The sequence below is a fragment of the Rhodovarius crocodyli genome (assembly GCF_004005855.1).
GTDB classification, from domain to species: Bacteria; Pseudomonadota; Alphaproteobacteria; order Acetobacterales; family Acetobacteraceae; genus Rhodovarius; species Rhodovarius crocodyli.
Genome location: NZ_SACL01000008.1, coordinates 54,819 through 164,796, shown reverse-complemented (window position 1 = coordinate 164,796; position 109,978 = coordinate 54,819). Strand labels below are relative to the sequence as shown.

106 protein-coding genes and 1 tRNA gene (2 of these 107 only partly in view) are annotated in these 109,978 nt (G+C 69.1%); 44 read left to right on the top strand and 63 right to left on the bottom strand.

Annotated features, from left to right (window positions below):
* Together EOD42_RS20105 and ggt are read left to right on the top strand one after the other, a co-directional pair.
* Positions 1–120: the final stretch of a DUF1028 domain-containing protein gene (locus EOD42_RS20105; RefSeq protein WP_206020410.1), read on the top strand. 588 nt of this gene lie to the left of the window's left edge; the window shows 120 of its 708 coding nt (coding positions 589–708); its start codon lies off the left edge, out of view; it ends in the stop codon at positions 118–120.
* Positions 121–162: 42 nt separating this feature from the next.
* A complete protein-coding gene (gene ggt, locus EOD42_RS20100) occupies positions 163–1,815 on the top strand; it encodes a gamma-glutamyltransferase (RefSeq protein ID WP_240655225.1) in 1,653 nt (550 codons plus the stop codon).
* On the opposite strand, the gene EOD42_RS20095 is transcribed toward ggt, so the two are convergent.
* On the bottom strand, positions 1,812–4,103 hold the full coding sequence (locus EOD42_RS20095) for a penicillin acylase family protein (RefSeq protein ID WP_164868032.1): 2,292 nt from the start codon (positions 4,101–4,103) through the stop codon (positions 1,812–1,814). The two genes, ggt and EOD42_RS20095, sit on opposite strands and share 4 nt — an antisense overlap.
* A gap of 75 nt (positions 4,104–4,178) precedes the next feature.
* Here EOD42_RS20095 and EOD42_RS20090 point away from each other — a divergent pair, with 75 nt between their 5' ends.
* Complete coding sequence (locus tag EOD42_RS20090) at positions 4,179–5,735, top strand: ABC transporter substrate-binding protein (protein WP_127789366.1); 1,557 nt, start codon at positions 4,179–4,181, stop codon at positions 5,733–5,735.
* Between the two features lie 4 nt (positions 5,736–5,739).
* Here EOD42_RS20090 and EOD42_RS20085 read toward each other — a convergent pair whose 3' ends face one another.
* From EOD42_RS20085 to EOD42_RS20075, 3 genes are all read right to left on the bottom strand, one after another.
* On the bottom strand, positions 5,740–6,468 hold the full coding sequence (locus EOD42_RS20085) for a hypothetical protein (protein WP_127789365.1): 729 nt from the start codon (positions 6,466–6,468) through the stop codon (positions 5,740–5,742).
* A gap of 141 nt (positions 6,469–6,609) precedes the next feature.
* Positions 6,610–7,833 (bottom strand): ABC transporter substrate-binding protein, encoded by a 1,224-nt coding sequence (locus tag EOD42_RS20080; protein WP_127789364.1) that lies wholly within the window; start codon positions 7,831–7,833, stop codon positions 6,610–6,612.
* Between the two features lie 93 nt (positions 7,834–7,926).
* Positions 7,927–8,142 (bottom strand): DUF1127 domain-containing protein, encoded by a 216-nt coding sequence (locus EOD42_RS20075; RefSeq protein ID WP_206020409.1) that lies wholly within the window; start codon positions 8,140–8,142, stop codon positions 7,927–7,929.
* A gap of 186 nt (positions 8,143–8,328) precedes the next feature.
* On the opposite strand from EOD42_RS20075, the gene EOD42_RS20070 reads away from it, so the two are divergent.
* Positions 8,329–9,228, top strand: a complete 900-nt coding sequence (locus EOD42_RS20070) for a LysR substrate-binding domain-containing protein (RefSeq protein WP_127789363.1) — start codon at positions 8,329–8,331, stop codon at positions 9,226–9,228.
* On the opposite strand, the gene EOD42_RS20065 is transcribed toward EOD42_RS20070, so the two are convergent.
* From EOD42_RS20065 to EOD42_RS20045, 5 genes are all read right to left on the bottom strand, one after another.
* Positions 9,225–11,033, bottom strand: coding sequence for an ABC transporter ATP-binding protein/permease (locus tag EOD42_RS20065; protein ID WP_127789362.1), 1,809 nt, complete (start codon positions 11,031–11,033; stop codon positions 9,225–9,227). The genes EOD42_RS20070 and EOD42_RS20065 overlap by 4 nt on opposite strands.
* Positions 11,030–11,683, bottom strand: a complete 654-nt coding sequence (locus EOD42_RS20060) for a hypothetical protein (protein WP_127789361.1) — start codon at positions 11,681–11,683, stop codon at positions 11,030–11,032. Before EOD42_RS20060 ends, EOD42_RS20065 begins: the two co-directional genes overlap by 4 nt.
* A 2-nt stretch (positions 11,684–11,685) precedes the next feature.
* Positions 11,686–11,850: a DUF1328 domain-containing protein gene (locus EOD42_RS20055; RefSeq protein WP_127789360.1), complete on the bottom strand. Its 165-nt coding sequence runs from the start codon at positions 11,848–11,850 to the stop codon at positions 11,686–11,688.
* Positions 11,851–12,007: 157 nt separating this feature from the next.
* Positions 12,008–12,205 (bottom strand): CsbD family protein, encoded by a 198-nt coding sequence (locus tag EOD42_RS20050; protein WP_127789359.1) that lies wholly within the window; start codon positions 12,203–12,205, stop codon positions 12,008–12,010.
* Positions 12,206–12,272: 67 nt separating this feature from the next.
* Positions 12,273–12,998 (bottom strand): response regulator, encoded by a 726-nt coding sequence (locus EOD42_RS20045; protein WP_127789358.1) that lies wholly within the window; start codon positions 12,996–12,998, stop codon positions 12,273–12,275.
* Between the two features lie 46 nt (positions 12,999–13,044).
* On the opposite strand from EOD42_RS20045, the gene EOD42_RS20040 reads away from it, so the two are divergent.
* Together EOD42_RS20040 and EOD42_RS20035 are read left to right on the top strand one after the other, a co-directional pair.
* Entirely contained in the window at positions 13,045–13,539 is a 495-nt protein-coding gene (locus tag EOD42_RS20040) for a sigma-70 family RNA polymerase sigma factor (RefSeq protein ID WP_127789357.1), read from the top strand.
* Between the two features lie 158 nt (positions 13,540–13,697).
* A complete protein-coding gene (locus EOD42_RS20035) occupies positions 13,698–14,327 on the top strand; it encodes a sigma-70 family RNA polymerase sigma factor (protein WP_127789356.1) in 630 nt (209 codons plus the stop codon).
* Between the two features lie 304 nt (positions 14,328–14,631).
* On the opposite strand, the gene EOD42_RS20030 is transcribed toward EOD42_RS20035, so the two are convergent.
* From EOD42_RS20030 to EOD42_RS20015, 4 genes are all read right to left on the bottom strand, one after another.
* Positions 14,632–16,875, bottom strand: coding sequence for a tetratricopeptide repeat protein (locus tag EOD42_RS20030; protein WP_127789355.1), 2,244 nt, complete (start codon positions 16,873–16,875; stop codon positions 14,632–14,634).
* Positions 16,872–18,329 carry a methyltransferase domain-containing protein gene (locus tag EOD42_RS26550; RefSeq protein WP_164868031.1) on the bottom strand — a complete coding sequence of 486 codons (1,458 nt, stop codon included), beginning with the start codon at positions 18,327–18,329 and terminating at the stop codon, positions 16,872–16,874. The genes EOD42_RS20030 and EOD42_RS26550 overlap by 4 nt, the downstream gene beginning before the upstream one ends.
* The gene (locus EOD42_RS20020) at positions 18,326–18,718 is read right to left on the bottom strand and encodes a flagellar biosynthesis regulator FlaF (protein WP_127789353.1); all 393 of its coding nucleotides are present in this window, start codon (positions 18,716–18,718) and stop codon (positions 18,326–18,328) included. The genes EOD42_RS26550 and EOD42_RS20020 overlap by 4 nt, the downstream gene beginning before the upstream one ends.
* Positions 18,719–18,786: 68 nt before the next feature.
* On the bottom strand, positions 18,787–19,617 hold the full coding sequence (locus EOD42_RS20015) for a flagellin (protein ID WP_127789352.1): 831 nt from the start codon (positions 19,615–19,617) through the stop codon (positions 18,787–18,789).
* A 207-nt stretch (positions 19,618–19,824) separates the two neighbouring features.
* On the opposite strand from EOD42_RS20015, the gene EOD42_RS20010 reads away from it, so the two are divergent.
* From EOD42_RS20010 to EOD42_RS19995, 4 genes are all read left to right on the top strand, one after another.
* Positions 19,825–20,973: a Re/Si-specific NAD(P)(+) transhydrogenase subunit alpha gene (locus tag EOD42_RS20010; protein ID WP_127789351.1), complete on the top strand. Its 1,149-nt coding sequence runs from the start codon at positions 19,825–19,827 to the stop codon at positions 20,971–20,973.
* A 10-nt stretch (positions 20,974–20,983) separates the two neighbouring features.
* Positions 20,984–21,379, top strand: coding sequence for an NAD(P) transhydrogenase subunit alpha (locus EOD42_RS20005; protein ID WP_127789350.1), 396 nt, complete (start codon positions 20,984–20,986; stop codon positions 21,377–21,379).
* Positions 21,380–21,383: 4 nt separating this feature from the next.
* Positions 21,384–22,793, top strand: coding sequence for an NAD(P)(+) transhydrogenase (Re/Si-specific) subunit beta (locus tag EOD42_RS20000; protein WP_127789349.1), 1,410 nt, complete (start codon positions 21,384–21,386; stop codon positions 22,791–22,793).
* A gap of 117 nt (positions 22,794–22,910) precedes the next feature.
* On the top strand, positions 22,911–25,667 hold the full coding sequence (locus EOD42_RS19995; RefSeq protein WP_127789348.1) for a phosphoenolpyruvate carboxylase: 2,757 nt from the start codon (positions 22,911–22,913) through the stop codon (positions 25,665–25,667).
* On the opposite strand, the gene EOD42_RS19990 is transcribed toward EOD42_RS19995, so the two are convergent.
* The 8 genes from EOD42_RS19990 to EOD42_RS19955 form a co-directional block, all read right to left on the bottom strand.
* Positions 25,664–26,428, bottom strand: coding sequence for an alpha/beta fold hydrolase (locus EOD42_RS19990; RefSeq protein ID WP_127789347.1), 765 nt, complete (start codon positions 26,426–26,428; stop codon positions 25,664–25,666). The two genes, EOD42_RS19995 and EOD42_RS19990, sit on opposite strands and share 4 nt — an antisense overlap.
* A 3-nt stretch (positions 26,429–26,431) precedes the next feature.
* Positions 26,432–26,821, bottom strand: a complete 390-nt coding sequence (locus EOD42_RS19985) for a RidA family protein (RefSeq protein WP_127789346.1) — start codon at positions 26,819–26,821, stop codon at positions 26,432–26,434.
* 63 nt (positions 26,822–26,884) lie between these two features.
* Positions 26,885–28,495 (bottom strand): ABC transporter ATP-binding protein, encoded by a 1,611-nt coding sequence (locus EOD42_RS19980; protein WP_127789345.1) that lies wholly within the window; start codon positions 28,493–28,495, stop codon positions 26,885–26,887.
* The gene (locus EOD42_RS19975) at positions 28,492–29,337 is read right to left on the bottom strand and encodes an ABC transporter permease (RefSeq protein ID WP_127789344.1); all 846 of its coding nucleotides are present in this window, start codon (positions 29,335–29,337) and stop codon (positions 28,492–28,494) included. The genes EOD42_RS19980 and EOD42_RS19975 overlap by 4 nt, the downstream gene beginning before the upstream one ends.
* Complete coding sequence (locus EOD42_RS19970; protein ID WP_206020408.1) at positions 29,334–30,320, bottom strand: ABC transporter permease; 987 nt, start codon at positions 30,318–30,320, stop codon at positions 29,334–29,336. Before EOD42_RS19970 ends, EOD42_RS19975 begins: the two co-directional genes overlap by 4 nt.
* Before the next feature lie 3 nt (positions 30,321–30,323).
* Positions 30,324–31,913 carry an ABC transporter substrate-binding protein gene (locus EOD42_RS19965; RefSeq protein ID WP_240655224.1) on the bottom strand — a complete coding sequence of 530 codons (1,590 nt, stop codon included), beginning with the start codon at positions 31,911–31,913 and terminating at the stop codon, positions 30,324–30,326.
* 165 nt (positions 31,914–32,078) lie between these two features.
* Positions 32,079–32,717 carry a LysE family translocator gene (locus EOD42_RS19960; RefSeq protein ID WP_127789343.1) on the bottom strand — a complete coding sequence of 213 codons (639 nt, stop codon included), beginning with the start codon at positions 32,715–32,717 and terminating at the stop codon, positions 32,079–32,081.
* Between the two features lie 4 nt (positions 32,718–32,721).
* The gene (locus EOD42_RS19955; RefSeq protein ID WP_127789342.1) at positions 32,722–33,342 is read right to left on the bottom strand and encodes an FMN-binding negative transcriptional regulator; all 621 of its coding nucleotides are present in this window, start codon (positions 33,340–33,342) and stop codon (positions 32,722–32,724) included.
* Positions 33,343–33,431: 89 nt separating this feature from the next.
* Here EOD42_RS19955 and pdxR point away from each other — a divergent pair, with 89 nt between their 5' ends.
* Positions 33,432–34,853: a MocR-like pyridoxine biosynthesis transcription factor PdxR gene (gene pdxR, locus EOD42_RS19950; RefSeq protein ID WP_127789341.1), complete on the top strand. Its 1,422-nt coding sequence runs from the start codon at positions 33,432–33,434 to the stop codon at positions 34,851–34,853.
* Here pdxR and EOD42_RS19945 read toward each other — a convergent pair.
* The 6 genes from EOD42_RS19945 to EOD42_RS19920 form a co-directional block, all read right to left on the bottom strand.
* Positions 34,850–35,737, bottom strand: a complete 888-nt coding sequence (locus EOD42_RS19945) for a LysR family transcriptional regulator (RefSeq protein WP_127789340.1) — start codon at positions 35,735–35,737, stop codon at positions 34,850–34,852. The two genes, pdxR and EOD42_RS19945, sit on opposite strands and share 4 nt — an antisense overlap.
* Before the next feature lie 61 nt (positions 35,738–35,798).
* A complete protein-coding gene (locus EOD42_RS19940) occupies positions 35,799–36,827 on the bottom strand; it encodes an SAM-dependent methyltransferase (RefSeq protein WP_127789339.1) in 1,029 nt (342 codons plus the stop codon).
* Complete coding sequence (locus EOD42_RS19935; protein ID WP_127789338.1) at positions 36,824–37,606, bottom strand: DUF1295 domain-containing protein; 783 nt, start codon at positions 37,604–37,606, stop codon at positions 36,824–36,826. The genes EOD42_RS19940 and EOD42_RS19935 overlap by 4 nt, the downstream gene beginning before the upstream one ends.
* A complete protein-coding gene (locus EOD42_RS19930) occupies positions 37,603–38,448 on the bottom strand; it encodes an alpha/beta hydrolase (protein ID WP_206020407.1) in 846 nt (281 codons plus the stop codon). Before EOD42_RS19930 ends, EOD42_RS19935 begins: the two co-directional genes overlap by 4 nt.
* A 4-nt stretch (positions 38,449–38,452) precedes the next feature.
* A complete protein-coding gene (locus EOD42_RS19925) occupies positions 38,453–39,070 on the bottom strand; it encodes a ChrR family anti-sigma-E factor (RefSeq protein WP_127789336.1) in 618 nt (205 codons plus the stop codon).
* Complete coding sequence (locus tag EOD42_RS19920) at positions 39,067–39,636, bottom strand: sigma-70 family RNA polymerase sigma factor (protein WP_240655223.1); 570 nt, start codon at positions 39,634–39,636, stop codon at positions 39,067–39,069. The genes EOD42_RS19925 and EOD42_RS19920 overlap by 4 nt, the downstream gene beginning before the upstream one ends.
* Before the next feature lie 159 nt (positions 39,637–39,795).
* Between EOD42_RS19920 and EOD42_RS19915 the strand changes: the two genes are divergently transcribed.
* The 11 genes from EOD42_RS19915 (at position 39,796) to EOD42_RS19870 (ending at position 49,670) form a co-directional block, all read left to right on the top strand.
* Entirely contained in the window at positions 39,796–41,097 is a 1,302-nt protein-coding gene (locus EOD42_RS19915) for an NAD(P)/FAD-dependent oxidoreductase (RefSeq protein WP_240655222.1), read from the top strand.
* On the top strand, positions 41,094–41,870 hold the full coding sequence (locus tag EOD42_RS19910; protein ID WP_127789333.1) for a DUF1365 domain-containing protein: 777 nt from the start codon (positions 41,094–41,096) through the stop codon (positions 41,868–41,870). The genes EOD42_RS19915 and EOD42_RS19910 overlap by 4 nt, the downstream gene beginning before the upstream one ends.
* Complete coding sequence (locus tag EOD42_RS19905) at positions 41,867–42,535, top strand: DUF6134 family protein (protein WP_127789332.1); 669 nt, start codon at positions 41,867–41,869, stop codon at positions 42,533–42,535. The genes EOD42_RS19910 and EOD42_RS19905 overlap by 4 nt, the downstream gene beginning before the upstream one ends.
* Positions 42,535–42,924: a DUF2177 family protein gene (locus EOD42_RS19900; protein WP_206020406.1), complete on the top strand. Its 390-nt coding sequence runs from the start codon at positions 42,535–42,537 to the stop codon at positions 42,922–42,924. Before EOD42_RS19905 ends, EOD42_RS19900 begins: the two co-directional genes overlap by 1 nt.
* 572 nt (positions 42,925–43,496) lie before the next feature.
* Positions 43,497–44,609 (top strand): ABC transporter ATP-binding protein, encoded by a 1,113-nt coding sequence (locus EOD42_RS19895; protein WP_127789331.1) that lies wholly within the window; start codon positions 43,497–43,499, stop codon positions 44,607–44,609.
* Entirely contained in the window at positions 44,602–45,498 is an 897-nt protein-coding gene (locus EOD42_RS19890; protein ID WP_127789330.1) for a carbohydrate ABC transporter permease, read from the top strand. The genes EOD42_RS19895 and EOD42_RS19890 overlap by 8 nt, the downstream gene beginning before the upstream one ends.
* Positions 45,495–46,298 carry a carbohydrate ABC transporter permease gene (locus EOD42_RS19885; RefSeq protein WP_127789329.1) on the top strand — a complete coding sequence of 268 codons (804 nt, stop codon included), beginning with the start codon at positions 45,495–45,497 and terminating at the stop codon, positions 46,296–46,298. Before EOD42_RS19890 ends, EOD42_RS19885 begins: the two co-directional genes overlap by 4 nt.
* Before the next feature lie 46 nt (positions 46,299–46,344).
* Entirely contained in the window at positions 46,345–47,604 is a 1,260-nt protein-coding gene (locus tag EOD42_RS19880) for an ABC transporter substrate-binding protein (RefSeq protein ID WP_127789328.1), read from the top strand.
* The gene (locus tag EOD42_RS26040; protein WP_164868030.1) at positions 47,604–47,759 is read left to right on the top strand and encodes a hypothetical protein; all 156 of its coding nucleotides are present in this window, start codon (positions 47,604–47,606) and stop codon (positions 47,757–47,759) included. Before EOD42_RS19880 ends, EOD42_RS26040 begins: the two co-directional genes overlap by 1 nt.
* Positions 47,756–48,466: a phosphonate metabolism transcriptional regulator PhnF gene (gene phnF / locus EOD42_RS19875; RefSeq protein WP_127789327.1), complete on the top strand. Its 711-nt coding sequence runs from the start codon at positions 47,756–47,758 to the stop codon at positions 48,464–48,466. The genes EOD42_RS26040 and phnF overlap by 4 nt, the downstream gene beginning before the upstream one ends.
* 109 nt (positions 48,467–48,575) lie before the next feature.
* Positions 48,576–49,670 (top strand): TauD/TfdA family dioxygenase, encoded by a 1,095-nt coding sequence (locus EOD42_RS19870; protein WP_127789326.1) that lies wholly within the window; start codon positions 48,576–48,578, stop codon positions 49,668–49,670.
* Here EOD42_RS19870 and EOD42_RS19865 read toward each other — a convergent pair.
* Positions 49,667–50,557, bottom strand: a complete 891-nt coding sequence (locus EOD42_RS19865) for a LysR family transcriptional regulator (protein WP_127789325.1) — start codon at positions 50,555–50,557, stop codon at positions 49,667–49,669. The two genes, EOD42_RS19870 and EOD42_RS19865, sit on opposite strands and share 4 nt — an antisense overlap.
* A gap of 137 nt (positions 50,558–50,694) precedes the next feature.
* On the opposite strand from EOD42_RS19865, the gene EOD42_RS19860 reads away from it, so the two are divergent.
* Positions 50,695–51,231, top strand: coding sequence for a GNAT family N-acetyltransferase (locus EOD42_RS19860; protein WP_240655221.1), 537 nt, complete (start codon positions 50,695–50,697; stop codon positions 51,229–51,231).
* Positions 51,232–51,873: 642 nt separating this feature from the next.
* On the opposite strand, the gene EOD42_RS19855 is transcribed toward EOD42_RS19860, so the two are convergent.
* The 12 genes from EOD42_RS19855 to EOD42_RS19800 all read right to left on the bottom strand — a co-directional run bounded on the left by EOD42_RS19855 (position 51,874) and on the right by EOD42_RS19800 (position 62,688).
* Positions 51,874–51,950: transfer RNA gene (locus tag EOD42_RS19855), tRNA-Arg, on the bottom strand.
* A 166-nt stretch (positions 51,951–52,116) separates the two neighbouring features.
* Complete coding sequence (gene leuB / locus EOD42_RS19850) at positions 52,117–53,229, bottom strand: 3-isopropylmalate dehydrogenase (protein WP_127789324.1); 1,113 nt, start codon at positions 53,227–53,229, stop codon at positions 52,117–52,119.
* Between the two features lie 10 nt (positions 53,230–53,239).
* Positions 53,240–53,851, bottom strand: a complete 612-nt coding sequence (gene leuD / locus EOD42_RS19845) for a 3-isopropylmalate dehydratase small subunit (RefSeq protein WP_127789323.1) — start codon at positions 53,849–53,851, stop codon at positions 53,240–53,242.
* Positions 53,851–55,263, bottom strand: a complete 1,413-nt coding sequence (gene leuC, locus EOD42_RS19840) for a 3-isopropylmalate dehydratase large subunit (protein ID WP_127789322.1) — start codon at positions 55,261–55,263, stop codon at positions 53,851–53,853. The genes leuD and leuC overlap by 1 nt, the downstream gene beginning before the upstream one ends.
* Before the next feature lie 137 nt (positions 55,264–55,400).
* Positions 55,401–55,799: a 50S ribosomal protein L19 gene (rplS, locus tag EOD42_RS19835; protein WP_127789321.1), complete on the bottom strand. Its 399-nt coding sequence runs from the start codon at positions 55,797–55,799 to the stop codon at positions 55,401–55,403.
* Between the two features lie 72 nt (positions 55,800–55,871).
* Positions 55,872–56,576, bottom strand: a complete 705-nt coding sequence (gene trmD, locus EOD42_RS19830; RefSeq protein WP_127789320.1) for a tRNA (guanosine(37)-N1)-methyltransferase TrmD — start codon at positions 56,574–56,576, stop codon at positions 55,872–55,874.
* Entirely contained in the window at positions 56,573–57,076 is a 504-nt protein-coding gene (gene rimM, locus EOD42_RS19825) for a ribosome maturation factor RimM (protein WP_127789319.1), read from the bottom strand. Before rimM ends, trmD begins: the two co-directional genes overlap by 4 nt.
* 7 nt (positions 57,077–57,083) lie before the next feature.
* Entirely contained in the window at positions 57,084–57,416 is a 333-nt protein-coding gene (gene rpsP / locus EOD42_RS19820) for a 30S ribosomal protein S16 (protein WP_127789318.1), read from the bottom strand.
* Between the two features lie 16 nt (positions 57,417–57,432).
* Positions 57,433–58,809 (bottom strand): signal recognition particle protein, encoded by a 1,377-nt coding sequence (ffh, locus tag EOD42_RS19815; protein ID WP_127789317.1) that lies wholly within the window; start codon positions 58,807–58,809, stop codon positions 57,433–57,435.
* A gap of 287 nt (positions 58,810–59,096) precedes the next feature.
* Positions 59,097–60,581 (bottom strand): 4-hydroxyphenylacetate 3-hydroxylase family protein, encoded by a 1,485-nt coding sequence (locus EOD42_RS19810; protein WP_206020404.1) that lies wholly within the window; start codon positions 60,579–60,581, stop codon positions 59,097–59,099.
* Positions 60,582–60,640: 59 nt separating this feature from the next.
* Positions 60,641–61,972, bottom strand: coding sequence for an LLM class flavin-dependent oxidoreductase (locus EOD42_RS19805; RefSeq protein WP_127789316.1), 1,332 nt, complete (start codon positions 61,970–61,972; stop codon positions 60,641–60,643).
* A 71-nt stretch (positions 61,973–62,043) separates the two neighbouring features.
* Positions 62,044–62,688, bottom strand: coding sequence for a MarR family winged helix-turn-helix transcriptional regulator (locus EOD42_RS19800; protein WP_127789315.1), 645 nt, complete (start codon positions 62,686–62,688; stop codon positions 62,044–62,046).
* Between the two features lie 305 nt (positions 62,689–62,993).
* Here EOD42_RS19800 and EOD42_RS19795 point away from each other — a divergent pair, with 305 nt between their 5' ends.
* From EOD42_RS19795 to EOD42_RS19785, 3 genes are all read left to right on the top strand, one after another.
* Positions 62,994–63,977, top strand: a complete 984-nt coding sequence (locus EOD42_RS19795; protein WP_127789314.1) for a Bug family tripartite tricarboxylate transporter substrate binding protein — start codon at positions 62,994–62,996, stop codon at positions 63,975–63,977.
* A gap of 2 nt (positions 63,978–63,979) precedes the next feature.
* Entirely contained in the window at positions 63,980–64,657 is a 678-nt protein-coding gene (locus EOD42_RS19790; RefSeq protein ID WP_164868029.1) for an HpcH/HpaI aldolase/citrate lyase family protein, read from the top strand.
* A gap of 106 nt (positions 64,658–64,763) precedes the next feature.
* Positions 64,764–65,957 carry an MFS transporter gene (locus tag EOD42_RS19785; RefSeq protein ID WP_127789312.1) on the top strand — a complete coding sequence of 398 codons (1,194 nt, stop codon included), beginning with the start codon at positions 64,764–64,766 and terminating at the stop codon, positions 65,955–65,957.
* A 171-nt stretch (positions 65,958–66,128) separates the two neighbouring features.
* Here EOD42_RS19785 and EOD42_RS19780 read toward each other — a convergent pair whose 3' ends face one another.
* Positions 66,129–67,040: an EamA family transporter gene (locus EOD42_RS19780; protein ID WP_127789311.1), complete on the bottom strand. Its 912-nt coding sequence runs from the start codon at positions 67,038–67,040 to the stop codon at positions 66,129–66,131.
* Positions 67,041–67,129: 89 nt separating this feature from the next.
* Entirely contained in the window at positions 67,130–68,110 is a 981-nt protein-coding gene (locus EOD42_RS19775) for a Bug family tripartite tricarboxylate transporter substrate binding protein (RefSeq protein WP_127789310.1), read from the bottom strand.
* Between the two features lie 50 nt (positions 68,111–68,160).
* On the opposite strand from EOD42_RS19775, the gene EOD42_RS19770 reads away from it, so the two are divergent.
* From EOD42_RS19770 to EOD42_RS19745, 6 genes are all read left to right on the top strand, one after another.
* On the top strand, positions 68,161–68,898 hold the full coding sequence (locus EOD42_RS19770) for an aspartate/glutamate racemase family protein (RefSeq protein WP_127789309.1): 738 nt from the start codon (positions 68,161–68,163) through the stop codon (positions 68,896–68,898).
* On the top strand, positions 68,898–69,893 hold the full coding sequence (locus EOD42_RS19765; protein ID WP_127789308.1) for a glycoside hydrolase family 113: 996 nt from the start codon (positions 68,898–68,900) through the stop codon (positions 69,891–69,893). Before EOD42_RS19770 ends, EOD42_RS19765 begins: the two co-directional genes overlap by 1 nt.
* Before the next feature lie 13 nt (positions 69,894–69,906).
* Entirely contained in the window at positions 69,907–71,478 is a 1,572-nt protein-coding gene (locus tag EOD42_RS19760) for a serine hydrolase domain-containing protein (RefSeq protein WP_164868028.1), read from the top strand.
* A 174-nt stretch (positions 71,479–71,652) separates the two neighbouring features.
* Positions 71,653–72,657: a C-terminal binding protein gene (locus EOD42_RS19755; protein ID WP_127789306.1), complete on the top strand. Its 1,005-nt coding sequence runs from the start codon at positions 71,653–71,655 to the stop codon at positions 72,655–72,657.
* Positions 72,658–72,725: 68 nt separating this feature from the next.
* Complete coding sequence (locus EOD42_RS19750) at positions 72,726–74,180, top strand: NADP-dependent isocitrate dehydrogenase (RefSeq protein WP_127789305.1); 1,455 nt, start codon at positions 72,726–72,728, stop codon at positions 74,178–74,180.
* A gap of 191 nt (positions 74,181–74,371) precedes the next feature.
* Entirely contained in the window at positions 74,372–74,965 is a 594-nt protein-coding gene (locus EOD42_RS19745) for a hypothetical protein (protein WP_127789304.1), read from the top strand.
* A 58-nt stretch (positions 74,966–75,023) separates the two neighbouring features.
* Here the strand turns inward: EOD42_RS19745 and proC are convergent, their stop codons facing one another.
* From proC to EOD42_RS19725, 4 genes are read right to left on the bottom strand one after another with little or no spacing between them, the layout of a single operon-like run.
* A complete protein-coding gene (gene proC / locus EOD42_RS19740; RefSeq protein WP_127789303.1) occupies positions 75,024–75,830 on the bottom strand; it encodes a pyrroline-5-carboxylate reductase in 807 nt (268 codons plus the stop codon).
* 29 nt (positions 75,831–75,859) lie between these two features.
* Complete coding sequence (locus EOD42_RS19735) at positions 75,860–77,185, bottom strand: TldD/PmbA family protein (protein WP_127789302.1); 1,326 nt, start codon at positions 77,183–77,185, stop codon at positions 75,860–75,862.
* Positions 77,182–78,450 (bottom strand): M16 family metallopeptidase, encoded by a 1,269-nt coding sequence (locus EOD42_RS19730; protein ID WP_127789301.1) that lies wholly within the window; start codon positions 78,448–78,450, stop codon positions 77,182–77,184. The genes EOD42_RS19735 and EOD42_RS19730 overlap by 4 nt, the downstream gene beginning before the upstream one ends.
* Positions 78,447–79,166 (bottom strand): glycerophosphodiester phosphodiesterase, encoded by a 720-nt coding sequence (locus tag EOD42_RS19725; RefSeq protein WP_127789300.1) that lies wholly within the window; start codon positions 79,164–79,166, stop codon positions 78,447–78,449. The genes EOD42_RS19730 and EOD42_RS19725 overlap by 4 nt, the downstream gene beginning before the upstream one ends.
* Before the next feature lie 121 nt (positions 79,167–79,287).
* On the opposite strand from EOD42_RS19725, the gene metW reads away from it, so the two are divergent.
* Both metW and phbB read left to right on the top strand, forming a co-directional pair.
* Positions 79,288–79,887: a methionine biosynthesis protein MetW gene (gene metW / locus EOD42_RS19720; RefSeq protein WP_127789417.1), complete on the top strand. Its 600-nt coding sequence runs from the start codon at positions 79,288–79,290 to the stop codon at positions 79,885–79,887.
* Between the two features lie 93 nt (positions 79,888–79,980).
* A complete protein-coding gene (gene phbB, locus EOD42_RS19715; protein ID WP_127789299.1) occupies positions 79,981–80,703 on the top strand; it encodes an acetoacetyl-CoA reductase in 723 nt (240 codons plus the stop codon).
* A 40-nt stretch (positions 80,704–80,743) separates the two neighbouring features.
* On the opposite strand, the gene EOD42_RS19710 is transcribed toward phbB, so the two are convergent.
* The 5 genes from EOD42_RS19710 to htpX form a co-directional block, all read right to left on the bottom strand.
* The gene (locus tag EOD42_RS19710) at positions 80,744–82,318 is read right to left on the bottom strand and encodes an ABC transporter substrate-binding protein (protein WP_127789298.1); all 1,575 of its coding nucleotides are present in this window, start codon (positions 82,316–82,318) and stop codon (positions 80,744–80,746) included.
* On the bottom strand, positions 82,318–83,313 hold the full coding sequence (locus tag EOD42_RS19705) for an isopenicillin N synthase family dioxygenase (RefSeq protein WP_127789297.1): 996 nt from the start codon (positions 83,311–83,313) through the stop codon (positions 82,318–82,320). Before EOD42_RS19705 ends, EOD42_RS19710 begins: the two co-directional genes overlap by 1 nt.
* Positions 83,314–83,375: 62 nt before the next feature.
* Complete coding sequence (gene radA, locus EOD42_RS19700) at positions 83,376–84,767, bottom strand: DNA repair protein RadA (protein ID WP_127789296.1); 1,392 nt, start codon at positions 84,765–84,767, stop codon at positions 83,376–83,378.
* A 71-nt stretch (positions 84,768–84,838) separates the two neighbouring features.
* A complete protein-coding gene (locus EOD42_RS19695; RefSeq protein ID WP_127789295.1) occupies positions 84,839–86,341 on the bottom strand; it encodes a methyl-accepting chemotaxis protein in 1,503 nt (500 codons plus the stop codon).
* Between the two features lie 167 nt (positions 86,342–86,508).
* On the bottom strand, positions 86,509–87,468 hold the full coding sequence (htpX, locus tag EOD42_RS19690) for a zinc metalloprotease HtpX (protein ID WP_127789294.1): 960 nt from the start codon (positions 87,466–87,468) through the stop codon (positions 86,509–86,511).
* Between the two features lie 60 nt (positions 87,469–87,528).
* Here htpX and EOD42_RS19685 point away from each other — a divergent pair, with 60 nt between their 5' ends.
* The gene (locus tag EOD42_RS19685) at positions 87,529–87,741 is read left to right on the top strand and encodes a succinate dehydrogenase assembly factor 4 (protein ID WP_127789293.1); all 213 of its coding nucleotides are present in this window, start codon (positions 87,529–87,531) and stop codon (positions 87,739–87,741) included.
* On the opposite strand, the gene metX is transcribed toward EOD42_RS19685, so the two are convergent.
* Positions 87,738–88,874, bottom strand: a complete 1,137-nt coding sequence (metX, locus tag EOD42_RS19680; protein ID WP_127789292.1) for a homoserine O-acetyltransferase MetX — start codon at positions 88,872–88,874, stop codon at positions 87,738–87,740. The genes EOD42_RS19685 and metX overlap by 4 nt on opposite strands.
* Positions 88,875–88,948: 74 nt before the next feature.
* On the opposite strand from metX, the gene EOD42_RS19675 reads away from it, so the two are divergent.
* Genes EOD42_RS19675 through EOD42_RS19665 form a run of 3 tightly spaced genes read left to right on the top strand, consistent with a single transcriptional unit; the run spans position 88,949 to position 91,723 of the window.
* Entirely contained in the window at positions 88,949–89,758 is an 810-nt protein-coding gene (locus EOD42_RS19675; protein ID WP_127789291.1) for a chorismate mutase, read from the top strand.
* Positions 89,755–90,843, top strand: coding sequence for a histidinol-phosphate transaminase (gene hisC / locus EOD42_RS19670; RefSeq protein WP_127789290.1), 1,089 nt, complete (start codon positions 89,755–89,757; stop codon positions 90,841–90,843). Before EOD42_RS19675 ends, hisC begins: the two co-directional genes overlap by 4 nt.
* Positions 90,836–91,723 (top strand): prephenate/arogenate dehydrogenase family protein, encoded by an 888-nt coding sequence (locus EOD42_RS19665; protein WP_127789289.1) that lies wholly within the window; start codon positions 90,836–90,838, stop codon positions 91,721–91,723. The genes hisC and EOD42_RS19665 overlap by 8 nt, the downstream gene beginning before the upstream one ends.
* Before the next feature lie 58 nt (positions 91,724–91,781).
* Here the strand turns inward: EOD42_RS19665 and EOD42_RS19660 are convergent, their stop codons facing one another.
* From EOD42_RS19660 to fabI, 3 genes are all read right to left on the bottom strand, one after another.
* Positions 91,782–92,696 carry a DUF808 domain-containing protein gene (locus tag EOD42_RS19660; RefSeq protein WP_127789288.1) on the bottom strand — a complete coding sequence of 305 codons (915 nt, stop codon included), beginning with the start codon at positions 92,694–92,696 and terminating at the stop codon, positions 91,782–91,784.
* A 104-nt stretch (positions 92,697–92,800) separates the two neighbouring features.
* A complete protein-coding gene (locus EOD42_RS19655) occupies positions 92,801–93,397 on the bottom strand; it encodes an HAD family hydrolase (protein ID WP_127789287.1) in 597 nt (198 codons plus the stop codon).
* A 1-nt stretch (position 93,398) separates the two neighbouring features.
* The gene (gene fabI, locus EOD42_RS19650; protein WP_127789286.1) at positions 93,399–94,235 is read right to left on the bottom strand and encodes an enoyl-ACP reductase FabI; all 837 of its coding nucleotides are present in this window, start codon (positions 94,233–94,235) and stop codon (positions 93,399–93,401) included.
* Positions 94,236–94,357: 122 nt separating this feature from the next.
* Here fabI and pdxH point away from each other — a divergent pair, with 122 nt between their 5' ends.
* The 3 genes from pdxH to EOD42_RS19635 are packed head-to-tail and all read left to right on the top strand — an operon-like array spanning position 94,358 to position 97,302.
* Positions 94,358–94,936, top strand: coding sequence for a pyridoxamine 5'-phosphate oxidase (gene pdxH / locus EOD42_RS19645; RefSeq protein WP_127789285.1), 579 nt, complete (start codon positions 94,358–94,360; stop codon positions 94,934–94,936).
* Positions 94,936–96,387 (top strand): bifunctional aminoglycoside phosphotransferase/ATP-binding protein, encoded by a 1,452-nt coding sequence (locus EOD42_RS19640; RefSeq protein WP_127789284.1) that lies wholly within the window; start codon positions 94,936–94,938, stop codon positions 96,385–96,387. The genes pdxH and EOD42_RS19640 overlap by 1 nt, the downstream gene beginning before the upstream one ends.
* A 36-nt stretch (positions 96,388–96,423) precedes the next feature.
* The gene (locus tag EOD42_RS19635) at positions 96,424–97,302 is read left to right on the top strand and encodes a universal stress protein (RefSeq protein WP_127789283.1); all 879 of its coding nucleotides are present in this window, start codon (positions 96,424–96,426) and stop codon (positions 97,300–97,302) included.
* 50 nt (positions 97,303–97,352) lie between these two features.
* Here EOD42_RS19635 and EOD42_RS19630 read toward each other — a convergent pair whose 3' ends face one another.
* Together EOD42_RS19630 and EOD42_RS19625 are read right to left on the bottom strand one after the other, a co-directional pair.
* The gene (locus tag EOD42_RS19630) at positions 97,353–97,991 is read right to left on the bottom strand and encodes a glutathione S-transferase family protein (RefSeq protein WP_127789282.1); all 639 of its coding nucleotides are present in this window, start codon (positions 97,989–97,991) and stop codon (positions 97,353–97,355) included.
* A 1-nt stretch (position 97,992) separates the two neighbouring features.
* The gene (locus EOD42_RS19625) at positions 97,993–99,384 is read right to left on the bottom strand and encodes a helix-turn-helix domain-containing protein (protein ID WP_127789281.1); all 1,392 of its coding nucleotides are present in this window, start codon (positions 99,382–99,384) and stop codon (positions 97,993–97,995) included.
* 206 nt (positions 99,385–99,590) lie between these two features.
* Here EOD42_RS19625 and aceA point away from each other — a divergent pair, with 206 nt between their 5' ends.
* A complete protein-coding gene (gene aceA, locus EOD42_RS19620) occupies positions 99,591–100,868 on the top strand; it encodes an isocitrate lyase (RefSeq protein WP_240655232.1) in 1,278 nt (425 codons plus the stop codon).
* A gap of 189 nt (positions 100,869–101,057) precedes the next feature.
* Here aceA and ilvC read toward each other — a convergent pair whose 3' ends face one another.
* Genes ilvC through miaA form a run of 4 tightly spaced genes read right to left on the bottom strand, consistent with a single transcriptional unit; the run spans position 101,058 to position 105,442 of the window.
* Complete coding sequence (gene ilvC / locus EOD42_RS19615) at positions 101,058–102,074, bottom strand: ketol-acid reductoisomerase (RefSeq protein WP_127789279.1); 1,017 nt, start codon at positions 102,072–102,074, stop codon at positions 101,058–101,060.
* 34 nt (positions 102,075–102,108) lie between these two features.
* Positions 102,109–102,624, bottom strand: coding sequence for an acetolactate synthase small subunit (gene ilvN, locus EOD42_RS19610; RefSeq protein WP_127789278.1), 516 nt, complete (start codon positions 102,622–102,624; stop codon positions 102,109–102,111).
* Positions 102,625–102,629: 5 nt separating this feature from the next.
* Positions 102,630–104,432, bottom strand: coding sequence for an acetolactate synthase 3 large subunit (locus tag EOD42_RS19605; RefSeq protein WP_127789277.1), 1,803 nt, complete (start codon positions 104,430–104,432; stop codon positions 102,630–102,632).
* 35 nt (positions 104,433–104,467) lie between these two features.
* Positions 104,468–105,442, bottom strand: a complete 975-nt coding sequence (gene miaA, locus EOD42_RS19600; RefSeq protein WP_206020403.1) for a tRNA (adenosine(37)-N6)-dimethylallyltransferase MiaA — start codon at positions 105,440–105,442, stop codon at positions 104,468–104,470.
* Positions 105,443–105,454: 12 nt separating this feature from the next.
* Here miaA and serB point away from each other — a divergent pair, with 12 nt between their 5' ends.
* The gene (serB, locus tag EOD42_RS19595) at positions 105,455–106,348 is read left to right on the top strand and encodes a phosphoserine phosphatase SerB (RefSeq protein ID WP_127789275.1); all 894 of its coding nucleotides are present in this window, start codon (positions 105,455–105,457) and stop codon (positions 106,346–106,348) included.
* Here serB and EOD42_RS19590 read toward each other — a convergent pair whose 3' ends face one another.
* Positions 106,349–107,974: a long-chain-fatty-acid--CoA ligase gene (locus tag EOD42_RS19590; RefSeq protein WP_127789274.1), complete on the bottom strand. Its 1,626-nt coding sequence runs from the start codon at positions 107,972–107,974 to the stop codon at positions 106,349–106,351.
* A 144-nt stretch (positions 107,975–108,118) separates the two neighbouring features.
* Here EOD42_RS19590 and EOD42_RS19585 point away from each other — a divergent pair, with 144 nt between their 5' ends.
* Entirely contained in the window at positions 108,119–108,454 is a 336-nt protein-coding gene (locus EOD42_RS19585) for a phage holin family protein (RefSeq protein WP_127789273.1), read from the top strand.
* A 6-nt stretch (positions 108,455–108,460) separates the two neighbouring features.
* On the opposite strand, the gene EOD42_RS19580 is transcribed toward EOD42_RS19585, so the two are convergent.
* Positions 108,461–109,978: the 3' portion of a putative bifunctional diguanylate cyclase/phosphodiesterase gene (locus EOD42_RS19580; protein WP_127789272.1), read on the bottom strand. Its footprint extends 948 nt past the window's final position; the window shows 1,518 of its 2,466 coding nt (coding positions 949–2,466); the start codon falls outside the window, past its right edge; its stop codon occupies positions 108,461–108,463.

Below are 109,978 nucleotides of genomic sequence, written 5' to 3'. Positions count from 1 at the left end.
CGCGTCGACTGGCACGAGGAGCCGGTGGCCGAGCTGCGCCGGTTGTGGGAACGCTATCGCCCGCAGCAGGCGGCCTATATCGCCCGCGCGCTGGATGCCGACTCCGCGCCCGGGTTCTGAGGGGCTTCCCGCCCGCCCGTGATGGGGGCAGGCTTCGCCCCCATGAAGATCGTTACCGAAAAGCGCCCCGCCACCGGCCGTTCCATGGTCGTCACCAACCACCCGGCGGCCTCGGCGGCCGCGGCGTCGATGCTGGCGGAGGGCGGCACGGCGATCGATGCCGCCGTCGCCGGCCTGCTGGCGCTGACGGTGGCGGAGCCCATGATGGTGGGCATGTTCGGCGGCGGCATGTTCCACATGCGCGGCGCGGACGGCACCCACACGGTGCTGGACGGCCAGTCCATCGCGCCCGCCGCCGCCCACGCCACCATGTACACCCCGGCCAAGCCCGACGACCCGCTGGTGATCGAGGCGGTGGACAAGGCCAACACGCTGGGCGCGCTGTCGGTGGCCGTGCCGGGCAATCTGCTGGCCTGGGCCGCGGCGCTGGAGCGCGAGGGCCGGTTCTCGCTGGCTGATGTGATGCAGCCGGCCATCCGGCTGGCGAAGCGCGGCTTCCTGGCCACCCCCTATCTGAGTGAATGCGCCGCGACCGCCGGTGAGGACCTGCTGCTGGACCCGGGCATCGCGGCGCTGTTCATGCCGGGCGGCGAGCCGGTGAAGCCCGGCACCCGCGTCATCAACGGCGCCCTGGCCGAGACGATGGAGACCATCGCCAAGGAGGGCCCGGGCGCCCTGCATGGCGGTTCCATCGGTGCCTCGGCCTGCGCCGAGATCGCGGCGCGCGGCGGCATCGTGACCAACGCCGACCTGGCGGGGCACAGCATGATCCCCCGCGAGGCCGTGCGCGGCACCTATCGCGGCTTTGAGATCGTGCTGCCGCCTCCGCCCTCCGCGGCCGGGGTGCATGTGGTGCAGATGATGAACCTGCTGGAGGGCTTCGATGTCGGCGCCATGGGCTTCGGCAGCGTGGAGGATCTGCACCTGAAGGCCGAGGCGCTGCGCATGGCCTTTGCCGACCGCGCGGCGGCCACCGCCGACCCGGCCTTCGTGCCGGTGCCGGTCGCCAAGCTGATCAGCAAGGAGTACGCGGCCCAGCGCCGCGCCGAGTTCGACCCCGCGCGCAGCCGCGCCTGGCCCGCCGGCGTGACGCCCGGCGAGGCGCACACCACCCACCTGACGGTCGCCGATGCCGAAGGGCGGATCGTGGTGGCGACCCACACCATCAACTCGCTGTTCGGGGCGCGCTTCCTGCTGAAGGAGACGGGGCTGATCCCGAACAACTACATGGCGCTGTTCAACCCGCGTCCTGGTCTCGCCAACTCCATCGCGCCGGGCAAGCGGGTCACGACCTCCATGTCGCCCATGATCATCCTGAAGGACGGCAAGCCCTGGGCGGCGCTGGGCCTGCCGGGTGGTTTGCGCATCTTCGGCAGCGCCTTCCAGGCGGCCATCAGCCTGATCGACCATGGGATGAGCGTGCAGGAAGCGGTGGAGGCGCCGCGCATCTGGACCCAGGGCGGCCCGCTGGAGGTCGAGCGCGGCTTCCCCGAGGCGATCAGCGATGCGCTGGCGGCCAAGGGGCATGTGGTGCAGCGCGTGCCGCATGTGGGCGGCGGCATGTGCGCCATCCGGTTCATGGAGGACGGGATGATGGAAGGTGCGGCCTGCTGGCGTGCGGATGGCACGCCGATCGGGCTGGCGGGCGGGCTGGCGCGCGCCGGCGTCCGGTTCTTCCCGGACGCGCCGCGCTAAGGCCGGAGCGTCTGCCTGGCCCGGGCCGCGGCTTCCAGCCCGGCCCAGCCATAGCGCATCGGCGTCATCCGCGCCGCCGCCCATGTCTTGTGCTGGTCCGCGTAATGCGGACTGCCGGGATGGCCCGAGGCGCCGTGGAACACGGTCCAGAGGCTGTTTTCCCAGTTCCCTACATCGAAGGCATAGCGCGACAGCGCGCCATAGCCGGCGCGCGGGCCGATCTGCGCGATCAACCCATTGGCCATGACGCAATCGCCGTCCCCGCCCAGCGCCTCGGCCGGGATGTCCAGCACGGCCGCGGCGTCGGGGAACAGCGCTGACAGCGGGTGAGCCAGCTTGGGGCGGTGGGTCTCGCCCCAGGGCTCGGAGGGCGGGTTGGCCGCTACTTCCTCCAAAGCCGCGCGCAGCAGGTCATCCCAGCTTGCACCCTTCAGCAGGGCGGCGTCGTCGGCGCGCAGCAGGGCGGGCAGGTTCCACCACAGCTGCATCAGCGGCGCCACGCCGGGGGCGGGCGACAGGTACGGGTGGCTGCCCAGCGCGCCCAGACCGCTGACGGCGGCGAAGCGCTTCGTCAGCGCCAGGCGGAAGGCGATGTAGCGCCCGGCGGTGACGGAGCCCGCCTCCATGCGGGCATCCCAGCCGGCCAGTTCGGCGCGAAGCGCCTCGGCGGGGCCGCTGCAGGCCAGGGCGCGCAGGCGGGCCAGGAAATCGGCGGCGGGCTGGGACTGCACATCGCCATGAATGGCGGCGGCACCGGCCGGGCTGCGGGTGGCGGCATCGCCCAGCAGCAGGGCCGCCACACGGCGCGCGCGATAGGGCGGGTGGCAGTCGGTCAGCAGGTAGTCCGGGTGGTCCTCATCGGCGATGCGGTTGTTGGCGGTGACGATGATGTGGCCCTCGGGGTCATGGATCACCGGCATGTCCTCATGCGCGATCCAGCCCTGCCATTCGTGATCGCCGGTCCAGCCGGGCATGGGCAGCCAGCCGTTTTCCCGCGCGCGCTTCGGCAGGCGGGCGCGCAGCAGCCAGCCGATGTGCCCGGCGGTGTCGCCGGCCACCAGATTATGGTCGATCAGCCCCCAGCCGCGCGTCGCCTCATACAGGCTGCGCACGTCATCGGCGCGCAGCATGCGCGGCAGGCAGTCGAAGGAGAGGTCGGTCTCGGCGAACTGCACGCTTTTCAGCGTCAGGGCATGGCCGCCGGCGGGCTCGCCGGCGATGACAGGGCCGTGGCGCGTCACCACGATCTCCACCTCACGCGGGGCCTCTCCCCGGATGGCGATGGTCTCGCTGCGCCGCTCCACCGCTTCCCAACTGCCCTGGAACTCGGCGTGCTGCGCGCCTTCGTCGAAGCGTTCGACATAGACATCGTGGATGTCCGCGAAGCCGTGGGTGACGCAATAGGCCACGCGCCCGTTATGGGCGAAATGCGGAAAGCCAGGCACGCCCGGCACCGTCAGGCCGATGACGTCGAACTCTTCGCAGGCCAGATGGCCCTGGGCGTACATGTTCGGCATCTCGAACACGCGGTGCGGGTCGCCGGCCAGCACCGGGCGGCCGGTTTCACTGAGCGCGGGGCCGACGGCCCAGTTGTTGCTGCCGCCGCCGGTGGCGTCCGGGGCGGCGGCCTCCATCAGCGCCTGCACGGCCGGCGCCAGCTCGGCCAGGCTGGCGCGCCAGCGATCGGCCTCGGCGCCCTGGGGCATCAGCAGGAAGTCGCGGCCGCCATCGTCATAGCGCAGGCTGGTCACGGCCTCGCCCGCCACTGGCAGGGCGGCGGCGCGCCACAGCTTGAACCACACGCTGCCCATCAGCAGGCCCAGGCGCCGCATGACGGCGATGGTGTGCCAGCCCTCCCAGGGCTCGGGCGTGGCGCCCAGCAGCGTGTACTCGATGGGCAGCGGGGCGCCGCTGGCGATGAAGGCGTTCACCCCGGCGGCATAGGCCTCGATCATGGCCTTTGCCTCATCGGTGAGGGCGGCGGCGTCGCGGCGGCTCGCGGCCTCCACCCCCAGCCGCCGGGCCAGCGCGTCGGCGCCGAAGGCGGCAGCACCCAGCCATTCGGCGCTGCGGCCCAGCGCGCGCCGGCGGTTCAGCTCCATCTGGAACAGCCGGTCCTGCGCGTGGCAGAAGCCCTGGGCCAGGAAGGCGTCGCGCGTGGAGCCCGCCTTGATGTGCGCGATGCCCAGATCGTCGCGCAGAACCGTCGCCGGGCCGTCCAGGCCGGGGATGCGCAGCTCTCCATCCAGCGGCGGCACCGCCTCCCGTGCGATCTTCTGCCAATCCATCGGCTCACCTCTTTGCTGGACGTGTCTTGCCGCCATCAAATACCGTCGCGGCGGAAACGGATAGGGATGGGCAGGATGAACCGCATGGAGTTCGGCCGTCGAGGCGCGCTGGCGGGGTTGGCGCTGCCCTGGATGGCACCGCCGGCCCGCGCGGCAGGCAATGCCAACCTGGTGCTGGAAAGCGAGGTGGTGATCCTCGACCCCCATGCCACCACGGCGGCCATCACCCGCACCTTCGCCTATCACGTGTTCGATACGCTGTACGCCATGGACGGGCAGGGCATGATCCGCCCGCAGATGGTCGAAAGCCATGAGGCCAGCGCCGACGGGCTGACCTGGACCTTCCGCCTGCGTGAGGGGCTGAAATGGCATGACGGCGCGCCCGTGACGGCGGCCGACTGCGTGGCCAGCCTGGAACGCTGGGCGCCGCGCGATGCGCAGGGCCGCATGCTGTGGGCCGCGAAGTCCGAACTCGTGACGACCGACGCGCGCAGCTTCCGCCTGGTGTTGTCCCGTCCCTTTCCGCTGGTGCTGGATGTGCTGGGCAAGCCCAACGCGCCCCTGCCGGTGATGCTGCCGGAGCGGCTGGCCCGCGTGCCGGTGGAGACCCGCATCCGCGAATATGTCGGCAGCGGGCCGTTCCGTTTCCGCGCGGCGGATTGGCGCCCGGGCAACTACATGGTGCTGGAACGCAACCCCGATTACGTCCCGCGTGAGGAGCCGGTGGATTTCCTGGCCGGCGGCAAGCGCGTGCATCTGGACACCATCACCCTGCGCGTCATGCCCGATGCGGCGACGGGGGCCTCGGCCCTGATGCAGGGCGAGATCGACTACATGCAGTATCTGCCCTTCGACCTGCTGCCGCGGCTGGAGCGCGCGCGGGGCGTGCGGCTGCTGGGCCTCGGTGGCATCCACATGTTCCAGGGCAATTTCCGGCTGAACCATGCGGCAGCGCCCTTCGACGACCCGGCGATCCGGCAGGTGCTGTGGCGCTGCTCGGACCAGGCCTCGGTGCTGACGGCGATCGGCATTCCCGAGCGGTTCCGGGCACCGCCTTGCCCGTCCTTCTTCCTGTGCGACGCACCGCTGGACAGCCGCGCGGGCGCCGAGGCGGTGGGTGTCGATGTCGAGGAAGCGAAGCGCATGCTGGCGCGCACCAATTATCGCGGCCAGAACATCATCTTCATGACGGTGGCCGGCAGCATCAGCCAGACGGCGGCCCAGGTGATGATCCAGAACATGAAGCTGGCGGGGTTCAACGTCGAGGAACAGCAGATGGACTGGGGCACGGTGCTGGCCCGCCGCGCCCGGCGTGAGGGCTGGCACATGTTCACCGTCTACGCCAACGGCACGGACATGTTCTCACCGCTCACGCATTTCTATGTGTCCAACACCTGTTCCGACTATCCGGGCTGGGATTGCGACCGGGATATCGAGCGGCTGCTGCGCGAGTTCGCCCTGGCGCCCACGGCGGACGACCGCAAGCGCATCGCGGCCGAGATCCAGGGGGCGGCGGTGCGCCACACGCCCTCTGTCATGTGGGGGCAGTTCACCATTCCGGCGGGTTATCGCGACCGGCTCAGGGATCTGCCGCAGGCCGCCTATCCGATGTTCTGGGAGGCGAAGCTGTAGGCGGCTACTCGTCGGTGAAGTTCGCGGTGGTGCCGCTGATATGCGCGACCTGGGTGTTCATCAGGGTCCCGTCGCTCACATAGCAGCGGCCCCCGTCCTTGATGTGCAGGTGGTGCTGGCGGTTGCCCCACAGCATGCCTGTCTTGGGCTGAGAGGGCGCGCCCCTGCTGTAGTGGAAGGTCGTCATGGACGACCCCGACCGTTCATCCCGCTTGTGAAGGTTCTGCAGCACCAGCACGTCGCCCGGCGACAGGTGGCCCCGCTGCCGGCATTCCTGCAGCAGGTCGGTCCAGAGCATGGTCGTCCCGCCCATTTCCAGCGCCAGGCGCTTCACCATCAGCGGTGTCCAGATGATGTGATGCCGTTTCAGCCCGCCCTGGGCACTGCCTGCCTTCAGCACGCGGCTGGCGATGGTGGAGCAGTTCTTGCGCGTATAGCGGTAATGCGCGTTTTCCTTGCTGCGGACCTCGTTCCACTTGGACATCATGGCCATCACGTCCATGCCGGTGATGCGGATGATGTGGTCGGGGGCGTATTTCTCGAACATCAGGTCGGTCGAGATGCTGGCGCCGGCTCTGCCGAATTCGCGGAAGATCTTGTGATCGTCGCCCGGCAGCCAGCTGACATAGGATTTGTCGCTGGCCCAATTGTCGTCGATCGAAACCGAGGCATGGCCCGGAAAGGAATTGCCGATGGGGCGGAGGTGATTGTTCCAGACGAGAACAGTGGTCATGGGCATTCCTCTCGAATCCCGCCTGTCGCGGGTTCTCACGGGTTCGTGATCTAGCGCTGTTTCAGCGCCTTCGAAAGGAACCTAAAGTAACGCCCGGCCCCGCTCGACGGGGGCCGGGCCGATGGCGGCGATGGGGACGGCCTATCGGATCAGCGGGCAGCCGCCCTCGGCGATAGGGCGGAACGCCTCCTCGGTCGGCACTGTCGAGACCAGCTTGTAGAAGTCCCAAGGGCCCCGGCTTTCGGAGGGCGACTTCACCTCGAACAGATAGGCGGGGTGGATCTTGCGGTTGTCCTCGCGGATGCGGCCCGGGCCGAAGGCGTCGTCGTCGGTCGGCATGCGCTTCATCACCTCCAGCACCGCAATGCCGGACTGCTTGGCGCGTGCGATGCCCACCTCCTTCACCGCCTTCAGGTAATGCACGACGCAGGAATAGGTGCCGGCGTGTTCCTGGCTGGGCATGTTGTCGGGGGTGCGGCGGAAGATGCGCTGCGCGAGGCCCCGCGTGCGGTCGTTGAGGTCGTGGTAGAACACCTCGCTCATCAGCATGCCCTGGGCGGCTTCCAGGCCGATGCCGCGGATGTCCTGCGCGAACATGATCATGCCGGCCAGCTTCTGGCCCCGCCGCGTCAGGCCGAATTCATGCGCCTGCTTCACGCAGTTCACCGTGTCGGCGGCGGCCATGCCCAGGCCCACCACCTTCGCGCGACTGGCCTGGGCCTGCAGCAGGAAGGAGGAGAAGTCGGTCGTGCCGGGGAAGGGGAAGCGCGCGCTGCCCAGCACCCGCCCGCCCGCGCGCTGCACGAAGCCCGAGGCGTCTCGTTCCAGCTGGTGGCCGAAGGCGTAGTCCGCGGTCAGGAAGTACCAGCTGTCACCACCTGCCCGCACCGTGGCGCCGCCCACCACATTGGCGAACATCCAGGTGTCATAGGTCCAGTGGACGGTATGGGTGCTGCACTGCGCGCCGGTCAGCGCGGAGGAGGCGGCGCCGGAGGAGAGCTGGAGCTTGTCCTTCTCCTTCACCAGGTTCGCGACGGCCAGCGCGACGGCGGAGTTGTTGGTCTCGCAGATCATGTCCACGCCGTCCTGGTCGATCCAGCGGCGGGCGAGGGCCAGGGCGGCATCGGGGCGGTTCTGGTGGTCGCCCTGTAGTACCTCGACGCGGAAGCCGAGGCCCACCGCATCCTCCACCGCCTGCTGGGCGGCGGCCAGGCTGGTCGGGCCGGAGGTGGAGCGGTAGGGGCCGGAGAAATCGGCCAGCACGCCGATCTTGAGCGTCTGCTGCTGCCCGAAGGAGGGGCTGGCGGAGGTCGCGAAAACGCCGGCGGCGCCGCCGATGGCGGCGCGTCGGGTGAAATGGGACATGGACGTCTCCCTTGGCGGGTTATCTGACGGGGCGCAGCGTGGCAGCGGCGCCGCTTCCATGCAAGCGTTGGCTCTTCCGGCCGGTCGGGCGGCTCAGTCGCGCCAGAAGGGCTTCGCGGCCTCATGCAGCGCATCGTGGCGGGTGATGCCCATGTCGCGCAGGTCGCGGTCGGTCATCTCCTCCAGCAGGCGGCGTTCGCGCCAGCGTTCATGGGCATCCCGCAGCCAGCGGAGCAGCGGCATGAGGGAAGGGCTGCGCAGGGGCAGGGCGGGGAGCAGGCGCGAGGCCCGGGCGGCGAAAGGGGTCATGGCAAGGCTCTGTGTGGACCGGAGCCGGACCCTGACGTTTCGGGCGCCACCGCAACAGCGAGGGGTCGTCATGCGCCGTGAGGACGCTTCAAGATTACAGACCCGCGTGGCTATCGTGACAGTCATGCTGACATTTTCGTGGCGGAACATGCCCCGGATTTGCTGCGATCATGGCCGGAGAGAGCCATGTCACGCAGCCTGCCACCTCATCACCTTCCTCCTCTGGCCCCGCTTCGGCTTTTCGAGGCCGCGGGGAGACTGGGCGGCTTCACCGCCGCCGCCGCCGAGCTGAGCGTCACGCCCAGCGCCGTCAGCCATGCCGTGCGCACGCTGGAGGATGTGCTGGGCCTGCCTCTGTTCCGCCGCGATGCGCGAGGGCTGACGCTGACACCCGCCGGCGAGGATCTGCTGGGCGAGGCCACCGCCGCCTTCGAGGGCATCACCCGCGCGATGAGCCGGCTGAAGGGCACCAAGGCCGCGGGTATCTCCGTCTCGGTCGCGCCCAGCTTCGCCACGCGCTGGCTGATGCCGCGCCTGCCGGCCTTGCGGCGGGCGCATCCGGCGCTGGCCCTGCGCATCAGCACCGAGCGCGAGCGCGTGCTGCCGGGAGACGGCCGTTTCGACGCGGCGATCCGGCTGGCCGAGGCCCCGGCCGGGCCCGGCGAATGGCGCCACCTGGCCGATGAGAAGCTGGTGCCGGTGGCGGCCCCCTGCCATGCGCGCACCCCTCTGCCGGCCCTGCTGGCCAAGGTGCCCGCCATTCATGTGACGTCGCTGCGCCAGGACTGGGCGGCATGGGGAAGCTGGGCCGGCATTCCGGTGCCGGACGCCACGCGCGGCCTTGCCTTCGACATGACGCATCTGGCCCTGGATGCGGCGGCCGCGGGGATGGGGGTGGTGCTGGCGCGGCTGCCGGTCGCGGCCGATGACCTGGCGCGCGGCACGCTGGTGCCGATGGGGGCGGAAATGCCAACCGGCACCGCCTATTGGCTGGTGACCCGCCCGGGGCTCAGCCGCCAGACCGAAGGGCGGCTGTTCACCGAATGGCTGGCGGGTAACCTGCGGGAAGCGGCGGCTGCTGCTTAATCTGCACCGAGCAGCCGGGGGCGCGGCACGGGCGGCAGGCGATAGCTGGCGCCGACCATGCGCCGCCGCTTGGGCAGGACCAGCCTGGCGCCGTTCTCGGCGCGCGTCAGGGTCAGCGTGCGGTTGTGGAAGCGTTCCAGCCCGGGGCGATGCCCGATGGAGATGACGGCCGAATCAGGCAGTTCCTCCACCAGCAATTCCATCATGATGTCCTGGTTCTTCTCATCGAGGGCGGAGGTCGCCTCGTCCAGGAACACCCATTTCGGCTTGTGCAGCAGCAGGCGGGCGAAGGCCAGGCGCTGCTGCTCACCCAGGCTCAGCGTGCGGTCCCAGCGCGCTTCCTCGTCCAGCTGGTCACCTAGCCGTTCCAGCCCCACCTTGGTCAGCGCCTCGCGCATCGCCTCGTCGTCGAAGTTCTCGGCGGCTGCCGGATAGCCGAGCGCGAAGCGCAGGCTGCCCAGCGGCAGATAGGGGCGCTGCGGCAGGAAGCGGGCCTGGCCCTCGGGCGGCACCTCGATCTCGCCCGCACCCCAGGGCCACAAGCCCCCGATGGCGCGGAACAGGGTGGATTTGCCGGTGCCGGATTCACCCTTGATCAGCACGCGGTCGCCGGCCTGGATCTCGGCCGTCGCATCGCCGATGACGGTGGTGCCGGAGGAGAAGGCGACCTCCAGGTTGCGGAAGGCGAGCACGGAGCCATCGCCCTCGACAATCGTGATGGTGGGCTGCTCGGGGTCGGCCGCCAGGCCCGAGAGCTGCTCGACGGCGCCCTCGAACACCGCCAGGCGCTCCACCGCGCCGCGCCATTCGGCGATGCGGGCCACATTGTCCACGAACCAGTTCAGCGCGGCCTGGACCTGGCCGAAGGCGGCGCCGATCTGCATCAGCCCGCCGAGGGTGATCACGCCGGCGAAATAGCCGGGCGAGGCGACGATGGTGGGAAAGATCATGGCCAGGGTGCCATAGGCGCTGGTCAGCCACATCAGGTTGCGCTGGCTTTTCATCAGCGCCTGGACGGATTGCCGCACCTTGGTGAAGCCGCTTTTCAGGACGCCGCGCTCGTCATCCTCGCCGCCGACGAAGGCGATGCCCTCGCCGGATTCACGGGCGCGGACCAGGGCGAAGCGGAAATCGGCCTCACGCGTCGTGCGTTCCACGTTCAGCTTCACCATCGGCCGGCCGACCAGCCAGGTGGCCAGCGTGCCCAGGCAGGCATAGAGCAGCGCCGCCCAGACCATGTAGCCGGGGATGGTGAACTCGCGCCCCATCAGCGTGGCGTGCAGCGGGCCGGACAGGCTCCAGAGGATGCCCACGAAGGCGCCGAACATGAGAAGGGAGTTCAGCAGGCCGGTGACGAATTCCACCGCCAGCTCGGTCGCGATCCGCACGTCCTCGGCGATGCGCTGGTCCGGGTTGTCGGCCTCGCTGTCCATCAGCTCCAGCTTGTATTGCCGGCCGTCGCTGAGCCAGCCGTCCAGCAGGTGGCCGGTCAGCCATTCCCGCCAGCGAAGCTGGATCAACTGCTTGATGTAGAGCTGATAGACCGCCGCCGTCATGGACAGGGCGGCCAGCACCAGGAACACCAGGATCTGGTTGCGGAAGGAGGCGCTGTCGCGGTTCTCCAGCGCGTTGAAGAAGTCGCGGTTCCACAGGTTGAAGCGGATCTGCACAGCGACCTGCGCGCAGGTCAGCACCAGCAGCAGCACGATCATCCAGCGCGCCGTGCCCCGGTCCGGGGCGCGCAGCCAACGGATGAACAGACGCAGGAACTGCCGCGCAGGGCGGTCCTGCAGTTTCTCGGTCATGGGCGGCGTTCCGGCTGGGGAAGGGCTTCGAGCTTGTCGGGGGCGGTGCCGAGGCGCTCGGCATCGAGCGCCTTCAGGCCATGGGCTTCGGAGCCGGGACCGCTGGCGGCGACCGCCGCACCGTTGCCCAGCTTGTCGCCGAGCGCGGCATGGACATCGGCCGCCAGGCGCACCACGGCGCCATTGTCGAGGATGACGCCGATCGCCTCACCCTGCGGCGTCAGCAGCGGCTGGGCGACGCGGCCCGTTACGGTCTGCGGGGTGCCGCCCCGGCGGGTGGGTGCGAACCAGCTGGGCTGGCGCACGAAATTCGCGGGCTCGCTGTCGCTGCTGCCCCAGGCGAGCATGGTCACGACAGGGGCGTTGCGGGCGCGCACGCCCCAGGTGATCAGGTTGTCACCGGGACGGATGGCGGCCACCAGCTCATTGGACTCGGTGGCGGGAAAGATGATCTGCGTGCCCTCTTTCAACAGGGCGCGATCGATCTCACCGGCGGGGTTGATCAGCCAGCGTTCCAGCCGGCCGGAATAGGAAGGCAGCTGCGCGGGGTCGAACCACACGCGGCGGGCGTCGCTCGCATGAAGCGGCCGCGCCAGCATCAGTGCCGGCGCGGCCATCATCCCGCCGAGCAGGAGCGAACGACGGCGCATCGTCACAGGCTGACGCCGCGTCCGGTCAGCAGGGCAACAGCGAACAGCACCAGGAAGACGAAGAACAGCACGCGGGCGATGCCGCCGGCGGTGGAGGCGATGCCGCCGAAGCCGAGAACACCGGCGACGAGTGCGACCACCAGGAATACGAGTGCCCAATATAACATGATGACGCATCCTTCTGTTGAGTTGATCTCTGGCAGAAGAACGCGAGACGAAAGGAGGGAGTTTCTGGATTGCGATAAGTAAATATATGAACCTGAAAGCAAAAACGCCGCCGGCCTGGTGGCCGACGGCGCATTCGTCACTCAGGGCGAGTGAGGATCAGTAGCGGGTTTCCCAGTCCTTGACCTGGCGCTCCGCCTCATCCTTGGCCACGCCGTAGCGCTCCTGGATGCGGCCGACGAGCTGGTCGCGGCGGCCTTCGATGACGGTCATGTCGTCATCGGTCAGCTTGCCCCACTGCTCCTTCACCTTGCCGGTCGCCTGCTTCCAGTTACCCTTGATGGTGTCCCAGTTCATTCCGTTTCTCCTCTGTCTGTGCCGCGTCAGCGGCCTGTCTGAGAAACGTGCTTAGTCATGGGTGGTTTCAGGCGATCGGCAGTTTTCCGGCCGAGACCGCCTGATAGGTCGCGATGGAGACCGACAGCCGGTCGAAGGGCTTGTTGATCACGAAGGCGGGCTCCAGCCCCTCCGCGGTCAGCAGCTTCTGCGGGTAGGCCGTAATGAAGATGACCGGCACATGGCTGGTGCGCAGGATGCGGCGCACGGCGTTCATGCCGTCCCCGCCGCGGCCCAGGTTGATGTCGGCCAGGATCAGGCCGGGGCGGTGCTGTGCCGCGAGCTGGATGGCCGCGTCCTCGGAAGCGGCGAGACCCACCACCCGATGGCCGCACTGCTGCACCAGGATGCGAAGATCCATGGCGATCAGCGGTTCATCCTCGATGATCAGCACATCGGTGGTGGCGGCGCGCTTCAGGTTGTCCCGCGCGCCGGCCAGCCCGTCGGTCGCTTCCTCCTCGGAAATGCCGAGCACCATCGCGGCGTCGGAGAGGCTGAGCTCCTCCAGCGCGGTCAGCAGCATCAGGCGGCGCTGGATGCCGGTCAGCGGCTCATCCGGCGAAGGAGGCGCCTCGGGAACCTCGCGCGCGATGGCGGCATGCAGCGCAAGGTGGCCGGGCAGATCCGGCAAGCCCTTGCGCAGGCAGGCGGCGACGACGCTGTCCCCGGAGGCCTGGTCGCCTGTCAGCGCCCGCGCGAAGCGGCGGGCGAAGGGCAGGGCGGCCTTCAGCGCCTCGGGATCAATGGTGGGCATGGGGACACTCCTGACGGAACAGTGATTCAATGTGAGAATAGGGAGGATGACAAGCACGCAGGACAACCGGGGCAGCCTGAGGGATCACTTGCCGGGGCTGCTCGGGCCGCTGCGTGCCTATGCGCGCAGTCTGGTCCGTGATGCGTCCGCCGCCGATGACCTGGTGCATGACGCGGTGCTGCGCGGGCTGGACCACGCGGACCAATGGCGTGAGGGCGATGACCCCAGGGCCTGGATGTTCACCATCCTGCGCAACCTGTGGCTGTCCGGACTGCGGCGCGGCCGCCGCCGCCAGGCGCTGGAAAGCGACCTGGCCGGCGAGGAGGAGGCGCGCAACCCTTCGGGCACCGGACGGTTGGAACTGATGGAGGCGCTGAGGCAGCTGCCCCCGCTGGAACGCGAGGCGCTCGTTCTCGGCGCCCAGGGCTTCAGCATCGCTGAGGCCGCGCAGCTGTGCGGCGTCGCGGAGGGGACGGTGAAGGCGCGCATCTCTCGCGGACGCGCACGGTTGCGCGCCAACCATGGTCATTCTCTGTCCTGACCCGGTGGCGGGGGCGGAAAAGCACATGCGGGTGGAATGTTCCGCGGTCGCCAAAGTTGCCCACCGAAAAACTCATGTCTGCCATGCATTTTCTATTGCGGCCCTCGGCAACCGATCGGAGGGACGTGGCGTTGTGCAATCAGGAACGGAGCAGAAGCATGACGCTGAACGACCAGACCCTGGTGCAGGACGACGCCGCCGCCGAGTGGGATTTCCACACGGCCCTCGTGGAGGTTCTGCCCTCTCTCCGCCAGCAGGCCTACGCGTTGACCCGCAACCGCGCTGACGCCGACGATCTGGTGCAGGCTGCGGTGGGCAATGCCCTGGCCGCCAAGAACAGCTTCCAGCCGGGCACGAATTTCAAGGCATGGATGCTGCGCATCGTGCGCAATCGCTTCCTGTCGGACATGCGCCGCAAGCGTGAGACGGTGGCGGTCGAGGATGCGCCCGCCGAGATCTTCGCCCGCAGTGGCGGCCAGGAAGACAGCCTGGTGATGCAGGAACTGCGCCGCAACCTGGCGCGCCTGCCGGCCGATCAGCGCCTGGCGCTGATGATGGTGACCGTCCAGGGCATGTCCTATGAGGAAGTGTCCGAGGAACTGGGCGTTGCCGTCGGCACGCTGAAGTGCCGGGTTTTCCGGGCACGGAAGCAGCTGGAAGCCTGGCTGATGGGCGAGGAAGCCCCGAGCCGGTCCAAGGCGCCCCGTGCTGCTAAGACGGCTGGCGCACAGGCTCGTGATTCGCGTAACATGCGTAACGATGCTGCTGGGATCTCCCTGCAGCACTGACGCAACGGGCTGCGATCGAGGACTAAGTGAGCGACACTCCCCCAGGAGGTGATGAGAAGATGCCCGCGCGCCCGGTTCAGGCGCGAAAGGGGAGGGCTTCCTCCCCGCGGGACGCTTTCGACCTGTGGTTGAAACGCGGCCTGCATGACATGTTCGATGATGTCGCGCGTGAACCTATCCCACCCGAATTGCTGGCCCTGATCGACAAGGACCGGCAACGTTAAAAGCCCGCCTTCCTGAATGGAGGCGGGTTTTTTGCTGCCCTGGTGATCGTTTCCAGTCGGTGATCGTTTCCAGTCGCCGGCTACTGCGCCAGGCAGCGCTCGTGCCAGGCATGGCGCAGGGCGACGGCGAGGTTCCTGCCGAAGCGGGGCGCGTCCATCAGCGGTGATGCCACCATCCGTGCCCGCAGACCCGACCGGAGGTCCTGCAGCCCCACCACATCCTGTGCTGCCGCGATGGCGCGCCTGACATAGGCGGGAACACTCTCCGTGATCCAATCCGTCAGCCCGATATTGGACAGGTGCGAGACGGCGTGGCGCCCGGCAAAGCTGCTGCCGGCCAGCGCCACGAGCGGCACGCCCATGTAGAGCGCCTCGCAGGCCGTCAGCCCGCCGGCATAGGGGAAGGGCTCGAGCGCAATGTCGATCTCCCCATACGCGGCGAGCAATGCCTCATGCGGCACGGGCCCATGCGCCTCGATCCGGGCGGGGTCGAGGCCGCAGGCCACCGCGCGCTCCAGCACAAGGTGCCGGGTGGCGGCATCGGCCAGCGCATGGGTGCGCAGTACCAGGCGGCTGCCGGGGGTCGCCGCCATGATCTCGGCCCAGGCTGTCAGCACCTCGGGCGTCATCTTGGCCATGTTGTTGAAGCAGCCGAAGGTCACCTGTCCCCGGGTCGAAGCGGGCAGGGGGGCCACGGGCGGCGCAGCGGCGGGCGGCGTGTAGCAGACATAGCCATCGGGCATGGCGAGCAGGCGCTCGGTATAGTGGGCCTCGCTGCCGGGCGGGGTTTCCCATCGGTCGGTCAGCATCCAGTCCAGGCCGGGCACGCCGGTCGTGCAGCTCTGTGCGCCCACCCACTTCACCTGCACGGGCGCCGCGCGGTGGGCGAGTGCAGTCACGCGCCCGCCCTCACCATGGCCGCCCAGATCGACCAGGATATCCGGCCGGTCGGCGCGGATGGCCTCGACCAGCGCCAGATCGTCCAGCTTCGGCAGTTCCCGCCACAGATCGGCCCGGGCGTGGAAGCGTTGCGCCAGCGCGTCCGAGCCCGGACGCAGCGAGAAGCAGGCGACCTCCACTTCCTCGCGCGGCAGTGCCTCGATGCCGGCCAGGGTCAGCCAGCCGACAGGGTGGCGGGAGAAGCTGCTGGACAGGAAGCCGACGCGAAGCCGTCGATGCGGGTCGAAACCCGGCGGGTGGCAGGCCAGGCTCGGAGCAGGAAGCAGGGCACCCAGCGCGCGGGCCGTCGCGGCCAGGGCGGCCGCCGTTCCTTCCTGGGGATGATAGGGCTGCACACCAAGGCGGTTGGCCAGGCCGGCCACATTCTCCGGGGTGCGCCGGGCGGTGGCCAGCGCCTCGCGCTGCAGCCCCTGGGCATTGAGCGTCAGTGCCAGATTGCCCAGCAGCGTCGGCAGCGGGCCGAAATCCCGGACTGCCGCCTCCAGCACCGCGCGGCTTTCCGAGAAGCGATGCAGCTTGAACAGCGTGATGCCGTGCTGGCTGCGGAAGCTCGGGTCGCTCGGCAGGAAGTGGGTGGCCTGGGCGAGATGCGGCTCGGCCTCCGCATGGCGGCGAAGCCCGGCCAGGCGCATGCCCAACTCGCCCTGCACCGCCGGAAGCCCGTCGGAGACGAGATGGGCCAGCCGCAGGCTGGCGACCGCGGCCTCATCCTCGCCGGCGGCCTGCTGGACCAGCGCGATGGCGAAGCTCCAGCGCCAGTTGAGCGGCTGATTGGCGGCACCGGCCTCCAGCTTCGGCAGGGCCTCGGCGGGCGGCAGCAGGCTGGCCGCCAGCCGCGCGTCCTCGACCGAGCCTTCCGGCGAGGCGAGGAGCGACAGCGCGATTTCCATGCCGGCATGCGCCGGTTCGGTCGCGGCCCGGCAGCGCAGGCGGAACAGGGCGATCGCGCGGTCCGACGGCGCCAGCAATGCCGCGTGGTCCAGCAGCGCCAGCGCGGCCTCGGGCCTGCCCGCCGCTTCGTCCAGCATGGCCAGACCCACGAGGCTCATGACATGGCCGGGGTCGGTGGCAAGCGCGGCCTCGAAGCACTCCCGCGCCTCGGTCAGCTGCAGGCGCTGGGCGGCGATGCGGCCCAGCCGGAAGCGCGGCTCCGCCAGGCGGGGCATGTCGTGCAGGGCGCGGCGCAGCAGGGGCTCGGCCTCGCCGAACTCGCCCAGATCGGCCAGCGCCATGCCCAGGTTCAGCCGCGCCAGCTCCGGCTCGTCCGCCTCGGCGATGGATTGACGCAGCCAGGGCAGCGCGGCTCTCGTCTGGCCCTCGGCCAGGGCCTGGATGGCGCGGCGGAAGGGCGGGATATGGTTCACGGCGCGACCGTGGCGGCGATCAGAAGGCCCTGCACGGGCTGCTCGCGCTCGGTGCGCAGCACCTCCCGCCGCAGCAGTACGGGGGTCAGCCCGGCGCCCGCAAGGGCTGCCTCGACGGCCGCGAGCCCGTGGCGATAGCGCCCCGACCCGGCCAGCTCCCAGCCGGTCCCCTCGCCCAGTTCGACGGAGAACAGGAAATGGCCGCCCGGCGCCAGGCGGGGCGCCACCAGGGCAAAGGCGGGCTGAAGCTCACCGAAATAGCAGAAGACGTCCGCCGCGATCACGGCCTGGTAGCGGGCGTGGTCCTGGCGCAGGAAGTTGCCGAGCTCGGCGCGGTGCAGGCTGCTGTAGACCTGTTTCGTCTCGGCCTCCCGCAGCATGGCCGGGGAGAGGTCGACACCGACCAGCCGCCCGCCCAGCATGTCGTGCAGCACCACGCCGACAAGGCCGGTGCCGCAGCCCAGGTCCAGCACATCGCCGATGGGCCGCGCGGGGCTGAGGCCCGGGCGCAGTTCCTCCAGCGCGCGCAGCATCAGCCCGGGCACGCGATAGCCCAGGCCGAACAGCGAGGCCTCGAAGCGCCGGGCATAGCCGTCGAACAGATGCGCCACATAGGCATCGGGCGCGCGGCCTTCCGCCACATCATCGTTCAGGGCGGCGGAGAGGTGGCGCAGGTAGCCGTCCTGCGGGGCCAGTGCCAGCGCCGCCTCGATGTCGCGCGCGGCGCCGGTCGCGTCGCCGCTGTTCAGGCGGGCATGGCCGGACAGGCTCAACAGCGGCATGTCGGCGCCGGCATCGGCGATGCCGCGCTGGGCGGCGTGCAGGGCGGTCACGGGGTCACCGGCGGTCAGGGCGCATTGCGCCAGCACGCCATGGGCCAGCCGCCGCTGCGCGGGCGTGAGCGAAATGGTATCGAGCATGGAGGAGGCCAGCTCCTCGGCTGCCTCGCGCCGGCCGGCGCGCTGAAAGGCCTCGGCCAGGCGGAGCGCCGCGACAGGGTCCTCGGGCTGCTCGCGCCACAGGTCGCCCAGCACCGCCAGGGCCTCGTCGTATTCCTCGGCCATCAGCAGGGCGTGGGCCAGCAGGATGCGTGCCTCGGTGCTGCGCGGGGCCAGGCAGACCGCGCCCGCGGCATCGGCCAGCAGGGCCGGCGCATTGCCCAGACGGGCATGGGCGCGGGCGCGCATCAGCAACGCCTCGGCGCTGTCGCCGCCCAGGTCGATGGCGCGGCCGCAGGCCTCGATGGTGCCGGGCGCGTCGGACAGGGCGGCGCGGGCGCGGCCGAGCGCCATCCAGGCAGGGGCGCTGGGGGCCAGGCGGGTGGCGGTGAGCGCCAGGGGCATGGCTTCGGCCGGTTGGCCGCGCTCCATCAGGCGGCCGGCCTCGGCCAGCAGGCGGTCGGCGAGCGGGGGCGGGGCGGCGAGGGGCGGCACCCAGGCGGCGGTGGCGCTCATGACCAGAGGCCGCCGGCGACCTGCTCGTTCATGTCGGCGATGAAGGACAGATCGGGCTTCTCCTCGCCGCATTCGCGCAGCACGGCGCGGGCGATGGAGGCGATCTGGGCGCGCAATTCGCGCGGAAGCTGGTTGGTGGGGTCCATCACGGCGATGTTCACCGCATCCCACAGGCGGCGGTTGTCGGCGACGGCGCGGGCCACGGCCATGGGCGCGGGGTCGGTGCCCATCGCTTCGCGCAGGCTGCGCGTGGCGCGGGCGAAGACCTCGGCTTCCTGCTGCTTCGCGCTGCGGCGGCGGGCATAGGCATTGACGCCCGCGGGGCGCGGGGCGCTGGCGCCGGGCTGCACCGGCGTGGAGGCCTGGGCGGAAAGCAGGGCTTCGGACATGGCGCGGGAACTTTCTGGGGGTCAGCGGAAAAAGGGCGGGCCGGCATTTTGCCAGGCCCTTGGCTGGATCAGCGGAACAGGCTCAGCAGGACCTGCGGGGCCTGGTTGGCGATGCCAAGCGACTGGGTGCCGAGCTGCTGACGGATCTGCAGCGCCTGCAACCGGGCCGATTCCTTGGCGAGGTCCGCGTCCACGAGGGCGCCCATGCCCGTCTCCATCGCGTCGATCTTGTCCTTGTTGAACGAGATCTGCGTGTCGACGTAGTTGGAATAGGAGCCGAAGGTATTGAGCTGGGTGAGCGTGTTGGTGATGGCCGCGCCCAGCGCGCCGGTGGTGGTCAGTGCCGCCGCCGCATCGCCGGCCGTGTAGGTGTTGGCGTCGGAGACGCCGTCGAAGATGTTGGCCTCCGCGTCATACGCCGCCACGGTGTAGGAGCTGCCCGAACCGTTCGTCACGACATTCACGCTGGCACCACCCGACTTGAGCAGGTTCTGCCCGTTGTAGGTGGCGTCCGTCACGAAGGCCTTGACGTTGTTGGTCAGTTCCTTGGCCTGGGCCTGGTACTGCGTCCGCTGCTCCGTGGTGATGCTGCCGTCGGCCAGCTTCACCGTGATCTCCTTCAGCTTCGACAGCGAGGTCGAGACGTTCTGGAGGCTGGAGCTCGTGACGTCGATCAGGCCCTTGGCCCCGCCCAGCTGCTCATTGGCCGAGGTGGTCGCGGCGATCTCGCCCCGCACACGTTCGGCCACGGCATAGGCCGCGCCATCGTCCTTCGCATCCGCCACGCGATAGCCCGTGGAGATGCGCTTCTGAACCGAGGCCAGCTCGTCCGTCGTGCGGTTCAGGGATTGCAGCGCCACCTGGGCGCCGAGATTGGTATTGATGCTGTTGAGTGCCATCGGGGTTTTTCCTCAGGACAATCCGGGACCGGGACATCCGGACCCTGGCCGCATCCTTGGCACCTCGACCTAAACGGCGGGTAAACGCCTAAATTACATGCACCTGCCATGAAGTGGCCGGGCGCGGTGCTTGCAACCCAGGCGCCATCCCGGCAAGAACCGAAGCGGAGGTTGCCCGAACATGGCGGCCGGAGGGTGGAGGAATAGATGCGCCTTGCAGTGTTGAAGGAACGCCGCGCGGGGGAGACGCGCGTGGCCGCTACGCCCGAGACGGCGAAGAAACTCGCGGCGCTCGGCTGTTCGGTCGCGATCGAGGCCGGGGCCGGGGCCGCGGCCGGCTATCCTGACCAGCTCTATGCCGATGCGGGCGCCGAGATCGCGCCCGACGCCGAGGCCGCGCTGTTCGGCGCGGGCATCGTGCTGAAGGTGCGCGCGCCGCTCGGCACCGGTGAGGGCGAGATCGACGAGCTTTCCCTGATCCATCGCGGCGCCCTGCTGATCGGCACGCTGGAGGCGATCGCCAACCCGGAACGCGCGCGCGCCATCGCCTCGGTCGGCGTCGATGCGTGCTCCATGGAGCTGCTGCCGCGCACCACCCGCGCGCAGAGCATGGACGTGCTGTCCTCCCAGGCGAACCTTGCGGGGTATCGCGCCGTGGTCGAGGGTGCCGCCGCCTTCGACCGTGCCTTTCCGATGCTGATGACGGCCGCCGGCACCATCCCCGCCGCCAATGCCTTCATCATGGGCGCGGGCGTGGCCGGGCTGCAGGCCATCGCGACCGCCCGGCGCCTGGGCGCGCGCGTGTCGGCCACCGATGTCCGCCCCGCCGCCAAGGAGGAGATCAAGTCCCTCGGCGCGAGCTATGTCGGCTATGAGGATGAGGAATCCCGCGCGGCCCAGACCTCGGGCGGCTATGCCAAGGCGATGTCGCCCGAGTTCCTGGCCAAGCAGGCCGAGGTGGTCGCGGCGCATATCGCCAAGCAGGACATCGTGGTCTGCACCGCCCTGGTGCAGGGCCGCCGCGCGCCCATCCTGGTGACGGAAGCCATGGTCGCCAGCATGAAGCCCGGCAGCATCATCGTGGACATCGCCTCCGACGCCGGGGGCAACTGCGCCCTGACGCGCCCGGGCGAGGTGACGGTCACGGCCAATGGCGTGACCATCCTGGGCCACACCAACTGGCCCGGCCGCATCGCCAATGCCGCGAGCGCCCTCTATGCCCGCAACCTGCTCACCTTCCTGACCACCTTCTGGGACAAGGAGGCCCAGGCGCCGAAGCTGCCCGAGGATGACGACCTGGTGCGCGGCGTGACGATCACCCGCAACGGTGCCGTGGTGCACCCCGGCCTGGCCTGAGGAGACAGAGATGAACCCGACCGAACTGGCCAACCGCGCGGCCGTGCTGGCGCAGGACGCCATGGCGCTGGCCGCCCAGGCGCGCGTGGTGGCCGAGACCCATGTGGCGCCGGCGGCGGCCGCCGCCGAGCCCTTCGTGCTGCTGCTGACGATTTTCCTGATGGCCTGCTTCGTGGGCTACTATGTGGTGTGGAACGTGACCCCCGCGCTGCATTCCCCGCTGATGGGCGTGACCAACGCGATTTCCTCGGTGATCGTGGTGGGCGCCATGCTGGCAACGGGGCTCAGCGATTCCATCGCCGCGAAGGTGTTCGGCTTCATCGCCGTGACGCTCGCCTCGGTGAACATCTTCGGCGGCTTCGCCGTCACGCGGCGAATGCTCGCCATGTTCAAGAAGAAGGGCTGAACCCATGGCCCACACGCTTTCCACCTTCGCCTATCTGGCGGCCTCCGTGCTGTTCATCCTGGCGCTGCGCGGCCTCTCCCACCCGGAGACCAGCCGCAAGGGCAACACCTTCGGCATGGTCGGCATGGGCATCGCGGTGCTGGCCACCGTGCTGCAGCCGGGCATGTCCTTCTCCGGCATCGCGCTGATCATCGCGGGCCTGCTGATCGGCGGCGGCATCGGCACCTATGTCGCGCAGAAGATCGAGATGACCTCCCTGCCGCAGCTGGTCGCGGCCTTCCACTCGCTGGTCGGCATGGCCGCGGTGGCGGTGGCGGCAGCGGCCTTCTACGCGCCCGAGAGCTTCGGCATCCTGGACGCGCAGGGCCACATCAAGGCGGGCTCGCTGGTCGAGATGTCGCTCGGCCTGGCCATCGGCGCCATCACCTTCTCGGGCTCCGTCATCGCCTTCCTCAAGCTCGATGGCCGGATGTCGGGCGCGCCCATCACCTTCAAGGGCCAGCATCTGCTGAACGCCGCGCTGGGGCTGCTGCTGCTGGTGCTGGTCGTCAGCTTCGTGGCCAGCGGCAACCCGCTGCTGTTCTGGCTGATCGCGCTGCTGTCCTTCGGGCTGGGCTTCCTGCTGATCATCCCGATCGGCGGCGCGGACATGCCGGTCGTGGTGTCCATGCTGAACAGCTACTCGGGCTGGGCGGCGGCGGGCATCGGCTTCACCGTCGGCAACCTGCTGCTGATCGTGACCGGCGCGCTGGTCGGTGCCTCGGGTGCCATCCTGTCCTACATCATGTGCAAGGGCATGAACCGCAGCATCATCAACGTGCTGCTGGGCGGCTTCGGGTCCGAGAGCGGGTCGGCTTCGGCCGGCGGCGGCGGCGGTGACCGCCCGCCGGTGAAGGCCGGCAGTCCCGAGGACGCGGCCTACATGATGAAGAACGCCCAGAAGATCATCATCGTGCCGGGCTATGGCATGGCGGTGGCGCAGGCCCAGCAGGTGCTGCGCGAGATGGGCGACCTGCTGAAGAAGGAAGGCGCCGAGGTTTCCTATGCCATTCACCCCGTCGCGGGGCGCATGCCCGGCCATATGAACGTGCTGCTGGCCGAGGCGAATGTGCCCTACGAGGAAGTGCATGAGCTGGAGGAGATCAACCCCGAATTCGCGGATGCCGATGTGGCCTTCGTGATCGGCGCCAACGACGTGACCAACCCGGCCGCCAAGACCGACAAGTCCAGCCCTATCTACGGCATGCCCATCCTGGATGTGGAGCGCGCCAAGACCGTGTTCTTCATCAAGCGCGGCATGTCGAGCGGCTATGCCGGCGTCGACAACGAGCTGTTCTTCCGCCCCAACACCATGATGCTGTTCGGCGACGCGAAGAAGGTGACGCAGGAGATCGTGCAGGCGCTGCAGCGGTAATCGCCGCCACGCCCCGCCAAGGCGCCGCCCCGGAAGGGTCGGCGCCTTTTTCATGACCTTTCGGCCAAGCCGTTCATGAGCATTGCCTTTTGCCCCTTCGCGCATGCAGCATGAGCCATGCCCGAGGAACAGCTCCAAGATCTGCTCACCCGCCTGCACGCGACGCGTGAGGCAGCCGACCAGGACCCCTTCGGGGACCCGGTGCTGGCCATCGCCCTGTCGATCAGCCGGCGGCTGGATGACGGGCGGCTCGATCTCGACAAGGTGGCCGGTGTGATCCAGTCCCTGGCGGATGCGGCGGCGGGGGACCGCGCGGCCCGCATGCGCGCCTATGTGGGGCCCGCCTCCGATTTCCGCGATGTGGCGGAGCGCCTGATCCGCCCCGACCCGGATGACAGCCCCATCCCCTTCGCCCGTTTCCGGGAGGCGCTGGAGCATCCGCGTTTCGCCGCGGTGTTCACGGCCCACCCCACCTTCAGCCTGCCGCGCGCGACCGCCGATGCCCTGGCCCGCGCCGCGAGCGGCGAGCCGCTGCCCACCGGCCTGACGCACCGCCCCACCGCGCCCACGCTGATGGATGAGTTCATCCAGGCCAATGCCGCGATCACCCGTGGCCGCGACGCGCTGGATGAGCTGGCGGCGGCATTGTTCGAGGCCGGGCATGCCGTCTGGGGCGACCGCGTGCTGCAGCTGGCGCCGCGGCCCATCATCCTGTCCAGCTGGGTCGGCTATGACACGGACGGCCGCACCGACATCCATTGGTACGACACGCTGCGCCTGCGCCTGACCATGAAGCGGCTGCAGCTGGAGCGCCTGGCCGCGCAGTTGGCCCCGCTGGGCGAGGCCGCGGCGCCGCTGCGGGAGCGGCTGGCCGAGGCGCTTTCCGCCGTCGGCGCCCAGATCGCCGCCAGCCCGGACAACCAGGAACCCGGCGCGGTCCAGACCTTCGCCACCACCCTGATCGACAGGCGCGAGGCGGCGTTGACCGATACCGCGCCGCTGGCCGCCCTGTTCGATGCCGCGATCATGGCGGCGCCGGAGGAGGAGCGGCAGGCGCTGGCCGTCGCCCGCGCCGGGCTGCTGGCGCATGGGCTGGCCCTGGCCCACACCCATGTGCGGCTGAACGCGGCGCAGATCCACAACGCGCTGCGCCAGCGCCTGGGCCTGGCCGAGGCCCCCAACGACATGGCATCCCGCCGGGGCGTGCTGGCGCAGATCAACACCGCCCTGGCCGAGGTGAAGGCTCAGCCGGTCGATTTCGGCGCGCTGATGGGGGAGCAGGCGAGCGCGGCGCGGTTGATGATGACCGTCGCGCAGATCGTGAAGCATGTGGATGCGAGCCAGCCCGTGCGCTTCCTGATCGCGGAGACCGAGACCGGCTACACGCTGCTGGCTGCCCTGTGGCTGGCGCGGCAGTTCGGCATCGAGGACCGGGTCGAGATCTCTCCGCTGTTCGAGACCGCCGAGGCGCTGGAACGTGGTGAGCGCGTGCTGGAGGAGGCGCTGCGCAGCCCGCATTTCCGTGACTATCTGCGCAAGCACGGGCGCATGACCTTGCAGTTCGGCTACTCGGATTCCGGGCGGTATGTCGGGCAGCTGGCGGCCAGCTACCTGGCGGAGCGCCTGAAGCTGCGCCTGGCGGAGCAGCTGCGCCGCCATGGGCTGACCGGCATCGAGCTGGTGCTGTTCGATACCCATGGCGAGAGCATCGGCCGTGGCGGCCACCCGACCAGCCTGGCGGACCGCTTCGACTACCTCTCGCCGCCCGCCGTGCGGCTGTCGCTGGCGCGCGCGGGGCTGTGGCTGCGGGAGGAGACGGCCTTCCAGGGCGGCGACGGCTATATGCTGTTCGGCACGCCGGTGATGGCGCGGGCCACCATCGCGCGCATCGCCGAGCATTCCTTCGCGAGCCCGCCCGCGACGCCGGACCCGATCTATGCCGAGAGCGACTGGGGTGCCGATTTCTTCGCCACCGCGCGGGCCGCCGTGCAGGATCTGGTGGAGGACCCCGGCTATGCCGCGCTGCTGGGCGCCTTCGGCCCCGGCATGCTGGACCGCACCGGCAGCCGCCCGGCGGCCCGGCAGAGCGACGGCATGGGGGGCGCCGCGCGCATCAGCCACCCGTCGCAGCTGCGCGCCATTCCGAACAACGCCATCCTGCATCAGCTGGGGTGGCTGGCGAACACGCTGCACGGGCTGGGGCGGGCCGCGATCGCCAACCCGGATGCCTTCCAGGACCTGCGCAGCCGCTCCCCCCGTTTCGCCCGCGCGGTGGACCTGGCCACCCATGCGGCGGCGGTCAGTGACATGGGCGTGTTGCGGGCGGCGGTGGATACGCTGGACCCGGGTTCCTGGCTGGACCGCGCGGGCTTCACCACCCGCCCCGGCCGGCGCGAGGCGCTGATGGCGGTGGCCGAGGCGCTGGAGAAGCTAGGCCTGTCCAGCGATGTGCGGCGCATGTTCCGCCGGTTGCAGGCCGATGCGCTGAACCTGCGCGCGTGCTGGCCCGAACTGCCGCGCATGGCGGACAGGCTGGTGCTGCTGCACGCCCTGCGGCTTTCCCTGGTGCAGCGCATCTGGCTGCTGGCGGTGGAAGTGCCGGAGTTCAGCCCCCGCCACGGCGCGACGCGCGCGAGCCTGATCGCGCGTATCCTGCAATTGGATGTGGAGCCGGTGCTGGCCATCCTGGCCGAGGTGTTTCCTGCGGCCCCCGACCCCGCGGCGGGCCTCGATTTCGGCGAGGCCGCGCCGCCGCGCACCGGCACCTCCTATGCGCGGGAGCATCGGGTGATCTTCGAGCCGATGCGCCGCCTGTTCGCGCTGAGCCGGGAATGCTCGGCAGCGATCACGCATGAGGTGGGGGCGTTCGGCTAAGCAGCCTCGGCCAAGAACCCCAGCACCACCTCGTTGAACGCGTCCGGCCGTTCGAAATACACCGAATGACCGGCGCGCTCGATCAGCACGAAGCGTGATCCGGCCACCTGCGCCTGCACGCCCCGCAGCAGCGGCACGGGAAAGCGCCGCTCCTCCGCGCCCGCCAGGAACAGGATCGGGATGCCGGTGGCGGCCAGGGCCTCCGGCGCGTTCAGCGGGAAGGCGCCCGTGATGCTGCGCGCGTTGTAGCGGTTGAAGCCAGAGATCTGGCGATAGAGGAAGGCCAGGCTGGGCTCCGCAGCCAGGAAGCTGGGGCCGAAGACGCGTTCGATGGGCGTCAGCGCCTCACCGGCCTTCATGGCCTCCGCCTGGATGGCGGCGAGGTCGGGTGAGAGCGCGATGCCCTGCGCCGTGTCCGCCATGACCAGGGCCGAGACCCGCCCCGGATGCCGGCAGGCGAAATTCACTGCCGCGCCGCCGGACATGGATTGCGCCACGATCGCCGCGCGCTCGATGCCCAGATGGTCCAGCACCAGGGCCAGGTCATCGGCCATGGCGCTGCGGCCCAGCCCCTCGGCGTCGGTCGAGAGGCCGAAGCCGCGCTGGTCGATCACCACGGTGCGGTGCCGGCGGGCGAAGGCCGGCACCTGGTTGAACCAGCCGGCATGGTTGCCGCCCACGCCGTGCATCAGCACGACGGGCGGCCCTTCGCCATGCACCTCGTGATAGAGGCGGCTGTTACCGGCCTCGATGAACGGCATGGCTCAGGGAACCAGCGCGAAGCACTCGATTTCGAGCAGGAAGTTCGCGCGGGGCAGGGAATACACCACCGAGGTAATGCGGGCGGGCCATTTGCCGTCGGGGAAATACTCGGCGTAGATCTGGTTCATCGTCTCGAAATCCTCGCGCCGCGTCAGCAGGATGTTGCACTTGGCGACGTTGGACCAGTCGGTGCCGGCTTCCTTCAGGATGTCCGTGATGTTGGACATCACCTGGCGCATCTGGGCAGGGAAATCGCCCACCGCCAGCTTGCCGTCCTTGTCGAAGGCCGGAATGCCGGACACGAACAGCAGGTTGCCCACCTTAACCGCCGGGGTGATGGGAGAGGGCACCTTGTGATGGCCGGGGACGGAGATGTGCTCAAGGGTCGTCATGGTTCAGGCTCCGATCGAAAGAATATCGTATACTTTATGATCGGGCCGGGCCTGTCCAGGCCCTCACTCAGCCGCCAGCACCGGCGGTGTCCAGCCGCGGCCCGGAATGCTGTCCAGCAGCTGTCGCGTGTATTCATGCTGCGGGTTGCCGAAGACCTCGGCGGTCGGGCCCTGTTCCACGATGGCGCCCCGCCGCATCACGGCGATGCGGTCGCAGACCTGGGCGGCCACGCGAAGGTCGTGGGTGATGAACAGCATGGTCAGCCCCAGCCGGGCGCGGATATCGGCCAGCAGGGCCAGCACCTGCGCCTGCACCGACACATCCAGTGCCGAGACCGGCTCATCCGCGATCAGCAATTCGGGTTCCATGGCCAGGGCGCGGGCGATGCCGATGCGCTGGCGCTGGCCGCCGCTGAACTCATGCGGGAAACGCTCCATCGCGCCGGCATCCAGCTGCACCAGCGAAAGCAATTCCCGCGCGCGGGCCAGGGCCTCGGCGCGCGGCGTGCCGTGGGTGATGGGCCCCTCGGCGATGATGTCGCCCACCTTGCGGCGGGGGTTCAGCGATGCGAAGGGGTCCTGAAACACCATCTGGATCCGCTTGCGATAGGGCTTCCAGGCCCCGCGCGACAGCGGGCGCAGATCGGCGCCCTCGAACACGATCTCTCCCTTTTCGGGCTGCACCAGCTTCACCACGCAGCGCGCCAAGGTGGATTTTCCGGACCCGGATTCCCCGACGAGACCCAGCGTCTCGCCCTTGCGCAGCACGAAATCGGCGTCGTGCACGGCACGCACCACGGGCTTGGGGCCGAACCAGCCGCCGGGGCGGCGATAGGTCTTTTCGATGCCCTTGGCCTGCAGCACCAGGGGCGCGGTGCTGGGCGGCGTCATCATGGCGCCGCCATGCGGCACGGCGGCGATCAGCCCCTGGGTGTAGGGGTGCTGCGGGTTATTGAGCACCTCCGCCGCCGGCCCCTGTTCCACGATGCGGCCCTTCTGCATCACGGCCACCCGGTCCGCGATTTCCGCCACCACGCCGAAATCATGGGTGATGAACATCACCCCGGTGCCGCGCCGGCCCTGGATTTCCCGGATCAGCCGCAGGATCTGCATCTGGGTCGTGACGTCGAGTGCGGTGGTCGGCTCATCCGCGATCAGCAGGGTGGGTTCCAGCGCGAGCGCCATGGCGATCATCACGCGCTGGCGCTGCCCGCCCGAGAGCCGGAACGGGTAGGAGCGGGCGGTCGCGGCCGGGTCGGGCAGGTTCACCGCCGCCAGCAGCTCGATCACCCGGGCTGCGGCATTGCCGCCCACGCCATGCACGCGCATGGCCTCCGCGATCTGCTCACCCACGCGCATCACCGGGTTCAGCGCGGTCATGGGCTCCTGGAAGATCATCGCCAGGCGCTGGCCGCGCAGGCGGCGCATCGCCTCGGGCGACAGGGCCAGCAGGTTCTGGCCCTCGAACATGATCCGCCCCGAGGTCACGGGTAGGCCCTTGGGCAGCAGGCCCATGGTGGCGTTGGCCGTGATGGATTTGCCCGACCCTGACTCGCCCACCACGCACAGGATCTCACCGGGGTTCACCGCCAGGGTGATGCCCTCCACCGCATGGGGGCGGTCGCCGCCCGGCGGCAGCGCGACGGTGAGGTTCTCGACCGAAAGCAGGGTCATGCCGCACCTCCGCGCTTACGGGCGAGACGGGGGTTCAGCGCATCCGACAGCCCCTCCCCGACCAAATTGAGGGCCAGCACCGTGAGGAAGATGGCGAGGCCGGGGAACACGCTCATCCACCAGGCGATGCGGATGACGGAGCGGCCCGACCCGATCAGGAAGCCCCAGGTCATCAGGTTGGGGTCCCCCAAGCCCAGGAAGGACAGCGCGCTTTCCAGCAGGATGGCGCTCGCCACCATCAGCGAGGACAGCACGACGATGGGCGACAGCGCGTTGGGCAATATGTCCGTCACCACGATGGCGAGGCGGGATTTGCCCAGCACCTCGGCCGCCTGGACGAATTCGCGGGAACGCAGGGAGAGGAATTCGGCCCGCACCACGCGCGCCACCGGCGGCCACGACACGACCGCGATGGCGAAGACCACCGACCCGATGGTGGGGGTGAAGATCGCCACCAGCAGGATGGCAAAGACGAAGCTCGGGATGGTCTGGAAGAATTCAGTGAAGCGCATCACCGCATCATCCACCCAGCCCCCCAGATAGCCTGCCAGCGCGCCGAGCGACACGCCGATGGCCAGTGCCGCCACGGTGGAAACCGCGCCCACCATCAGCGAGATGCGAGAGCCATGGGCGATGCCGGCCGCCACGTCGCGGCCCAGGCTGTCCGAGCCCAGCAGCATCCCTTCCTCGCCGGGCGGCATGAAGGGTGCGGTCGCCATGTCCCACGGGCTGCCGGGGAAGATCACATCCGCCAGGGCGGCGACCAGGCAGACCAGCAGCAGGATGACCAGCCCGACCACGGCGCCGCGATTGCGGCTGAAGCGTCTCCAGAAATCCTTCACCCTTCGACCTCCACCCTGGGGTCCACCACGGCGTAGAGAAGGTCCGTCATCAGGTTGAAGCCCACCACCATGACCGAGGTGCAGAAGAAAACGCCGAGCAGCACCGCGTAGTCGCGCGCCAGCAGCGCATCGAAGGCCAACCGGCCGATGCCCGGCCAGGCGAAGACCGTCTCGACCAGGATGGAGCCGCCGACCAGCTGCCCGGCCTGGATGCCGGCGAAGGTGATCACCGGCAGCAGCGCGTTGCGCAGCACATGCCGGCGCACGACCTGTCCCTCGGGCACGCCCTTGGCGCGGGCGGTCTTCACGAAATCCTGGTCGGCTACCTCCAGCATCGTGGCGCGCGTCAGCCGCGCATAGACGGCCAGGTAGAACAGCCCGAGCGTAAGCGCAGGCAGCAGCAGGTGCTGCGCCACGTCCAGCATGGCGGCGATGCCGTACAGTTCCACCCCAACACTGTTCATCCCGAAGCTCGGCAGCCATTCGAGCCAGACGGAAAAGAACAGCACCAGCATCAGCCCCACCCAGAACAGCGGCGTGGCATAGAAGGTGAGGGCGATGACCGTGATGATGGAATCCGCCCATGACCCCACCCGCCGCGCCGCCAGCGTGCCGAGCGTGACCCCGGCCGTGACGGCCAGCACGAAGGCAGCCCCCGTCAGCAGCAGGGTGGCCGGCAGGCGCTGCGCGATCAGCGTCCAGACCGGCAGCTGCTGGCGGTGGCTGAACCCCAGGTCGAGCGTGAGCACGCCTTTCAGATAGATCCAGAGCTGCACATAGAGCGGCTGGTCCAGCCCGAACTGCTGGCGCAGCTGGGCCAGGAACCGCTCATCCGCGGCACCCGACTGCCCGGCGATGACGCTCGCCGGGTCGCCCGGCGCGGCATGGATCAGGAAGAAGTTGCAGACGACGATCGCGAGGATCACGAGCGCCGCCTTCACCCCGCGCCGGAGCAGAAACCCCGGCAGGCGCGACAGTTCCATGCCTCAGCCAGCGATGAACACGTCGTCGAAGGACTTGCTGGGCCCAAGGCCGGTGGTGATGACGTTGTGCACCTTCTTGTCGTGGATGGTGGGGAAGGACAGCTCCGTCAGCCAGATCTGCGGCACCTCGTCGACCAGGATCTTCTGCACGTCGCTGAACAGCCGGGCGCGGTCGGCCGCGGCGGGGGTGGTGCGGGCTTCCTCGAACAGCGCGTCCACGCGCGGGTTGGAATAGCCGCCCGTGTTCGTGAAGGTCACGCGCTGGATGTTGGAGGAGACATAGGTGCGCGCGACACCCAGCGTCGGGTCGCCGAACTGATAGACGAAGTTGATCGTCGTCTCGTATTCCCAATTGCCCACGCGGCGTGCCCAGGAACCGGCATCGGTGCTTTCCAGCTCCAGCGTGATGCCGATCTGGCGCATCGCCTGGCGCAGGTATTCGGAAAGCCGGGTCCAGATCTCGCCGTAGGGCAGGGGGATGTGCTTCAGGCTGAAGCGCGTGCCGTCGGCCTTGCGCGGGAAGCCCGCCGCATCCAGCAGCGCGTTGGCCTCACGCACGTTGAAGGCCGCGATCTTGGCGTTGGCGTCGTAGAAGCGGGTGGTGGAGGCGACGGGGCCGGTCGCGGGCTTGCCCACGCCGAACCACAGCCGGTTGATGATGAAGTTGCGGTCGATCGCCATCGACATCGCCCGGCGCACCCGCGCATCGTCCAGCGGCTTCACGCGGTGGTTCAGCTCGATCCAGGACAGGGGCGAGAAATACTCCCAGCCCTTGGTATCGACCGTCAGGTTCGGGCGGCTGCGCAGCTGCGGGATGTCGAAGGGCTCGATGTCCGAGGCCTGGCTCAGCAGCACCTGCCCGGTTTCCAGCGCCAGGCGGCGGCTCTGGCTGTCGGGGATGATGCGGTAGATGATGGTGTCGAGATAGGGCTGGCCCGGCTTCCAGTAATTCTCGTTGCGGTCCATGCGGATGAAGTTGCCGCGCTGCCATTCGGTGAACTTGAAGGGGCCGGTGCCGATCAGCTGCTGGACGGCGGGGGCGGTGCGATAGTCCTGGCCGTCGAACAGGTGCTTGGCCACGATGGCGCAGGCCGTCGGGTCGAACATCAGCAGGAAGGGCTGGAAGGCCTGCTTCAGCACGATGCGCAGCGTGTGCGGGTCCGTCGCCTCGCAGGTCTCGATCAGGGTGAAGATGGCGCGCGCGCGCGGCGAGAGCTCGACATGGAACTTGGTGATGGAGAACACCGCGTCATCGGCCGTGAAGGGGCGGCCGTCATGCCACTTCACGTTCTCCTCCAGCTTGAAGATGTATTCCTTGCCGTCGGGGCTGATGGTCCAGGATTTGGCCAGCTGCGGCTGCGGCTCCAGCGTGGGGGAGAAGGTGATAAGGCCCTGGAAGATCTTCGGGGCGGCGGCCAGGGTCGGGCCCTGCTGGTTCACGCCGATCTGCAGCACGGGCGGCTCCGGCGTCAGCATCATCTGCAGCGTGCCGCCGCGGCGCGGGGTCACACCCTGGGCCAGCGCCTCGGACACGGTCATCAGCACAGGTGCGGACCCGGCGGCGGCCATCAGGCCACGGCGCGAAACATCCATCGTGAATTCTCCCTGGTTATGCAGGGAGGCTATTCCTCGTTCCGCGCCGTGAACAAGGACTTTGCCGGGGGGCGCGCGAAGGCCGCGGGGCCGCTGCCCAGGAACGCGCCAGCGCGCGGTGCCGCCGCATAAGCCGCGGGCACGCCAAGCGGATTCGCCGCTTGATCAGGCAGAAGGGCGGCGCGCGAAGGCGAGGCCGATGCCGAGGGCGACCATCGCCCCACCCGAGGCCTGGCGCAGGCGGCGGATCAGCCCGGGCCGGGAGGCGGCGCCCTGCCGCAGCCGTGCGGCCAGGAACGCCACCGCGATGTCGGCCCCGGTATTGAACGCGACCGACAGGAAGCCCAGCAGGACGAACCGCGCCGCGACATCACCGCGCGCCGGGTCGAGGAACTGCGGCAGGAAGGCGAGGAAGAAGGCCGCCGTCTTGGGGTTCAGTGCCTCGACCAGCACGCCTTCGCGGAAGGCGCGCCGTGTGCCGACGGAGGAGCCCGTCGGGATTTCCGCCGGCGCCTGCCGCGCGGCGAGCACGGTGCGCAGGCCGATCCAGACCAGATAGGCGGCGCCCAGCAGCTTCAGTGCCGCGAACAGCTCCGCACTGGCAAGGACCAGGGCGGAGACGCCCAGGCTGCCTGCCAGCACATGCACCATGCCGCCGAGGCCGGTGCCCAGGCTGGAGGCGACGCCCTCTGCCCGGCCGCCAGCCAGGCTGCGTGCCGCGACGTAGAAGAGGCCGGGCCCGGGCGTGATCGCCAGCACCAGCGCGGCCGCGAGGAACAGTGCCAGCTGCCCGATCTCGATCATGGTCTCAGCCCATCAGCCGGGCGACCGCCTGGTCGTCCGGGTTCTCGCTGGCCGCCAGCCCAGCGGCGACGCCGGCCCGGTCCGCCTCGCTGCGGTTCTGGCTCAGCTTGCGCTTGCCCTCCAGCCGGGTGATCGGCAGGCGCAGGCCGATGATGCCGCGCAGCTGGGCGCGGATGAAATCGGCCGGCGCGTCCGAGACGGACCAGGGCTGCGCGCGCGGCCCCTCATGCAGCGCGGTCAGGCGCGAGACCACCGAGAGAAGCCGGTCGGCGTCCTCGAAGAGCTCCACCGGCCCATAGGCATGGACAGCGACATAGTTCCAGGTGGGGACCACCTTGTGATGCTCGGCCTTGGATGGATACCAGCTGGGGCTGACATAGCCGTGCGGGCCGGTGAACAGCGCCAGCGCCTCGCCCTGGGGCGGCAGCTTCCATTGCGGGTTGGCGCGCGCGACATGGCCATAAAGCGTGCCGTGCGGGCCCTCCTCGGCCGCCAGGAACAGGGGCAGGGGGGTGGCGACCAGCCCTTCGGGCGTCATGGTCACCAGGTTCGCCAGGCGGGCCTCACGCATCGCCTCGTGCAGCACGGCGTGGTCATCCTCGCGGAAGGCGGGCGGCAGGTACATGGCGTGGCTCCTTGTCCGGCCGTCATAGTGGCGGCAAACTGGACCGGGCTGAACGGCCAGTTTCGACCAAATTGAGAAGGCCAGTCGGCATGGCTGCGGAAGACACCCTCACGCGCCGGATCTGCGAGGCCATCAAGGCGCAGATCGCGCGCGGCAGCCTCCAGGCCGGGGAGCGCGTGCCGTCCAGCCGGTCCCTCGCGTTGGAGTGGGGCGTGTCGCGCACCACTGTCACCGCCGCCTATGAGCAATTGCTGGCTGAGGGCTACCTGATCGGGCGGCCGGGCGCCCGCGCGCGCGTGGCGGAAGGGCTGGGCCGCCTGGCCGCGGCATCGGAACCACGCCGGACGGCCGCGCCCGTCATGCTCTCGGCCTATGGGCGGCGCGTCTCGGGTTTTCCCGCCCCGCTCAGGCATGATGCCCGACTGGTCGCGGATTTCCGCTATGGGGACCTCAGCGCCGATGACTTTCCGCTGCCGGCCTGGCGCAAGGCGGTGGGGGCCGCGCTGCTGCGTCGCCGGCCCCGGCTGCGCTATGGCGACCCGGCGGGCAGCGAGGCATTGCGGCATGCCCTGCAGGGCTATCTGTGGCGGGCGCGCGGGCTGCGCTGCGACGCATCGCAGATCATCATCGTCAACGGCTCCCAGCAGGGGCTCGACCTCTGCGCGCGGCTGCTGCTCGACCCCGACGACCGCGCGGTGATGGAGGAGCCTGGATATCAGCAGGCCCGCCAGGCCTTCCTGGCGGCGGGGGCGGCGCTGCACCCCGCGCCGGTCGACCGCGAGGGCATGGCGACCGAGGGGCTGCCGCCGGCCCGGCTGGCCTATGCCACGCCCTCGCATCAGTTTCCGCTGGGCTGCGTGATGTCCGCCGCCCGCAGGCGCGAACTCCTCGCCTGGGCGGCGCGCCACGGCGCCCATGTGATCGAGGACGACTACGACAGCGAGTACCGCTACGACATCGCCCCGGTGCCGCCGCTCAGGGCGCTCGATGACGGGGAGCGGGTTATCTACCTCGGCACGGTGTCCAAGACGCTCTCGCCCACGCTCAGGCTCGGTTATCTGGTGGTGCCGCCCGCGCTGGCCCATGCCTTCGTCCAGGCCAAGCGGCTGACGGACCGCCACGCGCCGCTGCTGGAACAGGAGGCCCTGGCCGCGCTGATCGAGAGCGGCGCCTATGAGCGCCATGTCCAGCGCGCCCGGCGCCGCAACGGCGAAAGGCGCGCGGCCCTGCTGGAGGCGCTGGCGGGGCTCGGCGCACAGGTGACGGTGGCGGGCGCCGATGCCGGCCTGCATGTGGTGGCCTGGCTGAACGACGTGCCGGCGGAGCGTGAGGCCGCCTTCACCGGGCATGCGCGGTCGATGGGGCTCGGCCTGTATCCCATCGCGCCGCTGCATGCGGGTGGCACGGGGGCTGGGCTCGCCGGCCTGGTGCTGGGCTATGCCGGCCTTGATGTCGGGGCGATCGGGCAGGGCGTGGCGCTGCTGGGCGATTGTCTCGCCGGCTTCCGCTAGGCGGGCGCGCGAAGCTCTGCCAGCAGCAGCCGCAGTGCCGCATCCGGCACCTGGTTGCCGCGCAGCACCAAGCTGATGGGGCGGTTCAGCGCGGGTGCCAGGGGGCGGGCGACCAGATCCGGGTGCGCGACCCGCGCGGCCAGCCCTGGCACGATGGCGCAGCCGAGGCCGGCCGCCACCAGCTCCCGGATCGCGGCGATGCTGTCGAATTCCATCGCAGGGGTGGCGCCGTGGCCGTTCTCCAGGAACCAGCGGTCCACCAGGCTGCGCGTGACGCTGCCGCGCACATGCAGCAGCAGCGGGTGGGCCAGCAGTTCCTCGGCACGCAGGGCATCGGGCATGGCGCCCGCCAGGCCGCGAGGCAGCAGGGCCATCAGCGGGTCGTGGAACAGAAGCTCCGCCACCAGGCTGGTGGGCACGTCCTGCGGCATGGCGGTCACCACGGCCACGTCCAGGCTGCCTTCCATCAGCGCCTGCAACATGGGCGCGGTGTTGCCGGTGCTGACGGCGATCTCAACCCCCGGCATGGCCTGCCGCACGCGGCGTAGGCGCTCCGGCAGGAAGTAGATGCAGGCGGTGGCGCCGGTGCCCAGGCGGATGTGCCCCGTATCGCCCGCGCGGAAACGGGCGCCGGTTTCCTGCAGCCGGGTGATGCTGGCCGCCACCTCGCGCGCGGGCTCCAGCAGGGCCTGGCCGGCGGGGGTGGGTTGCAGCCGCGTGCCGATCTTCTCGAACAGGCGCACGCGCAGCTGGGCCTCAAGCTCCCGCAGCTGCTGGCCCACGGCCGGCTGGGTCAGGCCCAGGTTGCGGGCGGCGGCAGCGATGCTGCCGAGCTCGACGGTGACGAGAAAGGCCCGGATCTGGCGAAGGGTGAGGCCGTGCATGGGTGTTGACTAGCACCCGCCACGGCGCCCCGCACGCCCCCGCCGGGCAGGCGGGCGGCGTTCAGCCGGTGCGTCGCAGCCGGTAGTGGCTGACGCCCCATTCCTGGCCCTCCGCCGCGCCGAACAGGCCTGCCGTCGCCAGCAGGAACAGCCGCCAGCGCCGCCGCCACAGGGCCCAATCGGCACCGTAGGTCTCGCGCAGCACCTGTTCGATCGCCTCGGCATTGGCGTCGTACAGCGCCAGCCAGTCCAGCGCCGTGCGCTCGTAATGCGTGCCGGACCAGCGCCAGTCGGCCTCCAGCACGAAGGGCGCATCGAGATGCCGGATCAGGTTGTGGCTGGGCATGATGCCGCCCGTGAAGAAGTGCTGGGCGATCCAGTCGGCCTTGTCGCCGGTCTCGAAGCGGTAGGGCACGGAGTGATGGCTGAACACATGCAGGAACAGCCGGCCGTCATCCGCCAGCCAGCCATGGATGCGCGCCAGCAGGCCGGGCCAGTTCGACATGTGCTCGAACATCTCCACCGACACCACGCGGTCGAAGCGGTCCGTGGTGGCGAAGTCGTTCATGTCGGCGGTGATCACGGTCAGGTTGGTCAGCCCGCGCGCGGCCGCCTGGGCCTCGATATATGCCCGCTGCGGCGCCGAGTTCGACACCGCCGTGATGCGCGACAGCGGAAAGCGTTCCGCCATCCACAGGCTGAGCGAACCCCAGCCGCAGCCGAGTTCCAGGATGCGATGGCCGTTGCGCAAATCGGCATGGATGGCGGTTTCCGCCAGGGCCAGCTGCTCGGCCGCGGCCAGCGTGGTGGTGGCGGTCGGGTACAGGCAGCAGGAGTATTTGCGCTGCGGACCCAGCATCAGGCCGAAGAATTCGGGCGGCAGTTCGTAATGCTGGGCGTTGGCGTCCTCGGGGAACAGGGCGATCGGGTGTTCGCGCATCGCCTCGGCGAAGGCGAGTTCCGCGCTGGCGGCCCCGTCGCGCAGCTTGCGCGCGGTGCGGTTCACCAGGAAGGAAATGCCGGCGCGGGTCAGGCTGTCCGGCAGGGGCACGCGTTCCACGGCCTGGGTGGCGGCGGCGATGAGGTTCATGGTGCCCTCCGGGGCATGGGCCAGGGAAAGGGGAAGAAGGCGCTGACGCGGCGCCGATAGGCGCGATAGGCATCACCCCGGCTGCGCAGCATCTGCGCCTCCAGCGGCGGAATGCCCGAGACATGGACGAGCAGCACATACATGAAGGCCGGCCCGATGAAGGCGAGCCAGGCGAGCCCGCCGCCCAGCGCGAACAACGGATAGGCGAACCAGTGCAGCCACTCGAAGAAATAGTTTGGATGGCGCGACCAGCCCCATAGCCCGGCATCGCAGACGCGGCCCTTGTTGGCGGGGTCGGTGCGGAAGGCCTGGAGCTGGCGGTCGGCCAAGGCCTCTCCCGCCACGGCCAGGGCGGCGAGGATCAGCGCCAGGGCGTCGGGCCAGCCCAGCGGATGCGGGTTGCGCGCTGCCACCAGCATCGGCACCAGCAGCGGCGCGCCCGCTGCCGCCTGGATCTGCAGAAAGCTGAACATGCGGCGTTGGAAATCGCTGCCCCATTCCTGGCGGAAGCCGGCATAGCGGCTGTCCTCCGGCGCGCCCCGGGTGCGGGCCGCGATGTGCAGGCCCAGGCGCAGGGCCCAGGCGGCGATCAGCCCCGCCACCAGGAAGCGCCGCGCGCCATTCCCGGCCAGCAGGGCCAGGGCTGTGCCCGTGCCGCCCAGCCCGAAGGTCCAGAAGGCATCGACCCAGCCGGCATTGCCCAGCCGCCGCTGCACCTGCCAGGCCAGCGCCATCACCAGCGAGAGCGCGGCCCAGCCGGCGAGCAGCGGGCCGATCATGCGCTGCGGCCCCGGATGAAGCGCAGCACGTCCTCCCGCACCGGGCACAGGAAGCGCAGCGGGCCGGCCATGGCGCCCATGATCTGGACATGGCCGATGGCCTCATAGGTCCGGGTCTCCACCGGAACGCCCGCAGCGCGCAGCCGCGCGGCCAGGTTCTCGGTGTTGCGCGGATAGACGGTGGTGTCGCGGTCGCCGGTGGCCAGGAAGGCGGGCGGCGCCTCGGCGGTGACGAGGTTGATCGGCTGGGTGGCGGGCCAGCCTTGCTCGGGGCCGAAGATCTCACGCAGGCGCTGGCTGGTCAGCGGCAGGAAGTCATAAGGGCCCGCGAGCCCGACGAAGCCCCGCAGGTCGCGCTGCGACAGGCCCCGCGGCGCCAGATAGCGCGGGTTCACCGCCAGCATGGCCGCGATATGCGCGCCCGCCGAATGGCCCATGACGAACAGCCGGGCCGGATCGCCGCCCTGGGCCGTGGCCTCGCGCTTCGCCCAGGCCAGGGCGGTCGCGCCGTCCTCGATGAAGGTCGGGAAGCGCACTTCCGGGAACAGCCGGTAATCGGGGATGACGCAGACCATGCCCTCGGCGGCCATGGCGGCGCCGAGGAAGTGGTACATGGCGCGGTCGCCCGCCTCCCAGCCGCCACCGTAGTAGAACACCACCACAGGCGCCCCGCGTGCATCCATGGGCGCGTAGACGTCCAGCCTGTGGCGCGGCAGCGGGCCATAGGCGATGTCCTTGGCCACCCGCACGCCGGCGCTCGGCGCCACCGCGTTCAGCAGCGTGACGGGCGAGCAGGCCGAGGCGAGCAACGCCCCCAGGCTGGCGAGCAGCGGCCGGCGCATGGGTTCAGACATCGAAGATCGGCTGGATCAGCCGGGCGAGCCAGCTATGCGCGCGCAGCCGGCCGCTGGTGGAGATCAGGCACACGCATTCCCCGTCCACCGGCAGCGCCACGGGGCAGTGGTCCAGCGCCTCGTCGCCCTCGGCGAAGTCGCCCGCGCGGTATTCGCCGGTCTCGTCCTGGAAGGCACCCTTCAGCACGCAGGCCAGCTCCATGCCCGTATGGCCATGGCCGGGCAGGCAGGCGCCGGGCTTCACGCGGATCAGGTCCAGCCGGGCGCCGTCCGCCCCGCGCCGGATCAGCGGCATCAACCGGATGCCGGGGCCGAGCCAGATCCAGCGCCCGGTCGCCAGTTCCTCGATGGTGGAGGGCACGCGCTGCGCCGGGGCCAGCGGTTCCTGCTCATCGAGCCGGGCCAGGGTGCGTTCCAGCGCATCGCCGGCCAGATCAGCGGGCGGGGCATCCTCCAGCAGGGCGCCGCCCAGCGAGACGCCGAGGCGCGCGGCCTCCCGGCAATCGGGGCACAGGGCCAGATGGGTGCGCACCACCATGGCATGGGCCAGGGGAAGGCTGCCCGCGGCATAGGCCAGCAAGGTGGCGTCGGAGGGATGGTTACCGGTCATTGCATGTCATCCAGCAGCTTCCGCAGCCGCATCATGCCCAGGCGCAGCCGTGACTTGACCGTGCCGAGCGGAATGCCGAGCGCGCGTTCGATCTCCGCGTGCGGGCGTTCGTCAAAGAAGGAGAGCCGCAGCACCTCCAGCTGGTCCGCCGGAAGGTGCCGCAGGGCCTGGTGAAGCCGCGCGCCGCGCTCGGCCTCATCCAGTGCCGTATCGGCCACCGGAGGGGCGGAGGTTTCCAGCTGCGCCGGGTCCAGATGGTCCCGCAGGCGGCTGCGCACCTGGTCCCGCCGCGCGGCATCCAGGCGCCGGTTGCGCGCGATGGTGAAGATCCAGCCCGCGACGCCGGTGCTCGCCGGGTCGAACTGCGCGGCCTGGCGCCAGACCGTCAGCATCGTCTCCTGCGCCAGCTCCTCGGCCCCCGCGGAGGGCAGGCCGAGGCGCATGAGATAGGTCTTCAGCCGGGGCGCGAAATGCGCGAACAGCGTCGCGAAGGCCGCGCGATCGGCCTCGGCCGCGACGCGGCACAGCAGGGCCACGGCTTCCTCGGGGGGCAGCGTGTCGCTCACCCCGCGGGAATCCGACCGCCGCTTGGCTTCATGTCGTGTCGCCAGATCAACCATCACCCCCATAACGGCCGGCGGCCGCATTCGGATCACCGCTTGTTCGGGTGATCCAGACCAGCAGGCCGCCCGTTGCTGGACATGATGACGGCATGGAAGGTTCGCATGGGCAAGCAGCGGCGCGTGGCGGTGGTGGGCACCGGCATCTCTGGCATGTCGGCCGCCTGGCTGCTGTCCCATGCCATGGATGTGACGGTCTATGAGCGGGAGAACCGGACCGGCGGCCACAGCCGCACCGTCGATACCCCCGCGGGCGTGCCGGTCGACATGGGCTTCATCGTCTACAACGAGGCGACCTATCCGAACCTGATCGCGCTGTTCCGCCACCTGGGCGTGCCGACCCAGGCGTCGGACATGTCGTTCGCGGTGTCGCTGGACGGCGGCCGGCGCGAGTATGCGGGCACCGACCTGCGCGGCCTGTTCGCGCAGCCCAGCAACCTGTTGAGCCCCCGCTTCTGGGGCATGCTGCGCGATGTGCTGCGCTTCTATCGCCAGGCACCGCTGGACGCGCCAGGGTTGGAGAGCGAGCTGATCAGCCTGGATGAATACCTGGCCAACCAGGGCTTCGGCCCCGGCTTCGTGCAGGACCACCTGCTGCCCATGGCGGCGGCCATCTGGTCGACCCCGGCCGGCGAGGTCGGCGCCTATCCGGCCACCGCCTTCATCCGGTTCTGCGAGAATCACGGCCTGCTGAAGCTGCGCGACCGGCCGGTGTGGCGAACCGTCTCGGGCGGCAGCCGGGAATATGTCCGGCGCCTGACCGCATCCTTCGAGCATTCCATCCGCCGGGGCTGCGGCGCGGAGGCCATCCGCCGCGACGAGGACGGCGTGCTGGTGACCGACAGCAGCGGCGCCACCGAGCGCTATGACGAGGTGGTGATCGCGACCCACGCCCCCCAGGCGCTGGCCATGCTGGAGGACCCCTCGGACAGCGAGGCCGCGCTGCTGGCCGCGCTGCCCACCTCGCCCAACCGTGTCGTGCTGCATCGGGATCAGACGCTGATGCCCCGCCGGGGGCGTGCCTGGGCCAGCTGGAACTATCTGGACCGGCCCGATGGCGGGCTGTCCGTCACCTATTGGATGGACCTGTTGCAGCGGCTTCCGGGGCCGGAGCGGCATTTCGTGACCCTAAACCCGGGCCGCACTCCGCGCGACGTGCTGCATGAGGAGCATTTCGCCCACCCGCAATTCGATGCCGCGGCCATCCGGGCCCAGCGCGCCCTTTGGTCTCTGCAGGGCACGCGGCGCACCTGGTATTGCGGCGCCTGGTTCGGCGCGGGCTTCCACGAGGACGGGCTGCAGGCCGGGCTCGCGGTGGCCGAGCAGCTGGGCAACATGCGCCGCCCCTGGGATGTGGTGCCCGGCAGCTCCCGCATCCACGCGCTGCCCCAGGGCATCCCCGCATGACCGCCTCCGCGATCTATGAGGGCGCGGTGGTGCATTCCCGGCTGCGCCCGGTCAGGCACCGGCTGCGCTATCGCATGCTGAACCTGCTGCTGGACCTGGACGAGATGCCGGGGTTGAGCGACCGGCTGCGGCTGTTCGGGCATAACCGCCGTGCGCTGTTCTCCTTCCATGATCGCGACCATGGCGACGGCAGCGCGGTGCCGCTCGCGCGGCAGATCGACGGCTGGCTGGCCGGGGCAGGGCTGCAGACCGGCGGGCGCATCCTGGCGCTGTGCATGCCCAGGGTGCTCGGCATGGTGTTCAACCCGATCACCGTCTACTTCTGCCACCGCGCGGACGGCACGCTGCAGGCCATGCTGTATGAGGTGAACAACACCTTCGGCCAGCGCCACAGCTATCTGCTGCCGGTGACGGACCAGGGGCCGGACATCCGGCAGCGCTGCGACAAGCGCTTCTACGTCTCGCCCTTCATGGACATGGACCAGTCCTATGCCTTCCGGCTGACGCGGCCGGGCGAGACCGTGGCGCTGGGCGTCGAGGCCCGCGATGCGGGCGGGCCGCTGCTGTTCGCCGCCTTCTCCGGCAGGCGGCGCGACCTGTCCGATGCCGCGCTGCTGCGCAGCTTCCTGGCCCATCCGCTGCTGGCGCTGCGCGTGCTGGCGGGCATCCACTGGGAGGCGCTGAAGCTGTGGCGAAAGGGCATGCGGCTGCGCCCGCGCCCCGCGGCGCCGGCCGATCCGGTCAGCATCGGCCAGGAAGGATCGAAGGCATGAGCGCGGTTCCGGGCAACGGTCTGGCGGCTTTCCCCCGGCGGGTTCTGCCGCTTCTGGGGCTGGCCGCCGCATCACCCGCGCGGGCGGCGCTGCCGGTGCCGCGCGCGAACCTGCTGGCCTTCCGCATCATGCGCAACGGCAGCGCCATCGGCCGGCATGAACTGCGTTTCGAAACCCGGGGCGACGGCCTGCTGGTGCGGATCAACGTGGAGATCGCGGTGGGCATCGGGCCCATCACGCTGTTCCGCTACACCCACCGTGCGACGGAAAGCTGGACCGGCGACCGCGTCACCGCCTTCCAGGCCGAGACGAACGATGATGGCGAGCGGACGACGATCGCCATGCGGGCGGAGGGCGAGGCGCTGCGCGTCGATAGCAGCAAGGCCGGACGCTATCTGGCGCCGGCTGGTGCCACGCCGGCCACGCATTGGAACCGGCACATGCTGGATAACCCCTTCATCAACACACAGACGGGCGAGGTGATGCGACCCGCCATACGCCCGGCCGAAACCGCGCCCCTTCCCTGGAACGGCGCCCGGACGGCCCGCCGCTATGTGATGACGGGCGATGCCGATCTGGAGAGCTGGTACGACGCGACGCCCGCCTGGGTCGGCCTGCGGTTTCGCGGCAGGGATGGGTCCACCATTCAATACGAGGTGACGTGATGGCCGCTTGGCTAAAGATGTATCTCATCTCGGCGGCGGTGATGCTGCCGATCGATGCCGCCTGGCTGAAGCTGTCGGCCGAGCCGCTGTATCGGGCGCGCATCGGTCATCTGATGCGGGCGGAGGGCTTCGGGCTGGCGCCCGCCGTGACCTTCTACTTCCTGTATCTGGCGGGGGTTCTGGTGCTGGCCCAGCTTCCCGCCGCGACCTGGCAGGGAGCGGCATGGCGCGGCGCGGTGCTGGGGCTGGTGGCCTATGGCACCTATGACCTGACGAACCAGGCGACGCTGCGCGATTGGCCGGTGATGGTGACGGTGATCGACCTGGCCTGGGGAACGGTGCTGACCGCGACGGTCGCCGGGCTGGGGCATTGGCTGGGCGACAGATAGTCCGCCTGCCGGGACGCGATCGTGCCGATCCCGCCGCTTACAAGGCACTGATTGTATGGGGAAAGCCCCGTGGCGCACCCGAAGAGATTCGAACTCCTGACCCCCAGATTCGAGAAGCGAAAATCTATACGTCAAGTAGAGCCATCAAATGACAGGAGACGACAAGTGGTTGAATAGGCTGGGAATTTCCGCGATGGCGCCCTTGGAAATATTGCCAGATGTCGCAGATCGCATCCTGAACCATGCCGCCAGCAGCATGAGCCAGGGCGTGAAGGGTGTGTATCAGGTCGACGACTTCGCCGATGAGAGGGCGAAGGCGCTGCAAGCATGGGCCGATCATGTGCTCGGACCGGCAGAGCGACCAGAGGCAGATAGCAGGCGGGCTGCGTTGCCGCCCGAGAGGGCGACGAAGCCGTCAAGCCGAGAGCGATGGCCAGAGCTGGCAACGGGTGGCGTTCGCGAATAGAGCTCTGCCTGCTCCCGCCCCACCGACGACCTCAAACTATCATTTCCCATTCATGCTCTTGTCTCCATGGCTGTCTACAGCCTGTCTAGACAGGCGGGCAAACAGCGTGACGCAGCTTTCGATCGGACAGCTTTCCAAGCGCTTCGGTGCTGTGGATGTTTTACGTGACATCTCCCTGGATGTCCGGCCTGGCGAGTTCGTCAGCCTGCTGGGGCCTTCCGGCTGTGGCAAATCCACCCTGCTGCGCATCCTATCCGGGCTGGAGCAGGCCGATACCGGCAGTATCCGCCTTGGCGTGCGTGAGCTGACCGGCGTCGCGCCCAGCGAGCGCGACATCGCCATGGTGTTCCAGAATTTCGCGCTCTACCCGCAGATGACGGTGCGGGAGAACATCGCCCTGCCGCTGCGGGTGCGGCGGCTGAGCCGTTGGCGGCGGATGCTGCGCCTGGGCGGGGCAGTGGCGGCCGATATCGACGCGGAGGTTGCGGCCATGGCCCGCACGCTGGAGATCGAGCCTCTGCTGGACCGCAAGCCCGCCGCGCTGTCCGGCGGCCAGCGCCAGCGCGTTGCGCTCGGCCGGGCGCTGATCCGCCAGTCCAGCCTGTTGCTGATGGATGAGCCGCTGTCGAGCCTGGACGCCCGGCTGCGGCTGCAGACCCGCGACGAGATCTCGCAGATCCAGCGCCAGTTCGGCATCACCACCGTCTTCGTCACCCACGACCAGGCGGAGGCGATGGCGATTTCCGACCGCATCGCCGTCATGCTGGGCGGCCGCATCGCGCAGTTCGCGGCGCCGGAGGAGATCTACCGTGCCCCGGCCTCGTTGGCGGTGGCGGAGTTCATCGGCACCACCAGGCTGAACCGCTTCGAAACCCGGGTGGACCAGGGCGGCTTCTTGCGCCTGGGCCCGCACGCGCTGCATCGCGTGGCGCCGGAACTGGCGGGGCAGGATGTCACCCTCGCCTGGCGGCCGGAGGCGTTCCGGCTTTCCGGCGACGGCCTGCCGGTTCTGGTGCGCCGGCTGGAAAGCCACGGTGCCGACAGCTTCCTGCATGGTGAATGCCTGGGCCAGCCGCTGGTCGCGCGGCTGGAGCCCGGCCCCGGCCTGACCGCCGGCGAGACGGTGCGTCTGGAACCCCGCCCCGAGGCCACGCTACTGTTCGATGCGGCGGGGCAAAGCCGGCCCCATGCGCCGGCTATGGCGCTTGCCCATGTCTGACCTGGCGCTCGCAGCACCTCTATCGCGCCCGCTGCCCAAGGGCATTCTGCTGGCCGGCCCGGCCGCGCTGCTGATGCTGCTGTTGCAGATCGGGCCGCTTGTGCTGGTGGTCTGCGCCGCCTTCACCGACTGGCAGCTGGGCGGCGAGGCACCGAATTTCGTCGGCCTCGACAATTTCCGCGCCCTGATCGCGGACCATGACTTCCAGGCCTCGGTGCTGGTCACGGCGCGCTACACGCTGATGGTGGTGCCGGGGGCGCTGCTGCTGGGCCTTGGGCTCGCCATGCTGCTGCAAGGCGCGCGGCGTGGGCGGACGGTTTACCAGACCATCTTCTTCCTTCCCTACATCGCCACGCTGGCGGCGATGTCCATCGCCTGGCAGATGCTGCTGCACCCCTCCTTCGGGCCGGTGAACCAAGGCTTGGCGGCGCTCGGCCTGCCGGTCGCGAACTGGCTGCGCGACGAGAACACGGCACTGCCGGTGCTGGCCCTGATCGGCATCTGGCACGAGACCGGCTTTGCCATGGTGTTCTTTCTGGCGGCCCTCACCTCCGTCCCCACTGAGCTGCACGACGCCGCGCGCATCGACGGGTTGGGCGGCGGCTGGGACCGGTTCTGGCTGGTCACGGCGCCGCATATCGCGCCCATCGCCCTGTTCGTGCTGGTGGTGCTGACGGCCCATGCGGTGATGGTGTTCGACACCGTGGCGCTGCTGACTCAGGGCGGGCCGGGCAATGCCACCCGCGTGCTGCTCTTTGTCATCTACCAGGAGGGGTTCTCTTTCTTCCGCACCAATGTGGCGGCGACGGCCACCGTGTTCTTCCTGGCCATCACGCTGACGCTCGGCATGCTCCAATTGCGGCTCGGCCGGCGCGGGGGCGCGGCATGAGCCGGTGGCGCCACCCGCTTCTGATCCTGGCCGCGGCGTTGATGCTGCTGCCCATTCTCTGGGCCGCGCTGGTCTCGACCAGGCCGCAGGACGCCATCATCGGCGCGCGACTGCTGACGATGCCGAGCCTCGATGCCATCGCCGCCAATTACGGCCGCGCCGTCACCGCCTCGCCGCTGTTCGGCTTCATCGGCAACGGCATCGCGGTCTGCTCGCTGATCCTGTTCTTCCAGGTGCTGATCATGGTGCCGGCCGGCTACGCCCTGGCGAAGCTGCGCTTCCCGGGGCGGGAGACGCTGTGGGGCGGCGTGCTGCTGGGGCTGATGGTGCCGGCACCCGTGCTGGCCATGCCTCTGTTCGTCATGGTCGCGATGCTGGGGCTGATGGACAGCCTGCCGGCGCTGGTGCTGCCCTGGGTGGTGTCATCCCTCGGCATCTTCCTGATGCGCCAGTTCTTCCGCCGCGTGCCTGACGAGATCATCGAGGCCGCGCGGCTGGACGGGTTGTCGGAGCTGGAATTGTTGGTGCGCGTGCTGCTGCCGCTGGCGCGGCCCACGCTGGGCGCCTTCGCCATCATCTCGCTGGTGGCGCATTGGAACGAACTTTACTGGCCGTCCATCGTCGTCACCTCCGCCGAGCGGGCCACGCCCCCCTTCGGCGTCATGCTGTTCCAGACGCAGGAGGCAGGGACCGAGTACGGCGCCCTGATGGCCGGCGCGCTGATCATCGCCTTGCCGCTGGTGGCCGCTTTCCTGCTGCTGCAGCGCCGCTTCATCGAGGGGCTGGTGGCCATGAAGTAGCCACCGCCGCCGCCCGCCTTCCTTCCCCGTTTCCCCGGAGATACCCATGCATCGCCGTTCCATCCTGATGGGCAGCGCCGCCCTGGCTGTGCCCACTATCGCCCGCGCCGCCAATGTCGAAGTCACCGTGCTGTACAGCCAGCCTGGCCTGTACAAGGAAGCGCACGAGACGATCGTGCGCGAGTTCGCCAAGCGCGAGCCCAGCATCACCGTCCGCCTGTTGGCGCCCACTCGCGCCTATGAGGAAGCGGCGAGTGCCGTGCTGCGCGGCGCCGTGACCAACTCCATCCCGGACGTGGTCTATAACGGCACCAACCTGCTGCACCTGTTCGTGGACCGCCGCCTGGCCGTGCCGCTCGACCCCTATATCGCCGCCGATGAGGGTTTTGCCCGCGACGGCTATATCCCGGCGATGCTGTCGACCGGGCATCTGGGCGGCCACCAGTATGCGGTGCCCTTCGCGCTCTCCACGCCCATCACCTTCTACAACGAGCAACTGGTGCGCCGCGCGGGCCTCGACCCCGATGCGCCGCCGGCCGACTGGCCCGGCATGCTGGACTGGGCGCAGCGCATCACCGCTCTCGGCGCACCCGCCAAGGGCATCGACATCAAGTGGCAGACCACCGGCAACTACCTGTTCCAGGCGCTGCTGTTCTCCCATGGCGGCAAGCTGTTGAGCGAGGACGGCAAGCGCGTGGGCTTCGACAGCCCGGAGGGCCTGCGCTCCTTCCAGCTGCTGCGGGAGATGGTGACGCGCGGCGGCATGGCTGACGCCACCGCCGAGCAGGCGATGCAGGACTTCATCGCCGGCAATATCGGCATGCACCTGACTTCCTCGGCCAACCTCAACACGCTGATGGCGCAGATCGGCGAGCGCTACACGCTGCGCACCGCGCCCTTCCCGGTGCCGAACCCCGATGCGCGCATCGTCTCCGGCGGTGCGGCGGCCACCCTGTTCTCCCGCACCGAGGACAAGCGCCAGGCGGCCTACAAGTACATCCGCTTCGCCACCGGCCCGATCGGCCAGACCATCATGGTAAACCACATCGGCTACCTGCCGTGCAGTCGGGTTGCCATCGAGACGCCGGAGCTGCTGGGCAACTACTACGCCCGCGACCGCAACACCCGCACCAGCCTGTCGCAGCTGCCGCGTGCTACAGGCTGGCTGGGCTTCCCGGGGCCGAACAGCCTGAAGGCCATCGATGCGGTCTATGCCGCGATGGAGGCCACCGTCGCCGGCCGCTCCACGCCCGAACAGGCGCTGGCCCGCTCGGTCGAGCAGGTCAACGCGCTGCTGCCGCGCTGATGCGACGGACCCTGCTGCTGGGGGCGTGGCTGGTGGTCGCGGCATGGTTCGCCGCGATCCTGGCCGCGCCAGAGGAAATGGGCACGCTGCGCGACCTGGCGCTGGCGAGCTCGGAGCCCGGCCTCGCGCTGTTGCTGCAGGCGCGCGCGCCATGAGTGACACGGCCCTGCCCATCTACATGCAATTGGCCCACCAGATAGGCAGCGAGATCCGCGCCCTGTACCGCCCCGGAGAGCTGCTGCCCTCCGAGGGCACGCTGACGAAGCGCTTCGGCGTGAACCGCCACACCCTGCGCCGCGCCATCGCGGAGCTGGTGCAGAACGGCCTGCTGGAAAGCCGCAAGGGCGTCGGCAGCTATGTGCTCGACACCGGCATCGAGTACCCGTTGCAGCCCAGCACGCGCTTCACTTCCACGCTGATGGAGCTGGGCCACAGCACCGATACGCGGGTGCTGGAACTGGCCGAGGACCGTGCCGAGGGCGGCGTGGCCCGCGCGCTGCGACTGGGGGAGGGCGCGCCGGTCTTCCGGCTGGAGACGCTGCGCTCGGTTGATGAGCGGCCCTTCTGTCTCATCACCCATTTCATGCCGGCCGCCTGCTGCCCGTACCTGGCGACGGAATACAGGGGCGGTTCTCTGCATGGCTGGCTGAAGGAGCAGCACGGCCTGGCACTGCGCCGGGTCAGCAGTGTCATCAGTTCCATCATGCCGCGGGGCAATGACGCTCGGCTGCTGGGCATCGGCAGTCGTCAGCCGGTGCTGCGGGTGAAGAGCCTCAACGTCTCGGCCGCCGACGCCACGCCGGTGGAATACGCGCTGACCCGCTTCCGGGGCGACCGCGTGCAGCTTTCCGTCGATTTCTGATTGGTGACAACGCAAAGCCCGCCCTGGGCTTAGCGAAGGTTTTTCCCGCGATTTCCCCGCGACCGGCCTGTGGTGAGTTGCCCCCGGTTGCAGACACAGGAGAAGCACCATGTCCGTCCAGACCGATCTCGGCCTGCTGGAATTCGCCCCCGGCCCCATCGGCGGCCCACTCGCCTGGCGCGCCGCCGACCTCGAGCGTGACCAGAGCTGGATCCATCGCCTGAATGCCGAGGAGATCGCCGAGCTGGAGGCGGCCGCCGCCGCCAGCCGTCACATCGACATCCTGGCCCTGCGCCGCGAGGATTTCCCGCTGCCGGGCCTGGCACCCAAGATCGCAACCCTGCGCAGCGACATCCTTAACCGCCTGGGCTTTGCCTACATGCGCGGCCTGCCGGTCGAGCGCTACGACACCGAGACGCAGATGCGCCTGTATTTCGGCCTGTCGCTGCATCTGGGCGACGTGGTGCCGCAGAACCGCAACGGCCACATGCTCGGCCATGTGATCGACATCGGCACTTCGCCCGATGACGTGAACAAGCGCCTGACCCAGACCAATGCCGAGCTCGCTTTCCATTCCGACAGCTGCGACGTGGTGGGGCTGATGTGCATCCACACCGCGAAGGAAGGCGGGGCCAGCGCGCTCGTCAGCGCCATGGCCATCCATGACGAGATGATGCGCACCGCCCCCGACCTGTGCCGCGCCCTGTATGAGCCGCTGACCTGCGACCGCCGCGGCGAGGTGCCGGCCGGCAAGCAGCCCTGGATGCGCATCCCTCTGTTCATGTGGCAGGACAACACCTTTACCGGCTACGCTCCGCTGGAGGCCTATCTGCAATCCGCCCGCCGCTTCGAGGAAGCGCCGCCGATGACGGAACGCCAGTGGCAGGCCATGCGGATGTTCCTGGACCTGTGCAACTCCGACGAGTTCTGCGCGCGCATTCCCTTCGAGCCCGGCGATTTCCAGTTCGTACAGAACCATGTGGTGTTCCACGCTCGCACCTCCTTCACCGACTGGCCGGAAGTCGAGCGCAAGCGGCACCTGATGCGTATCTGGCTGTCCCTGCCGGATGGGCGTGAGCTGCATCCGGCCATCGCAGAGCGCTGGGTGAACATCACGCGCGGCAGCGTCCGCGGCGGGGTGAATATCCCTGAGCGGCGCGCGCTGAACATTCCGCTGAACCCGCTGACGCCGGCTTTCGCTTAAGGTTTCGCCGCGCGCAGCTCTGCCGCCAGCAGGCGCAGGGCTGCGTCCGGCACCTGATTGGCCCGCAGCACTAGGCAGATCGGCCTGGTGAGAGCGGGCGAGAGCGGCCGCGCCACCAGTTCAGGGTGCGGAACGCGCGCTGCCATGCCAGGCACGATGGCGCAGCCGAGCCCTGCCGCCACCAGCTCCCGGATCGCGGCGATGCTGTCGAACTCCATGCCCGGCACCACGCCGTGGCCGCCTTCCTGGAACCAGCGGTCCACCAGGTTGCGCGTCACGCTGCCCCGGGCGTGCAGCAGCAGCGGATGCGCAGCCAGATCGGCCGGCGAGAGTGTTTCCGGCAAGGCGTCGGCCAGCGGGTGGGGCAGCAGGGCCATCAGCGGGTCATGGAACAGCAGTTCCGCCACCAGGCTGGTGGGCACCTCGTCGGGCCCGCCGGTCACCAGGGCGGCGTCCAGCGTGCCTTCCATCAGCGCCTGCAACATGGGAGCGGTGTTGCCGGTACTGACGGCGATCTCGACGCCGGGCAGGGATTGCCGCACGCGGCGCAGGCGCTCCGGCAGGAAGTAGATGCAGGCGGTGGCCCCGGTGCCCAGGCGGATATGCCCGGCATCGCCCGCACGGAAGCGCGTGCCGGTTTCCTGCAGGTGGGTCAGGGCTGCCATGACCTCCCGCGCGGGTTCCAGCAAGGCCTGGCCGGCGGGGGTGGGGTGCAGCCGCGTGCCCACCTTCTCGAACAGGCGCACGCGCAGCTGGCCTTCCAGTTCACGCAGTTGCTGGCCCACGGCGGGCTGGGTCAGGCCCAGGTTGCGCGCGGCGGCGGCGACGCTGCCGAGCTCGACAGTGACCAGAAAGGCCCGGATCTGGCGCAGGGTGAGGCCGTGCATGGGTGCTGACTACCATCAGCCGTTTGCCGGCGCACTCCCGCGCCAGGGCTTTGCGTACAGTGAAGCTTTTCCTTCTTGTGGGAGACGTGCAGCAGGCGCGACATCACCACCGATGGCCCTGAGGCCGAGGAGCGACGATGAGCGAGACGATGATGGCGGCGGCGCTGGGCCGCCCGGTGATCAGGCCTGTGGCGGCCGGGGACATGGCGGCGATCGCCGCGATCTATGGCCACCATGTGCTGCACGGTAAGGCCTCCTTCGAGACGGAAGCGCCGGACACCGAGGAGATGACGCGCAGGCGCGATGCGTTGCTGGAGAAGGGCTACCCCTATCTGGTCGCCGAACTGGATGGCGAGGTGGTGGGCTACAGCTATGCCAGCGCCTATCGCCCGCGCGCGGCCTATGGGGCCACTGTGGAGAATTCCGTGTACCTGCGCGTCGACCGGGCGGGGCGGGGCATGGGTTCGATGCTGCTGGGCGCGCTGATCGAGGCCTGCGTGGCGCGTGGCTATCGGCAGATGATCGCGGTGGTGGGCGACAGCGCCAATCAGGCTTCGGTGCGGCTGCACCTAAAGCATGGTTTCGAGATGGTCGGCACGCTGCGCAACGTGGGGCGCAAGCATGGCTGTTGGTTGGACACTGTGCTGTTACAGCGCGTCTTGGCGTCTGATTGAGGCCAACCATCCGATACAGGGTCTGGCAGCGTGATGGCTTAGATTTTTCTCATTGGAGCAAGCCCTGCTGCTGGTGCGCACTGCACTTGCCATCCATGGCCAGGCGCGCTTCGAGCTGTGGCGGGATCCCGGGGCGCCTCTATACGGCTGGCCACGGCGTGCCGCTGAACCAGTCCAGAGTTCAGGAAAGCGGTTCAGCGGGGTTCAGTTGCTGCAACCCTCCAGCCAGCCCTTAAATCGCGGGTCCCTCCTGGGCCTCCGTCTATACGGGGCACAGTCGCGCGCGCATTCGCTAGTCAGCCGTTGCAGGGAGGGTGCAAGGGGGCTGTTGCAGGGCGGCTGGGTGCAACGCATGCGGTGGCCGCGTGACTTGCTGAGATGAGGGGCATGGACGGAACCGGCGCATTAGGGCTGTTCGGTCGCGAGAGTGAAGCTCAACTCAGGCGCTGATTGCCCGTGATCGCGTTGTCTCGGCTACCCGGGCGCCGTGAGCCAGATAACGCCCGCGTCGCCTGTAACCGACAAGCGACGCCATGCATGGCCATTCCAGGGAGTCCGTCGAGAGCCCGCAACCAAAACGCATGCCAGCTAGAGCATCCTCGCGGACTGCTCGTAATCTACTGAATTTAAAAAGGAAAACCCTGGCGCACCCGAAGAGATTCGAACTCCTGACCCCCAGATTCGTAGTCTGGTGCTCTATCCAGCTGAGCTACGGGTGCTTGCCTTGGGTGGCGCCTATTTGGCTGAGGAAGCGTTCGGGCGCAACCCACCTGCCGCCAAATTATGATGGGTTTTTTGCAGAGGCCCCATGCGGCAAGGTGGCTTGCCAAGAATAAGGGGTTCCGGTTGCCCGGAACCCCCTGAAAGAACGGCGCTTTCGGCGAATCAGCCGGCCAGCTTCTCCAGCTCCCGCACGATGGCCTCGCCCATCACGGCGGTGCCGACGCGCGCGCGGCCGGTCTGCATGATGTCGGCCGTGCGCAGGCCGGACTGCAGCACACGCTCGATGGCCTGCTCGATCAGCGCCGCATCCTCCTCCATGCCGAAGGAGTAGCGCAGCAGCATCGCGAAGGAGAGCAGCTGCGCCGACGGATTGGCGATGCCCTTGCCCGCGATGTCAGGCGCAGAGCCGTGGATCGGCTCATACAGCGCATGGCGCTTGCCGCTGGGCTGCACGGCGCCGAGCGTGGCGGAAGGCAGCATGCCGAGCGAGCCGGTCAGCGCCGCGGCCAGGTCGGACAGCACGTCGCCGAACAGGTTGTCGCCCAGGATGACGTCGAACTGCTTCGGGCGGCTGGCCAGCTGCATCGCGCAGTTGTCGGCGTACATGTTCTCGAGCTCGACATCGGCGTATTCCGCCTTGTGGATCTCGCCCACCACGGCGCGCCACAGGCGGCCGGACTGCATGACGTTCGCCTTCTCGACGCTCGTCACCTTGTTGCGCCGCTTGCGGGCCAGGTCGAAGGCGACACGCGCCACGCGGGCGATCTCGTCCTCATGATAGATCTGGGTGTCGAAGCCGGTGCGCTTGCCGTCGGCGCCCGTGGTCACGCCGCGGGGCTCACCGAAATACACGCCGCCCGTGGTCTCGCGCACGATCATGATGTCGAGGCCGGAGACGAGGTCGGCACGCAGGGCCGAGGCCTCGGCCAGCGGCTCCATCACCACCGCCGGGCGCAGGTTGGCGAACAGCTGCAGCTCCTTGCGCAGGCGCAGGATGCCGAGCTCGGGGCGCTGCTCGAAGGGCAGGCTGTCCCACTTGGGGCCGCCCACGGAACCGAACAGCACCGCATCGGCCGCCTTGGCGCGGGCGACGGTGGTGTCGGAGCAGGGGGTGCCCTCCGCGTCGATGGAGATGCCGCCAACGAGGCCTTCCTCGACGTCGAAGGAGACGGCGCGGCGGGCCTGCATCCAGTCCATCACGCGACGGACCTCGCCCATGACCTCAGGGCCGATGCCGTCGCCGGGCAGGATCAGCAGTTTCTTGTTGGCGGACATTCTGTTTCCTTCAGGCAAACAGCCAGGGCGCCGCGGCGCGGCGCTTGGCTTCATAGTCGTCGATGGACGGGGCGTGCTGCAGCGTCTGGCCGATGTCGTCCAGGCCGTTGAGCAGGCAATGGCGGCGGAAGGGGTCCACCTCGAAGGGGATTTCCTCGCCGTTCGGGCGCACCACCACCTGGCGCTCCAGGTCGATGGAGATGCGGGCGTTGGAACCCATCTTCGCGTCTTCCATCAGCTTCTCGCAGATCTCACGCGGAAGCTTGATGGGCAGGATGCCGTTCTTGAAGCTGTTGCCGTGGAAGATGTCGGCGAAGTCCGGCGCGATCACGCAGCGGATGCCGAAATCGAGCAGCGCCCAAGGGGCATGTTCGCGCGACGAGCCACAGCCGAAATTCTCATAGGCGATGAGGATCTCGGCCTGGCGGTAGGGTTCCTGGTTCAGCACGAAATCCGGGTTCTCGGAGCCATCCGCCTTGTAGCGCATGTCCGCGAACAGGTTCTTGCCCAGGCCCGAGCGCTTGATGGTCTTGAGGAAGCGCGCGGCGATGATCTTGTCGGTGTCGACATTGGCCATCGGCAGCGGGGCGGCGACGCCCGTGAGCGTGGTGAAAGCCTTCATCAGACGAGCTCCCTCACATCGGCCAGATGGCCCGTGACGGCGGCGGCCGCCGCCATGGCCGGCGAGAGCAGGTGGGTGCGCCCACCGGGGCCCTGGCGGCCTTCGAAATTGCGGTTGCTGGTGCTGGCGCAGCGCTGGCCCGGCGTCAGCTTGTCCGGGTTCATGCCGAGGCACATGGAGCACCCGGCCTCACGCCATTCGAAGCCGGCGTCGAGCAGGATCTTGTCCAGCCCTTCCTGTTCTGCCTGCTGCTTCACCAGGCCCGAGCCCGGCACCACCATGGCGCGCACGCCCGGGGCCACGCGGCGCCCCTGCGCGACGGCGGCGGCGGCGCGCACGTCCTCGATGCGGGAATTGGTGCAGCTGCCGATGAACACGACATCGACCTTCACATCCGTCAGCTTCTGGCCGGGGACGAGGCCCATGTAGTCCACCATGCGCTGCATCTGCGCGCGGCGGGTCTCATCGGTCGCGCTGGCGGGGTCAGGCACCGTCGCGGTGATCGGCAGCACGTCCTCGGGGCTGGTGCCCCAGGTGACCTGCGGCACGATGGTCGCGGCGTCGAGGGTGACTTCCTTGTCGAACACGGCACCCGCGTCGGAAGGCAGCGACGACCACCAGGCCACCGCGCGGTCCCAGGCCTCGCCCTTCGGCGCGAAGGGGCGGCCCTGCACGTAGTCGAAGGTGGTCTGGTCCGGGGCCACCATGCCGGCGCGCGCACCGGCCTCGATGGACATGTTGCACACGGTCATGCGGCCGGCCATGTCGAGCGCACGGATGGCCTCACCCGCGAATTCGATGACGTGGCCGGTGCCGCCGGCGGTGCCGATCTTGCCGATGATGGCCAGCACGATGTCCTTGGCGGTGCAGCCGGCGGGCAGGGTGCCGTTCACCGTCACGCGCATGTTCTTGGCCGGCTTCTGCAGCAGCGTCTGGGTGGCCATCACGTGCTCGACCTCGGACGTGCCGATGCCGAAGGCCAGCGCGCCCAGCGCGCCGTGGGTCGAGGTATGGCTGTCGCCGCACACCAGCGTCATGCCCGGCAGGGACAGGCCCTGCTCGGGGCCGATGACATGGACGATGCCCTGACGCACGTCATCCAGCGGGATGTAGGGCACCCCGAACTCGACGACGTTCTTTTCGAGGGTCGCGATCTGCAGCGCGCTCTCAGGCTCGTTCACCGCGGTCAGGCGGTCGGCGCTGGTGGGCACGTTGTGATCGACCACGCCGATGGTGGCATCGGGGCGGCGAAGCTTGCGGCCAGCGGCACGAAGCCCCTCGAAAGCCTGGGGGCTCGTGACCTCATGGATGAGGTGGCGGTCGATGTAGAGCAGCGAGGTCCCGTCCTCGAGCGTCTCGACCACATGCGCGTCCCAGATCTTGTCGAATAAAGTGCGGGGCTTCTCGGCCATGGCGTTTCCTGGCTAGTGGCTGTCGTTGATTGGCTTACGGACGCAATCAACCATTCGTCGGACAAAAGAAAAAGGGGGCCGGCAGTGCCGACCCCCCTTTGAGAACAGAAAGGCCGCGCATGGCGGCCCTTCCGAAATCACTCGGCGGTGGTTGCGGCAGGCGCCGCGCTGGACCGCAGGCCCATCTTCTCGGCGATGCGAGCAGACTTGCCGGTGCGGCCGCGCAGGTAATACAGCTTCGCGCGACGGACCTTGCCGCGGCGGACCACCTGGATCTCGGCCAGCGACGGGGAATACAGCGGGAACACGCGCTCCACGCCCTCACCGTAGGAGAGCTTGCGGACGGTGAAGTTGCTGTGCACGCCCTTGTTGGAGCGCGCGATCACCACGCCCTCGAAGGCCTGGGTGCGGATACGCTCGCCTTCCTTCACGCGCACCATCACGCGCAGCGTGTCGCCCGGCGCGAAATCAGGCACGGCGCGGGCCGCGAGGAGCTTCGCCTGCTGTTCGGCGTCGAATTGCTGAAGAAGGTTCATCGTCACAGTCCTTGTCGAGCCGCGGCGTATAGAGGCAGTCGGAGCCCCGCGCAAGCCCGTATTTTGCGGTTTTTAGGAATGCTGTCCGCGGTTGGCCAAAAAAGCGTTCCAGAGGTCCGGGCGGCGGCTTTCCGTCACTTTTTCGGCCTGCTCACGGCGCCAGCGGGCGACCTCGGCGTGATTTCCGGACAACAGAACGGAAGGGATCTCACGCCCGTTCCATTCGGCCGGGCGGGTGTATTGCGGGTATTCCAGCAGCCCGGCGGAGAAGCTTTCCTCCACCGCGCTGTCGATGCCGCCCATCACCCCCGGCAGCAGCCGGATGCAGGCGTCGAGAATCGTGAGCGCCGCCAGTTCCCCGCCCGACAGCACGGCGTCGCACAGCGACACCTCCTGCATGTTGCGGGCCTCGATCACGCGCTGGTCCATGCCTTCGTACCGGCCGCAGAGGATGACGAGGCCGGGGCCGTCCGCCCATTCGCGCACCCGCGCCTGGGTCAGCGGCGTGCCGCGCGGGGTCATCACCAGCAGGGGGCGGTCGCCGGGGTTGGCGGCCTCGATGGCGGCGTCCAGAACATCCGGGCGCAGCACCATGCCCGCACCGCCGCCGGCCGGGGTGTCGTCCACCTGGCGGTGGCGGCCGAGGCCGTGCTCGCGGATCTGCCGGGCCTCCATGCGCCACACGTCGTCACGCAGCGCGCGCCCGGCGAGCGACAGGCCGAGCGGACCGGGGAACATCTCCGGGAACAGCGTCAGGACGGTGGCGTGCCAGGTCATTCCTCAGCTTCGCCTTCAGGAGGCTTCACCTCGGTCTCCAGCGGCGGGTCTACGGTGATGCGGCCGGCCTTGATGTCCACCACCGGCACGGCGGCCAGGGTGAAGGGCACCAGCCGTTCCGGCGGGCCGGACAGCGTCAGGAACGCGCCCGCGCCGTGATCGTCCACCGCGCGCACCTGGCCCAGCGGCTTGCCGTCGGCCGTGAAGGCCTGCAGGCCCACCAGGTCGGTCAGGTAGAACTCGTCCGCCTCGGGTTCCGGCAGGCGGTCGCGCTCGACATACAGCTTGGTGCCGGTCAGCGCCTCGGCTGCGTTGCGGTCGGCAACACCCTGGATCTGCACCAGGTCGGCACCGCGCGGCGACAGCACATATTCCCGCCCGCGCTCGTCGCGCAGCGGGTTGTAGCTCTCGATCGGCGCCTCGCAATGGGCCTTGAGACGAAGAAGGCCGCGCACGCCATGTGCGCGGCCCAGTTCGGCCATCAGAATGAGCGATGGCATCAGGCGTTCAGCCGGCGGCTGCGGCCGCGCGCTCCTGCGCCTTCTTCTTCGGCAGGTTCTGCTTGGTCTGCTTCGGCATGAAGGGGGCGGGGGCCAGGCCGGCCTTGCCCAGGAAGCGGGCCACGCGGTCGGTCGCGACGGCGCCGTTGCTCAGCCAATGCGTGATGCGCTCATTGTCCAGGCGCACGCGCTCGGCGTGGTCGGTCGCCAGCATCGGGTTGTAGCTGCCCACCTTCTCGATGAAGCGGCCGTCGCGCGGGCTGCGGCTGTCGGCCACCACGATGTGGTAGTAGGGGCGCTTCTTGGCGCCGGCGCGGGCCAGGCGGATCTTCAGGGACATAGAATTACTCCGTTCTCTAGAAAGGTCGTTTGTTACCAAGGCCGGGGATGAGGGAGCCCAAACCGCCCCGCATCAGCCCCTTCTGGCCGAGCTTGTTCATCCGCTTCATCATCGCGGACATGTCGTCGAACTGCTTCAGCAGGCGGTTCACATCCTGCACCTGCACGCCGCTGCCGGCCGCGATGCGCTTCTTGCGCGACGCCTTGATGATGTCCGGCGCGCGGCGTTCCTTGGCGGTCATCGAGGAGATGATCGCCGCCTGGCGCTTCAGGATGCTCTCATCCAGGTTGGCGCCCGCCATCTGCTGCTTGATCTTGCCGACGCCGGGCAGCATGCCGAGGATGCCCTGCAGCGAGCCCATCTTGCCGATCTGCTCCAGCTGCTTCGCGTAATCCTCAAGGGTAAAGATACCCTTCTGCATCCGGGCCGCGAGCTTCTCGGCCTCGGCCTGGTCGATCGTCGCGGCGGCCTTTTCGACCAGCGAGACGATGTCGCCCATGCCCAGGATGCGCCCGGCGATGCGCTCGGGGTGGAAATCCTCAAGCGCGTCGAGCTTTTCGCCCGCGCCCAGCAGCTTGATCGGCGCGCCGGTGACGGCCCGCATGGACAGGGCCGCACCGCCGCGCGCATCGCCATCGACGCGCGTCATGACGATGCCGGTGACGCCCACCTTCTCGTGGAACTCACGCGCGGTGTTCACCGCGTCCTGGCCGGTCATGGCATCCACGACCAGCAGGGTTTCGTGCGGGGTGGCGAAGCGCTTGACCTCGGCCACCTCGGCCATCAGGGCCTCGTCGATCGCGAGGCGGCCGGCGGTGTCGAGGATGACAACGTCGTACAGTTCGCGCTTGGCGGTATCGAGCGCGCGGGCCGCGATTTCCAGCGGGGTCTGGAACGGGATGATCGGCAGCGAGGTGACGCCGGTCTGGTTCGCCAGCGTTGCCAACTGCTGCTGGGCGGCCGGGCGGTGCACGTCGAGCGACGCCAGCAGCACCTTCTTGCGGTCGCGGTTCTTCAGCCTGAGCGCGATCTTGCCCGAGCTGGTCGTCTTGCCCGAGCCCTGCAGGCCCACCATCAGGATGGCCACGGGGGCAGGGGCGTTCAGGTCGATGCCGGTTGGCGCGCCGGCGCCGCCCAGGGCCTCGACCAGCGCATCGTTCACGATCTTCACGACCTGCTGGCCGGGGGCGACCGAGCGGATCACCTCCTGGCCCACGGCGCGCTCACGCACCTTGTTGATCAGGTCACGGGCAACGGGCAGTGCCACGTCGGCTTCCAGCAGCGCCACGCGGACCTCACGCAGGGCGGCGGACACGTCCTCCTCGGACAGTGCGCCGCGGCCGCGCAGGCGGTCAAAGACCGCGGTCAGCTTGCCGGAAAGGCCTTCGAACAAAGGGCACTCCAAACGATATCGCGCCGCTGCGCGAATCTCGCGGAGCGGCGGGGCGACCCCACCATGGGGCGGCCTTCAGCGGGCATGGGCCCACGGGGGCGGTGGATAGGCGCGTTGGGGTGGGGGAGTCAAGCGGGGCGTAGTGATCTTCTTTTTCTGGAGAAAAAGAAGCAAAAAGACTTTTGCAAGTGGGCGGATCGCCAGAGACAAAGGTGTCACTTCACCCCTGGCGCCACATCAAATTAGTAGAAGTTTTTTGGTTCTTTTTTCCAAAAAAGAACGTTCTTTCAGGCCGCCTGCCCGGGCGCCTTCACCTCCAACCCATACCCGTCCATCAGCCTTTGCCCCAGCGCATCCGCACCCTTCCAATCATAGGTGCGATAGCTGTGCCCGCGCGTCACATACTGCCCGCCGGCATAGAACATCTCATATTGCAGGTGCCGGCTGGCGAATTCGCTGCCCACCGCGTCCCAGCACAGTTTCAGCAGCTTCACGCGCTCCTCGCCGCTCATCGCGGGCGAGATCTGCGTCAGGGAGATCAGCCGCGCCAGATCCTGGTTCGCGAAATCCTCGACGGAGGAAGGCAGCATCAGCATCGCGCCGCCGGCCAGGTCGCGGATGGCGGCGACGATCTGCGGGTAGGTCTCCTGGCTCTGTACCTGCGCGGCATAGAGCAGGTGCTTGTTCGGCATCCAGTAGCCGTTCACCAGCTGGCCCGCGGCCTCCATGCCATAGACCATGCCCTCGATGATGGCGGCCAAGGACGCCAGCTTGCCCAGCTGCTCCCGCACGGCGGGGAAGTTCACGGTGCCGATCGTGCGCGCCACGCCATGGGCGAGGCCCACCAGGAAGCGCAGCTTCACCGAGAGCCGGATCTGCGCCTGGTAGTTCTGGTAGACGTGGGCGAAATTGTCGTGCAGCTGCGCGCGGCACATGTCGGTGTTGCGGTGGATGAACACGCGTTCCCACGGCACCTTCACGTCGTCGAAGAATATCAGCGCGTCGTTCTCGTCGAAGCGGTAGCTCAGCGGATTGTCGTATTCGCTCAGCGCGTGCGCCTCGAAGGATTTGCGGGAGAGCATCTTCATGCCCTTCGCATTCATCGGCAGCGCGCAGGAGAAGGCGAGATGCTCCTCGCCCGGCTTCAGCGGCTGGCCGGAGCCCACGAAGATCTCATTGGCCATGATGGCGCTGGTGGCGAACAGCTTGGCACCCCGGATGGTGATGCCGGCGCTGTCCTCGTCCACGATGCGGGCCACCATGTCCTCGGCGCCGGCGCCCTGGTCGCCGAAGGCCTTGGAGCGGTCACCCTGCACGTTGTTGATGACATAGGTGAGGAAGATGTCGTTGCGGCGGGCATCCTCGTACCAGCCCCGGAAGGCCTTGGCGCGCCTGGGGTCATAATCCTCCAGCACCTGGATGCCCATGTACTGGGCGGAGACGGAGGAAGCCACGTGGTCGGGAGAGCGGCCGAGGAAGCCGCAGGTGAGTTCCGCCCATTCCACCAGCGCCTTGCGGCGTTCCACCATCTCCTCATAGCTGCGCGGGTGCTGCCAGGCGCGGTTGACGCGGCGGCCGGGTTCCAGCTCGAAGGTCATGCGCTCGATGTTCGCGGGTGCGGCCTGGTGGTCGTAGAGCATGGCGGCGGAGGCCACGGCATTGCGATAGGCGGGGGCGAGGCTGACATCGCCCACCAGCTTGCCATCCAGATACACCGCGCGGCCGTCGCGCACGCTGCGCAGGTGCTCCGTGCCGTTCTTCACCATGGTCATGCCGCGCGTGCCCTCTGTCCGTTTCGGATGAGTGTAAATACCTTTGTTAGAAAGCTAAATCAATCTGAATGCGCCGTCGGCGGGTCGGACAGGCCCAGATGCCCGCGCAGGGTCGTGGCGGTGTAGGCGGTGCGATACAGCCCGCGCGCCTGCAGGATCGGCACCACCTGGTCCACGAACTCCACCACGCTGGTGGGCGACAGGGCCGGCAGCAGGTTGAAACCGTCCGCGGCCCCGTTCAGGAACCAGTCCTGCATCACGTCGGCCACCTGTTCGGCCGTGCCCACCACGGTGTTGTGGGTGTTGCCGATGGCCGTGCTCTCATACAGCTGGCGGATCGACCAGTTGTTGCGCTTGGCCAGGTCATGGATCAGCTTGGCCCGGGTCGCGAGCGGCTTGTCCTTGCGCAGTTCCGGCACCGGGCCGTCGATGTCGTGGTCCGACAGGTCGCCAAAGATGGCGCTGAGGTAGCGCAGCCCCACCTTGGGGTCGATCAGCTTCTGCATGGCGCGGAAGCGGTCGCGGGCCTCCTGCTCGGTGGCGCCGATCACGGGAAGCAGTCCGGGCATGATCTTCATGTCGTCGCGCTCGCGGCCGTATTTGGCCATGCGGGACTTCAGGCCCTCATAGAAGCGCTGGGCATCCTCGATGCGCGGCTGCACGGAATAGACGACGTCGGCGGTGCGGGCCGCCAGCTCCTGGCCTTCCTCGGACGCACCGGCCTGGATGATGATGGGCCGCCCCTGCACCGAGCGCGGCGTGCCGAGCGGCCCCTTCACGCGGAAATGCTTGCCGACATGGTTCAGCGTGCGGACGCGGGCGGGGTCGAACAGGTATCCGCTGGCGCGGTCATACACATAGGCGTCGGGCGCCAGGCTGTCCCACAGGCCCAGCACCACATCCACATATTCCTCCGCGCGCTCATAGCGCGTGGATTTGTCGAGGATGGAGGAGGATCCGAAATTCTCCGCCTCCTCGTCCTGGAAGGAGGTGACGACGTTCCAGCCGGCCCTTCCCTTGCTCAACAGGTCCAGCGAGGCAAAGGAGCGCGCGGTGTGGAAGGGCGTGCCGAAGGTGGTGGAGGTGGTGGCGGCGAGGCCCACATGCTTCGTCAGCTGCGACAGCGCGGAGAGCAGCGTCACGGGCTCGAAGCTGCCGCGGCTCGTGCGGCCGGTCACACCCTTGGGGATGTCGATCATGGTGAAGGTCAGGAAATCGGCCAGGAACACCATGTCGAACAGGCCGCGTTCCGCGACCTGGGCCAGGTTCAGGTAGAAGCCGAAATCATTGATGCCGTCGGGCGGGACGGAGGGATCGAGCCAGGCGCTGTGGTGATAGCCGTGGCCGGCCATGGAAAGGCCGAGCCTGATCTGCTTTGCGGGCCGTTCCATCGCCTCAACCTCCTGCGGTACAGGGGCAGGCTAGGCGCTGATTAGCTTTCTTGTAAAGGTAAGAAAGTTTCCTACTTGGCGCCGGCGCGCCGCCGGGCCGGCAGCACATCGCCGGTCGCGGCCGGCTGGACGTCCGCGGTTTCGGCCAGATAGCGCTGGAAGGCCACCGCCTGCTCGGAGGAGGCGACGACCTTGTCCACCAGGCGCAGCAGCTCGTGGAACTCATCCGAATCGAGCGTGCCGAACTGGATGTCGTTCACCTGGCGCTGGCGCGGCGCGAGCCGGCGCAGCAGGTCCCGCCCGCTGGCCGTCACGCTGAGGCGGACGCGACGCCGGTCGATCGGGTTCTCATCCTTCGCGACCAGCCCCTGCTGCGCCAGCTTGTTCGTCACGGTGGTGACGAAGGCGCCGCTGAGATGCAGGTGGTCGGCCACGGTGCGCACGCTGACATCGCCCTGGTGCGACAGGTGATTGATGGAGATCAGCACCGTGTATTCGACGCCAGCCAGGCCGATCACGGCGCCATGGCCGTCCCGCACGGCCTCATGCCGGGCGCAGAAGGCCAGCAGGCTGTGCACCAGGCGGCGGAAGACGAAGTCAGAGCCGTCCACGAGCAATTCGGGTCGCGATACCGTGAGCGCGGCCGCCGCTGATTCCGGCGCGGCGGCGGGCTTGCGGCGAGGGCGGGCGGTGCCACTGTTCCGGGCCGGCTTCAAGATCGGGATTCTCCTGGTCGGCCAGCGCCCCGCGAGGCGATCATGCCCATGACTTCACAACGATATCTGACGATTTCGGCCGGCCGCGTCAATGTCGGGATGGCAACGGGTTCAAGCCAGGCCGCGGCGCGGCGCCGTGTTCGATTTTCAAAATAGCTAACTTGACGAGCAATATCCGTCCCGGCCATGCTGCTATCGCCCGAAGGAAGCCGCCCGACAAGTGCGCGGCAGGTGGACGGGCGGGGCGCCATCACGACTCTCAAGCCACCGCTGTCTCCAGTGGGTGGGAAAGGATCGTCCTGCGCATGCATAGCCCTCTATCACGCCGCGCCTTCCTGGGCACCGGTCTTTCCCTGCCCGCGCTGGCCCCGGGTGCCGCGATGGCCCAGGCTTACCCCGATCGCTCACTGCGGCTTATCGTGCCCTTCACGCCCGGCGGCACGGTCGATCTGGTCGGCCGCCTGGTGGGCAACAAGCTTTCGCAGAATATCGGCCAGCCCATCGTGATCGAGAACCGGGGTGGTGCCGGCGGCGGCATCGGGTCGGTCGCCACGGCGCGCTCGGCACCTGACGGCTACACCTTCATGGTCGGCTCGACCTCCACCGTCAGCATCCTGCCGCAGATCAATTCCCAGGCCGGCTACGACCCTGAGCGCGATTTCACCGCCCTCAGCCAGGCCGCCTATGTGCCGCATGTGCTGGTCATCAACACCGACATCCCCGCCCGCAACCTGACGGAGCTGGTCGCCTGGGCGAAGCAGGACGGGCGTGGCCTGGCCATGGGTTCCAGCATCGGCACCCCGCATCACCTGGCGGCGGAGCTGCTGCACCAGTCCACGGGCGTCGAGGTCATCCATGTGCCGTTCCGCGGTGGTGGCGAGACCCATGCGGCCCTGGTGTCCGGCACCATCCAGGCCTCCTTCGTCGAGCTGTCCGTGGCGGCGCCCCACATGGCCAGCGGCCGGCTGCGCGCGGTGGCCATCGCATCGCGCGAGCGCGTGCCCAGCCAGCCCGACCTGCCGACCATCATCGAGCAGGGCTATCCGAATTTCGAGATCACCTCCTGGTTCGGCTTCTTCTTGCCGAAGGCGACCCCGGCCGGCATCTCGGCCAGGCTGGGCGAGGAGGTCATCAAGGCCACCCGCGACCCCGAGGTGACGGAGCGCCTGACCACCGTGGGTGCGACGGTCGTCGCGAGCCGCCCGCCCGAGTTCGAACAGTTCATCCAGCGGGAGCGCGCCAAATGGGCCGTGGCCATCCGCGCGCTGAACATCACCGACAGGAGCTGAACTTGGGTTCCAAACTGCTGATCACGGGCGGCGAGGAGGCAGCATTCGAGGCCGCCTTCGCCTCCGGCGCCACCGCCATCGCGCTGGACCTGGAGGACACGGTGCCCGACGCGCTGAAGGACGCGACGCGGGCGCTGGTGCCTTCCTTCCTGGCGCGGGGCCGGGCGAAGGGCTGCCATGTGGGGGTGCGGATCAGCGCGTTGTCGACCCATGACGGGCTGCGGGATATCCTGATGCTGCAGCAGATGGCCGAGCAGCCCGACTCCCTGGTGCTGACCATGGTGGAAAGCCCCGCGGAACTGGTGCTGCTGGACGAGTTGCTGTCCGGCCCCTGTGCCGGCCTGCCGCTGAACGTCATCATCGAGACGCCGCGCGCCATCGCGGCCGTCGATGAGATCGCCCGGGCCTGCAGGCGCGTCGAGGCACTGTCCTTCGGCGGCAAGGACCTGTCCAAGGCGCTGGGTGCCAAGCGCGAGTGGGAGCCGCTGTATTACGCCCGCAGCCGCGTGGTGAACGCCGCGCATGGCGCGGGCATCGGCTGCTATGACGAGCCCTTCCACCCCCGCGACGACCTGGAAGGGCTGCGCCTGAACTGCGAGCGGGTGAAGGCCATGGGCTTCACCGGCAAATCCACCACCGACCCGCGCCACCCCCGCGTCATCAACGGCGTGTTCGGCTGAAACAGGCGGTGCGATGCGCGCCGCGCCATGCAGCCATACCCGCGCGCCGTCTACGCCGGGCCCGCCTTAGCGGCGATCCTGGCGGCAGTATCGGGGTACTGCCGCCATGAATTCAGCCACTGTCGCCGGCGCCGCGCCGCGCACCCATTTCGCCGTCCTGCTGGTGCTGGCGCTGACCCATCTGCTGAACGACCTGATCCAGTCGCTGATCCCGGCGGTGTACCCGATCATCAAGGACGCCTACGGGCTGGATTTCGTCCAGATCGGCATGATCACCCTGACCTTCCAGGTCGCGGGCTCGCTGTTCCAGCCGGCCGTGGGCTACTACACCGACAAGCACCCGATGCCCTATTCCACCGTGGTCGGCATGATGTTCACGCTGTCCGGCCTGGTCTGCCTGGCCTATGCGTCCAGCTACCCGCTCATTATCGTCTCGGCCGCCTGCATCGGGCTCGGTTCCTCGATCTTCCACCCCGAGGCGACGCGCATGGCGCGCAATGCCTCGGGCGGACGGCACGGCTTCGCGCAGGGGCTGTTCCAGGTGGGCGGGCAGGCGGGCGGCGCGCTGGGGCCGCTGGCGGCGGCCCTGTTCATCGTGCCGCATGGCCAGGGCAGCCTGGTGTGGTTCGCCTCCGCGGCGCTGCTGGCCATTTTCCTGATGGTCTGGATGGCGGGGCACCACAGCGCGATCCGCCGCCAGGTGGCGGGTGCGCGCAAGGCCGGGCCCACGCAGTCCCCTTACTCCACCGGCACCATCGTCGTGGGCATCACGGTGCTGATGCTGCTGATGTTCTCCAAGAACGCCTACAGCGAGAGCTTCCGCTCCTTCTACACCTTCTACCTGATGGACCGCTTCGGGGTGTCCATCCAGTTCTCGCAGATGATGCTGTTCGTGTTCCTGGTGGCCTCGGCCGGCGGCGCGCTGTTCGGCGGCATGATCGGCGACCGCATCGGGCGCGACCGGGTGATCTGGATCTCGGTGCTGGGTCCGCTGCCGCTGACCCTGATGTTGCCTTATGCCGACCTGTTCTGGACCGGCGTGCTGAGCATCATGATCAACGTGATCATGGCCAGCGCCTTCGCCTCCATCATGCTGTACGCGATGGAGCTGGTGCCGGGCCGGGTGGGGCTGATCGGCGGTCTGTTCTACGGGCTGAACTTCGGTCTGGGCGGGATCGCGGCGGCCATACTGGGCGGGCTGGCGGACACGATCGGGATCGAGAGGGTGTATAACCTGTGCTCGTTCCTGCCGCTGGTGGGGCTGCTGGCGTGGTTCCTGCCGAAGATACGGCGAGGGTAGGAGGGGCGGGGCCGGGACCGTAGCGGCCCTGGCCCCCTAGGAGTTGGCGCCACACCCTGATGGCCTTGACGTTAGTATTAAAAATGGCGCCCGCTTATCCAGCAGAGGCGCCAACTGATATCAGGTGGAGTTTGAGGGGCAGCGCCCCTCAATGGGGAGCAAAGCCCCCGTTCAGTGCCGCCCCAGCAACACCAGCACCACCCCCGCCACCACGATCAGCGCGCCGACGCGTTCCGTCAGGCTCGTGCGCTCCTTCAGGTAGAACCGGCTGGCGAGCAGGGTGAAGAGGATCTCCACCTGGCCCACCGCGCGCACCATCGCCACCGGCGCCAGCGCGAAGCCCGAGAACCAGCAGGCGGAGCCGCTGGCCGAGAGCGCGCCCACCCACATGGAATCCTTCCAGTTGGCGAAGACGCGGCGCACCTCGCCCGGTTCGCGCCACAGCATCCAGCTGCCCTGCATGATGGTCTGCATGCCGTTGATGACCACGAGGCACACCAGCGCCTTCAGCACCGGGTCATCGCCGTCCAGCGCGATGTTGGCGGATTTGATGAAGATGGAGCAGATGGCGAAGCAGCTGCCGGCACCGATGCCCAGCAGGGCCCCGCGCTGCAGGCTGGCCTCTATGAAGGCGCCGACGGAGAAGCCCTTGCCGGCGAAGGAGAGCGTCAGCACCCCCGACACGCTCAACGCGATGCCGGCCCAGGAGAGGGGGGAGAGTGTCTCCCCCAGCAGGAACAGGGCGATGAAGGCCGCCTGGATGGCCTCGGTCTTGGAATAGGCGGTGCCGACCGCGAAGCCCCGGCTGTCGAAGCTCATGATCAGCAGGTTGGTGCCCAGGATCTGCCCCAGCCCGCCCAGCATGCAATAGAACAGGAACAGCGGCGTGAAGCTGCCGAAACTGCCGCCGAACAGGGCGAGGTAGGTGCCCAGGATCACGAACCCCGCCGGCACGCCGTAGAGGAAGCGAACCACCCCGGCCCCGTTCACGGAAAGCTTGCCGCGCAGCTTCTGCTGCTTGGCGGTCCGCCAGGTCTGGAACCCGGCGGCGGAGACGGTGAACAGGATCCAGGGCGGTATCATTTTTATCCCTCAGACGCCGGGTGCGCGCATCCGCGCGCTTGGCTTCGCCGGATTTCCGGCGGGCCGCATTCACGGCCTTGCATACGGAATCAGTCTACGGAGGCGCCGGATCGGCGGATGATCTCGGCCCAGCTCGCCACGTCCCGCCGCTGGATGGCGGCGAATTCGGCGGGGGTGGAGACCGGCGGGGGCGAGATCGCCTGGTTCATCACCAGCCATTCGCGGAAGTCGGACGCGTTGATCACCCGCTGCACGGCGTTGTTGATGGTGTTCACGATCTCGGCCGGCATGTGGGCAGGGCCGAACAGCCCGTACCAGGTGGTGGAGACGAAGCCCGGCAGGTTGCAGGCCTCGGCCACCGTCGGGATCTCGGGGGCGGCAGGCAGGCGCTGCGCCGTCGTGACCGCAAGCCCACGCGACAGGCCCTGGCGGATGCCGCCGAGCGCCGGGCCCGACTGGTTCAGGAAGATGTCCACGTCGCCCGACAGCATGGCGGCCTGGGCGCCCGGCTGGCCGCGATAGGGAACGTGCAGCAGCTCCACCCCCGCGGCCGAGGCGAACTGCGCCCCCGCCAGATGGGTCGAGGCGCCATTGCCGGTGGAGGAATAGGACACCGCCTGCGGCCGGGCGCGCGCGGCGGCCAGCACATCGGGGCAGCTGCGCAGGTTGGGCCGCTTCTCGATGCTGACCGTCAGGATGTTCGGCACATCGCCCAGATGCGTGATCGGGGTGAAGCTGTCGATCACGTTGAAGGGCAGGTTGCGGTACAGCGTCTGGTTGATCGCATGCGTGCCGGCCGTGCCGAACAGGATGGTGTAGCCGTCCGGCCGCGCCTTGGAGACGTATTCGGAGGCGATGTTGCCGCCGGCGCCCGAGCGGTTGTCTATGACGATGGGCTGACCCAGGATCGCCTGCAGGGGCTCACCCATGCGGCGGGCATAGATGTCGATGCCCGACCCGTTCGGGAAGCCCGACAGCAGGGTGATGGGACGGTTGGGGAAACGCTCCTGAGCGAGAGCGGGGGTGGCCAGCAGGCTAGTGCTGGCGACCAGAAGGGAACGGCGCTGCATGAGTGGTCCTCGGCTTCCACGGGCGGCTGATGCCGTGCAGACTGCCGTGCATGAACAATTCTCACAAGAAACCCGCCCGGGGTGGAAAGGCCATCTACGGCGCTCCCCTGGGCATTCTGATGCTGGAAGCCCGTTTTCCGCGCATCCTGGGCGATATGGGCAATGGCCTGACCTGGAATTTCCCGGTGCTGTTCAAGGTCGTGAAGGGTGCCTCGCCCGAGCGCGTGGTGGTCGGCGGCGCGCGCGGCCTGCTGGATGACTTCATCGAGGCGGGTCGTGAGCTGATTTCCCTGGGCGCGGAGGGCATCACCACCAATTGCGGCTTCCTGTCCATCTTCCAGGCGGAGATGGCGGCGGCGCTGGGCGTGCCTGTCGCCACCTCCTCGATGATGCAGGTGCCCTGGGTGCAGGCGACGCTGCCGCCGGGCAAGCGCGTGGGCATCATCACCGTCAACAGCAAGGGTCTGACGGAGGCGCATCTGAAGGGCGCGGGCGTGCCGCTCGACACCCCCATTGTCGGCACCGAGGGCGGCCGGGAGTTCTTCCCCGTGCTGATCGAGGCGGCGCGTGAGGACATGGATGTCGAGCTGGCCCAGCAGGACATCCTGGACGCGGCGGCGCGGCTGAAGGCGATGGTGCCCGACCTCGGCGCCGTGGTGCTGGAATGCACCAACATGCCGCCCTATGCGGCGGCGGTGCAGGAGATGCTGGGCGTGCCGGTCTACGACATCTACTCGATGATCAACTGGTTCCAGCTGGGGCTGCGCCCCAGGCGCTTCCTGGGCTGATGCTCGCCCGGCGCGGCCTGACGCTGCTGCTGCTGCCCGGGGCGGCGCTCGCGCAGGGGCGCGCCCCTGGGGGGTGGCCTGCGGGGTGGCGCGGCTTCAACCTGGCGGTGACGGAGGGCTCGGCACCCGGCGGCGCCAATGCGCGGCGCAGCCTGCGGCTGCTGCGGGCGCTGGGCGCCGACAGCGTGGCCGTCATGCCCTTCCTCTGGCAGGAATCGGCCGTTGCCACCGCCGTGGTGCGCGGCGGTGATTCGCCCGACCCGGTCGTGAGCGCGGCGATCGCCCAGGCCCGGGAGGCCGGGCTGCGGGTATTCGTGAAGCCCGCGCTGTGGGTGCAGGGGGCGGCCCCCGGCGCCATCGCGCCCGCCAATGACGCGGCCTGGCGCGGCTGGTTCGCGGGCTATGGCCAGGCGCTGCTGGCGCTGGCGCGGCTGGCGCAGCAGCAGGGCGCCGAGGCCTTCTCCATCGGCCAGGCCATCCGCGGTGCCGCCGCCCGGCCGGAGTGGCGGGAGCTGATCCAGTCCGTGCGCGGCGCCTTCCGTGGGCGCCTGACCTATGTGGCGGCCGACACCGAGGAAGCCGAGGCCTTCGCCCATTGGGGGCTGCTGGATGTCGTCTCGACGCGCATCTTCCGCCCCCTGGGCGCGGATGACCGGCCCGAGGACTGGACCGCCCCCATGCAGCGTGAGGCCGAGCGGCTGGACCGCCTGGAGGCACGCATCCGCAAGAAGATCTGGGTGGCCGAGCTCGGCATCCGTTCCGCAGCCGGCGCCGCGATGAACCCGGAGGAGGAGCGCGCCTCCGTCCCCGACCAGCGCGTGCAGGCCGAGGCGCTGGCCCGCTGGCTGCGCCGGCTGGACCGGCCCTCGGTCGAGGGCGTCTTCCTGTGGCGCTGGTTCACCGACCCCGCGCGGGGCGGGGCGGCGGATACCGACTACACGGTGCAGAACAAGCTGGCGGAAGGCGTGCTGCTGCACGCCTGGGCCGCGCGTTGAGGAGGGTATGAGCATGGATCTCGGCACTCTGCGGCTGGCGCGCCGCGCGGAAGCGCTTCTGGCGCCGCTGGCCGGCAAGCCCGGCGCCAGCATCGGGCTGGTGCGCGACGGCCGGCTGGTGGTGCATGCCTGCGGTGGTGTCGCGAGCATCGAGGCCGGCACCGCGACAGGCCCCGACACGCTCTACCGCATCGCCTCCGTCTCCAAGCAGTTCACCTGCGCGGCCATCACCCTGCTGGCGCAGGAGGGGAAACTCTCGCCCGCCGACCCGGTGGGCCGCCACCTGGCGGGACTGCCCGCCTGGGGTGAGCGCGTCACGCTCGACCACCTGATGCGAAACACCTCCGGCGTAAGGGACATGCTGGAGTTGATGCGCGGCGGCGGGCTGGACCTGTCGGCCATCGTCGCCGGCGGGGCGCTGGATGCCGCCATCGCCCGCAGCACGGGGCTGAACTTCGAGCCCGGCAGCCGCTTCCTCTATTCCAACAGCGCCTTCCGCCTGCTGGGGCTGGTGGTCGAGAAGATCAGCGGCATGCCGCTTGAGGCCTTTCTGGAGACGCGGCTGTTCGCCCCGGCCGGCATGACGCGCACGCGCCATACGCCGGATGTGCATCACCCGGTGCCGGGGCTGGCCACCGGCTATATCCCGCGCCCCGGCGGCTTCATCCGCGCGCCGCACGGCTTCGCGCTGGGCGGCGAGGGCGGCCTCGTCTCCGGCATCGAAGACCTGGCGCTGTGGGTCGCGGCCTGCGAGGGCGGTATCTTCCAGGGGCTGGAGGAGCAGCTGGTCACGCCCTTGCCCTTCACCAACGGCACGCCCAACAACTATCGGCGCGGGCTGCAGGTGGAAGGCTGGCGGGGCATTTCCATCACCTCTCACGGCGGGCTGTGGCCGGGCTTCAAGACGGCGTTCCAGAGGGTGCCGCAGCAGGGGCTGGCGGTGATCGTCATCAGCAACAACGGCGCGGCGGACCCCGGCGCCATGGCGCAGTCCATGATGGAAGCGGCGCTGGAGCGCGTGCTGCACCCCGCCCCCGCGATGCCGGGCCTGGAGGGCATCACCGGCAGCTGGGTCGCGGAGGACATCGTGCCCGGCGGCCGCAGCTTCGAGCTGTGGGTGGAGAAGGGGCGTCCCATGGCCAAGCAGAACGGCACCGCCTTCGCGCTGGCGCCCGATGAGGCGGGGCGGCTCGCCTCCGCGCGCGGCACCATCCATTTCGCGCTGGAACGGGACGGCGAGGCCTTCACCCTGCATGAGGAGGCCGGCCATTCCGCCCCGCTGATCCGCGTGGCGGAGCCCGTGCCGCTGCCCGACGACGCGCCCGGCACCTATGTCTGTGCCGATCTGGGCGCAAGCTGGGTGGTGGCCGCGGATGGAAGCTGGAGCGTGGAAGGACCGCATGCGCGTTCCGGCACCTTCCGCACCGAGGGGCTGGCCAGGGATTTCGCCCGTTTCCACAGCCCCGGCGCGCTGTTCGACCATTGGTTCGACGTGCGCTTCCTGCGCAGCGAGGTGGGGCTGATCACCGGGCTGCTGGCCAATGGTTCCCGCGCGCGGGGAATGCGTTTCGCCCGGGTGGACTGACAGGGTGGATTGAGCGGCGCCGTTTCCTCCCGCACTGTGCGCCGGTGTCCTGCCCGCCCTGTTCGCCGGATCATCCGGCGGGCCGGGCGGATCGGCAGGCCGCCCAGAAAACGGCTCGTGTCCCGATGACGAAGTCTCCCGGGCTTCGTCATCGGGACACGAGGGAGGAAAACAATGACCGTCATTCTCGAACCCGAGGGCCTGTACCCGGACAACAGCGTCGAGGAGCCGATCTTCGGCCCGGGCGTCCGCATCCTGCGCGGGGCCGCCCGCGCGCATCTCTCTGAACTGCCTGACGAGCTGTGCGCGGAGGCCGAGGGGCTGATGACCTTGCGGCTCGCCGTGCCCGGCGACCAGCTGGCGCGCTTTCCGAAGCTGCGCGTCGTGGTGCGCATGGGCGTGGGCTATGACCGCGTGGACCGGGCCGCCTGTGCCGCGCGCGGCATCAAGGTGTGCAACGTGCCCGACTACGGCACCGAGGAAGTGGCCGATCACGCCGTTTCCCTGGCGCTCGGCCTGCGGCGCGGGCTGTTCCTGCACCATGAGACCCAGCGCGAGGACCCGCCGGCGAAATGGGGCGTGATCGGCACGCCGCTGATCCGGCGCATGTCGGTGCAGCGCTTCGCGGTGCTGGGCTGCGGGCGCATCGGCACCGCGGCCGCCCTGCGGGCCAAGGCCTTCGGTTTCGACGTGGTGTTCCATGACCCCCACCTGCCCAATGGGGTGGAGCGCGCCCTGGGCGTGCGCCGCGCGCGCAGCCTGGAGGAGCTGATGGAGCAGGCCGACGTGCTGTCCATCCATTGCCCGCTGACGCGTGAGACGGAGGGGCTGGTGAGCGCCAAGGCGCTGGCCCTGCTGCCCGCCGGCGCCGTGGTGGTGAACACCGCGCGCGGCCCGATCATGGATCTGGACGCGCTGGAATCCTTCCTGCGTTCCGGCCATATCGCGGGCGCCGGCCTCGACGTGCTGCCGGTTGAGCCCCCGGTCGAGCCCTTCCCGAGCCTGCTGCGCGCCTATCGCGCCAAGGAGGAGTGGCTGAAGGGGCGTCTGGTCATCACCCCGCACAGCGCCTTCCACACGCCCGAGGCCTGGGACGACATCCGCCGCCTCAGCGCCGAGACGATTCGGGACGTGTTGTTGACCGGGCTCAACACCAACGTCATCCCGCCGGGTCTATAAGCGCCTCCGGGTTGCAAACCGCCATGTTGCGGCGCACCTAAGTGTCGCAACATCTTCCGGAGCACCTGATGACGGTCCAGACCTCTCCCGCGCAGTCCCACGCAACCAGCGTGACGGTGGCGAGGGGGGACGGGATCGGGCCAGAGATCATGGACGCGTCGCTGGCCATGCTGCAGGCGGCCGGCGCCGCCCTCGCGATCGAGGAGATCGAGGTCGGCGAGAAGGTCTACAAGGCCGGCTTCACCTCGGGCCTCACGGATGATGCCTGGGCCTCCATCCGGCGCACCAAGCTGCTGTACAAGGCGCCGATCACCACCCCATACGGCGGCGGCTACAAGTCGCTGAACGTCACGATCCGCACGGGCCTTGGCCTGTTCGCCAATGTGCGCCCCGTTCGCGCCTACGCGCCCTATATCCGCACCCACCACCCGGCGATGGACCTGGTGATCGTGCGGGAGAACGAGGAAGACCTCTACACCGGCATCGAGCACCGCCAGACCGACGAGGTGGTGCAGTGCCTGAAGCTGCTCTCCCGCCCCGGCAGCGAGCGGGTGATCCGCTATGCCTTCGATTTCGCGCGGCTGTCCGGGCGGAAGAAGGTGACCTGCATGGTCAAGGACAACATCATGAAGCTGACCGATGGCATGTTCCATCAGGTCTTTCGTGAGATCGCGGCGGAATACCCCGAGATCGCGACCGACCACATGATCGTGGATATCGGCGCGGCCAAGATGGCGGTGAACCCGGAACGCTTCGACGTGGTGGTCACGCCCAACCTGTATGGCGACATCATCAGCGACATCGCGGCAGAGGTCGCGGGTTCGGTGGGCCTCGCGGGTTCGGCCAATATCGGCCAGCACGGCGCGATGTTCGAGGCGGTGCACGGTTCCGCCCCCGACATCACCGGCAAGGGAATCGCCAACCCATCCGGCCTGTTCCTGGCCGGGGTGGAGATGCTGCAGTTCGCGGGCCAGGGTGAGGCCGCGGCGCGCGCCTACAATGCCTGGGCCGCGACGATCGAGGCCGGCATCCACACCGGCGACATGTCGGGCCCCGAGACGAAGCAGAAGGTCGGCACGAAGGACTTCACCGCCGCCGTCATCGCCCGCATGGGTGAGGGGCCGGCGAAGCTGAAGCCCCTGCAGCCCAGCCGCGGCGCCGTGCCGCTGCCCCCGCCGGTGCGCCGCGCGCCCGAGGACAAGGTGCTGAAGGGCGTGGATATCTTTGTCGAGTGGCGCGACGGCACCGAAGCCCTGGCGGCCGCGCTGCGGGCGGCGGCGACCCCGGCCCTGCCGCTGACGCTGATCACGAATCGCAGCGCCAAGGTGTGGCCGAACGGCCTGGCCGAGACCTTCTGCACCGACCAGTTCCGTGGCCGGTTCGAGTTCCCCGGTTCGGGCACCGCGAAGGAGGTTGTGGCCCTGATCGGCGCCCTGGTGGATGCCGGACTGTCTGTCGCCAAGACAGAGAACCTTTACGCTTTTGGCGGAAAACCGGGCTATTCGCTGGCACAGGGCCAGTAGGCAGGCGAAGAACACACGCATGTGATGCGTGCATAGGCACGGCCGTCAGGCTATGCCGCGCAGCTGTGCATCATGCGGATGCATGAGGTCGGATGGCCCCGTTTCACTAAACGATCTGGGTGATTCGGGGTTGCCACGGGGTGGGAAATATTGCGAAACACCTCGTGGGAGATTTTTTTGGGGGGTTCTCGATGCGATTTTCACTGATCGCGCGCCTCGCGGTGATGGCCGGCTTCGGGCTGACCATTGCCGTGGCCACGCCCGCCTCCGCGGCGCGTAACGATCATGGGGCAGGTGCCCGCAGCCAGGCGAGCCGTTCGGCCGCCCGGCCAGCGGCCACCGCGCCACGCGCCGCCGTGACGCCGCGCAGCGCCCCGGCCCGTTCCACGCGCCAGGCCACCGCGCCGGCCCGCCAGGCCGCTGCGCCGCGCAACGCCCGCGCTGTTAGCAATGCCCGCGCCGTCACCACGCGCACCGCTGCGCGCGGCACCACCGCCTCGCCGCTGCTGCACCGCGTGTCCAGCACCGGCAGCATGCGCGGCCAGCCCGCCATCCTGCGCGGCAGCGCCAACATGGCCGCGGTGCGCGGCCAGGCCGCCCGCCAGCAGGCCAGCAGCTGCCGCACCGTGCGTGGGCGCCGCGTGTGCACCGGCACCCGCCAGGTGGCGTTGCGCTGGTCCAACGGCATCGCGCCGGCCGGCGGCCAGCAGTCCTCCTGCCCGGACGGCACCATGGCGATGCTCGCCCTGGGGCATGAGAACGTCTATCGCTGCGTGCCGCTGTAAGCGGCGCCGACAGCGCGGAAACAAGGCCCGGCACCGAGAGGTGACCGGGCCTTTTTCGTCAGCCCGCCAGTTCGCGGCTGCGGGCGGTGGCCGCCGCGATCGCCTTCTTCATGATGTCGGGCCAGGCGGCCTCATCCATCAGCACCGCCAGCGCGCGCTCCGTGGTGCCCTTGGGGCTGGTCACGTTCTTGCGCAGGGTGGCCGCATCCTGCGGGCTGGCGGCCAGCAGCGCGCCGCTGCCGGCCACCGTCGCGCGGGCCATCCGCATCGCCAGATCCGCCGGCAGGCCCTGGGCCACGCCGGCCGCGGCCATCACCTCCACCAGAAGGAACACATAGGCGGGGCCGCCGCCCGAGACCGCCGTGACGGGGTCGATCAGCGCCTCGTCATCCACCCAGGCGGCATCGCCCACGGCGCGCAGCAGCTGGTCGGCCAGGGCCTTCTGCCCGGCCGTCACGCCCGGGCCGGCGAAGCCCACGGTGAAGCCCTGGCGCACGGCGGCGGGGGTGTTGGGCATGGCGCGCACCACGCGCGCGGCCTCGCCGCCCAGCAGCGCCTGCATGCCCGCGACCGTCTTGCCGGCCATGATGGAGACGAAGACGGGCGCCGAGGCCACGAAACGCGCCAGCTGCGGCAGGGCGTTCGGTGCCTCCTGCGGCTTGGTCGCCAGAATCACTGCGGCGGGCGCGAAATCGGCCGGGATCTCCGCGATGGAGGCCACATGGCGCACCCGGCCCGCGAAGGCGGACACCGCCTCGGCATAAGGCTCCACGACCACGGTTTCAGGCGGCAGGCCCTGCTCCAGCCAGCCGGCCAGCATGGCGCCGCCCATCTTGCCGCAACCGATCAACAAAAGAGGTGGCATCGATCATCCCCGCGAATTGCGGGGCGATATTACCGCCCGGCCAGCGTCATGCCATCCACCCGCAGGGTGGGTGCGTCGGTCCCGCGCCTGAAAGCCAGGTCGCAGGCAGGCGTCAGGTGCAGGAACATCTCCGGCAGGCGGCCGGCGATGGTGATCTCGCTGACCGGTTCCGCCAGTTCCCCGCCCCGGATCATGAAGCCCGCGGCGCCCCGGCTGTAGTCGCCGGTGATGGGGTTCACGCCCATGCCGATCATCTCGGTCACATAGAGCCCCTCCGCAATGTCCTCCATCAGCTCCCGCGGTGTGACGTGGCCGGCGTTGAGCCAGAGGTTGGTGGTGGCGGGCCCCGGCGGCCCGCTGGTGCCGCGGCTCGCATGGCCGGTGCTGGCCAGGCCCAGCTGGCGGGCGCTACGCCCGTCCAGCACCCAGCTCTGCAGAACGCCGTCCTGCACCAGGGCCAAAGGCGCGGTGGGCGTGCCCTCGCCGTCGAAGGGGCGGCTGCGCATGCCGCGCGGGCGCGTGGCGTCATCCGTCACGGTCAGCCCGCGGGCCAGCACCTGCTTGCCCATCGCATCCTTCAGGAAGCTGGTGCCGCGCGCCACGGCCGCGCCGTTGATGGCGGCCGACAGATGCCCCAGCAGGCTGCCCGCGATGCGCGGGTCGAACACCACCGGGATACGGGCGGTGGTGGCGCGCACGGGGTTCAGCCGCCGCACCGCGCGTTCGCCCGCGCGGCGGCCGATCAGGGCCGCGTCCTCCAGATCCGCCAGATGCACGGCGGTGGAATGGTCGTAGTCGCGCTCCATCCCGGTGCCGCTGCCGGCCAGCGCGGTGGCGGAGATGCTATGCCCCGTGCGGGCATATTCGCCCGCGAAGCCGCGAGAGGTGACGAGGGCCACGCGGTTGCGCGTCCAGCCTGCCTCGGCACCTTCTGAATTGGTCACGCCCTTGATCGCCAGCGCGGCTTCCTCGGCGGCGGACGCGCGGGCGAGCAGCTGCTCGGCGCCGGGTTCGGTCGGGTCATCGAGGTCGAGCGCGAGGACGGGCAGGGGGCGCGCCTCGGGGATGGCGGCGAAGGGGTCCTCGGGCACCACGCGCGCCATGGCGACCGCGCGCTCGGCCAGGGCCGTGAAGCCCCGCGGGTCCGTCACGTTGGAGCTGACGACGGCGCTGCGCGCGCCCACGAACACCCGCAGGCCGATGTCGGTGGATTCCGCGCGTTCCAGATGCTCGGTCTGGCCCAGGCGGCGCTGCACCGACAGGCTCTGGCTCTCGATCAGCAGGGCGTCGGCGGCATCGGCCCCGGCGCGGCGGGCGGCATCGACCAGCGCCGCCAGCCTGTCCAGGCGGCTCATGCCGCGAGCTTTTCCGCGATATGCCCGAGCCCCGGCACATGGCCGGCCGGGCCCATGGCCGCCAGCGTCGGCTTGCCCCGGAACAGCCGGGTGGCCACGCGCTGGATGTCCTCCACCGTGACGGCGGCGATCTTGGCCTTGGTCTCGGCCGCCGGGATCACGCGGCCATGCACCTGCAGCTGGCGGGCCAGCTGCTCGCACCGGCTGCTGGTCGATTCCAGGCTCATCATCAGGGAGGCGCGCAGCTGCGCCTTGGCGCGGTTCAGCTCATCCTCGGTCACGTCCAGCTGCACGCGCCGCAGTTCCTCGAGCGTGACGGGCACCAGCTCGCCCGCCTCCTTCTCGCCGGTGCCGGCATAGATGGCGAACAGGCCCGAATCCGCGAAGGGCTGGGTGTAGCTGTAGATGGAGTAGACCAGGCCGCGCTTCTCGCGGATTTCCTGGAACAGCCGCGAGGACATGCCCCCGCCCAGCAGGGCCGACAGCAGCATGGAGGTATGCGCATCGGGGTCGGAATAGCCGATGCCCTCGAAGCCCAGCACGACATGCACCTGGTCCAGCTCGCGCGCCTCGCGGAACTCGCCGCCGGTGTAGCGGGCGGGCTCGGCCTGCGGCGCGCCGCCGCTCGGCAGGTTCGCGAAGTGCTTCCCCGCGAGGTCCAGCAGCTGCTCATGCGTCAGCGCGCCGGCGGCGGACAGGACCATGGAGGAGGGGCCGTAATGGCGCGCCATGTAGTTGGTCAGCACGCCGCGCGGCATCGCCTTGATGATCGATTCGGTGCCGAGCGTCGGCCGGCCCATCGGCTGGTCGCCATAGGCGATGGACTGGAAATGGTCGAACACGATGTCGTCGGGCGTGTCGTTCGCCTGGCCGATCTCCTGCAGGATCACGCCGCGCTCGCGCTCCAGCTCCTCGGGCACGAAGGTGGAGTGGCTGAGGATGTCGCCGATGATGTCGGCGGCGAGGCCCACGTCTTCCTTCAGCACCTTGCAGTAATAGGCGGTGTTCTCGCGCGCGGTGTAGGCGTTGATCTGCCCGCCGACATTCTCGATCTCACGCGCGATGGCCGCCGCGTCCCGGCGCTCGGTGCCCTTGAAGGCCATGTGCTCAAGGAAGTGGGAAGCCCCGTTTTCCTCGGCGGTTTCATGGCGGGTGCCGGCCGCGACATAGGCGCCGATGGAGACCGTCTCCACGCGCGGCATGGATTCGGAAACGACCACGAGCCCCGAGGGGAGGCGCGTGACGCGGACTGGCTCTTCGTTCATGCGGGTTTCATTACTCCGTCGCGCAGCTTCAACGCCAGCACCGGGTCGTCAGTGGTGATGGAATCGGGACGCATGGCGAAGGAACGCACCAGCGCCTCCTCAGTATCGGCCCGCCAGATATTGGTGATGCCGGTGATGCCGGGCAGGGTTTCCGGCAGGAAGCCCGTCTCGTAGCCGAAGCCTATGCCGCTGCAATGAAGCGCCAGCGCGATGGCATTCAGCAATTCGGAATCGTGCCAGCCCATGTCCTGCGGGCGGATCAGCAGGTCCTGCTCATCGAACAGGCCGGGGGCGAGCGTCGCGGGCTGGAAGGACATGACGCGCACATCGGCGGGCACGCGGTCCAGCTCCCGCCGGACGGCGGCCAGCAGGGCGGGGTCGTGGCGGTTCTCATGGTCGGCCTTGATTTCCAGCCGCAGCAGCTTGCCGCTCTCGGCCACCAGCTCCAGCAGCTCCGCCAGGCGGGGCATGCCTTCGGTCAGGCCACGGATGGGGATGAGGGAGAGCTGCTCGGCCGTGTAATGGGCGATGGGCCCCGTGCCCTCGGTCATGCGGTCCAGGGTCGCGTCGTGATGGACCATCACCTCCCCGTCCAGGGAGAGATGGACATCGCATTCCACTTCCTCGATCGGCAGCGCGACCGCGTTGCGGAAGGCGGTCAGCGAATTCTCGGGCCACAGCAGGGCCCCGCCGCGATGGGCGCAGAGCGTGATCATGGGGGCAATGTATGGGCTGGCCTGTGGGCTCTCAATATGGCTGGGCCTACCTGTGGCGGCGGTTCCGGTCTATTCAGGGGCCATCATGCCCGAAGGCCCCATCCAGTACGTCGCCAAGAACATGCGTGTGGACCTCCGCCTGATCGCGGAGATGATCCCCCACGGGGCGCGCGTGCTCGATATCGGCTGCGGCGACGGCGCGCTGCTGGAGTACCTCACCGTCAACAAGGGGGCGGATGCGCGCGGCATCGAGATCGACATGGCGCAGGTGACGCGCGCGGTCGCCAGCGGCCTGGCCGTGATCCATGGCGATGCCGACAACGACCTGGCCTTCTACCCCGACGGCGCCTTCGACTTCGTGGTGCTGTCGCGCACCATGCAGGCGGTTGAACGCCCGCGTGAGGTGCTGCAGCAGATGTCGCGCATCGGGCGGCATGTCATCGTCAGCTTCCCCAATTTCGGCCATTGGCTGGTGCGTTGGCAGTTGCTGTGGACGGGCCGCATGCCCATGACCGAGACCTGGTCGCGCCAGTGGTTCGAGACCCCCAACATCCATCCCTGCACCATCCGTGACTTCTTCGACCTGTGCGAGATGGACGGCTATGTGGTCGAGCAGTGGATGGCCGCCGACGATGAGGGGCTGCGTTCCCCCTGGCGCCGCTTCCCGCGCCTGGCGAACCTGTTCGGTGAACAGGCATTGTTCCAGCTGCGCCGCCGGTAAACATCTGATTTTTCGGTTACATGGCCACAGGGCCTTGATGCTGCACCGCGATGAATGAGACGCTGCAACCTGTAGATGCGGGAGGCAGCGCAGATGAGCAGACTGGCTTTGGTCACGGGCGGGCAGCGCGGTATCGGCGCTGAAATCAGCGAGCAGTTGAAGGCTGCCGGCCGCAGGGTGATCGCGAACTATGCCAGCAGCGACGACGCGGCGAAGGCCTTCACCGAGCGCACCGGCATTCCCACCATCAAGTTCGACGTCAGCGACTTCGATGCCTGCGTGGCGGCGGTGGCCAAGATCGAGGAGGAGCACGGCCCGATCGAGATCCTGGTCAACAACGCCGGCATCACGCGTGACGCCATGATGCGCAAGCTGACGCGCAAGATGTGGGACGACGTGATCGATACCAACCTCGGCTCCTGCTACAACATGTGCAAGGCGGTGTGGGAAGGCATGTCGGCCCGCAAGTTCGGGCGCATCGTCAACATCGGCTCTATCAACGGCCAGGCCGGGCAGCTGGGCCAGGTGAACTATGCCGCCGCCAAGTCGGGCATCCACGGCTTCACCAAGGCGCTGGCGCAGGAAGGTGCCCGCAACCAGATCACGGTGAATGCGGTGGCACCCGGCTATGTCGATACCGAGATGGTGCGCGCCGTGCCGCCGGATGTTCTGGAAAAGATCATCGCGCGCATCCCGCGCGGGCGCCTGGGCACCGCCCATGACATCGCGCGCGGCGTCTGCTTCCTGACGGCCGATGACGCGGATTTCGTGACGGGGTCCACGCTGTCCATCAACGGCGGCCAGCACATGTACTGACCCGGCGCGGGGGGCTTGCGGCCCCCCGCCCGCGGCGCCCTTACCGGCGCCTGACACCCCAGGGGATGGGGAAGGCGAAGGGCACCACGCCCTCCAGCTCGGCCCGATAGGCCGTCGGCACGCTCATCTGGCCGGCGATGATGAAGTTCACATTCTCATGGAAGCGGTTCTGGATGGCCGAGGCCAGTTCCCGGCGCAGGTTGGGCTCGGCCGTCGCGGTGTAGCGGTCCATCAGCCCGCGCATTTCCTCGTCGCAGAACCAGCCCGGATAGTTGCGGCAGTTGAAGGCGGTGCCGGCGAAGGTGATGGGCGACCACACATCGATGCTGGGCCAGATGACCGTCACGGCGCTCCAGCCGCCCTGTTCCACCGGATCACGCTTCAGGCGGCGGGCTGCGACGCTGGCCCAGTCGCTCGCCCATTCCTCCACGTTGAAGCCGGCGGCGCGCAGCTGCTGCATGGCGACCTGCGCGACGGGTGACAGGTTCACGGAATCCGTCGGGTGCAGAAAGATGACCCGTTCGTTGTTGTAGCCCGCCTCACGCAGCAGCTCGCGCGCGCGCTCCACCCCACGCCGCGCGAGGTTGGGGTTCGTGGCCTCGATGAAATAGGGCGTGTTGCAGGCGAAGATGCTGGTGCAGTCGCGCAGATAGAGGTCAGGGGGCAGCCCCATCCCGGCCATGATCTCACCCTGGTTCAGCGCGGCCTGGGCGGCGCGGCGGATCAGCGGGTTGTTGAAGGGCGGCTGGGCGTGGTTCAGGCTGACATAGGGCATGAACTGGCCCACGCCCTGCACCACCACGCCCCGGTTGCGGCGCAGGTTGCCCACGAAGTCGGGCGGAAGGAACTCCAGCATGTCCACCTCATTCGCCTGCAGGGCGGCGACGCGGGTGGAGGCATCGGTGATGGAGACGAATTCGGCGGTCTCGAAATTCACCACCTTGCCGCCGGCCAGCCCGTCCGCGGGCTCCGGGCGCGGGCGGTAGCCGGCGAAGCGGCGGAAGATGGCGCGGTCGCCCGAGCGCCATTCGCCGCGGTCGAAGGTGAAGGGGCCGCTGCCCACGATCTCGGTGATGGCGGTGTTCGGATTGGTGGCGGCGATGCGCGCGGGCATCATGAAGGGCACGATGGTGCCGGGCTTGCCCAGCGCCTCGATCACGAAGCCGAAGGGGCGGGACAGGGTGAGGGTGAAGCTGCGCTCGCCCGTCGCCTCCAGGCTGGCGGTGGAGGCCAGCAGCAACTGCCCCAGCCCGTCGCGCGCGCCCCAGCGCCGGATGCTGGCGATGCAGTCGGCGGCCGTGACGGGGGTGTTGTCATGCCACAGCAGCCCTTCGCGCAGGGTGAAGGTATAGCGCAGGCCGTCCTCGCTGACCTGCCAGCCTTCCAGCATCTGCGGGCGGTAGCGGCCCTGGCTGTCCACGGCGATCAGCGTGTCGAACACCATGTAGCCGAACTGGCGGGTGGCATTGTTGGTGCTGATGATGGGGTCCAGCACCGCCAGCTCCTGCCCCAGCACGATGCGGAGAGGGCGTTGCGGCTGGGCGTGGGTGAGGAATGGCGCAAGCAGCAGCGACGCGGCCAGCAGGCCGCGCCGGAGCAATGATGGAACGCGCATCAGACCCCCTGCAGCTCCACGCCCTCATCCGACTTCGGCTTCTCGGCGGCGTGGTGGAAGTTCGCCTTCTGGTAGCCGGTCATGAACTCGGCATAGGTGATGGGCGGCATGCGGCCGGGCGTGCCGTCCTCCGTGATCGGTGTCATCACCGCGTGGTAGTTGCAGTCGAAGAAGAACGGGATCGCGTAGCGTTCCTTGCCCGAGCGGTTGATCACCCGGTGCGGCGTGGCCAGGAAGCGGTTGTCCGTCCAGCGGCGCAGCAGCTGGCCGCCATTGATCAGCAGTGCGCCCTCGGGCGCCGGCGCGTCGATCCAGTCGCCATCGGTGGTGCGCAGCGACAGGCCCGGGATCTTGTTCTGCGCCAGGATCGTCATGAAGGACGTGTCCACATGCGGGGCGATGCCGAACTCATTCTCCGGCGCCGTCGCTTCCTGCTGCGGATAGTGGGACATGCGCAGCGTGAACATCGGGTCGGTGAAGAAGGGCGCGAAGAAATCGGCGGGCTTGCCGAGCGCCGTGGCATAGACCGGCAGCAGCGACATCCCGAGCCCCTCGAAGGCGGCGCAGGCGTCCAGGATCTTCTCACGGAAGCCGGGCAGGCCGGCGGGCCACTGGTTCAGGCCGCGGAAGCGGTGGCCGGCGACCACATCCGGGTGGTCCGGCGTCAGATCACGCTTGAAGAACACCGCCTCATTCGCGTTGGGCAGGGCGACATCGCCCACCGCGTTCACGCGCGTGGTGGCACCGCGCATGGGCATGTAGCCCATGTTGTGCTCGTTGATCCTGACCGAGAGCTTGGCCTCGACCGGCTGGCTGTGGAAGCGCTCGGCCTCGGCGAAGGTCTGGTCCAGCAGTTCCTCGGAGATGCCGTGGTTGCGGACGAAGTAGAAGCCGATCTCGGTGAAGGCGTGGCGCATCTCGGCGCCCAGCTTCTCCAGCGCGCCGGGCGCGCCGTCCTTCAGCGGCTTCAGGTCGAGGACGGGGATCGTGGTCATGGCGCAGCCTCCGGCAATTAGCTTCGGAAGCTTGCGACTTGTCAGGACAGGGTGTCCACCCCTTAAGAGGAACGCTGTTTCACGGTTTTGGCAGCGAAGCTGGCCACCAGGTCAGCCATGTGCCCGATTTCGTGCAGGCCGATCCCCTCGGCGGTCTTGCCCTTGCGGTTGGTCCGGCGCGGCAGGGTGGCGGCGGTGAAGCCGAGCTTCGTTGCCTCCCGAAGTCGTTGTTCCGGCTGGGAAACCTGACGCACCTCGCCCGACAGCCCGACCTCTCCGAAATACACCATGCCGGGGTCTGTGGGCTGGTCCGTGGCGGCGGAGGCGAGGGCTGCGGCCACCGCCAGGTCCGCCGCGGGTTCCGCGATGCGCAGGCCCCCCGCGATGTTCAGGTAGACGTCGTTGTTGCCGAGCGCGAGCCCACAGCGCGCCTCCAGCACCGCCAGCAGCATGGACAGCCGCCCGCCATCCCAGCCGATGACGGACCGGCGCGGTGAGCCGCCATTGCTGGGGGAGAGCAGGGCCTGCACCTCCACCAGCACGGGCCGCGTGCCCTCCAGCCCCGCGAAGACCGCGCTGCCGGAGATGTTGCCGCGCCGTTCGGCCAGGAACAGGGCGGAGGGGTTGAGCACCTCCATCAGCCCGCGCTCCGTCATCTCGAACACGCCGATCTCGTCGGTGGCGCCGAAGCGGTTCTTCACCGCGCGCAGGATGCGGAACTGGTGGCCGCGATCGCCTTCGAAATAAAGCGTGGCATCCACCATGTGCTCCAGCACGCGGGGGCCGGCCAGCGTGCCTTCCTTGGTCACGTGGCCCACCAGCACCAAGGCGAAATTCGCGGCCTTGGCCACGCGGATCAACTCCGACGCGCAGGCGCGTACCTGCGCCACCGTGCCCGGCGCCGAATCAAGGCTGTCCAGCCACATGGTCTGGATGGAATCGATCACCACCAGCGCCGCGTCGCGCTCGGCCTCCAGCGTCGCCACGATGTCCTTCAGGTTGGTGGCCGATGCCAGGGCCAGGGGGGCCTCGTGCAGCCCCAGGCGCCGGGCGCGCAGCCGCACCTGGGCCACCGCCTCCTCACCCGAGATATAGAGGGTGCGCTTGCCGGAGGCCGCGATGCGGCTCGCGGCCTGCAGCAGGATGGTGGACTTGCCGATGCCGGGGTCGCCGCCGACCAGCACGGCGGAGGCAGGCACGAAACCGCCGCCCAGCACCCGGTCCAGCTCCGCGATGCCGGTCGTGGTGCGCGGCGGGGGCTCGCTCTGGCCCTGCAGGTCGACGAATTCCAGGCGGCGGCCGGGGCCGGCCTTGGCGGCGGGGCCGGGGCCGCGCTGCACCGGCGCTTCCTCGACGATGGTGTTCCACTCGCCGCAGGCATCGCAGCGGCCCTGCCATTTGGCGTGCACCGCGCCGCAGGCCGAGCAGACGTAGCGAAGCTTGTCCTTGGCCAAGGCGGGACCCCATGAAATTCCTGTTTTGTTCTTATAGTGGGGAAGGCCCGCTGGCAAGCAGCGGGCGCCCTTCACATCGCGCGCACCTTGCCCAGGAAGCGCTCCACCCGCTCCTCCAGCTCATCGGCCTGGCCGGACAGGGCCTGCGCCACCCCCAGCACGCTGCCGGAGCCGGTCTCGGTGGTGCGCACCGCCCCCAGCAGCTGGGCGATGTTCGCCGCCACCTCACGCGTGGCGGCCGATTGCTGCGTGACCGCGCCGGCGATGGAGGTGTTGATATCGCTGAGTTCAGCGATGACCTTCGTGATGCCGGTCATGACCCCCGCCGCGTGCTGGCTGCATTGCTGGATGTCCTGCACCTGGGCCTCGATCTCGCTGGTGGCGCGCGCGGTCTGGCTGGCCAGCTGCTTCACCTCGCTGGCCACCACGGCAAAGCCCTTGCCCTGTTCACCGGCCCGCGCGGCCTCGATCGTGGCGTTCAGGGCCAGCAGGTTCGTCTGCCCCGCGATTTCGGCGATGATGCGCGTCACCTCCCCGATCTTGCCCGACGCCTTCACCAATTCGCCCACCAGGCGCTCGGTGCTTTCGGTCTGCTCGACGGCGGCGGCCACCACGCGGGTCGATTCATTCAACTGGCGCGAGATCTCGTTCACCGAGGCAGCCAGCTGCTCGGTCGCAGCAGAGGCGGTGGAGGATTGCTGCTCGGCGTCGCGCGCCGTGGTGGCCAGGGTCTGTGCCGTGCCCTGCATGCCGGCGGCGGAGCCCGCCACCCCGCCCACCAGCCGCTTCACGCTGTTCTCGAAATCATCGGCCAGCGCGTCGGCCTCCTCCTTCTTCGCGGAAAGGTCGATCGCGATCTTCACCACTTTCCAGGGCCGGCCCTTGATGTCGTAGACCGGGTTGTAGGTGGCGCCGATCCAGACGACCTGGCCCGCCTTGTTGCGGCGCTTGAACTGGCCCTGCTGGAACTCCCCATTGCGCAGCAGCGACCAGAAGCGGCGGTAGTCGTCGCTGGCGGCATAGCCGCTGTCGACGAACATGGAATGGTGCTTCCCGCGCACCTCGGCCAGCGAATAGCCCATGACCGACAGGAAGTTCTCATTGGCGGTCAGGATGGTGCCGTCCAGCGTGAACTCGATCATCGCCTGGGAGCGTTTGATGGCGTCGATCTTGCCCACCATGTCCATGTGGTGGGTCATGTCCTCGGTCACGTCGCGGGCGATCTTCACGACCATGGCGGTGCGCCCCGAACGGTCGGGCATGGGGATATAGCTGCCGTCGATCCAGATTTCCCGCCCGCCCTTGGCCTGGCGTCGGAAGCGGCCGAATTGCGGCTTGCCGGCCCGCAGATCCTCCCAGAAGGCGCGATAGGCGGGGGCCTCGCGTTCCTCGGCATCCATGAACAGGCCATGGTGGCGGCCGATGATTTCCTCGGCGCCATAGCCGGTGGCGGCCAGGAACTGCGTGTTGGCGGCCAGGATATTGCCGGCCGGGTCGAAACGGATGATGGCGAGCGTCTGGTCGAATGCCCGCATTGTTCTGGCGGGCAGCCCGCCCGGAAGCCAGTCCATCATGGTTCTTTTCCTCCGTTACGCGGTAGAAACGCGCGCCGATAACGCGCCCGCGATGTTAAGGGAGGATGAACCGAAACTACTAAATCACGGCGCCGGAACAATCATGTTGTGGTCTATTATAATAATGAGACGTGACGATTGATATTATCTCAATCGCCCGTCGGCGATCACCCCCAGGGGGAGCGCGGCTTGCCGGCGCCGCCGCCCGGGTTGGTCCAGGGGCTGCCGCCCTTGCCGGGCAGTGGGGTGGAAGAGGGGCCGGCAGCGGCGTGGTCCAGCATGACGCCACCCGTCGGGCGCATGGCGCGCAGCCGCGCCACCCGGTCCTCGGTGGCCGGGTGGGTGCGGAACATCGACTGCATCGAGAAGTTCTGCAGCGGGTTGATGATGAACATGTGGGCGGTGGCGGGGTTCTGCTCCGCCGCCTCGTTCACCGCGCCTTCCTTGTAGTTTTCCAGCCTTTCCAGCGCGCTGGCCAGCCATTCGGGGTTGCCGCAGATCTCCGCGCCCTCGCGGTCGGCCTCGTATTCGCGGGCGCGGCTGATCGCCATCTGCACGAAGGCCGCGGCGATCGGCCCGACAATGACCAGCAGAAGCCCGGCGATGGGCGACCCGCGCCGGTCCCGGCTGCTGCCGAAGATGCCGCCGAACTGCGCCAGCATGCCGATGGCGCCCGACAGCGTGGCCGCGATGGACATGACCAGCGTGTCGCGGTGCTTGATGTGCGCCAACTCATGCGCGACCACGCCGGCCACCTGCTCCTCGCTCATCATGTTCACCAGGCCGGAATTGACGGCGACGGCGGCGTTGGAAGGGCCGCGCCCGGTGGCGAAGGCGTTGGGCTGGTCCTCATGGATGATGTAGAGCGCGGGCATGGGCAGCCCGGCGCGCTGGGCCAATTGGTGCACCATGCCGTACAGGCGGGGGGCGTCGGCCTCGGTCACCGGTTCCGCATGGTGCATGCGCAGCACCATGCCGGCGCTGCCCCACCAGGCGAACAGGTTCATGCCCGCCGCGACCACCAGCGCCACCATCGCGCCGGAGCGCCCGCCGATGGCAGCCCCCGCCGCGATGAACAGCGACGTCATGACCGCCAGCAACACGAAGGTGCGAAAATAACCGCCCATGCGTCCAACCCCCAACCTTCAGCCTCTTGATACGCTCACCCAAGATGGCACATGGGGGCCATGACCCAGGATAAGCAAGAGCCTGCTTCGGAACCCGGAACGGAAGCCCCGGTTGCACCGAAAGGCGCGCCGCGCCCGTCGCTGCCGCTGACGCAGTACAAGCGCCCGCAGCGGCCGTTCTCCGACAAGCAATATGAGGATGGCGGCCCCAAGGGCCCCGAGCCCACGCGCTATAATGACTGGGAGCGGAAGGGCCGCGTCAGCGACTTCTAGACACCCGAATCCCTGGCGGCCCCCGCCAGGAAGCCGCCCAGCGCCCGGTGGAAATCCGGCTCGTCGAGCAGGAAGGCGTCGTGGCCCTTGTCCGACGTGATCTCGACGAAGCTGACGCGTGCCGCGGCGGCGTTCATGGCCTGGACCATCCGCCGGCTCTCGGCGGTGGGGAACAGCCAGTCCGACGTGAAGGAGCACACGAAGAAGCGCGGGCCCTCGCGCCGGAACGCCTTGTGCAGGTCCCCGCCATGTTCCGCCGCCAGGTCGAAGTAATCCATGGCGCGGGTGATGGTCAGATAGGAATTGGCGTCGAAGCGCCGCACGAAGCTGCTGCCCTGGTGGCGCAGATAGCTCTCCACCTCGAACACATCCTCCAGGAAGGTCACGGCATTGGCGCCGCGCAGGCGGCGGCCGAACTTCCGGGTCAGCGCTTCCTCGGACAGATAGGTGATGTGCGCGACCATGCGCGCCACCGACAGGCCCTGGGCGGGGATGCGCCCGTCCGCCCAATAGCGCCCGCCGCGATAGTCGGGGTCGGAGCGGACGGCGGCGCGGCCGACCTCGTTGAAGGCGATGTTCTGGGCGGAATGATGGGTCGCGGTCGCGATGGGCGCCACGGCGAAGACCGATTCGGGGTAGGTCGTCGCCCATTCCAGCGCCTGCATGCCGCCCATGCTGCCGCCGATCACGGCCAGCAGGCGCGAAATGCCCAGGTGCTCCACCAGCATTTTCTGGGCGCGGACCATGTCGCGGATGGTGATGATGGGGAAGTCGGTGCCCCAGGGGCTGCCGTCCTCACGCAGCTCACGCGGGCCGGTGGTGCCCATGCAGCCACCCAGCACATTGGCGCAGATCACGAAGAAGCGGTCGGTGTCGATCGGCAGGCCGGGGCCCACGATATTGGCCCACCAGCCGCCCTTGCCCGTCAGGGGCTGGGTTTCCGCCACATACTGGTCGCCGGTCAGCGCGTGGCAGATCAGCACCGCGTTGCTGCGCTCGGCATTCAGCGTGCCATAGCTGCGCCAGGCCACGTTCAGCGGCGCCAGATGGGTGCCGCAGTCCAGCATCAGGCCCTCCGGGAAGCGGGTGGCGCTGTGCTCGATCTCCGGAAAGGGCTGGATCAGGGCTGGCATGTCGATTTCCGGACATAGGCCGGACCGGGCGGGGCTTCAACCGCGCCCGCGCCAAGGCTATTGCTGCACACGCAATGAACACGCTCGCCAACGTCCGCGCTGAACTCGACGCCATCGACGACGCCCTGCACGATCTGCTGATGCGCCGCGCCGACGTGGTGGCAGGCCTAGCCGCCAGCCGCGTGAAGGCCAGCGGCCCGACCTTGCGCCCCGGGCGCGAGGCCCGGATCCTGCGCCGCCTGATCGGCCGCCACTCCGGCCCCCTGCCGGCGGCGGCGCTGGTGCGTCTTTGGAGGGAGATGTTCGCGACCTCCATCCGCCAGCAGAACAACTTCTCCCTGGCCTATCACGGCGTGGGCGATGCGGTGCCGAAGCTGGTGGCCGAGCATTTCGGCATGGGCATGCCGTCCCGCGCCTTCACCACACCGTCCCAGGCGCTGGCGGCCGTCGGCAACGGCGATGCCGCCATCGCCGTGCTGCCCTTCCCGAACGAGGCCGACCCGACCGAGCTGGAGTGGTGGCCGGCGCTCGACGCACCGCGCCTGGCGGTGGTCGCGCGCCTGCCCTTCTTCTCCGAGGGCAATCCGGGGCCCGAGGCGCTGATCGTGGCCCACGGCATGCCGGACGCCTCGGACGACGACCGTTCCCTGCTGCTGGTCGAGGCCGACCCCGAGCTTTCACGCGGGGCCGTGCTGCAGGGCCTGGCCGAGGCCGGCATCACCGCCCGGCTGCTGATCGCGCGTCGCCTGCCCCATGTGTCGCGCTTCCTGTTCGAGGCCGACGGGCTGATCGAGCCCGGCGACGGCCGCCTCGCGGCGCTGAACTTCATCAACACGCGCCCGCTCGGCGCCTATGCCACGCCCATCAGAGGGATTTCCGCATGACCGCCCCTGCTCCCCGCCCCAGCATCCTCTCGATCGAGGCCTATGCCCCTGGGCAGAGCAAGATCCCGGGCGTGAACCGGATCATCAAGCTCTCCTCCAACGAGGGCGCCTTCGGCCCGCCGCCGGCGGCGATGGACGCCTTCGTGGAAACCGCCAAGGAGCTGCACCGCTATCCGGATGGCGGCAGCACCGCCCTGCGTGAGGCGATCGGCAAGCGTTTCGGGCTCGACCCCGCGCGCATCATCTGCGGGGCCGGCAGCGACGAGATCCTGCTGCACATCATCCAGGCCTATGGCGGCGAAGGCACCGAGCTGGTGATGAGCGCGCACGGCTTCACGATGTACGACATCACCGGCCGCTATGCCGGCTGCCGCGTGATCAAGGTGCCTGAGAAGGACCTGATGGCCGATGTGGACGCCATGCTGGCCGCCGTCGGCCCGCGCACGCGCATCGTGTGCCTGGCGAACCCCAACAACCCGACCGGCAGCCTGCTGCCCCAGAGCGAGGTCGAGCGCCTGCAGAAGGGCCTGCCCGAGCACGTCCTGTTCGTGCTGGACGCGGCCTATGCCGAGTATGTGACCGAGCCCTCCTATGAGGCCGGGGCGAAGCTGGTCGACAGCACCCCCAACACCGTCATGACCCGCACCTTCAGCAAGGTGTTCGGCCTGGGCGGGATGCGCGTGGGCTGGGGCTATTTCCCGCAGGCGATCTGCGATGTGATCAACCGCATCCGCGGCCCGTTCAACGTGAACATCGCGGCCCAGGCCGCGGCCGTCGCCGCCCTGGCGGAGCCCGATTGGGTCGAGAAGTCCGTCGCGCACAACAATGAATGGCGCGCCAAGCTCTCGGCCGCGATCGAGGCCCAGGGCATCAAGGTGTGGCCGAGCCACGGCAATTTCATCCTGGCCGATTTCGGCACCCCCGCTCGCTGCAAGGCGGCTGACGAGGCGCTGCGTTCGCGCGGGCTGATCGTGCGGGGCATGGCCTCCTACGACCTGGCCCAGTGCCTGCGCATCACGATCGGCACGGCAGAGGAATGCACGATGGTGGCCGACGCCATCGCTGCTTTTGCCAAGAATGGGTGACGTCCTTTTCGAGCGGCTCTGCATCATCGGGCCGGGGCTGATCGGCGGTTCCATCGCCCGCATGGCGCGGGCGCGCGGCGATGTCGCGCGGCATATCGTCACCACCGCGAAGTCCCAGGCCAGCCGCGACCGCGTGCGGGAACTGGGCTTCGCCGACACGGTGGCCGAGACGCTGGCCGAGGCCGTGCAGGGGGCGGATTGCGTCGTCCTCTGCGTGCCCGTGGGTGTCTACGCGAAGGTCATGGAGGAGATCGGGCCGCATCTGGCACCGGGCTGCATCCTGACCGATGCGGGCAGCACCAAATCCTCCGTCGTGCGCGACGTGCGGCCGCATCTGGGCCCCGGCGTGCGCTTCGTGCCGGCCCACCCCATGGCGGGCACCGAGCACAGCGGCCCCGATGCGGGCTTCCCTGAACTGTTCCAGGGCCGCTACTGCATCATCACCCCGCTGGAGGACACGGACCCCGGCGCGCTCGGCAAGGTGCGCGCGATGTGGGAACGCGCGGGCAGCATGATCGAGACCATGGACCCCGCGACCCATGACAAGGTCGTGGCCATGGTCAGCCATCTGCCGCATCTCATCGCCTTCACCATCTGCTCCACGGCGGATGACCTGGCGGAGGAAACGCGCGAGGCGGTGCTGAAATTCGCGGCTTCCGGCTTCCGGGACTTCACGCGCATCGCGGCCAGCGACATCGACATGTGGCGCGACATCTTTCTGAACAACCGCGAGGCGCTGCTGGAAATGCTGGCGCGCTTCAGCGAGGACGCGCATGCGCTGGGGCGCGCCGTGCGCTACGGCCAGGCGGAGTTCATCGAGGACCGGCTGGCGCGGGGGCGGAAGATCCGGCGCGGGCTGATCGAGCGGAAGCAGGCGTGATCACCGGGGGCGTTGCCCCCGGCCCCCGTCCCCGGCAAAGGGCGCTCCTGCGGCGAGGCTACCGCCTCACCGCTTTCATCCCCAGCACGATCAGCCCACCCAGCACCAGCCCGGTCACGGCACCGGCCACGGCGGTCACCAGCCATTCCACCAGCCCGCTCGCGGCCGGCACGGCGGCACCGGCCGCCACCGCGGCCTCATGCACCAGATGCGCGGGGGCCTTCCAGCCGAACCCCTCCAGCCCGTGCAGCACGATGCCGCCGCCGACCCACAGCATCGCCACCACGGCCACCGCGCCCAGCAGGGCCAGGAAGCCCGGCATGCCCTTCACCAGCGCCCGGCCCAGGGCCCGGGTCGCGGCACCGCGCCTTTCGCTCATCGCCAGGCCCGCGTCGTCGGCCTTCACGATCAGCGCCACGGCGCCATAGACCGCGACCGTGATCACGATGCTGACCACCGCCAGCACCACGGCCCGCATCCAGAAGCTGGTATCCTCCAACTGGCCCAGCGTGATGGCCATGATCTCGGCCGACAGGATGAAATCGGTGCGTATAGCCCCCGACACGCGCTCGCGTTCCAGCGCCTCGGCATCCTGCGGGGCGGCGGTCACCACCTTGGCGTCGTGGTGGTGGAACAGCTTCTCCACCCCCTCGTAGCAGAGATACAGCCCGCCCAGCATCAGCAGCGGCAGGATGGCCTGCGGCAGGAAGGCGGTCAGCGCCAGGCCGATGGGCAGCAGGATCAGCAGCTTGTTGCGCAGGGACCCCAGCGCGATCTTGCCCACGATGGGCAATTCCCGCTTGGGGCCGAAGCCGATGACATAGCGCGGCGTCACGGCCGCATCGTCGATGACGACGCCGGCCGCCTTCAGGCCTGCCTTGCCCGACAGGGCCGCGACATCGTCGATGGAGGATGCGGCGATCTTCGCGATGGCCGCGACATCATCCAGCAGGGCAAGAAGTCCGACGCTCATGCGCGGGGAAGGGGAAGGGGAAAGGGAATGGGAAGGCGGTGTCGCACGGCTCACCTCGATTCACGGATCGGGAGCATAAATGCCCCACCCCGGATTCGGTTGGCCTACAGTTCCGTTAATGCCGACAGCGCCGGCACCGGCGATGCCCCCATGCCCGCCCACAGCCCGCGCGGCACATAGGCGGCCCGCATCCCGGCCGCCAGCGCCGGCACCACGTCATTGTCCACCCGGTCGCCCACATAGGTGATGTCGTGCGGTTCGGCGCCGCAGGCCTTCAGCACCTCTTCGAAGAAGCGCGGATGCGGCTTCTGCACGCCCCACCCGGCCGAGGTCGCGATGAACTCCGCGCCCAGCGACAGGGCCTCCAGCGCGGGGGCTGCCTCCAGCGGCTGGTTGCCCGCGATGCCGATGCGCACGCCACGCGCGCGCAGGGCGGCGAAGGCCGGGCGCACATCGGGGTACAGGTCGTGCTCCAGCGGGGCATCGAGCGCCAGCCGCGCGCGGCGGATGGCCATGATGTCCCGCCCCGGGGCCAGGCGCTGCATGGTGTGGCGGTGGGAGTGGCCGGCGCGGATATCCTCGCACAGCGCATCCCACAGGGCGTCGTAGGTCACGCCCAGCTCCCCGGCCCAGCCCTGCCATGAGCGCGTCTCATCCACGAGAACGCCGCCCACGTCGAAGACGAACCAGGGGGTGCTCACCTCACTCGACCGTCATGTCCGGCGCGTCGGGGTGCTTCATGCCCACGGCGTGATAGCCGCAGTCGACGTGATGCACCTCTCCGGTCACGCCGGTGGAGAGCGGGGAGAGCAGGTAGAGGCCGGAATTGCCGACTTCCTCGAGGCCCACATTGCGGCGCATCATGCTGTTGTACTGGTTCCACTTCAGCATGTAGCTGAAATCGCCGATGCCGCTGGCGGCCAGTGTCTTGATCGGCCCGGCGGAAATCGCGTTCACCCGGATGCCGTCCTGCCCGAGGTCGGCCGCCATGTAGCGCACGCTGGCCTCCAGCGCCGCCTTGGCCACGCCCATGATGTTGTAGTGCGGGATCCAGGTCTCGGCCCCGAGATAGGACAGGGTGAGCAGCGAGCCGCCCGGGTTCATGATCGCCGCCGCCCGCTTCGCCGTCGCGGTGAAGGAGAAGCAGGAGATGTCGAGCGCCTGCAGGAACACGTCGCGCGGCGTGTCGAGGTAGCGCCCGCGCAGGTATTCCTTGTTGGCGAAGCCGATGGCGTGGACGAAGAAATCGATCTTGCCCCAGCGCTTCTCCACCTCGGCGAAGGCCGCATCCATCTGCTCGTCGCTCGAGACGTCGCAGGGAATGACGAAATCGCTGCCGATGCTGGCGGCCAGCGGGCGGACGCGCTTTTCCAGCGCCTCGCCCTGGAAGGTGAAGGCTATCTCGGCGCCCTGTGCCGCGCAGGCCTGGGCGATGGCCCAAGCGATGCTGCGGTGGTTCGCCACCCCCATGATCAGCCCACGGCGACCCTGCATCAGGGTGCCGGCGGCTGGCGTCGTGCTCGTCGCTTCTTCGGGCATGGGTCCGTGCGTGCTGTTGTTACCGAGCGGTTTCGTGGCACAGCCCCCTGGCGCGGGCAAGGCCTGGGTGCATATCTGGGCGACCCGGCTATACTCCGCCGGGGCAGCTGCAGGATGGACCGATGGCCGACGAGCCTTATGCCCTTTTCGCCGATTGGATGGCCGAGGCCACGAAATCCGAGCCCAACGACCCCAACGCCATGTGCCTGGCCACCTGCACGCCGGAAGGCCGGCCGAGCGCGCGCATGGTGCTGCTGAAGGGCGTGGATGAGCGCGGCTTCGTCTTCTACACCAATTTCGAGAGCCGGAAGGGCACCCAGCTTCTGGCCAACCCCTTCGCGGCACTGTGCTTCCACTGGAAGTCGCTGCGGCGTTCCATCCGCGTCGAGGGCGCGGTGGAGGTGGTGAGCGACGCCGAGGCCGACGAGTATTACGCCAGCCGCCCGCGCGGCAGCCGTATCGGCGCCTGGGCCAGTCAGCAGTCCCGCCCGCTGGAAGGCCGCTGGGCGCTGGAGAAGGCGGTGGCCGAGTATACGGTGAAGTTCGGCCTGGGTGAGATCCCGCGCCCGCCGCACTGGTCCGGCTTCCGCATCATCCCCGATCGAATCGAGTTCTGGCGCGACATGCCCTTCCGCCTGCATGAGCGCCGGGTGTTCACGCCGGTCGAGAACGGCTGGGCCATCGAGACGCAGTACCCCTGATGGAAGTGCCCGCCACGCAGCAGGAGGTGGCGGGCTTCCTGGCCCGCCTCACCGGCCAGGGGGTGGTGGAGACGCATATCTCCGCCGTGTTCCTGGGCGATGGCGAGGCACTGAAGCTGAAGAAGGCGGTCGCCCTCGGCTTCCTGGATTTCACCGCGCTGGCGGAGCGCGAGCGCCTGCTGCGGCGCGAATGCGCGATCAATGCGCCCTATGCCCCGGGCCTCTATCTGGGCGTCGAGCCCATCACGCGCGGCCCGGACGGCGCGCCGCGCCTGGGTGGTGGGGGCCCGGCGCTCGATTGGGTGTTGCGGATGAAGCGGCTGCCGGCGGATGCCTTCCTGGATGCGCGCCCCTGCCCGGAGGGCGCCATGCTGGACGCGCTGGCCGACTCGGTGGCGGCCATGCATGCCGTCCAGCCTGTCCTGGCAGGGCCGGACCGGCTGCGCCCCGTGATCGACGGCAATCTGGCCGCGATGCGTGAGGCCGGGGTGCCGGCCGCTGCGGCGCAGGGCTGGCACCGGGCGGCATCGGCCGAACACGCGCGGCTCTCGCCCTGGCTCGACGCGCGTGGGGCACAGGGCTTTCGCCGCCGCTGCCATGGCGACCTGCACCTGGGCAATATCTGCCTTCTGGAAGGCCGCCCCGTGCCCTTCGACGCGCTGGAATTCGACGAGGCGCTGGCCGGAATCGATGTGGGCTATGACTTGGCCTTCCTGTTGATGGACCTGGAACAGCGCCATGGCCGGCCCGCCGCGAACCGTGTGCTGAACCGCTATGTCGCGCGCGGCGGCGATGCGGCGCTGGTGCGGGGGCTGCCGCTGTGGCTCTCGCTACGGGCCGTCATCCGCGCCCATGTGCAGGCCCGGCGCGGGCAGGAATGGCGGGGGCTGCTGGATGCGGCCATGGCCTATCTGGCGCCGCGCGCGCCGCGCCTGCTGGCCATCGGCGGGCTGCAGGGCACCGGCAAATCCACTCTGGCGCGGCAGCTCGCGCCGCAGATCGGCCCGGCCCCCGGCGCGCTGATCCTGCGCAGCGACGACACGCGCAAGCGCCTGGCCGGGGTGGCCCCCGAAACCCGCCTTGCCGCCGAACACTACACGGCGGGCGCGAGCGTTGCCGTCTTCGCCGAGATGCGCGCCATGGCCGCTGCCGCGCTGGAGGGCGGGCACGCGGCGATTCTCGACGCCGTCTTCGCGCGGCCCGAGGAGCGCGAGGCCGCCGCCGCGCTGCACCCCTCCTTCACCGGCTTGTGGCTGGAAGCGCCGCTCGATACGCTGCGCGCAAGGGTTTCCGCCAGAAAAGGCGATGCGTCCGATGCCGATGTCGCCGTGCTGGAGACCAGTGCCGCGCGCGATCCGGGCCCGATTGTCTGGCAACGTATCGATGCCGCGTCCGGCACCGAGGCAATGGCACGCAAGGCGCTGGACTTGCTGCCCTTCGCTTCGCCATAACCTTCCAGCATCACTCGTTTTAGGGAGTATCAGACCATGGCATTCCGCCGCATCCTGGTGCCGCTGACCGGTACCGCGGCCGGTGAGGCCGCGCTCGCGACCGCGCTGATGACCGCGCGAATCTGGAACTCCCACATCCACTGTCTCCATGTGCGCGTGGATGCGCGCGACGTGGCGCCCCTGGCCGGCGAGGGCCTGTCGGGTGCGATGATCGAGGAAATGATGGCCGCGACCGAGCGCGAGAGCGGCGAGCGCGCCGGGCGCGTGCGCGCGCTGTTCGAGCGCTTCGTCGCCCATGCCGGCCCCATCACGCTGGCCGACAGCGCGGAGACGGCGAACAAGGCCGATGGCGTCACCATCTCCTTCGAATCGATCCCGGGCCGTGAGGAGGATGTGGTGGCGCAGCAGGCGCGCCTCTATGACCTGGCCGTGGTGCCGCACCCCGAGGCGGACAGCGATGTCTCCAGCAGCGACGCGCTGCATGCCGTGCTGTTCGACAGCGGCCGCCCGGTGCTGATCGCGCCGCTGACGCCCCCGGCCACCATCGGCAACCGCGTCTGCTGCGCCTGGAACGGCACGGCCGAAAGCGCCTCCGCGATCGACGTGTCGCTGCCCTGGCTGCACCATGCGCAGGCCCGCCAGGTGCTGTATTCCGAGGATTACCAGCGCCGTGGGCCGAAGGTGGAGGGCATCCTGGCCTATCTGCACTGGCATGGCGTCGATGCCGAGGGCAAGCAGTTCAAGCCCATCTCGAAGGATGTCGGCGCGGGCCTGCTGGCCGCCGCGCGCGACTTCGAGGCGGACCTGATCTGCATGGGCGCCTACAGCCATTCGCGCCTGCGCCAGCTGATCCTGGGCGGCGTGACGCGCCATGTACTGGAGAACGCGGATATCCCGGTGCTGATGCGCCGCTGAGCAGGGCAGGGCGCCGCTGCCTTCTCTCAGGCAGCGACGCCCCCCTTCCTTCAGAACAGCTTCGGCGCCACGAACTTCGCGAAGCCCGGCCGCGCCGACAGCCGCCCGTACCAGGCCTTCATGGCCGGCAGCGCCGCCATGCCGGGCCGCTGCACCTCCGCCCCGAACCAGCGCCGCGCGTAGCAGCCCAGCACGATGTCAGCGATGGTCAGCGCCTCGCCTTCCAGGAAGGCGCGGCCGTCGGACAGGCGCTGGTCGATGATCGACCAGTTCGCGCCCATCTCGGCCACCGCCTTGTCGATCAGCGCGTAGTCGCGCTTTTCCTCGGGCGTGCGCACCATGCCCCAGAACAGGTTGCGCTCCGCGGGGCTGACGATGGACAGCTGCCAGTCCAGCCAGCGGTCCACGCTGGCCCGCGCCCCGGGCGCCGAGGGATACAGCCCGCCGCCATCGCCCGCCGCCTTCATGCACAGATAGCGCAGGATGGAGTTGCTCTCCCACAGGACGTAGCCGTCATCCTCCAGCGTCGGCACCCGGCCGTTGGGGTTCATGGCGCGGTATTCGGGGGTGTCCACTAGGCCGAACTGCATGCCGGCGTCCCGGCGCTCATACGGCGTGCCCAGCTCCTCCAGGCACCAAAGCACCTTCATCACGTTCACGCTGTTCGCGCGGCCCAGAATCGTCAGCATGTCAGCCTTTCTCGAAACGCCAGGGTGAGGTTCCATCCTCATTGGGGTCGAGTGTGAGCCGATGATCGAGCGGCGGGAAGGCCCGGCTGCGGCAATCCGTGCGGTCGCATAGCCGGCATGACAGGCCGATCCCCACGGGGTCATGCTTCATGTCCATGCCTTCGGCATAGAGGATGTCGCCCGCATGGGCGGCGTCGCAGCCCATGGCCACGACATGCAGCGGCGGCGGGTCCCCCCAGCCGCGCCCCTGGCCCTGCACCGTGCGGGCGAAGCACAGGAAGCGCGCGCCATCGGGCAGGGCGGCGTGCTGCACCCGCAGCGTGCCCGGGGTGGTGAAGGCCTGGTGCACCACCCATTTCGGGCAGCTGCCGCCGAAGCGGGCGAAGGGGAAGCCCGCCGCCGAGAAGCGCTTGTCCACATTCCCCGCCAGGTCCACCCGCAGGAAGAAGAAGGGCAGGCCGCGCAGCCCCTCCCGCTGCAGGGTGCAGAGGCGATGGGCCGCCTGTTCGAAGGAGACGCCGAAGCGCGCTGCCAGCGCGTCCAGGTCGTGGCGCAGGGTGCGCGCGGCCGCGTGGAAGGGCTGATAGGGCATCAGCAGCGCGCCGGCGGCATAGTTCAGCAGCCCGATGCGGATCAGCGCGGCCGCGTCGGGGGTTGAGGGGGCGGCATCGCGGATCAGCGTGTCGACCGGCTCCCCAGCCTCCAGCAGCAGCAGCTGGAAGGCCATCTGAAAGCCCCGGCTTTCGCGCGGCAGGGTTTCCGAGAGCGCCAGCAGCCGCGCCGCGGGGTCATAGCGGCGCAGCGCGCCGTCCAGCGGCCCCACCGCCACGCGAACCCCATGCCGGCTGCGCAGGCGCTCCGCGATCGCGTGGTTCATGCCGGCGGCCGTGGCGCCCAGCTCCTGGCCCAGCGTCTCCGTCAGCGCCTCCAGCGCCGGGAAATGGTTAGCGCGGTCATGGAAGAAATCCCGCGTTTCCTCGGTCGGCATCAGCAGGCGGCGGCCGGAGGGCAGGGCGAGGCCCGCGCTGTCCTCTCGCGCGACGCGCCAGGCACGATAAAGGGCGAGGATGGCGCGCGCGGCACCGGGGGCCGAGGCGGCGAGTGCTGCGACCTCCACATCCGGCACCTTCTCGCTGCCCAGCGCCTGGTCGGCGAAAACCTCCCGCAGGCTGGTCTCCATCGCCTTCTCGGAATGGCCGGAGAGGGTGGCGATATCCACGCCCAGCGCCTCGGTCAGCTTGATCAGGATGGCGGCGGTGACGGCGCGCTGATCGTGCTCAATCAGGTTCAGATAGCTGGCGGAAATGCCGAGCCGCGCGGCCAGCGCCTGCTGGGCGACGCCCTGTTCGGTGCGCAGGCGGCGCACCACGCGCCCGATCAGCGGTTTCGACATCAGCTTCGCCCCATTTACATGTTTTACTTTTTTGCGCCGCCGAAGCGGGAGTGATTTACCGGCTTACCGATTGACATCATTTATCTATCTTTCGTCCGGAACCCGCAATGTGAAATCTTCACTTCACGCCCGGAGCGACATCACCGCACCGGCACCAGAAGGAGACGACCATGCGCACCGAACCGAATTTCGCGCCTGACGGCACCATGCGCGGCCCCGGCGGCGGCGCCCCCGGCTGGGGCGACGGCATCCGCCGCGACTACACCCCGGAGGACGTCCGCCGCCTGGCCGGCAGCTTCCGCATCCAGCACACGCTGGCCGAGCAGGGCGCCCTGCGCCTGCGCCGCCTGCTGGCCGAGGAGCCCTTCGTGAACACGCTGGGCGCGCTGACCGGCATGCAGGCGCTGCAGCAGGTCAAGGCCGGGCTGAAGGCCATCTACCTCTCGGGCTGGCAGGTCGCGGCCGATGCCAATTCCGGCGGGCAGATGTACCCCGACCAGTCGCTCTATCCGGTGGACAGCGTGCCGACCGTCGTGCGCCGCATCAACAACGCGCTGCGCCGCGCCGACCAGATCTCCACGCTGGAGCGCTTGACCGGCAAGGGCGAGGACGACACGCACTACATGGCGCCGATCATCGCGGATGCCGAGGCCGGCTTCGGCGGCGCGCTGAACGCCTATGAGCTGATGAAGGGCATGATCGAGGCCGGCGCCGCGGGCGTGCATTTCGAGGACCAGCTGGCCTCGGAGAAGAAGTGCGGCCACCTCGGCGGCAAGGTCCTGGTGCCGATCAGCCAGCATATCCGCACCCTGAACGCGGCGCGCCTGGCGGCCGATGTGGAGGGCGTGCCGACCGTGCTGCTGTGCCGCACCGACGCGGAATCGGCCCAGCTGCTGACGGCCGATGTGGATGAGCGCGACCGCCCCTTCATCAGCGGCGAGCGCACGCCCGAAGGCTTCTTCCGCATCACGCCGGGCATGGGCAAGCAGTACGCCATCGCGCGCAGCCTGGCCTATGCGCCCTATGCCGACCTGCTGTGGTGGGAAACGTCTGACCCCGATCTGAACGACGCGCGTGAGTTCGCCGAGGCGATCCACCGCCAGTTCCCGGGCAAGATGCTCGCCTACAACTGCTCGCCCAGCTTCAACTGGCAGCGGAAGATGGGTGTGGAGGCGGCGGCCCGCTTCCAGCGCGAGATCGCGGCCATGGGCTACAAGTTCCAGTTCGTGACGCTCGCGGGCTTCCACAGCCTGAACCTGTCCATGTTCAAGCTGGCCCGTGGCTATGCCGAGCGCGGCATGGGCGCCTACAGCGAGCTGCAGCAGGCCGAGTTCGCGGCCGAGAGCGAGGGTTTCACCGCCGTGCGCCACCAGCGCGAGGTGGGTGTGGGCTACTTCGACGCGGTGGCCATGGCCGCCAGCGGCGGGCAGGCCAGCACCACGGCGATGGCCCACAGCACCGAGGCAGCCCAGTTCCATGGCTGAGCTCCATGGCTGAGTTCCACGGCTGACCGTGATGAGCGGCCCCGCTGGACGGGCCGCCTGCACCCCCGCTGGATGGGGTGCGTCGCCACCGGGGGGAAACCTCCGGTGGCGATCTCGTATGGGCATGAAAAAGGGCGCCCCGCCATGCAGCGGGGCGCCCCTCGGATCCGCGGCCTGTCGGCCGTGGGATCAGTTCTTGGCCTTGTCGACCAGGGCGGACTTGGTGATCCAGGGCATCATGGCGCGCAGCTTGGCGCCCACTTCCTCGATCGGGTGCTCGGCCAGCTTGCGGCGGGTCGCCTTGAAGGAGGCCTGGTTCACCTTGTTCTCCAGCATCCAGTCGCGGGTGAACTTGCCGGTCTGGATGTCGTTCAGCACGCGCTTCATCTCGGCCTTGGTCTCAGGCGTGACGATGCGCGGGCCGGTGACGTATTCGCCGTATTCCGCGGTGTTGGAGATGGAGTAGTTCATGTTGGCGATGCCGCCCTCATAGATGAGGTCGACGATCAGCTTCACCTCGTGCAGGCACTCGAAATACGCCATCTCGGGGGCGTAGCCGGCTTCGCACAGGGTCTCGAAGCCCGCCTTGATCAGCTCGACCAGGCCGCCGCACAGCACGGCCTGCTCGCCGAACAGGTCGGTCTCGCACTCTTCCTTGAAGGTCGTCTCGATGATGCCCGAGCGGCCGCCGCCGACGGCGGAGGCATAGGACAGCGCGATTTCCAGCGCGTTGCCCGAGGGGTTCTGGTGCACGGCCACGAGGCACGGCACGCCGCCGCCCTTCAGGTATTCGCCGCGCACGGTGTGGCCGGGGCCCTTCGGCGCGATCATGAACACGTCGATGTCGGCGCGGGGCTCGATCAGGTTGAAGTGCACGTTCAGGCCGTGGGCGAAGGCCAGCGCCGCGCCGGGCTTCATGTTGTCGTGCAGGTGCTCGCGGTACAGGTCGCCCTGCAGTTCGTCCGGCGTCAGCACCATCACGACATCGGCCCACTTCGCCGCGTCGGCGGGGGTCATCACCTTGAAGCCGGCGGCCTCGGCCTTCTTCCAGGACGCGCCGGGGCGGGCACCGATGGCCACCTCGGTGGCGCCGCTGTCGCGGATGTTCTGGGCATGGGCGTGGCCCTGGCTGCCGAAGCCCACGATCACGACCTTCTTGGCCTTGATCAGGTTAACGTCGGCGTCGCGATCGTAGTAAACGCGCATTTGCTTCTTCCTCGTTGAATCTACAGGCAAAAGTTCAGGCGGCGATATGCCGCGTTCCCCGTGCGATGGCCACCGCACCGGTGCGGCTGACTTCCGCCAGGCCGATCGGGCGCATCAGCGCGCAGAAGGCGTCGATCTTCTCGGCATTGCCGGTCATCTCGAACACGAAGCTCTCGGTGGTGGCGTCCACCACCCGGGCGCGGAAGGCATCCGCCAGGCGCAGGGCCTCCACCCGGTCGTCGCCCTGGGCCACGACCTTGATCAGCGCGAGTTCACGCGTCAGGTGCGGGCCTTCGAGCGACAGGTCGCTGACCTTGTGCACCGGCACCAGCCTATCGAGCTGCGCCTTGATCTGCTCGATCACCATTTCGGTGCCCGAGGTCACGACGGTGATGCGGCTGATGCGGCCGGTCTCGTCCACCGGGGCCACGGTCAGGCTGTCGATGTTGTAGCCGCGGCCGGAGAACAGGCCGATGACGCGCGCGAGCACGCCGGCCTCGTTCTCCACCAGCACCGCGATGGTGGCGGAGCGTTGATTCGTCTCGGACATGTTTCTTACACCAGCACCTTGCCTTCGTCGGTCACAGAACGGGCATTGCCCTCCTGGTCCGGGCCAAGGATCATTTCGTTATGGGCGGCCCCCGACGGGATCATCGGGAAGCAGTTCTCGTCCTTCGCGACCAGGATGTCCGCGATGACGGGGCCCGGATGGGCGATCATCTCGCGGATCACGCTGTCGAGCTGGTCGGCGTTCTCGGCGCGCAGCCCCTTGGCGTGGAAGCTCTCGGCCAGCTTCACGAAGTCGGGCAGGGCGGCGGAATAGCTCTCGGAATAGCGCCCGCCATGCAGCAGTTCCTGCCACTGGCGCACCATGCCCATGTATTCGTTGTTCAGGATGAACACCTTCACCGGCAGGCGGTACTGCGCCAGCGTGCCCATTTCCTGGATGTTCATCAGGATGGAGGCTTCGCCCGCGATGTCGATGCACAGCGCATCGGGGTTCGCGATCTGCGCGCCCATGGCGGCCGGCAGGCCATAGCCCATGGTGCCCAGCCCACCCGAGGTCAGCCAGCGGTTCGGCTTGTCGAAGCCGAAATACTGCGCGGCCCACATCTGGTGCTGCCCCACCTCGGTCGAGATGATGGTTTCACGCCCCATCTCGCGCGTGATCTCGAACAGGCGCTTCACCGCGTGCTGCGGCTTGATGATCGGGCCCTGCTGCTTGTAGGCGAGGCAGTCCTTCGCGCGCCATTCCTTGATCTGCTGCCACCAGCCGGCCAGGGCTTCCTTGTCCTGGGCGGCGCTGTCGGCCTTCCAGGCCTCGATCAGCGCGGCGAGCGTCCGCCCGGCATCGCCCACGATCGCCACGTCGACCTTGACGTTCTTGTTGATGGAGGACGGGTCGATATCCGCGTGGATCTTCTTGGAATCCGGGCTGAACTTGTCCAGCCGCCCGGTCACGCGGTCATCGAAGCGCGCGCCGATGTTCAGCATTACGTCGCAGCCGTGCATGGCGAGGTTGGCCTCGACCGTGCCGTGCATGCCCAGCATGCCCAGGAAATGCGGGTCGCTGGCGGGGAAGGCGCCGAGCCCCATCAGCGTGTTGGTGCAGGGCATGCCCGTCATGTGGGTGAACTCACCCAGCAGGCGCGATGCCTCGGGGCCCGCATTGATCACGCCGCCGCCGGCATAGATCACCGGGCGCTTCGCACCCTTCAGCAGGGCCACGGCTTCCTTGATGCGCGCCGCATCGGGCTCCACCTGCGGGCGGTAGCTGCGGTGGGGCACGCTGGCCGGCGGGGCCTCGGTATAGGGGGCCGGCTTGATCAGGATGTCCTTCGGCAGGTCGATCACGACCGGGCCGGGGCGGCCCGAGCGCGCGACATGGAAGGCCTCATGCACCGTGCGCGACAGGTCCTCGCTGCGCTTCACCAGGTAGTTGTGCTTGGTGGCGGGGCGGGTGATGCCGGTGGTGTCGGCCTCCTGGAAGGCATCATTGCCGATCAGGTGCGTCGGCACCTGGCCGGTCAGGCAGACCAGCGGAATGCTGTCCAGCAGCGCATCCACCAGGCCGGTGACGGCATTGGTGGCACCGGGGCCGGAGGTGACCAGCACAACGCCCACCTTGCCGGTGGAACGGGCATAGCCCTCGGCCGCATGCACCGCGGCCTGCTCGTGGCGGACCAGGATGTGGCGGATGGCGTTCTGCTGGAACAGCGCGTCATAGATCGGGAGTACGGAACCGCCCGGATAGCCGAAGATCACCTCTACGCCCTGCTCCTTCAGTGCCTGAAGGATGACCTCGGCACCCGGACGCAGATCCGTGGTGGCAGGTGCAGGGGTGGTGATGGCGGACATGATATTCCCGTCTGGTTGGCGTTTACGAGGCTTACCTATTCGTCCTGCGATGCAGCGTCAACCGCGCGACGCACGAAAGTGACCAATTTTTCCTGTTCACTTTCCGAAAATTGCGCAAGTCCCGCGAAGCGCGCATGGATCATATGCAAGGCGTTCGGGGCCACCAGCGCCTGGTGGCGGAACCAGGTGGCCTGGCGCTTGGTGTATTGCCCGGTGTTGAGGATGGCCCGATCCCGTGCCTGGGCGGGAGTCATTTCCGCGCGAAGCATGGCTGCCAGCTCCGGCACGCCATGCGCGCGCATGGCGGGCAGGGCGGGATCGAGGTGCAGCAGGGCGCGCACCTCCTCGATCGCGCCGCCGGCGAGCATGGCGTCGAAGCGGGCGGCGATGGCCGCGCGCAGGGCCTCGCGCGGCGGGTCCAGCAGGATGGCGCCGAAGGCCCAGGGGGCAGGGGGCAGCACCGGCGCCTCGCGCTGCCAGGATGCCAGGCCCCGGCCCGTCGAGATCTGGATTTCCAGCGCGCGGGTCACGCGCTGGCTGTCGCCGGGGCGCAGCTTGGCCGCGGTCTCGGCATCCAGCAGGGCGTGCACCGCCTCGGGGCCGCGTTCCGCCAGCAGGGCGCGCGCTTCGGCGCGCGCGGCCTCCGATACCTCCGGCAGGGCGGAAATGCCCTGGGTCAGCGCGCGCAGATACATGCCGGTGCCGCCGCACAGGATGGGCAGCGCCGCGCGCTCCATCTCCGCCAGCGCGGCCTGCCGCCACCAGGCGACATCGGCGGGCCGGGAAGGGTCGCGCACGCCATAAAGGCGATGCGGCGCGCGGGCCTCGTCCTCCGGTCCCGGCTGGGCGGTGATGACGCGCAGCCCGGCATAGCACTGCATGGCGTCCGCGTTGATCACCGTGCCGCCGAACCGCTCGGCAAGTTCCAGCGCCAGCGCCGACTTGCCGCTGGTGGTCGGGCCGCAGACGATAAGTGCGGGCGGCTTGCGCCCAGGGGCCGGCTTCTGCATGGTCCGCCCGCCATGCCGCATATCCTCACGCTTGTCGCGCCCCAGGGCGCGCTTTCCGCCAATCTGCTTCCCGGGATTCGCCGGGCATTGGACGTTCTCGGCGCCGATTGCGGCACCCCCGACTGGCTGTCGGAGGGCGAGGCGGTGGACATCTCCTTCGCGAACCTGGCGCCGGAGCCCGCCATGGCCGCCGCCCGGCAGGCGCTGGGCGAGGCCCCGGTGGACGCCATCGCTCAGCCCGCCGAGACCCGCCGCAAGAAGCTGCTGCTGGCCGATATGGACAGCACCATCGTCACCAGCGAGACGCTGGACGAACTGGCCGCCGAGGCCGGGCTGAAGGAGAAGATCGCCGCCATCACCGCCCGCGCGATGAACGGCGAGCTGGATTTCAAGGCCGCCCTGCGTGAGCGCGTGGCGATGCTGAAGGGGCTGGAGGAAGCCGCGCTGGAGCGCACCTGGGCCACCACGGAGCTGATGCCCGGCGCCCGTGAGCTGCTGGCCACCATGCGCGCCGGCGGGGCGCATACCGCGCTGGTTTCCGGCGGCTTCACCTTCTTCACCGGCCGCGTCGCCGCGCTGGTGGGCTTCCATGAGCACCATTCCAACGTGCTGGAGATCGAGGCCGGCCGCCTGACCGGCACCGTGGCGGACCCCATCCTGGACAAGGACGCCAAGCTGGCCACGCTGAAGCGCCTGGCGGCCGGGCTGGGCCTGTCGCTGAATGAGGCCGTGACCGTGGGTGACGGCGCGAACGACCTGCCCATGCTGCTCGCGGCCGGGCTGGGTGTGGCCTATCACGCCAAGCCCAGCGTTCAGGCCGAGGCCCGCTTCCGCCTGAACCATGCCGACCTGCGCGGCCTGCTGTTCGCGCAGGGTTATCGGGCAGCCGAGATCAAGGCCGGCTGATCAGCCGGGCAGGCTGTAGCTCTGCCACTGCTTCTTCATCTCGGCCTTCCAGGGCTTGCCGGTCGCGGTCATCGGCAGGGATTCGACGAATTCCACCGCATCCGGCACCCACCACTTCGCCACCTGGCCCTCATAGATGCCCAGGATGGACTTCGCGCAGGGGGTGGTGCCGGGCTTGGGCACCACCAGCAGCAGCGGGCGCTCATCCCACTTCGGGTGATGCACCGCGATCACGGCCGCCTGCGCCACGTCCGGGTGCTTCAGCGCCAGGTTCTCGAGCGCGATGGAGCTGATCCACTCCCCGCCGGATTTGATGACGTCCTTGGCGCGGTCCACGATCTCGATGGCGCCCAGCGGGTCCAGCGTCACGACATCGCCGGTGCGCATCCAGCCATCCTCGGTGAAGGCGTGGTCATGGGCGCGGTTGAAGTAGCCGCTGGCCACCCAGTGGCCCTGCACCTGCAACTCCCCGAAGGCCTTGTCGTCCTGGGCAATGGGCTGGCCGGCATCGTCCAGCACGCGATAGTCCACGCCGAAATGCGGCCGCCCCTGCTTGCGGGAGTAGCGGAGGAACTCATCCTCCGACCAATGGGCGGTCTCCGCCTTGCGGGAATTGGTGGACCCAAGCGGGCTGATCTCCGTCATGCCCCAGGCATGCAGGATGGAGACGCCGTATTGCTTCAGGAAGGCCTCGGTCACGGCCACGGGCAGGGCCGTGCCGCCCACCACCAGCCGGGGAGGATGGGCGAAGCGACGGTGGGGCTCGGCCTGCAGCCATTGCAGCAGGGCGGTCCAGAGCGTGGGCACGCCGGCGCTGAAGGTCACGCCCTCGCCCTCGAACAGGGTGTGCAGGCTGGCCGGGTCCAGCTTCGGCCCCGGCAGCACCAGCCCGCTGCCGGCCATGGGCGCGGCATAGGGCAGGCCCCAGGCGTTCACATGGAACATCGGCACCACCGGCATCACCGTATCGAGCGCCCGCAGGGCAAAGACATCCGGCTGGATGGCCGCCATGGCGTGCAGGACGGTGGAGCGATGGGAATACAGCACCCCCTTCGGCTCGCCCGTGGTGCCGGAGGTGTAGCAGAGAGAGCTCGCCGCCCGCTCATCCAGCGCGGGCCAGTCGTAGTCGCTGTCCTCTCCGCCGATCAGCTGGTCGTAGCTCAACACCGGCACCGACAGGGCAGGGGCCTGCCCCGCACCCAGCACCACCACGGCGCGCAGGCTGGGCGGCAGCCGGTCCGCGATCTTCTCCAGCACCGGCAGCAGGGAGGCATCGACGAACAGTGCGGTGTCCTGCGCATCGTTCAGGATGAAGGCGATCTGTTCGGGAAACAGCCGCGGGTTGACGGTGTGCAGCACCGCCCCGCTGCCCGACACCGCGTAATACAGCTCCAGATGCGGCAGGGTGTTCCAGGCCAGCGTGGCCACGCGGTCGGTGCGCCGCACGCCCAGCCGTGCCAGCCCATGGGCCAGCTGCGCCGCCCGGGCGGCCACCTCCGGATAGCTGCTGCGCGTCATCCGGCCGGACGCATCCAGGCTGGCCAGGCGCGCGCCCCGGTGATGGCGCGCCGCATGGCGCAGGATGGACGACACGAGCAACGGGTGCTCCTGCATCAGTCCGTGCATGAGTTCCTCCCTAGTCTTTTTCTGGGAGGGACTATCGGGAGTTCCCGCCGCGCATTGCAAGCTCAACCGATGGGCGCAACCGGGCCCTGATGGCTGCGTTACGCCACCGCATCCATCATCGTTTTCCGGAAGGGAGAGATTTTCATGGGTTTTCTGGCGCGGACCGTCATCACCGCCTTCGCCTTCTGGTGCGCGGACATGCTGCTGGACGGCATCGCCTTCAGCGGCCCCTTCGCCCTGTTCTTCGCCGCCATCATCTTCGGCCTGGTGAACGGCTTCATACGCCCGGTGCTGGCGCTGCTGTCGCTGCCCATCACCATCATCACGCTGGGCTTCTTCGTGCTGGTCATCAACGCGGCCATGCTGGGGCTGACGGCGCTGCTGATCCCGGGGATGACGGTGGCGGGCTTCGGCTCGGCCTTCTTCGGCGCGATCATCGTCTCGATCGTGTCCTGGCTGGTGAACCGCACGATCGACTGAGCGGCCTCAATCGACCGAGGCCAGCTCTCCGCGGTCCAGGCGCAGGCGGTCGAATTCCTCGGCACTGACCGGGGCGCCGAACAGGAACCCCTGCGCCTCCGCGCATTCTTCCTCGCGCAGGGCGCGGGCCTGGGCAGGGGTTTCCACACCCTCGCCGATCAATTCCACCCCCACGGCCTTGGCCATGCCGACCATGGCGCGGACCATGGCCCGGGCCTGGGGCTGCTCGGCCACCTCCTTCACGAAGCTGCGGTCGATCTTGATGCGGTCGCATTCCAGCTGGCGCAGATGCGACAGGCTGGAGAAGCCGGTGCCGAAATCGTCCAGCGCGATGCGCACGCCCATGTGCCGCAGCAGGCGGATGTTGGACATCACCGCCTCCATGTCGCGCAGGATCGCCGTCTCGGTCATCTCGATCTCCAGGCGCGACGCGCTCATGCCCGTTTGCTGCAGCGTGCGCTCGACCATCCTGGCGAAGCCCGGCTCCCTCAACTGCACCGCCGAGGCGTTGACCGCGACGAGGAGGGAGGGCCGCACCGCGCCGAAGCGGCAGGCTTCGGCCAGCACGAACTCGCCGATCGGCAGGATCAGGCCGGTATCCTCGGCCAGGGGCACGAAATCGGCGGGCGAGTGGCGCGTCCCGCTCGAATCCTGCCACCTCAGCAGGGCCTCCGCCCCCGTCAGGCGGCCGGAGGAGAGATTGACCTGGGGCTGGTAGACCACGCTGAACTCATTGCGGTGAAGCCCCTCGCGCAGCGCCGCTTCCAGCGCGCGGCGGCGGCGCTGCGCCTCGTTCATCGCGGGCTCGAAGAAGCGCCAGGTGCGCCGCCCCTCGGCCTTGGCGGCATAGAGCGCCACATCCGCTTCCTGCTGCAGCGTCGCCGGGGCGTGGCTGCCGTCACTCAGGGCGATCCCGATCGAGACGCCGACCTCGGCGTGCTTGCCTTCAAGCTCCACCGGGATGGAGATCGCGCCGATCACGCGGCGGGCCAGCATCTCGGCTTCCTCCGGGCCCTCGATGCCGGGCATGAGGATGGAGAACTCGTCGCCGCCCAGCCGGGCCACGGTGTCGGCGGAGCGGATGCAGAGCTCGAGCCGCTCCGCGATCCGGCGCAGCAGCTGGTCGCCGGCGGCATGGCCCAGCGTGTCGTTCACCTCCTTGAAGCGGTCGAGATCGAGGCAGAGCAGGGCGATCGTGCGGCCCTCCCGCGGGGCGGCCGCCAGGGATTGCTGCAGGCGGTCCTGGAACAGCGCGCGGTTCGGCAGGCGGGTCAGCGCGTCGAAATTCGCCATCCAGCTGAGGCGCTCCGTCAGGCGCTCCCGCTCGGCCAGGTTCTCGCGGAACAGCTCCGTGGCCCTGCGCAGGTCCCGCAGCTCCTGGATCATGGGCATGTCGCCGGAGGCCAGCTGCGACGACTTCCGCCCCTCGCCCAGCTCCGTGAACATGACGCTGAGGGTGTGCAACCGCCGGGCTAGCCGGGCGCCGAGGAAGGCCACGGCGGGAATGACCAGGAACAGCACGAA

What these genes read in the sequence shown, in the direction of transcription:
- EOD42_RS19590 (WP_127789274.1), bottom strand. Translation starts at nt 107,974, where the DNA reads ATGCACGGACTGATGCAGGAGCACCCGTTGCTCGTGTCGTCCATCCTG.
- EOD42_RS19605 (WP_127789277.1), bottom strand. Translation starts at nt 104,432, where the DNA reads ATGTCCGCCATCACCACCCCTGCACCTGCCACCACGGATCTGCGTCCG.
- EOD42_RS19900 (WP_206020406.1), top strand. Translation starts at nt 42,535, where the DNA reads ATGGCCGCTTGGCTAAAGATGTATCTCATCTCGGCGGCGGTGATGCTG.
- EOD42_RS19675 (WP_127789291.1), top strand. Translation starts at nt 88,949, where the DNA reads ATGAACACGCTCGCCAACGTCCGCGCTGAACTCGACGCCATCGACGAC.
- hisC (WP_127789290.1), top strand. Translation starts at nt 89,755, where the DNA reads ATGACCGCCCCTGCTCCCCGCCCCAGCATCCTCTCGATCGAGGCCTAT.
- rimM (WP_127789319.1), bottom strand. Translation starts at nt 57,076, where the DNA reads ATGCCATCGCTCATTCTGATGGCCGAACTGGGCCGCGCACATGGCGTG.
- proC (WP_127789303.1), bottom strand. Translation starts at nt 75,830, where the DNA reads ATGCCACCTCTTTTGTTGATCGGTTGCGGCAAGATGGGCGGCGCCATG.
- EOD42_RS19980 (WP_127789345.1), bottom strand. Translation starts at nt 28,495, where the DNA reads ATGACCCTGCTTTCGGTCGAGAACCTCACCGTCGCGCTGCCGCCGGGC.
- ilvN (WP_127789278.1), bottom strand. Translation starts at nt 102,624, where the DNA reads ATGTCCGAGACGAATCAACGCTCCGCCACCATCGCGGTGCTGGTGGAG.
- EOD42_RS19770 (WP_127789309.1), top strand. Translation starts at nt 68,161, where the DNA reads ATGAACAATTCTCACAAGAAACCCGCCCGGGGTGGAAAGGCCATCTAC.
- EOD42_RS19685 (WP_127789293.1), top strand. Translation starts at nt 87,529, where the DNA reads ATGACCCAGGATAAGCAAGAGCCTGCTTCGGAACCCGGAACGGAAGCC.
- EOD42_RS19965 (WP_240655224.1), bottom strand. Translation starts at nt 31,913, where the DNA reads ATGGATGTTTCGCGCCGTGGCCTGATGGCCGCCGCCGGGTCCGCACCT.
- EOD42_RS19630 (WP_127789282.1), bottom strand. Translation starts at nt 97,991, where the DNA reads ATGCTGACGATTCTGGGCCGCGCGAACAGCGTGAACGTGATGAAGGTG.
- EOD42_RS20055 (WP_127789360.1), bottom strand. Translation starts at nt 11,850, where the DNA reads ATGTTATATTGGGCACTCGTATTCCTGGTGGTCGCACTCGTCGCCGGT.
- EOD42_RS19640 (WP_127789284.1), top strand. Translation starts at nt 94,936, where the DNA reads ATGGAAGTGCCCGCCACGCAGCAGGAGGTGGCGGGCTTCCTGGCCCGC.
- EOD42_RS19585 (WP_127789273.1), top strand. Translation starts at nt 108,119, where the DNA reads ATGGGTTTTCTGGCGCGGACCGTCATCACCGCCTTCGCCTTCTGGTGC.
- EOD42_RS20075 (WP_206020409.1), bottom strand. Translation starts at nt 8,142, where the DNA reads ATGACCCCTTTCGCCGCCCGGGCCTCGCGCCTGCTCCCCGCCCTGCCC.
- EOD42_RS19705 (WP_127789297.1), bottom strand. Translation starts at nt 83,313, where the DNA reads ATGACCACGATCCCCGTCCTCGACCTGAAGCCGCTGAAGGACGGCGCG.
- rplS (WP_127789321.1), bottom strand. Translation starts at nt 55,799, where the DNA reads ATGAACCTTCTTCAGCAATTCGACGCCGAACAGCAGGCGAAGCTCCTC.
- EOD42_RS19795 (WP_127789314.1), top strand. Translation starts at nt 62,994, where the DNA reads ATGCATAGCCCTCTATCACGCCGCGCCTTCCTGGGCACCGGTCTTTCC.
- phnF (WP_127789327.1), top strand. Translation starts at nt 47,756, where the DNA reads ATGAGTGACACGGCCCTGCCCATCTACATGCAATTGGCCCACCAGATA.
- EOD42_RS19925 (WP_127789336.1), bottom strand. Translation starts at nt 39,070, where the DNA reads ATGACCGGTAACCATCCCTCCGACGCCACCTTGCTGGCCTATGCCGCG.
- EOD42_RS19910 (WP_127789333.1), top strand. Translation starts at nt 41,094, where the DNA reads ATGACCGCCTCCGCGATCTATGAGGGCGCGGTGGTGCATTCCCGGCTG.
- EOD42_RS19775 (WP_127789310.1), bottom strand. Translation starts at nt 68,110, where the DNA reads ATGCAGCGCCGTTCCCTTCTGGTCGCCAGCACTAGCCTGCTGGCCACC.
- EOD42_RS20005 (WP_127789350.1), top strand. Translation starts at nt 20,984, where the DNA reads ATGAACCCGACCGAACTGGCCAACCGCGCGGCCGTGCTGGCGCAGGAC.
- EOD42_RS19760 (WP_164868028.1), top strand. Translation starts at nt 69,907, where the DNA reads ATGGATCTCGGCACTCTGCGGCTGGCGCGCCGCGCGGAAGCGCTTCTG.
- EOD42_RS19865 (WP_127789325.1), bottom strand. Translation starts at nt 50,557, where the DNA reads ATGCACGGCCTCACCCTGCGCCAGATCCGGGCCTTTCTGGTCACTGTC.
- EOD42_RS20085 (WP_127789365.1), bottom strand. Translation starts at nt 6,468, where the DNA reads ATGACCACTGTTCTCGTCTGGAACAATCACCTCCGCCCCATCGGCAAT.
- EOD42_RS19625 (WP_127789281.1), bottom strand. Translation starts at nt 99,384, where the DNA reads ATGTCGAAACCGCTGATCGGGCGCGTGGTGCGCCGCCTGCGCACCGAA.
- EOD42_RS20015 (WP_127789352.1), bottom strand. Translation starts at nt 19,617, where the DNA reads ATGGCACTCAACAGCATCAATACCAATCTCGGCGCCCAGGTGGCGCTG.
- EOD42_RS19870 (WP_127789326.1), top strand. Translation starts at nt 48,576, where the DNA reads ATGTCCGTCCAGACCGATCTCGGCCTGCTGGAATTCGCCCCCGGCCCC.
- EOD42_RS19985 (WP_127789346.1), bottom strand. Translation starts at nt 26,821, where the DNA reads ATGACGACCCTTGAGCACATCTCCGTCCCCGGCCATCACAAGGTGCCC.
- rpsP (WP_127789318.1), bottom strand. Translation starts at nt 57,416, where the DNA reads ATGTCCCTGAAGATCCGCCTGGCCCGCGCCGGCGCCAAGAAGCGCCCC.
- metX (WP_127789292.1), bottom strand. Translation starts at nt 88,874, where the DNA reads ATGCCAGCCCTGATCCAGCCCTTTCCGGAGATCGAGCACAGCGCCACC.
- aceA (WP_240655232.1), top strand. Translation starts at nt 99,591, where the DNA reads ATGCGCGGCCCCGGCGGCGGCGCCCCCGGCTGGGGCGACGGCATCCGC.
- EOD42_RS20070 (WP_127789363.1), top strand. Translation starts at nt 8,329, where the DNA reads ATGTCACGCAGCCTGCCACCTCATCACCTTCCTCCTCTGGCCCCGCTT.
- EOD42_RS20050 (WP_127789359.1), bottom strand. Translation starts at nt 12,205, where the DNA reads ATGAACTGGGACACCATCAAGGGTAACTGGAAGCAGGCGACCGGCAAG.
- EOD42_RS19710 (WP_127789298.1), bottom strand. Translation starts at nt 82,318, where the DNA reads ATGCGCGTTCCATCATTGCTCCGGCGCGGCCTGCTGGCCGCGTCGCTG.
- EOD42_RS19660 (WP_127789288.1), bottom strand. Translation starts at nt 92,696, where the DNA reads ATGAGCGTCGGACTTCTTGCCCTGCTGGATGATGTCGCGGCCATCGCG.
- EOD42_RS19960 (WP_127789343.1), bottom strand. Translation starts at nt 32,717, where the DNA reads ATGATCGAGATCGGGCAGCTGGCACTGTTCCTCGCGGCCGCGCTGGTG.
- phbB (WP_127789299.1), top strand. Translation starts at nt 79,981, where the DNA reads ATGAGCAGACTGGCTTTGGTCACGGGCGGGCAGCGCGGTATCGGCGCT.
- EOD42_RS19665 (WP_127789289.1), top strand. Translation starts at nt 90,836, where the DNA reads ATGGGTGACGTCCTTTTCGAGCGGCTCTGCATCATCGGGCCGGGGCTG.
- leuB (WP_127789324.1), bottom strand. Translation starts at nt 53,229, where the DNA reads ATGTCCGCCAACAAGAAACTGCTGATCCTGCCCGGCGACGGCATCGGC.
- EOD42_RS19695 (WP_127789295.1), bottom strand. Translation starts at nt 86,341, where the DNA reads ATGATGGACTGGCTTCCGGGCGGGCTGCCCGCCAGAACAATGCGGGCA.
- metW (WP_127789417.1), top strand. Translation starts at nt 79,288, where the DNA reads ATGCGTGTGGACCTCCGCCTGATCGCGGAGATGATCCCCCACGGGGCG.
- EOD42_RS20040 (WP_127789357.1), top strand. Translation starts at nt 13,045, where the DNA reads ATGACAAGCACGCAGGACAACCGGGGCAGCCTGAGGGATCACTTGCCG.
- EOD42_RS19735 (WP_127789302.1), bottom strand. Translation starts at nt 77,185, where the DNA reads ATGAGCCGCCTGGACAGGCTGGCGGCGCTGGTCGATGCCGCCCGCCGC.
- EOD42_RS19755 (WP_127789306.1), top strand. Translation starts at nt 71,653, where the DNA reads ATGACCGTCATTCTCGAACCCGAGGGCCTGTACCCGGACAACAGCGTC.
- EOD42_RS19745 (WP_127789304.1), top strand. Translation starts at nt 74,372, where the DNA reads ATGCGATTTTCACTGATCGCGCGCCTCGCGGTGATGGCCGGCTTCGGG.
- EOD42_RS19995 (WP_127789348.1), top strand. Translation starts at nt 22,911, where the DNA reads ATGCCCGAGGAACAGCTCCAAGATCTGCTCACCCGCCTGCACGCGACG.
- miaA (WP_206020403.1), bottom strand. Translation starts at nt 105,442, where the DNA reads ATGCAGAAGCCGGCCCCTGGGCGCAAGCCGCCCGCACTTATCGTCTGC.
- EOD42_RS20090 (WP_127789366.1), top strand. Translation starts at nt 4,179, where the DNA reads ATGAACCGCATGGAGTTCGGCCGTCGAGGCGCGCTGGCGGGGTTGGCG.
- EOD42_RS19970 (WP_206020408.1), bottom strand. Translation starts at nt 30,320, where the DNA reads ATGGAACTGTCGCGCCTGCCGGGGTTTCTGCTCCGGCGCGGGGTGAAG.
- EOD42_RS19945 (WP_127789340.1), bottom strand. Translation starts at nt 35,737, where the DNA reads ATGCACGGCCTCACCCTTCGCCAGATCCGGGCCTTTCTCGTCACCGTC.
- serB (WP_127789275.1), top strand. Translation starts at nt 105,455, where the DNA reads ATGCCGCATATCCTCACGCTTGTCGCGCCCCAGGGCGCGCTTTCCGCC.
- leuC (WP_127789322.1), bottom strand. Translation starts at nt 55,263, where the DNA reads ATGGCCGAGAAGCCCCGCACTTTATTCGACAAGATCTGGGACGCGCAT.
- EOD42_RS19940 (WP_127789339.1), bottom strand. Translation starts at nt 36,827, where the DNA reads ATGAACCTCATCGCCGCCGCCACCCAGGCCGTGGAACGCGTGCCCCTG.
- EOD42_RS19860 (WP_240655221.1), top strand. Translation starts at nt 50,695, where the DNA reads ATGAGCGAGACGATGATGGCGGCGGCGCTGGGCCGCCCGGTGATCAGG.
- EOD42_RS20060 (WP_127789361.1), bottom strand. Translation starts at nt 11,683, where the DNA reads ATGCGCCGTCGTTCGCTCCTGCTCGGCGGGATGATGGCCGCGCCGGCA.
- htpX (WP_127789294.1), bottom strand. Translation starts at nt 87,468, where the DNA reads ATGGGCGGTTATTTTCGCACCTTCGTGTTGCTGGCGGTCATGACGTCG.
- EOD42_RS20010 (WP_127789351.1), top strand. Translation starts at nt 19,825, where the DNA reads ATGCGCCTTGCAGTGTTGAAGGAACGCCGCGCGGGGGAGACGCGCGTG.
- pdxR (WP_127789341.1), top strand. Translation starts at nt 33,432, where the DNA reads ATGGCTGCGGAAGACACCCTCACGCGCCGGATCTGCGAGGCCATCAAG.
- EOD42_RS20045 (WP_127789358.1), bottom strand. Translation starts at nt 12,998, where the DNA reads ATGCCCACCATTGATCCCGAGGCGCTGAAGGCCGCCCTGCCCTTCGCC.
- EOD42_RS26040 (WP_164868030.1), top strand. Translation starts at nt 47,604, where the DNA reads ATGCGACGGACCCTGCTGCTGGGGGCGTGGCTGGTGGTCGCGGCATGG.
- EOD42_RS20065 (WP_127789362.1), bottom strand. Translation starts at nt 11,033, where the DNA reads ATGACCGAGAAACTGCAGGACCGCCCTGCGCGGCAGTTCCTGCGTCTG.
- EOD42_RS19915 (WP_240655222.1), top strand. Translation starts at nt 39,796, where the DNA reads ATGGGCAAGCAGCGGCGCGTGGCGGTGGTGGGCACCGGCATCTCTGGC.
- ilvC (WP_127789279.1), bottom strand. Translation starts at nt 102,074, where the DNA reads ATGCGCGTTTACTACGATCGCGACGCCGACGTTAACCTGATCAAGGCC.
- EOD42_RS19780 (WP_127789311.1), bottom strand. Translation starts at nt 67,040, where the DNA reads ATGATACCGCCCTGGATCCTGTTCACCGTCTCCGCCGCCGGGTTCCAG.
- trmD (WP_127789320.1), bottom strand. Translation starts at nt 56,576, where the DNA reads ATGACCTGGCACGCCACCGTCCTGACGCTGTTCCCGGAGATGTTCCCC.
- EOD42_RS19935 (WP_127789338.1), bottom strand. Translation starts at nt 37,606, where the DNA reads ATGATCGGCCCGCTGCTCGCCGGCTGGGCCGCGCTCTCGCTGGTGATG.
- EOD42_RS19730 (WP_127789301.1), bottom strand. Translation starts at nt 78,450, where the DNA reads ATGAACGAAGAGCCAGTCCGCGTCACGCGCCTCCCCTCGGGGCTCGTG.
- EOD42_RS26550 (WP_164868031.1), bottom strand. Translation starts at nt 18,329, where the DNA reads ATGAGCGCCACCGCCGCCTGGGTGCCGCCCCTCGCCGCCCCGCCCCCG.
- EOD42_RS19930 (WP_206020407.1), bottom strand. Translation starts at nt 38,448, where the DNA reads ATGCGCCGGCCGCTGCTCGCCAGCCTGGGGGCGTTGCTCGCCTCGGCC.
- EOD42_RS19805 (WP_127789316.1), bottom strand. Translation starts at nt 61,972, where the DNA reads ATGGAACGGCCCGCAAAGCAGATCAGGCTCGGCCTTTCCATGGCCGGC.
- EOD42_RS19765 (WP_127789308.1), top strand. Translation starts at nt 68,898, where the DNA reads ATGCTCGCCCGGCGCGGCCTGACGCTGCTGCTGCTGCCCGGGGCGGCG.
- ggt (WP_240655225.1), top strand. Translation starts at nt 163, where the DNA reads ATGAAGATCGTTACCGAAAAGCGCCCCGCCACCGGCCGTTCCATGGTC.
- EOD42_RS20095 (WP_164868032.1), bottom strand. Translation starts at nt 4,103, where the DNA reads ATGGATTGGCAGAAGATCGCACGGGAGGCGGTGCCGCCGCTGGATGGA.
- EOD42_RS19635 (WP_127789283.1), top strand. Translation starts at nt 96,424, where the DNA reads ATGGCATTCCGCCGCATCCTGGTGCCGCTGACCGGTACCGCGGCCGGT.
- EOD42_RS19990 (WP_127789347.1), bottom strand. Translation starts at nt 26,428, where the DNA reads ATGCCGTTCATCGAGGCCGGTAACAGCCGCCTCTATCACGAGGTGCAT.
- EOD42_RS19810 (WP_206020404.1), bottom strand. Translation starts at nt 60,581, where the DNA reads ATGACCATGGTGAAGAACGGCACGGAGCACCTGCGCAGCGTGCGCGAC.
- pdxH (WP_127789285.1), top strand. Translation starts at nt 94,358, where the DNA reads ATGGCCGACGAGCCTTATGCCCTTTTCGCCGATTGGATGGCCGAGGCC.
- leuD (WP_127789323.1), bottom strand. Translation starts at nt 53,851, where the DNA reads ATGAAGGCTTTCACCACGCTCACGGGCGTCGCCGCCCCGCTGCCGATG.
- EOD42_RS19880 (WP_127789328.1), top strand. Translation starts at nt 46,345, where the DNA reads ATGCATCGCCGTTCCATCCTGATGGGCAGCGCCGCCCTGGCTGTGCCC.
- EOD42_RS20035 (WP_127789356.1), top strand. Translation starts at nt 13,698, where the DNA reads ATGACGCTGAACGACCAGACCCTGGTGCAGGACGACGCCGCCGCCGAG.
- EOD42_RS19905 (WP_127789332.1), top strand. Translation starts at nt 41,867, where the DNA reads ATGAGCGCGGTTCCGGGCAACGGTCTGGCGGCTTTCCCCCGGCGGGTT.
- EOD42_RS19885 (WP_127789329.1), top strand. Translation starts at nt 45,495, where the DNA reads ATGAGCCGGTGGCGCCACCCGCTTCTGATCCTGGCCGCGGCGTTGATG.
- EOD42_RS19785 (WP_127789312.1), top strand. Translation starts at nt 64,764, where the DNA reads ATGAATTCAGCCACTGTCGCCGGCGCCGCGCCGCGCACCCATTTCGCC.
- EOD42_RS20080 (WP_127789364.1), bottom strand. Translation starts at nt 7,833, where the DNA reads ATGTCCCATTTCACCCGACGCGCCGCCATCGGCGGCGCCGCCGGCGTT.
- EOD42_RS19725 (WP_127789300.1), bottom strand. Translation starts at nt 79,166, where the DNA reads ATGATCACGCTCTGCGCCCATCGCGGCGGGGCCCTGCTGTGGCCCGAG.
- fabI (WP_127789286.1), bottom strand. Translation starts at nt 94,235, where the DNA reads ATGCCCGAAGAAGCGACGAGCACGACGCCAGCCGCCGGCACCCTGATG.
- EOD42_RS19750 (WP_127789305.1), top strand. Translation starts at nt 72,726, where the DNA reads ATGACGGTCCAGACCTCTCCCGCGCAGTCCCACGCAACCAGCGTGACG.
- EOD42_RS19955 (WP_127789342.1), bottom strand. Translation starts at nt 33,342, where the DNA reads ATGTACCTGCCGCCCGCCTTCCGCGAGGATGACCACGCCGTGCTGCAC.
- EOD42_RS20000 (WP_127789349.1), top strand. Translation starts at nt 21,384, where the DNA reads ATGGCCCACACGCTTTCCACCTTCGCCTATCTGGCGGCCTCCGTGCTG.
- EOD42_RS20020 (WP_127789353.1), bottom strand. Translation starts at nt 18,718, where the DNA reads ATGTCCGAAGCCCTGCTTTCCGCCCAGGCCTCCACGCCGGTGCAGCCC.
- EOD42_RS19890 (WP_127789330.1), top strand. Translation starts at nt 44,602, where the DNA reads ATGTCTGACCTGGCGCTCGCAGCACCTCTATCGCGCCCGCTGCCCAAG.